The organism is Pelotalea chapellei (assembly GCF_018531195.1).
Lineage (GTDB): Bacteria > Desulfobacterota > Desulfuromonadia > Geobacterales > Pseudopelobacteraceae > Pelotalea > Pelotalea chapellei.
This window is the reverse complement of the sequence record NZ_JAHDYS010000001.1, coordinates 1-115,343: the sequence shown is the minus strand read 5'-3', so window position 1 is coordinate 115,343 and position 115,343 is coordinate 1. Positions and strand designations below refer to the sequence as shown.

104 protein-coding genes and 4 riboswitches (1 of these 108 running past the window's edge) are annotated in these 115,343 nt (G+C 54.1%); of the genes, 48 read left to right on the top strand and 56 right to left on the bottom strand.

Features of this window, described 5'->3' with window-relative positions:
• The 12 genes from hypD to KJB30_RS00470 all read right to left on the bottom strand — a co-directional run.
• Positions 1–1,075, bottom strand: the 5' portion of a protein-coding gene (hypD, locus tag KJB30_RS00525; RefSeq protein WP_214295973.1) for a hydrogenase formation protein HypD. 17 nt of this gene lie to the left of the window's left edge; the window shows 1,075 of its 1,092 coding nt (coding positions 1–1,075); the start codon lies at positions 1,073–1,075; its stop codon lies beyond the left edge, outside the window.
• Positions 1,072–1,302 carry a HypC/HybG/HupF family hydrogenase formation chaperone gene (locus KJB30_RS00520; protein WP_214295972.1) on the bottom strand — a complete coding sequence of 77 codons (231 nt, stop codon included), beginning with the start codon at positions 1,300–1,302 and terminating at the stop codon, positions 1,072–1,074. Before KJB30_RS00520 ends, hypD begins: the two co-directional genes overlap by 4 nt.
• A 16-nt stretch (positions 1,303–1,318) precedes the next feature.
• Complete coding sequence (gene hypB, locus KJB30_RS00515; protein WP_214295971.1) at positions 1,319–2,077, bottom strand: hydrogenase nickel incorporation protein HypB; 759 nt, start codon at positions 2,075–2,077, stop codon at positions 1,319–1,321.
• Between the two features lie 252 nt (positions 2,078–2,329).
• Positions 2,330–2,497, bottom strand: coding sequence for a twin-arginine translocase TatA/TatE family subunit (locus KJB30_RS00510; protein ID WP_214295970.1), 168 nt, complete (start codon positions 2,495–2,497; stop codon positions 2,330–2,332).
• Positions 2,498–2,523: 26 nt separating this feature from the next.
• Positions 2,524–3,003 carry a HyaD/HybD family hydrogenase maturation endopeptidase gene (locus KJB30_RS00505; protein ID WP_214295969.1) on the bottom strand — a complete coding sequence of 160 codons (480 nt, stop codon included), beginning with the start codon at positions 3,001–3,003 and terminating at the stop codon, positions 2,524–2,526.
• A gap of 217 nt (positions 3,004–3,220) precedes the next feature.
• Complete coding sequence (locus KJB30_RS00500; RefSeq protein ID WP_214295968.1) at positions 3,221–4,903, bottom strand: nickel-dependent hydrogenase large subunit; 1,683 nt, start codon at positions 4,901–4,903, stop codon at positions 3,221–3,223.
• Positions 4,904–4,923: 20 nt separating this feature from the next.
• The gene (hybB, locus tag KJB30_RS00495; RefSeq protein WP_246545401.1) at positions 4,924–6,234 is read right to left on the bottom strand and encodes a Ni/Fe-hydrogenase cytochrome b subunit; all 1,311 of its coding nucleotides are present in this window, start codon (positions 6,232–6,234) and stop codon (positions 4,924–4,926) included.
• Positions 6,234–7,169 (bottom strand): hydrogenase 2 operon protein HybA, encoded by a 936-nt coding sequence (gene hybA / locus KJB30_RS00490; protein WP_214295967.1) that lies wholly within the window; start codon positions 7,167–7,169, stop codon positions 6,234–6,236. Before hybA ends, hybB begins: the two co-directional genes overlap by 1 nt.
• Positions 7,153–8,274: a hydrogenase small subunit gene (locus tag KJB30_RS00485; RefSeq protein ID WP_246545400.1), complete on the bottom strand. Its 1,122-nt coding sequence runs from the start codon at positions 8,272–8,274 to the stop codon at positions 7,153–7,155. Before KJB30_RS00485 ends, hybA begins: the two co-directional genes overlap by 17 nt.
• Positions 8,275–8,743: 469 nt before the next feature.
• Positions 8,744–9,076, bottom strand: coding sequence for a hydrogenase maturation nickel metallochaperone HypA (gene hypA, locus KJB30_RS00480; RefSeq protein ID WP_214295966.1), 333 nt, complete (start codon positions 9,074–9,076; stop codon positions 8,744–8,746).
• 95 nt (positions 9,077–9,171) lie between these two features.
• Entirely contained in the window at positions 9,172–9,594 is a 423-nt protein-coding gene (locus KJB30_RS00475; RefSeq protein ID WP_214295965.1) for a hypothetical protein, read from the bottom strand.
• 833 nt (positions 9,595–10,427) lie between these two features.
• Entirely contained in the window at positions 10,428–11,021 is a 594-nt protein-coding gene (locus KJB30_RS00470; protein WP_214295964.1) for a class I SAM-dependent methyltransferase, read from the bottom strand.
• A gap of 585 nt (positions 11,022–11,606) precedes the next feature.
• Here KJB30_RS00470 and KJB30_RS00465 point away from each other — a divergent pair.
• A complete protein-coding gene (locus tag KJB30_RS00465) occupies positions 11,607–11,984 on the top strand; it encodes a response regulator (protein ID WP_214295963.1) in 378 nt (125 codons plus the stop codon).
• A gap of 12 nt (positions 11,985–11,996) precedes the next feature.
• On the opposite strand, the gene KJB30_RS00460 is transcribed toward KJB30_RS00465, so the two are convergent.
• Complete coding sequence (locus KJB30_RS00460) at positions 11,997–13,541, bottom strand: sensor histidine kinase (RefSeq protein WP_214295962.1); 1,545 nt, start codon at positions 13,539–13,541, stop codon at positions 11,997–11,999.
• Between the two features lie 330 nt (positions 13,542–13,871).
• Between KJB30_RS00460 and KJB30_RS00455 the strand changes: the two genes are divergently transcribed.
• A complete protein-coding gene (locus KJB30_RS00455; protein ID WP_214295961.1) occupies positions 13,872–15,155 on the top strand; it encodes a putative Ig domain-containing protein in 1,284 nt (427 codons plus the stop codon).
• A gap of 417 nt (positions 15,156–15,572) precedes the next feature.
• Here the strand turns inward: KJB30_RS00455 and KJB30_RS00450 are convergent, their stop codons facing one another.
• The 8 genes from KJB30_RS00450 to KJB30_RS00415 form a co-directional block, all read right to left on the bottom strand.
• Complete coding sequence (locus KJB30_RS00450) at positions 15,573–16,304, bottom strand: hypothetical protein (RefSeq protein WP_214295960.1); 732 nt, start codon at positions 16,302–16,304, stop codon at positions 15,573–15,575.
• A complete protein-coding gene (locus tag KJB30_RS00445; RefSeq protein WP_281415385.1) occupies positions 16,301–16,744 on the bottom strand; it encodes a 1-acyl-sn-glycerol-3-phosphate acyltransferase in 444 nt (147 codons plus the stop codon). Before KJB30_RS00445 ends, KJB30_RS00450 begins: the two co-directional genes overlap by 4 nt.
• A 357-nt stretch (positions 16,745–17,101) precedes the next feature.
• Positions 17,102–18,628, bottom strand: a complete 1,527-nt coding sequence (locus KJB30_RS00440; protein WP_214295959.1) for a sigma-54-dependent transcriptional regulator — start codon at positions 18,626–18,628, stop codon at positions 17,102–17,104.
• A 23-nt stretch (positions 18,629–18,651) separates the two neighbouring features.
• The gene (locus KJB30_RS00435) at positions 18,652–20,310 is read right to left on the bottom strand and encodes a GAF domain-containing sensor histidine kinase (protein WP_214295958.1); all 1,659 of its coding nucleotides are present in this window, start codon (positions 20,308–20,310) and stop codon (positions 18,652–18,654) included.
• Between the two features lie 209 nt (positions 20,311–20,519).
• A complete protein-coding gene (locus KJB30_RS00430; RefSeq protein ID WP_214295957.1) occupies positions 20,520–21,668 on the bottom strand; it encodes an iron-containing alcohol dehydrogenase in 1,149 nt (382 codons plus the stop codon).
• A 190-nt stretch (positions 21,669–21,858) separates the two neighbouring features.
• The gene (locus tag KJB30_RS00425) at positions 21,859–22,953 is read right to left on the bottom strand and encodes an AAA family ATPase (protein ID WP_214295956.1); all 1,095 of its coding nucleotides are present in this window, start codon (positions 22,951–22,953) and stop codon (positions 21,859–21,861) included.
• A gap of 233 nt (positions 22,954–23,186) precedes the next feature.
• Positions 23,187–23,582: an SPASM domain-containing protein gene (locus KJB30_RS00420; protein WP_246545399.1), complete on the bottom strand. Its 396-nt coding sequence runs from the start codon at positions 23,580–23,582 to the stop codon at positions 23,187–23,189.
• Positions 23,583–23,648: 66 nt separating this feature from the next.
• The gene (locus KJB30_RS00415) at positions 23,649–23,837 is read right to left on the bottom strand and encodes a ribbon-helix-helix domain-containing protein (RefSeq protein ID WP_214295955.1); all 189 of its coding nucleotides are present in this window, start codon (positions 23,835–23,837) and stop codon (positions 23,649–23,651) included.
• Between the two features lie 521 nt (positions 23,838–24,358).
• On the opposite strand from KJB30_RS00415, the gene KJB30_RS00410 reads away from it, so the two are divergent.
• The 4 genes from KJB30_RS00410 (at position 24,359) to KJB30_RS00395 (ending at position 28,895) form a co-directional block, all read left to right on the top strand.
• Complete coding sequence (locus KJB30_RS00410) at positions 24,359–25,522, top strand: iron-containing alcohol dehydrogenase (protein WP_214295954.1); 1,164 nt, start codon at positions 24,359–24,361, stop codon at positions 25,520–25,522.
• 153 nt (positions 25,523–25,675) lie between these two features.
• A riboswitch (molybdenum cofactor riboswitch) is annotated at positions 25,676–25,787 on the top strand.
• 37 nt (positions 25,788–25,824) lie between these two features.
• A complete protein-coding gene (locus KJB30_RS00405; RefSeq protein WP_214295953.1) occupies positions 25,825–27,555 on the top strand; it encodes an aldehyde ferredoxin oxidoreductase family protein in 1,731 nt (576 codons plus the stop codon).
• Positions 27,556–27,808: 253 nt separating this feature from the next.
• Positions 27,809–28,033 carry a MoaD/ThiS family protein gene (locus KJB30_RS00400; protein WP_214295952.1) on the top strand — a complete coding sequence of 75 codons (225 nt, stop codon included), beginning with the start codon at positions 27,809–27,811 and terminating at the stop codon, positions 28,031–28,033.
• Between the two features lies 1 nt (position 28,034).
• Positions 28,035–28,895 carry a HesA/MoeB/ThiF family protein gene (locus KJB30_RS00395; RefSeq protein ID WP_214295951.1) on the top strand — a complete coding sequence of 287 codons (861 nt, stop codon included), beginning with the start codon at positions 28,035–28,037 and terminating at the stop codon, positions 28,893–28,895.
• Positions 28,896–29,032: 137 nt separating this feature from the next.
• Here KJB30_RS00395 and KJB30_RS00390 read toward each other — a convergent pair whose 3' ends face one another.
• The 7 genes from KJB30_RS00390 to KJB30_RS00360 form a co-directional block, all read right to left on the bottom strand.
• Positions 29,033–29,809, bottom strand: coding sequence for an alpha/beta fold hydrolase (locus KJB30_RS00390; RefSeq protein ID WP_214295950.1), 777 nt, complete (start codon positions 29,807–29,809; stop codon positions 29,033–29,035).
• 13 nt (positions 29,810–29,822) lie between these two features.
• The gene (locus KJB30_RS00385; protein WP_214295949.1) at positions 29,823–30,335 is read right to left on the bottom strand and encodes a glutaredoxin domain-containing protein; all 513 of its coding nucleotides are present in this window, start codon (positions 30,333–30,335) and stop codon (positions 29,823–29,825) included.
• Positions 30,336–30,459: 124 nt separating this feature from the next.
• Positions 30,460–31,149 carry an aspartate/glutamate racemase family protein gene (locus KJB30_RS00380; RefSeq protein ID WP_214295948.1) on the bottom strand — a complete coding sequence of 230 codons (690 nt, stop codon included), beginning with the start codon at positions 31,147–31,149 and terminating at the stop codon, positions 30,460–30,462.
• Positions 31,150–31,165: 16 nt separating this feature from the next.
• Positions 31,166–31,501: a zinc ribbon domain-containing protein YjdM gene (locus tag KJB30_RS00375; protein WP_214295947.1), complete on the bottom strand. Its 336-nt coding sequence runs from the start codon at positions 31,499–31,501 to the stop codon at positions 31,166–31,168.
• A gap of 153 nt (positions 31,502–31,654) precedes the next feature.
• Positions 31,655–32,032 (bottom strand): type II toxin-antitoxin system VapC family toxin, encoded by a 378-nt coding sequence (locus KJB30_RS00370; RefSeq protein ID WP_214295946.1) that lies wholly within the window; start codon positions 32,030–32,032, stop codon positions 31,655–31,657.
• Positions 32,013–32,252, bottom strand: coding sequence for a type II toxin-antitoxin system CcdA family antitoxin (locus tag KJB30_RS00365; protein WP_214295945.1), 240 nt, complete (start codon positions 32,250–32,252; stop codon positions 32,013–32,015). The genes KJB30_RS00370 and KJB30_RS00365 overlap by 20 nt, the downstream gene beginning before the upstream one ends.
• Positions 32,253–32,422: 170 nt before the next feature.
• Complete coding sequence (locus tag KJB30_RS00360; protein WP_214295944.1) at positions 32,423–32,869, bottom strand: helix-turn-helix domain-containing protein; 447 nt, start codon at positions 32,867–32,869, stop codon at positions 32,423–32,425.
• Between the two features lie 222 nt (positions 32,870–33,091).
• On the opposite strand from KJB30_RS00360, the gene KJB30_RS00355 reads away from it, so the two are divergent.
• The 7 genes from KJB30_RS00355 (at position 33,092) to KJB30_RS00325 (ending at position 40,525) form a co-directional block, all read left to right on the top strand.
• Complete coding sequence (locus tag KJB30_RS00355; RefSeq protein ID WP_214295943.1) at positions 33,092–33,541, top strand: response regulator; 450 nt, start codon at positions 33,092–33,094, stop codon at positions 33,539–33,541.
• A gap of 213 nt (positions 33,542–33,754) precedes the next feature.
• Positions 33,755–34,237, top strand: a complete 483-nt coding sequence (locus KJB30_RS00350; protein ID WP_214295942.1) for a hypothetical protein — start codon at positions 33,755–33,757, stop codon at positions 34,235–34,237.
• A gap of 245 nt (positions 34,238–34,482) precedes the next feature.
• On the top strand, positions 34,483–35,301 hold the full coding sequence (locus KJB30_RS00345; RefSeq protein ID WP_214296232.1) for an AAA family ATPase: 819 nt from the start codon (positions 34,483–34,485) through the stop codon (positions 35,299–35,301).
• A gap of 2 nt (positions 35,302–35,303) precedes the next feature.
• Complete coding sequence (locus tag KJB30_RS00340; RefSeq protein WP_214295941.1) at positions 35,304–37,277, top strand: hypothetical protein; 1,974 nt, start codon at positions 35,304–35,306, stop codon at positions 37,275–37,277.
• A 40-nt stretch (positions 37,278–37,317) separates the two neighbouring features.
• Positions 37,318–38,076: an NRDE family protein gene (locus KJB30_RS00335; RefSeq protein WP_214295940.1), complete on the top strand. Its 759-nt coding sequence runs from the start codon at positions 37,318–37,320 to the stop codon at positions 38,074–38,076.
• Between the two features lie 58 nt (positions 38,077–38,134).
• Complete coding sequence (locus KJB30_RS00330; RefSeq protein ID WP_214295939.1) at positions 38,135–39,421, top strand: putative DNA modification/repair radical SAM protein; 1,287 nt, start codon at positions 38,135–38,137, stop codon at positions 39,419–39,421.
• Between the two features lie 81 nt (positions 39,422–39,502).
• Positions 39,503–40,525, top strand: coding sequence for a hypothetical protein (locus KJB30_RS00325; protein ID WP_214295938.1), 1,023 nt, complete (start codon positions 39,503–39,505; stop codon positions 40,523–40,525).
• A 42-nt stretch (positions 40,526–40,567) separates the two neighbouring features.
• On the opposite strand, the gene KJB30_RS00320 is transcribed toward KJB30_RS00325, so the two are convergent.
• The 3 genes from KJB30_RS00320 to KJB30_RS00310 all read right to left on the bottom strand — a co-directional run bounded on the left by KJB30_RS00320 (position 40,568) and on the right by KJB30_RS00310 (position 42,325).
• A complete protein-coding gene (locus KJB30_RS00320; protein WP_214295937.1) occupies positions 40,568–40,837 on the bottom strand; it encodes a Txe/YoeB family addiction module toxin in 270 nt (89 codons plus the stop codon).
• Positions 40,827–41,105: a type II toxin-antitoxin system Phd/YefM family antitoxin gene (locus KJB30_RS00315; protein WP_246545398.1), complete on the bottom strand. Its 279-nt coding sequence runs from the start codon at positions 41,103–41,105 to the stop codon at positions 40,827–40,829. Before KJB30_RS00315 ends, KJB30_RS00320 begins: the two co-directional genes overlap by 11 nt.
• 275 nt (positions 41,106–41,380) lie before the next feature.
• A complete protein-coding gene (locus tag KJB30_RS00310; protein WP_214295936.1) occupies positions 41,381–42,325 on the bottom strand; it encodes a class I SAM-dependent methyltransferase in 945 nt (314 codons plus the stop codon).
• Between the two features lie 335 nt (positions 42,326–42,660).
• Here KJB30_RS00310 and KJB30_RS00305 point away from each other — a divergent pair, with 335 nt between their 5' ends.
• Positions 42,661–43,416, top strand: coding sequence for a TIGR03915 family putative DNA repair protein (locus KJB30_RS00305; RefSeq protein WP_214295935.1), 756 nt, complete (start codon positions 42,661–42,663; stop codon positions 43,414–43,416).
• Positions 43,417–43,568: 152 nt separating this feature from the next.
• Here the strand turns inward: KJB30_RS00305 and KJB30_RS00300 are convergent, their stop codons facing one another.
• Positions 43,569–43,940 carry a pyridoxamine 5'-phosphate oxidase family protein gene (locus KJB30_RS00300; protein WP_214295934.1) on the bottom strand — a complete coding sequence of 124 codons (372 nt, stop codon included), beginning with the start codon at positions 43,938–43,940 and terminating at the stop codon, positions 43,569–43,571.
• A gap of 56 nt (positions 43,941–43,996) precedes the next feature.
• Between KJB30_RS00300 and pdxR the strand changes: the two genes are divergently transcribed.
• From pdxR to KJB30_RS00270, 6 genes are all read left to right on the top strand, one after another.
• A complete protein-coding gene (pdxR, locus tag KJB30_RS00295; RefSeq protein WP_214295933.1) occupies positions 43,997–45,391 on the top strand; it encodes a MocR-like pyridoxine biosynthesis transcription factor PdxR in 1,395 nt (464 codons plus the stop codon).
• Between the two features lie 216 nt (positions 45,392–45,607).
• The gene (locus KJB30_RS00290; protein ID WP_214295932.1) at positions 45,608–46,174 is read left to right on the top strand and encodes a hypothetical protein; all 567 of its coding nucleotides are present in this window, start codon (positions 45,608–45,610) and stop codon (positions 46,172–46,174) included.
• On the top strand, positions 46,171–46,800 hold the full coding sequence (locus tag KJB30_RS00285) for an HD domain-containing protein (protein WP_246545397.1): 630 nt from the start codon (positions 46,171–46,173) through the stop codon (positions 46,798–46,800). Before KJB30_RS00290 ends, KJB30_RS00285 begins: the two co-directional genes overlap by 4 nt.
• Entirely contained in the window at positions 46,797–47,129 is a 333-nt protein-coding gene (locus tag KJB30_RS00280; RefSeq protein ID WP_214295931.1) for a DUF2845 domain-containing protein, read from the top strand. The genes KJB30_RS00285 and KJB30_RS00280 overlap by 4 nt, the downstream gene beginning before the upstream one ends.
• Positions 47,130–47,151: 22 nt before the next feature.
• Positions 47,152–47,853 carry a M48 family metallopeptidase gene (locus KJB30_RS00275; protein WP_214295930.1) on the top strand — a complete coding sequence of 234 codons (702 nt, stop codon included), beginning with the start codon at positions 47,152–47,154 and terminating at the stop codon, positions 47,851–47,853.
• 101 nt (positions 47,854–47,954) lie between these two features.
• On the top strand, positions 47,955–48,467 hold the full coding sequence (locus KJB30_RS00270) for a hypothetical protein (protein ID WP_214295929.1): 513 nt from the start codon (positions 47,955–47,957) through the stop codon (positions 48,465–48,467).
• A gap of 53 nt (positions 48,468–48,520) precedes the next feature.
• Here KJB30_RS00270 and KJB30_RS00265 read toward each other — a convergent pair whose 3' ends face one another.
• Positions 48,521–49,777, bottom strand: a complete 1,257-nt coding sequence (locus tag KJB30_RS00265; protein WP_214295928.1) for an MBL fold metallo-hydrolase — start codon at positions 49,775–49,777, stop codon at positions 48,521–48,523.
• Between the two features lie 163 nt (positions 49,778–49,940).
• Between KJB30_RS00265 and KJB30_RS00260 the strand changes: the two genes are divergently transcribed.
• The 5 genes from KJB30_RS00260 to KJB30_RS00240 all read left to right on the top strand — a co-directional run bounded on the left by KJB30_RS00260 (position 49,941) and on the right by KJB30_RS00240 (position 54,312).
• Positions 49,941–50,417, top strand: a complete 477-nt coding sequence (locus tag KJB30_RS00260; protein ID WP_214295927.1) for an adenosine-specific kinase — start codon at positions 49,941–49,943, stop codon at positions 50,415–50,417.
• A 7-nt stretch (positions 50,418–50,424) separates the two neighbouring features.
• Positions 50,425–51,849 (top strand): nicotinate phosphoribosyltransferase, encoded by a 1,425-nt coding sequence (locus KJB30_RS00255; protein ID WP_214296229.1) that lies wholly within the window; start codon positions 50,425–50,427, stop codon positions 51,847–51,849.
• A 183-nt stretch (positions 51,850–52,032) separates the two neighbouring features.
• Positions 52,033–52,641, top strand: a complete 609-nt coding sequence (locus tag KJB30_RS00250) for an isochorismatase family protein (RefSeq protein WP_214295926.1) — start codon at positions 52,033–52,035, stop codon at positions 52,639–52,641.
• 218 nt (positions 52,642–52,859) lie between these two features.
• Complete coding sequence (locus KJB30_RS00245) at positions 52,860–53,579, top strand: cytochrome c biogenesis protein (protein ID WP_214295925.1); 720 nt, start codon at positions 52,860–52,862, stop codon at positions 53,577–53,579.
• Between the two features lies 1 nt (position 53,580).
• Positions 53,581–54,312: a cytochrome c biogenesis ResB family protein gene (locus KJB30_RS00240; RefSeq protein WP_214295924.1), complete on the top strand. Its 732-nt coding sequence runs from the start codon at positions 53,581–53,583 to the stop codon at positions 54,310–54,312.
• 24 nt (positions 54,313–54,336) lie between these two features.
• On the opposite strand, the gene KJB30_RS00235 is transcribed toward KJB30_RS00240, so the two are convergent.
• From KJB30_RS00235 to KJB30_RS00185, 11 genes are all read right to left on the bottom strand, one after another.
• On the bottom strand, positions 54,337–56,082 hold the full coding sequence (locus tag KJB30_RS00235; RefSeq protein ID WP_214295923.1) for a PAS domain S-box protein: 1,746 nt from the start codon (positions 56,080–56,082) through the stop codon (positions 54,337–54,339).
• Positions 56,079–57,413 (bottom strand): hybrid sensor histidine kinase/response regulator, encoded by a 1,335-nt coding sequence (locus tag KJB30_RS00230; protein WP_246545396.1) that lies wholly within the window; start codon positions 57,411–57,413, stop codon positions 56,079–56,081. Before KJB30_RS00230 ends, KJB30_RS00235 begins: the two co-directional genes overlap by 4 nt.
• 434 nt (positions 57,414–57,847) lie before the next feature.
• Positions 57,848–58,852 (bottom strand): NAD-dependent epimerase/dehydratase family protein, encoded by a 1,005-nt coding sequence (locus KJB30_RS00225; RefSeq protein WP_214295922.1) that lies wholly within the window; start codon positions 58,850–58,852, stop codon positions 57,848–57,850.
• Positions 58,849–60,486, bottom strand: coding sequence for a fatty acid CoA ligase family protein (locus tag KJB30_RS00220; protein ID WP_214295921.1), 1,638 nt, complete (start codon positions 60,484–60,486; stop codon positions 58,849–58,851). The genes KJB30_RS00225 and KJB30_RS00220 overlap by 4 nt, the downstream gene beginning before the upstream one ends.
• Before the next feature lie 145 nt (positions 60,487–60,631).
• On the bottom strand, positions 60,632–61,603 hold the full coding sequence (gene cmoB / locus KJB30_RS00215) for a tRNA 5-methoxyuridine(34)/uridine 5-oxyacetic acid(34) synthase CmoB (RefSeq protein ID WP_214295920.1): 972 nt from the start codon (positions 61,601–61,603) through the stop codon (positions 60,632–60,634).
• Positions 61,600–62,334: a carboxy-S-adenosyl-L-methionine synthase CmoA gene (gene cmoA / locus KJB30_RS00210; protein WP_214295919.1), complete on the bottom strand. Its 735-nt coding sequence runs from the start codon at positions 62,332–62,334 to the stop codon at positions 61,600–61,602. Before cmoA ends, cmoB begins: the two co-directional genes overlap by 4 nt.
• Before the next feature lie 218 nt (positions 62,335–62,552).
• Complete coding sequence (locus KJB30_RS00205; RefSeq protein WP_214295918.1) at positions 62,553–63,230, bottom strand: transposase; 678 nt, start codon at positions 63,228–63,230, stop codon at positions 62,553–62,555.
• 152 nt (positions 63,231–63,382) lie between these two features.
• Complete coding sequence (locus KJB30_RS00200) at positions 63,383–65,431, bottom strand: bacteriohemerythrin (protein ID WP_214295917.1); 2,049 nt, start codon at positions 65,429–65,431, stop codon at positions 63,383–63,385.
• Between the two features lie 297 nt (positions 65,432–65,728).
• Positions 65,729–65,977: a GSU3529 family protein gene (locus KJB30_RS00195; RefSeq protein WP_214295916.1), complete on the bottom strand. Its 249-nt coding sequence runs from the start codon at positions 65,975–65,977 to the stop codon at positions 65,729–65,731.
• Positions 65,974–66,231, bottom strand: coding sequence for a GSU3529 family protein (locus KJB30_RS00190; protein WP_214295915.1), 258 nt, complete (start codon positions 66,229–66,231; stop codon positions 65,974–65,976). The genes KJB30_RS00195 and KJB30_RS00190 overlap by 4 nt, the downstream gene beginning before the upstream one ends.
• 15 nt (positions 66,232–66,246) lie before the next feature.
• Positions 66,247–67,380 (bottom strand): aminotransferase class V-fold PLP-dependent enzyme, encoded by a 1,134-nt coding sequence (locus KJB30_RS00185; RefSeq protein WP_214295914.1) that lies wholly within the window; start codon positions 67,378–67,380, stop codon positions 66,247–66,249.
• Positions 67,381–67,495: 115 nt separating this feature from the next.
• Between KJB30_RS00185 and KJB30_RS00180 the strand changes: the two genes are divergently transcribed.
• Complete coding sequence (locus KJB30_RS00180) at positions 67,496–68,410, top strand: LysR family transcriptional regulator (protein WP_214295913.1); 915 nt, start codon at positions 67,496–67,498, stop codon at positions 68,408–68,410.
• Positions 68,411–68,578: 168 nt separating this feature from the next.
• Here the strand turns inward: KJB30_RS00180 and KJB30_RS00175 are convergent, their stop codons facing one another.
• From KJB30_RS00175 to KJB30_RS00140, 7 genes are all read right to left on the bottom strand, one after another.
• The gene (locus tag KJB30_RS00175) at positions 68,579–70,696 is read right to left on the bottom strand and encodes a hypothetical protein (protein WP_214295912.1); all 2,118 of its coding nucleotides are present in this window, start codon (positions 70,694–70,696) and stop codon (positions 68,579–68,581) included.
• A 111-nt stretch (positions 70,697–70,807) separates the two neighbouring features.
• A riboswitch (cyclic di-GMP riboswitch) is annotated at positions 70,808–70,883 on the bottom strand.
• A 209-nt stretch (positions 70,884–71,092) separates the two neighbouring features.
• Positions 71,093–71,989: an alpha/beta fold hydrolase gene (locus KJB30_RS00170; RefSeq protein ID WP_214295911.1), complete on the bottom strand. Its 897-nt coding sequence runs from the start codon at positions 71,987–71,989 to the stop codon at positions 71,093–71,095.
• A 76-nt stretch (positions 71,990–72,065) separates the two neighbouring features.
• Positions 72,066–73,109 carry a 3-oxoacyl-ACP synthase III gene (locus tag KJB30_RS00165; protein ID WP_214295910.1) on the bottom strand — a complete coding sequence of 348 codons (1,044 nt, stop codon included), beginning with the start codon at positions 73,107–73,109 and terminating at the stop codon, positions 72,066–72,068.
• Positions 73,110–73,235: 126 nt separating this feature from the next.
• A complete protein-coding gene (locus tag KJB30_RS17910) occupies positions 73,236–80,420 on the bottom strand; it encodes a type I polyketide synthase (RefSeq protein WP_246545395.1) in 7,185 nt (2,394 codons plus the stop codon).
• Positions 80,420–87,004, bottom strand: coding sequence for a type I polyketide synthase (locus tag KJB30_RS00150; protein ID WP_214295909.1), 6,585 nt, complete (start codon positions 87,002–87,004; stop codon positions 80,420–80,422). Before KJB30_RS00150 ends, KJB30_RS17910 begins: the two co-directional genes overlap by 1 nt.
• Positions 87,001–88,560 carry a PfaD family polyunsaturated fatty acid/polyketide biosynthesis protein gene (locus KJB30_RS00145; protein WP_214295908.1) on the bottom strand — a complete coding sequence of 520 codons (1,560 nt, stop codon included), beginning with the start codon at positions 88,558–88,560 and terminating at the stop codon, positions 87,001–87,003. The genes KJB30_RS00150 and KJB30_RS00145 overlap by 4 nt, the downstream gene beginning before the upstream one ends.
• A gap of 239 nt (positions 88,561–88,799) precedes the next feature.
• Positions 88,800–89,015 carry a hypothetical protein gene (locus KJB30_RS00140; RefSeq protein WP_214295907.1) on the bottom strand — a complete coding sequence of 72 codons (216 nt, stop codon included), beginning with the start codon at positions 89,013–89,015 and terminating at the stop codon, positions 88,800–88,802.
• A gap of 48 nt (positions 89,016–89,063) precedes the next feature.
• Here KJB30_RS00140 and KJB30_RS00135 point away from each other — a divergent pair, with 48 nt between their 5' ends.
• Genes KJB30_RS00135 through KJB30_RS00120 form a run of 4 tightly spaced genes read left to right on the top strand, consistent with a single transcriptional unit; the run spans position 89,064 to position 91,669 of the window.
• Positions 89,064–89,444, top strand: coding sequence for a cupin domain-containing protein (locus tag KJB30_RS00135; RefSeq protein WP_214295906.1), 381 nt, complete (start codon positions 89,064–89,066; stop codon positions 89,442–89,444).
• The gene (locus KJB30_RS00130; protein ID WP_214295905.1) at positions 89,441–90,382 is read left to right on the top strand and encodes a DMT family transporter; all 942 of its coding nucleotides are present in this window, start codon (positions 89,441–89,443) and stop codon (positions 90,380–90,382) included. The genes KJB30_RS00135 and KJB30_RS00130 overlap by 4 nt, the downstream gene beginning before the upstream one ends.
• A gap of 40 nt (positions 90,383–90,422) precedes the next feature.
• A complete protein-coding gene (locus KJB30_RS00125) occupies positions 90,423–91,370 on the top strand; it encodes a DUF2860 family protein (RefSeq protein ID WP_214295904.1) in 948 nt (315 codons plus the stop codon).
• Positions 91,371–91,417: 47 nt separating this feature from the next.
• The gene (locus KJB30_RS00120; protein ID WP_214295903.1) at positions 91,418–91,669 is read left to right on the top strand and encodes a GIY-YIG nuclease family protein; all 252 of its coding nucleotides are present in this window, start codon (positions 91,418–91,420) and stop codon (positions 91,667–91,669) included.
• A 166-nt stretch (positions 91,670–91,835) separates the two neighbouring features.
• On the opposite strand, the gene fusA is transcribed toward KJB30_RS00120, so the two are convergent.
• Both fusA and KJB30_RS00110 read right to left on the bottom strand, forming a co-directional pair.
• Complete coding sequence (gene fusA / locus KJB30_RS00115; protein WP_246545394.1) at positions 91,836–93,923, bottom strand: elongation factor G; 2,088 nt, start codon at positions 93,921–93,923, stop codon at positions 91,836–91,838.
• Positions 93,913–95,208 carry an MFS transporter gene (locus KJB30_RS00110; protein ID WP_214295902.1) on the bottom strand — a complete coding sequence of 432 codons (1,296 nt, stop codon included), beginning with the start codon at positions 95,206–95,208 and terminating at the stop codon, positions 93,913–93,915. The genes fusA and KJB30_RS00110 overlap by 11 nt, the downstream gene beginning before the upstream one ends.
• 69 nt (positions 95,209–95,277) lie before the next feature.
• On the opposite strand from KJB30_RS00110, the gene KJB30_RS00105 reads away from it, so the two are divergent.
• From KJB30_RS00105 to KJB30_RS00070, 8 genes are all read left to right on the top strand, one after another.
• Positions 95,278–95,565, top strand: coding sequence for a YheU family protein (locus KJB30_RS00105; RefSeq protein WP_246545393.1), 288 nt, complete (start codon positions 95,278–95,280; stop codon positions 95,563–95,565).
• 177 nt (positions 95,566–95,742) lie between these two features.
• Positions 95,743–96,213: an endonuclease domain-containing protein gene (locus KJB30_RS00100; protein WP_367618899.1), complete on the top strand. Its 471-nt coding sequence runs from the start codon at positions 95,743–95,745 to the stop codon at positions 96,211–96,213.
• A 64-nt stretch (positions 96,214–96,277) separates the two neighbouring features.
• On the top strand, positions 96,278–96,511 hold the full coding sequence (locus tag KJB30_RS00095; protein WP_437179709.1) for a hypothetical protein: 234 nt from the start codon (positions 96,278–96,280) through the stop codon (positions 96,509–96,511).
• Positions 96,512–96,715: 204 nt separating this feature from the next.
• Positions 96,716–96,802, top strand: a riboswitch (cyclic di-GMP riboswitch).
• Positions 96,773–98,293, top strand: a complete 1,521-nt coding sequence (locus KJB30_RS00090; protein WP_214295901.1) for an FAD-binding oxidoreductase — start codon at positions 96,773–96,775, stop codon at positions 98,291–98,293. It overlaps the preceding riboswitch by 30 nt.
• Before the next feature lie 471 nt (positions 98,294–98,764).
• Positions 98,765–100,021 carry a hypothetical protein gene (locus KJB30_RS00085; protein WP_214295900.1) on the top strand — a complete coding sequence of 419 codons (1,257 nt, stop codon included), beginning with the start codon at positions 98,765–98,767 and terminating at the stop codon, positions 100,019–100,021.
• Positions 100,014–100,643, top strand: coding sequence for a 3'-5' exonuclease (locus tag KJB30_RS00080; RefSeq protein ID WP_214295899.1), 630 nt, complete (start codon positions 100,014–100,016; stop codon positions 100,641–100,643). Before KJB30_RS00085 ends, KJB30_RS00080 begins: the two co-directional genes overlap by 8 nt.
• A 211-nt stretch (positions 100,644–100,854) precedes the next feature.
• Positions 100,855–101,094, top strand: a complete 240-nt coding sequence (locus KJB30_RS00075) for a helix-turn-helix domain-containing protein (RefSeq protein WP_214295898.1) — start codon at positions 100,855–100,857, stop codon at positions 101,092–101,094.
• Positions 101,091–102,296, top strand: coding sequence for a type II toxin-antitoxin system HipA family toxin (locus KJB30_RS00070; RefSeq protein WP_214295897.1), 1,206 nt, complete (start codon positions 101,091–101,093; stop codon positions 102,294–102,296). Before KJB30_RS00075 ends, KJB30_RS00070 begins: the two co-directional genes overlap by 4 nt.
• Positions 102,297–102,416: 120 nt before the next feature.
• Here the strand turns inward: KJB30_RS00070 and KJB30_RS00065 are convergent, their stop codons facing one another.
• Positions 102,417–103,718, bottom strand: a complete 1,302-nt coding sequence (locus tag KJB30_RS00065) for an NAD(P)/FAD-dependent oxidoreductase (RefSeq protein WP_214295896.1) — start codon at positions 103,716–103,718, stop codon at positions 102,417–102,419.
• A gap of 185 nt (positions 103,719–103,903) precedes the next feature.
• On the opposite strand from KJB30_RS00065, the gene KJB30_RS00060 reads away from it, so the two are divergent.
• From KJB30_RS00060 to KJB30_RS00025, 8 genes are all read left to right on the top strand, one after another.
• Positions 103,904–104,761 (top strand): nitroreductase family protein, encoded by an 858-nt coding sequence (locus KJB30_RS00060; RefSeq protein WP_367618898.1) that lies wholly within the window; start codon positions 103,904–103,906, stop codon positions 104,759–104,761.
• A 286-nt stretch (positions 104,762–105,047) separates the two neighbouring features.
• Positions 105,048–105,123: riboswitch (cyclic di-GMP riboswitch) on the top strand.
• A gap of 75 nt (positions 105,124–105,198) precedes the next feature.
• Positions 105,199–106,827, top strand: a complete 1,629-nt coding sequence (locus tag KJB30_RS00055) for a methyl-accepting chemotaxis protein (protein WP_214295895.1) — start codon at positions 105,199–105,201, stop codon at positions 106,825–106,827.
• Positions 106,828–106,900: 73 nt separating this feature from the next.
• Positions 106,901–107,737 (top strand): hypothetical protein, encoded by an 837-nt coding sequence (locus KJB30_RS00050; RefSeq protein WP_214295894.1) that lies wholly within the window; start codon positions 106,901–106,903, stop codon positions 107,735–107,737.
• A complete protein-coding gene (locus tag KJB30_RS00045; protein ID WP_214295893.1) occupies positions 107,734–108,465 on the top strand; it encodes a DUF2726 domain-containing protein in 732 nt (243 codons plus the stop codon). Before KJB30_RS00050 ends, KJB30_RS00045 begins: the two co-directional genes overlap by 4 nt.
• A gap of 361 nt (positions 108,466–108,826) precedes the next feature.
• A complete protein-coding gene (locus KJB30_RS00040; RefSeq protein ID WP_214295892.1) occupies positions 108,827–109,831 on the top strand; it encodes an Lcl C-terminal domain-containing protein in 1,005 nt (334 codons plus the stop codon).
• A gap of 178 nt (positions 109,832–110,009) precedes the next feature.
• Positions 110,010–110,252, top strand: a complete 243-nt coding sequence (locus KJB30_RS00035) for a TIGR03905 family TSCPD domain-containing protein (protein ID WP_214295891.1) — start codon at positions 110,010–110,012, stop codon at positions 110,250–110,252.
• A gap of 386 nt (positions 110,253–110,638) precedes the next feature.
• Complete coding sequence (locus KJB30_RS00030; RefSeq protein ID WP_246545392.1) at positions 110,639–111,649, top strand: NAD-dependent epimerase/dehydratase family protein; 1,011 nt, start codon at positions 110,639–110,641, stop codon at positions 111,647–111,649.
• A complete protein-coding gene (locus tag KJB30_RS00025; RefSeq protein WP_367618897.1) occupies positions 111,646–112,917 on the top strand; it encodes a hypothetical protein in 1,272 nt (423 codons plus the stop codon). Before KJB30_RS00030 ends, KJB30_RS00025 begins: the two co-directional genes overlap by 4 nt.
• 193 nt (positions 112,918–113,110) lie before the next feature.
• Here the strand turns inward: KJB30_RS00025 and KJB30_RS00020 are convergent, their stop codons facing one another.
• Positions 113,111–113,488 (bottom strand): PH domain-containing protein, encoded by a 378-nt coding sequence (locus KJB30_RS00020; RefSeq protein ID WP_214295889.1) that lies wholly within the window; start codon positions 113,486–113,488, stop codon positions 113,111–113,113.
• A gap of 204 nt (positions 113,489–113,692) precedes the next feature.
• On the opposite strand from KJB30_RS00020, the gene KJB30_RS00015 reads away from it, so the two are divergent.
• On the top strand, positions 113,693–114,079 hold the full coding sequence (locus KJB30_RS00015; RefSeq protein ID WP_214295888.1) for a hypothetical protein: 387 nt from the start codon (positions 113,693–113,695) through the stop codon (positions 114,077–114,079).
• A gap of 114 nt (positions 114,080–114,193) precedes the next feature.
• Positions 114,194–114,820, top strand: a complete 627-nt coding sequence (locus KJB30_RS00010; protein ID WP_214295887.1) for a uracil-DNA glycosylase — start codon at positions 114,194–114,196, stop codon at positions 114,818–114,820.
• Here the strand turns inward: KJB30_RS00010 and KJB30_RS00005 are convergent.
• On the bottom strand, positions 114,817–115,218 hold the full coding sequence (locus tag KJB30_RS00005; RefSeq protein WP_214295886.1) for a hypothetical protein: 402 nt from the start codon (positions 115,216–115,218) through the stop codon (positions 114,817–114,819). The genes KJB30_RS00010 and KJB30_RS00005 overlap by 4 nt on opposite strands.
• Between the last annotated feature and the right edge of the window lie 125 nt (positions 115,219–115,343).

Below are 115,343 nucleotides of genomic sequence, written 5' to 3'. Positions count from 1 at the left end.
AAGCTGCGGCGCAGCTCCCTTCCGATGACACCATACAGGCCCCCACCGGTGCCTCGGGGGTACAGGTGGTGCCGAACAAGGGACAATCACTGGGCGCTATTTTTCCCTTCAGTATCTCACCGCAGAGACATCCCGCGTGTTCCTGCAGCTCTTCCACCTCGACCGGAATCGCCTTTTGTGCGTCAAAGGCCGCGTAGGCGTCATTTATCTCCAGCCCTGTCCCCGGAATAGTCCCCATGCCTCGCCACTGGGCGTCGCAGGGGGTAAACACCTGGGCGATGATCTCCTGGGCTTTTTTGTTTCCATCCCAGCTGACAACGCGGCTGTACTGGATTTCCACCCTGCTGACCCCTTCCAGCACCTGCCGGACGAGCATCTCCACCCCCTGCATGATGTCCGTGGGCTCAAACCCTGTTACCACACATGGCACGTGCTGATTTTCCACCAGGGGACGGTAGGCATTACCGCCGATAATGGCGCTCACATGGGCGGGACAAATATAACCGTCAATTTTCAGTTCCGGGTCAGCGGCAAGGATTTCCATCGGTTTCGGCATGACCTTGTGGGAAGCCAGGACGAAATAGTTGTCAAGTCCCTGTCGAGCGGCCGTCAGGATGCTGCCGGCAATGGCGGGCGCAGTAGTTTCAAATCCCACCCCGAGAAATACTACCTGTCTGTCACGGTTCTTGGCAGCCAGGGCCATAGCATCCAGGGGGGAGTAGACGGTTCTGATGTCAGCCCCCTTGGCTCGCTGCTCCATGAGTGAGGAGGATGAGCCGGGAACCCTCATCATGTCGCCGAAGGTGGTGATGATGATGCCGGGAATTCTGCACATGGCGACTGCCCGGTCTATATAACTATTGGGAGTTACGCAGACGGGACAACCTGGCCCGGAGATGAGCCGCACCTGGGACGGAAGAATGCTTCTGATCCCATACCGGGAGATGGCCATGGTGTGGGTGCCACATACTTCCATGAAGGTCATCGGCGCGGCTCTTCCTGCCGTCAGCTGTGCAATACGATCGGCAAGACCTCTCACCACGTTGCGATCCTGAAACTGGTCCAGATAGTTCACGCCATATCCTCCGGTGCAAAGGCTTCGCGCATCATGGCGATGGTCTCGCGGGCATCTTCCTCGTCCAGTCTGGAAATGGCAAACCCTGCGTGTACAATGATGAAGTCGCCGACCTGTACTTCGTCAGCCAAGAGCATGAGGCTTGCCTCGCGCTTGACCCCATCGATCTCCGCAACCGCATTCCCGTCCTCAATGCTCACCACACGCATGGGGACACCTACACACATACAATACTCCTTCCGGTCATGATCGCCTGCCCGGGGCTGCTTTTACCTGATCTGCCAGCCAGCCGTACCACGCATCCATGCCTGCACCGGTCTTGCTGGATACTTCGAAAATAATAATGCCCGGGCTGACACGGCGTGCCATTTCCTTGCACTTCTCCATGTCGAAATCCAGGTGTGGAAGAATATCAATCTTGTTGAGCAGCATCACATCCGCAGCGTGGAACATCTGTGGGTATTTGAGCGGTTTATCCTCACCTTCCGTGACACTCAGCACCACCACCTTGTGGTTTTCTCCGAGATCAAAAGATGCAGGACAGACCAGGTTGCCCACGTTCTCGATGAAAAGCAGGTCCAGATGGTCCAGGTTAAACTCTTCCATGGCATGACCTACCATGTGAGCATCCAGGTGACACCCGGCACCGGTGTTGATCTGCTTGACCGGAACGCCTGTGGCCGCAATACGCACAGCGTCGTTGTCGGTTTGCTGGTCCCCTTCTATGACGGCGCACCTCAGAGCATCCCGCAGGTCCTTCAGGGTACGCTCCAGAATGGTCGTCTTACCTGAACCAGGTGAGCTGACCAGATTGAGAGCAAAGATTCCTTTGGTCGTAAAAAGTGCCCGATTTTTCTCGGCGAGGCGATTGTTCTTCGACAGGATATCGGTTTGGATGGCTATTTTACTTCCGGGAGAGGGGGGCTGCGGCTCGGTTTCATGATGGTGATGGTGGTGGCCATGGTGCTGTTGTTCCGGCTCGCAGCCACACGTGATGCACATAATTTCAACCTCCTGGGTACATAGGCTCCGCAAGCTGTCTGCATGTTTGTGGAGAAGATTCGGTTTTGGCTGTCTCAGTCATTTCTTGTACCTGAATCCGTGACACCTTCACGCTTACACTTGCCTGGAATGCCTATGTATGGGGCATAGCGGCATAATTGGCATATTGCGGGGCAGTAGACGATCAACTCCAGCATTCCCAGTGATTCAGAGTTCCGGTGTCACGGATTCAGGTTGTACTCAATAGGTAGACTACTTCACTTCATTTATCTTTACAACATCCTCGCCGTCGATCGCCTTTTTGAATCCCCTGATGCTGCTACCAAGTGCCTGACCTATCTGCGGTAGTTTGGCTGGACCTGCGATAACCAGTACAATGGCAAGGATGATGAAAAGTTCCGGCATTCCGATTCCAAACATGGAGTGTCTCCCCTGGCTTCTGTGGTTTATTTTAGCGCTATTCTAACGTCGGTAGTTTCAAGCTCATTCACTAGGAGTCTGGCTATGTCGCCCAGTCCTCTTTGAAGTGGTGGCGAAAGCTTGTTTCCTGCATCAAGAGACGCCGGAACAATGCCGTAAAAAGTTATGTCGGCGGGACATGCGCCGCGTAATTCACTTATGAAAAGCATTTCCTGGATGCCGATCTGGTGCGGAGACATCTTGATCGGAATCCGGTTCAGCATGATCTCCTCTTTGGTGTAGCGGTGTATGTCACCCGGGTTCCCGGGTGCATCCACAATATCAACGAGGAAAACCTTGTCAGCCTCCTCAAACTTATGAGTCACCATGATCCCCAGCGTGCCGCCGTCGTACAGCTCGACATTCTCCGGCACCTGGTAATGCTCTTCCATGTATTTCACAAAATGGACGCCGAAACCTTCATCGGAAAGGATCAGGTTGCCTGCGCCGAAAATAAGTACTTTCATAGTTTTCTCCACTGCCTTTAATAAACGTTCAATTTTTCGGTAAGATCAAGGCTGTCGAAGGATTGCGCGGAGGCCCTCACCCGGCCTTTGGCCACCCTCTCCCAGAGGGAGAGGGTGAACTGTATCCCTTCTCCCTTTGGGAGAAGGATAGGATGAGGGGGCTACGCCGCACAAGTGATCCTGAAGACTTACGCAGATATTGCCAAAAAGTGGACGTTTACAACACTTTCACCTTGGTGATTTCTTTTCCTTCCGGGTCAATTGCATGCACGGCGCAGGCAATACATGGGTCGAAGGAATGAATGGTCCGCAGCACTTCCAGCGGCTTGTCTTCCTGGGCGACCGGATTTCCCACGAGGGAAGCCTCGTAAGGTCCCAAAACGCCCTTCTCGTCACGGGGAGAGGCATTCCAGGTGGATGGCACGACCGCCTGATAGTTTTTGATTTTCTGATCCTTTATAACGATCCAATGTGACAGGGTGCCGCGCGGTGCTTCATGGAATCCGACGCCGCGGTACTCCCCCTTGGGAATGGCAGTGTGGTTGGCATAAACCTTGTCGCCGGAAGCGATGTTGGCAATCAGTTTGTCCAGATTGTCAATGGAGATGTCCGCCATGAGGTGCGCACGCTGGGCGCGAGCCAGGAGCCTGCCCATGGTGGAGTGGTAGTCTTTCATGCCGATGCCGATAGTCGCGTTTGCGCCGTCAACAAGTTTCCTTACCTTGGGGTTGCCGGCGGCATAGGCGGCAAAGATCTGTGCCGGGGGACCGACCTGAATCGCTTTGCCGTCAAGTCGGGGAGCCTTGCACCAGGAGTATTTTCCATTTTCCTTGAAATCGGTGTATTCGGGCTTGGTTTCGCCTTCCCACGGGTGCAGGTTGGATGAGCCTTCGTACCACGCATGGGCGACGGATTCTTTGATGTTGTTGATCAGGTATTCATCGTGATGATCCTTGATCGGCTTCATGGTAGCCAGATTACCGGCTGTGATAATGCCGCCGTTGAGGGCAAATTTGGTGTTTTTGGTGTCCTCGGGGAATTCCGGCACAGCCAGGTAATTGGTGACCCCCGCTCCATAGCCGAACCATTCCTTGTAGGCCGAGGCGATAGCCAGCATGTCGGGATAATAGACCTTCTGCACAAAGTCCCTGGTTTCTTCCATCAAGGTCTTGAGAAAGGCCAGCCGCTCCATGTTGAGCGTAGCGATATTTTCCATGTTGATTGCGGTAGCGACGCCGCCGACCACCAGGTTCTGGATATGAGGGTTCTTACCACCCAGGATTGCTACCGCCTGGGCCGCTTTGCGCTGGTAATCGAGCGCTTTCAGGTAATGGGCCACAGCCAGCAGATTAATCTCGGGGGGAAGCTTCATGGCTGGATGCCCCCAGTAACCGGAGGCGAAGATGCCGAGCCGTCCTCCGGCAACGAAACCTTTCAACTTGTCCTGAACCGCTTTGAATTCCTTCTCACTGTTGCCGGGCCAGTCGGAGATGCTCTGGGCGATCTGGGCGGTCTTCTTCGGGTCGGCCTTCAGAGCCGAAACGATGTCAACCCAGTCCAGCGCCGACAGGTGGTAGAAATGCACGATGTGGTCCTGCACCGAGTGCTGGGCGATCATGATGTTGCGGATGTACTGGGCATTAAGCGGTACTTCCACTTTGAGGGCGTGCTCTACTGAACGAATGGAAGAGATGGCATGAACAGTGGTACAGACACCGCAGAAGCGTTGGGCGAAAGACCAGGCATCTTCAGGTGGCCGTCCTTTCAGTATCACTTCAATTCCGCGCCACATCTGGGCAGAGGACCAGGCATTGGAAACCTTGCCGCCATTAACTTCAACATCGATCCGCAAATGTCCCTCAATTCGGGTGATGGGATCCAGGGTTATTCTTTTAGACATTTATTCCTCCAAAGATTGAATTATTTTTCCAATTGCAGTTGTGCCAGCGGTTCGATTCCGCCGGTTTGAGGTTTACTACCATTATGTTTGCCGGCATTGGGAAGCACCGGGAACAGTTTGACAAATACCTTGTAGCCCAGGATTTCCAACGCCACGATACCGACTGTGATCATTACCTCGGCGAAAGAGGGGAAGTATCTCCAGCCCTTGCCAGGATTGAACCCGATCAGATAGACATTGAAACGGTACAGTGCGCCGCCTAAGACGATCATTGCGGCACTGACGAAAAGCCAGCGGGCCGAGCGGCGATTTTTCCTGCTGAAGAGGATGGCGGAACCGATGCCCACCAGAAAAAACTCGGTCAGGAAAAAACCGGAGTAAAAATCCAGCTTGAGGGCCGCACCTATTTGTCCACGGTTGGCCAGGTCGCCGACCACGACCGACAGCCAGATCACTGTCACCCAGGGGATCAGAGCAGCGAGGCCGGAGAGTTCCTCCACCTCGTAGGGCCGCTTGAAAGAGTAGCAGGAGATGATCGATTCCAGGATGGCAATGGCATAGCCGATAAAGACGCAGTTGATCAGGAACAGCAGCGGCAGGAATCCGGTGTGCCACAAGGGGTGGAGCTTGGTGGAAGCGATCAGCAACAGCGAGCCCAGCGACGATTGGTGCATGGTCGGCAGGGTGATTCCCAGCACGATAAAAAATATCAGCACCTTGTTCAGCCGCGGTTTGAGCCAGGAAGCCCCCAGCTTGACCCATTCCAGACCGGTCGCAAGATTTTGCGCATTAGGTGCGATGCGCGGGTGGAGCCAGTCGCGCACCTTGTGCATCCCTTCCCATTTAGTGGTTTCGATGGTTGTCAGAATGGCGGGAAGGAACTCGATGATCAACACCGTCGAATATGCCATGACACACAAGGCTACCTCGAACATGGCCGAGTTGGCCTGCCACTTCGAAGGTATGAAAAAGTTGTAGGAGTTCCAGGGTCGGCCAAGGTCGACCATGACCGAGAATCCGGCCAGGCCATATCCGAACATGCTGGTGAGGATGGCGGAGCGGATCAGGGGATGGTACTGCATCCGATTGCGGATGTAGACCAGAATTGCAACGGCATAGCCACCGCAGGCAATGGCAGTGCCGGTGGCAACGTCGTAGGTGATCCAGATTCCCCAGGGGTAACCGTCACTCATGTTTGAAACTGCACCGATGCCTTTTACGAAACGTACGCCGACAAAGAAGAAACCGACGGCAACAACGAAGAGAAGAATAAAGAAAGATTTGGTGAAAATCTTTCCTTCCAGTTTCTGGTATTCATCATTATGCCCCATTATCGCTTCTCCTCTTCCTGCTTCTGTTTTTCATGGTCGGCAGATTTGTCGTGATTTTTCATGTTTTTGACGGCAATGAAGCAGAGGGTGCTGTACAGGGCAACCGGGGCGATGAACCCTTTGTAAATGGTGTGCTGGATTTTCTCTGAAAACTCTGCGGGCGCCTCGGGTTTGATTTCGGGCAGCCCGAGTTTCTTGAACGGCATTGAGGCCAGGTAGAGGTGGTTGATCCCCCCCGCCTCATGTTCGCCATAGATGTGGGGGACATATTTGACCGGGCTTTCCTTGATTCTTTCCTTAGCTTCCTGCAGCAGGTCCTTGCGTTTTCCGAACTTGATCGCTCCCACGGGACAGACCTCGGCGCAGGCGGAGATCCCTTTTTCGCGCAGGTTGGTATTCTTGCAGAGGTCGCACTTGACGATCTGCGGGATTGACTTGTCCCACTGGAATTTGGGGATATTGAAGGCACAGGCCACCTGGCAGTAACGGCAGCCGATACAGGTATCCTTGTTGTAGTCCACGATGCCGGTGACCTTATCCTTGGTCATGGCGCTGACCGGGCAGACCGAGACGCAGGAAGGTTTCTGGCAATGCATGCAGGAATACTTCACGTATGACCAGCGATCTTCAGACTCCTTGAACAACTTGATTAAGGTTCGGGTGCTGCCGGAAAGATCCTCCGGCGCGTCCCACAGACCATCGGGATCGAATTTGGCCCTTTCGTAAGCGAGGCTGCCGAAATCACCATTGACGCGCTTGCAGGCCGACATGCACGCCTTGCAACCGACGCACTTGGTGGCGTCGTACAGCATGCCGAGCTCCTCGTTGTTGATCCGCAACCCCTCGTTGGCGCCAGCATGTCCCGCTCCAGTGAGGAGGCCTGCCCCCGTGAGACCGAATAGTTTGAGGAAATCCCTCCTACTCTTGTTCTTCATGGTGATCGTCCCCCTTGTGGCCATCATCCTTCGGCAGCTTTTTGGCAAGCATTGCCCCGGCGCCAAGAGCGGCCCCCCCGGCAAGTCCGACCAAACCGGTGGTCAATGGATCAGGGCCTTTCCCCTTTTCCTTCAGGTCAACCGGTGCATAGCTGTCGAACGGTGTCGGTTCGTGAATCTGGACCTTTTCGGCAATTGCCATTTTGAAAAGCACATCCGGTTCGGTGCAGCCGATGCAGGGATGTCCAATGGATACAGGCCAGGCACCGACTTCGTTGAAGCGCTGCACCGAGCAGTTGGCATAGGTTGCCGGTCCCTTGCAGCCGAGTTTGAACAGGCAGTAACCTTGGGCGTGGGTATCATCGCCATAGGCCTTGGCAAAGCGGCCTGCATCAAAATGGGGGCGACGCTCGCAATGTTCGTGAATTTTTCTGCCATAGGCAAATTTAGGCCGACCAAGGGCATCCAGTTCCGGCAGCTTTTTAAAGGTGAGATAGTACATGACCGTGGAAAGCAGGTTGTACGGACTAGGTGGGCAGCCGGGAATGTTGATCACCGGCTTGTCTTTGATAATGTCGCGCACCCCGACGGCTCCGGTGGGGTTGGGGCCTACGGACTGGATTCCGCCGAATGATGCGCAGGTGCCGATGGAAATGATGGCTGCCGCTCCTTCAGCGGCATGCAGCAAGGATTCCTGGGCGGTCTTACCGCCGACCTTGCAGTAGATGCCATTATCCTTGGTTGGAATCGCACCTTCAACAACCAGCAGGTACTTGCCCTTGTTGGCAAGCATGGAGTCGTGCAGCGATTTTTCAGCCTGGGCGCCGGAACCGGCCATCAAGGTCTCGTGATAATCGAGAGAGATCATGTCCAGGATCAGGGTCGAAATAGTAGGATGGGTGGATCTTAGAAGGGACTCGGAACACCCGGTACACTCCTGGAAATGCAGCCAGATGACCGTTGGATTGCCATTCTTCTCAAACGCCTCGGCAACTTTGGTGTGCATGCCGAACGGCAGACCCATCATGGCCGTAGCGGTAATGCACGTTTTTATGAAACTCCTCCGGGACACTCCTGCACACAAGAAATCGTCTTCTTTCCTCATAACACCCCCTGTCATAATCATAAACGGGGCGTATACAGCAAAGGGTATGCCATGGGGCTATAAAATATATAATTAAAATAAATTAGATACTTAAAATCTAATTAATTACGGGGGATGTACATTTCTGGTGGCGGATGGTGTATATTTTTGTCCATGGCTGTATCGTTTTGTCTTATTTGCGTATCTTACTGTCTTAAGATGAGGTGTAGTCGTGCGGTTGAAAAAAACGGTGGATCAGGGGAACTGCTGATGGTTTGAAGGGTTGTGGATATTAAACATGATGGGCACTGCCAATTTGATAACATGCCAGGAGTCTGTCGGACTTAGGAAGTCGTAGCGAAAATTCGGCTGGGCGAGACAGATTTAGACGATTTTGAAGGTCAATAGTTGTTCTATTGACCAAGAAAGCGGATGAATATGGTCCGTCAGGACGGATTTGAAGTAGATTTCTCCTAAGTCCGACAGGTTCCTAATCCACCACGAGATCTCGTACCCGGAGTTCTTCGCCGAAAAGAATCTCTACGCCGAATCCGCTGCAGGCAGGGCAGGGCTCATGGTAGGAGTCAAGGTTGAATTCTGCTGCACAGGCACGACAGCGCCCCCTGCCTGGTATCTTCTCAATGAGCAACCGGGCACCCTCCAGAGAGGTTCCTTTTGTACACGCCTCGAAACAAAATTCTATGGCATCTGGCACAACACCAGAAAGAGCGCCAATCTCCAGAGTTACTTCTGTGACCCTTTTGTTGCCGGCATTTTGCGAACATATATCCACTACGCTTTGGGTTATGGACATTTCGTGCATTTTCGTCCCTCCCTTTATTGAAAAAATAATAGCCAAGACGTCAAAAGGACCCAAAGGGCCTAAAGTGGGATTTGCCGTTGATCTGCAACAACCGCTTATTTACAGAAACCGTAGGCCTGGGAAGGGAGCGGATCACCAATCTTTACATGCCTGGAATGGACTGCTTTAAATCTTCCGTCCTTGGTTGGTGCGTTAAAGACAGTGGTAAGGTTCAGGATCCCTGAGGGCATCTCTTCCAGGAAATGAAGCGATTCAGGCGTGGTGATGACTTTTATATCTTGAGCTTTGCCTTTACCAACAATTTTAGCCGTGCTTTTTGCGACATCGATACTGTCCAGTTGAAAAACCAATTTCTGGTCCTTTTTGATTACCGGTGCAGGAGTTTCTTCCTTCCAATCGTTCACGGAAGTGATGGGAAACTCGCATGTGAGGCTGGTGATTTTGTCCAAAGGGTTTTCCTCAGCAAAGGCGCTGATACTGCAAAGCATAACCAGGATGAGAACGAATAATTGCATCATGAGCCTCCTTTTTAATAACTTTAATGGCTGAATGAAATTATGTCGTGTCTCGACGCTTCGTCAAGGGTCGATAGCCGCTGAAAGCTTGCAGGTTGTCGGTGGAGGCCATGGAGTTTTTGACGATGCGGGAGAGAACGAAATTAAAAAACTTGTGCATGTGGGGAGATTCCAGTCGCGTTATTTGTCTCGGCTGTGCTTCTACGGTTACCCAAAACGGTCTGTGGGGATTGGTACAATGTAATACGAAAAAATGCAAATCTACTTTATTTGCAACGCATGGATCCCAGCTTTATCCTCTACGCCTCAATTAATAAAAAAAGAGGGGTTACAAATTACGTAACCCCTCATTTTTGTTTAACTGCAAAAGCTGAATCAAGGCAATCAGATCAAGAAAAAGACTCAAAACCTGAATGTTTTTATCATGCATCCCAATTACCTGCTTCTACCTGATTTGTGCATGTAGTGAACCGCGGCGGTAACGGTAATGGCTCCTGCGACTATTGTAAAAATGACGAATTCAAGCATCATGCTCACCTCCATCTTTTAACTTTCGGCTTCTTCTCTATCCTTAAAATTATAAACCTGTAGATGAAATTTTAAAGGTAAAAAAGTTGAATTAATTCTGCTATTTTGTGGTATTTATTGATGTATTACATTAATTTTTGGGGACACAATACGGATTACGCACCTTGGGAGGGAAGACGCTCCTTCAGTTTAGATAATTCTGCGATGTATCGTGGGACATAGTATCCTCCTTGTTGTCATACCCTATGGGGTGAGTAGCCAAAATCTCCATCCTTGTTGAACAGGCGTGCCTGTTTCAGCAAACCTGGCTATGCCTTTTGCGCAACAACATAAACGTGTTTTTCCGGAAACTGGTCTAACTCCAGGTGCACAATGGTCAGGCCGTTGTTTATCATCGCCATCAGATTGCCATTTATACCTATCGAACTGTAGTAGAAATCATCCTCATGCCATCTGTCGGTATGCTCACCGGTCGCATTGCCAAATGTGTATATCAGGACACCGTTCTTCTCCAATAAATTACACAGTTTATTTACGACTGGCCGGTGCATCTGCAAAGGCAGGTGAAAGATGCTGTCCCAGGCAATGATAAAGTCAAATTTTCTGTCAGTTTTCCAGGTACAAATATCCTGCTCAAGAAAAGAAGCGTGTGGATGATTTTGAATCGCCAGATGTATCATCTCTTCAGAAACATCTATTCCTGTTACTGCAAACCCCTGATCTTCCAATTGACGAATGATTCTCCCACCTGTGCCGCAGCCGACATCAAGTGCCGACCCACCGTCGGATGCAAACTTGAGAGCCATATCAAGCTGTTTCATTCCATATTTAGAATCATGATGTCTTTCGTGCCACCACTGGGCAATCATGTCATATTTTTTGCCAAGCTCTTTTGGTTCCATGTTAGTTGCCTTTACGTCGCGAAAGTACAGTGGCCAGGGCCGCTGTTACGCGTGGTTGCAGGAAATTGTGGGACAAGGAAATTATGTGACACGGAATTATGGACACAACGGATTACCGCACCTTTGGCCTTCCTGGCGGCTTCGGTCGTGGGTTTCGGCCTGTAGCCTGTTCAATCTCTTCAATAAAGTCATCACTTCCGACAGGTCTTCCGGTTCTCAAGGTAAACCTGCACTCCCACCCGCCGTGTCTCTTCGGCAATCAGGCGGAGATATGACCATCGCTGGTTGTCGTTGGCAAAAATATCCATAGACCTACCGCCTCTCTGCGTTACGTGATGGGATATCCTGGGACGACAAGTCGGGATAAGCGTGGCATGCGTGGAGGGTATTAGGACTTCTTTAATAAGTCAACAATAAGGGGGTTCCGACAATGGATGGTGGTGGGCAATTGCGACTACTGCAGAAATTCGTATTGTTTCCCCTGATTCCCCCGAGGGAACACAGGACAGTGCCTGGAGCGCTGCTTGAACTTAGCCGGTTTTGTGCAACTATAAAGAAGGTCCATCACGCCGTGAAGGAATGCAAATGACCACAAGAAGAGTGTTATTGGCAGAAGATGATGAAACTATCGCCTTCATGATGGGGCAGTTGCTGAAGAGGAAGGATTATCAGGTCACCATTGTTTCCGATGGCCTGGCTGCTTTGGAGGCCTGGAATACAACCGAATTCGGAATCATCCTGATGGATTTGCAGATGCCTAGAAAAGACGGGTTGGAAACCACCAGGGCCATCCGGGAAAAGGAATCCATGGAAGGGAAACACATACCCATTGTCGGGTTGACCGCCCATGCCTTTCCCGAAGACCACAAGAAATGTTTTGCGGCAGGCATGGACGATGTCATAACCAAGCCTGTGGATTTCAAAATTCTTTTGTCGGTGCTGGAAAAACATCTGGGAGAATAGTCTTTCTCACCATCAATCCTCGTGATACATCGGAAGAGTGAAATAAAAGGTACTACCCGCTCCGACCGTGCTCTCAGCCCAGACTTTACCCCCCCAATTTTCCACAATCTGCCGTGTGAGAGCCAGTCCCAGCCCTGTGCCCCCATGACGCCTGGTAAGGGTTGAGTCAACCTGGGTGAATTTGCCGAAGATCCTTTCCATCTGGTCGACCGCTATGCCCACACCGGTGTCGCGGACTGAAAAAAGAATGAGCCGACGCCCGATTTCCTCGTCACCGGTGTCCCGGACCATAACCTCGATGCGGCCTGCTTCGGTGAATTTCAGCGCGTTTCCTAGAAGATTAACCAGGACCTGGCGCAACCGCCCTTCATCTCCGATCATGTGCTCCGGCACCGACTCGTCGACCTTCCATGCAAGTGCGATATTTTTTTCTGCTGCGGTGAGTGAAACAACTTCGACAGCTGTTCTCACGACTTTGGAGAGGTCGAAATCTTCCTCTTTGAATCTCATGACGCCCGCTTCAAGCCTGGAAAAATCCAGCACATCCGAGATGATGGGCAGCAGGGAGTCTGCTGAGCGCCTGGCCATCTCCAGCAATTGCCGCTCCTCGGCAGCGATGTCCATCTCAAGCACCAGATTTATCATCCCCAGGGTTCCGGCAAGCGGGGTCCTCATTTCATGACTCATATTCGCAAGGAACTCACTCTTGGCTATATTGGCGGATTCGGCGGCCTCCTTTGCAGTAGATAACTGCTCATTTGCCTGTACCAGATCGCGTGTCCGTTCCTCCACGGTGCGTTCAAGAAGGTCGTGCTGCGCCCTGAGTTCGGCTTCCGCCTGCAGCTTGGCATCTATTTGTTCCGTAAGCTGCGAGTTCAGTCCTTCAACCCGTTCCTTAGCTTGATTCAGACTCTCTATCATGGAAAGATTTTCGAACCTGAGCAGCAGGGATTTCCAGTTTATCGAGTAGTTGTGGAGGGATATTCTCCAGAGCAAGACCCCGAACAGAGAGAGCATTGCACCCATGGCGTAATGAAACGGGTCGTTCAGCAGGAAGAAATGCAGGGTGAGCGGCGCCAGGGAGGGAACGCTGTACGCTATGTAGCCAGCCTTGAGCATGGAGAAAGTTGAAGAAGCTCCTGCGGCCATGCCACCCAAGACAAATGCAATAAAAACCTGATGTGCGAGACTGATATTTGAAAAGGGGAGGAAACCGATACTGCCCCAGGCAAGGCCGACACATACCAGGCTGATAAGAAACCGTTCCTGCCATGTTTTGACCGTGGCCGGTTCCAGTTTGGAGGACCGGAACCAGAGTACAAGCGCTACCCTGATAGAAGTGATGGTCAAGACCGCTGCCAGCCAGGGTACAAGCAGGCTGTAGGGCGTGACATCTTTCATGATGAAGAATACGATCAGCGAGTTGATGAACGTGGCCAAAAAACCGAATGGTGCAAGGTTATAGAGTTGCCTTACCTGCTCAGCGAGAATCTTTTCTCTATAGAGGCTGTGGTTACTTACAAGTTTGCCTGCGTTATGATCATCGCCGTAAGTCATGGCTTACCTACACACATTCAGCCTGTAACGCCTGTAATCTGCAGTCTTATATACCCAAAATTCTAGCATTCTTAAATGAAGTGTCACCTTTCAGTCCCAGAAGGAAGTGTAGGTTCTCTGGCATAATTTCTCGAAGGAATGGGCGGCAATGGCCGATATTACCTGGACCCACTGGAGTACAATCGATGAACTGCGCAGAATTTTGAAAGGATCCGGCGTGACAATTCTTATGCTTCTCGAAGTTGAAAGGCCCTTTCTTGAAAAAAAGATATTCAGGCCTACAATTAATGCAGGTTTATTAAATTAATCCCGCATTAAAAAGGGGCGACTATGAAAAAAACAACGAGAATGTTTCTGTATCTTCTAACTCTTCTAACTGTAATTTGTGCGGGTTGCAGCAGTGACCATAACAATAGTCCGACAGCTACCACAGGTTCGGTAACCGCAGACGCTACTACAGGAACCGTAGCGGCCGGAACAATGGTTTCGTCGCCAGCCGGCGTCACCAGCATGACATTTAGCTCCCCTTCCGTCCTGACCGACTCGACAGGAGCCCCTGTAACCGGGGCCATAACGACAACGACATCAAAATCCACCAGCGCCAGCAGTCTTCCCGCCGCGCCTCCAAGTGGATCTTCACTCGCCCTCCTCCTCGACATAACTATGAGTAAAGGTTCTACCCAGGTAAAAAATTTCAGTACTCCGCTTACAGTAGTGGTGGCTGTCCCGTCTGGAATAACCAGTGTCGATGTTTACAGTTACAATGGCACAAACTGGGTGCTTGAACAGGCCGGCGTGGCTGTCACCGGAGGAAATGCAACATTCAACATCACTCACCTTTCCATGTGGGGATGCTTTTCTGTAGCCCCCTTAGCCGTCACCACAACTTCTCCGCTTCCTGCGGGTACGGTTGGAACAGCCTATAGCCAGACCCTCGCCGCGACCGGCGGCACAGGTGCTTACACATGGACATGGGCAGCGGCAACCGGGAGTGCTCTTCCCCCAGGCCTGAGCCTGGCTGAAACGACTGGCGCCATTTCAGGGACGCCGACCACGGCAGGGACCTACAATTTCAGTGCAACGGTTACCGATTCCGCCTCTCCGGCCAAAACCGCGACTCAGGCGTTCTCCATAATTGTGAACCCGGTCGGTGCTTCATTAACAATCACCTCGGCCTCGCCGCTAACCGCCGGCACCGTCGGCACGGCATACAGTCAGACTCTTGCAGCCAGCGGCGGCACGACCCCGTATAACTGGACCCTTGCTCCCGGCAGCAGCCTTCCCGCAGGCCTGACCCTGAATGCGGCCGGTGTCATTTCAGGGACACCTACCACGGCAGGCACGACAACTACCTCTTTCACGGTAACGGATGCGGCTGCCGCAACCGCTTCCAAATCACTTTCGATAACCATAAACGCTGCCAGTCTCAATGGGGCGGCCCTCTATGCTACAAACTGCGCCGGTTGCCATGGCCCCTTGGCCACATCCAGCAAAAGGGGGAGCACTGCAGCTCAAATTCAGGCAGCAATTAACGGCAATGTGGGGGGAATGGGGTTCCTCAGCGTCCTTACATCAGCAGAAGTTCAGGCAATTGCCACTGCTTTGTCTCCTTAAAATCCAATAAAACAGGAGAGATTGGACGTTAAATAAGAAGTACAAAATAAAAAGGCCACTTCCGAGAGAAGAAGTGGCCTTTTTGTATTTGGCGTCCCCGAGAGAGCGGAAGTGAGTACTGGGAAATAGCGTAAAACATAAGCAATATATAACTAGTTATTGAACGGTTCACGCGCACGCGCGCGTGAACAGCTGATCCGCCCGAATGGAACATTTATCCTGCATGTACTGGAACAAAGACCTGACCAGACGAGAGGGAAAATCTTATACGACCGTTCGGTTAAATCAAACACATTTACCGACGACTATAGTTCACAGGATAAGGGGACACACTGCACAGGATAAGGTGACCGGCACCAATTATGTGCCATATCAATTAGATGCCTGTCCCCTTAGTGCTCCAGTGCTGAAAAGCTGCTACGATGAATGCCTGTGATTCTGCCGGTAAAGCACATAGCCGCCCCACAGGAGTGCAGCAAGCATCAGCACTATTCCAAAGCCGAACGATATCCGGGCGATGAGGTGGTCGTGCTGCAGCCATCCCAGGCGGGTCAGGATGATCTCCCAGTCGTGGTAATCCTCGACCTCGCTTCCCGTAACCCCGCCCAGCAGCATCAACTGTCCGGCTCGGGCATCATCCATGTAGGGTGCAATGTCCATGAAGCTTTGGCCGAGCCACCAGAGACCCACCGAGGCGGCAAAGCGGTCGCTCCTGAGCAGAAAGCTCCCCGACACCACCAGCGGAATGATCCACTGCCCCAGGGTCCCGCCCAGAACCTGCAAGAATCTGCCGAAGGGAGAAAAGAAAAGGTGCCCTGCTTCGTGGAAGGGGAGGTTGATCAGGTGCATGAAGGACTGGTTGAAGAACTCTCCACTGATCGGGGCGGTCATGAATCTGAAGCCCCACGCGGCAAGCGCCAGCCACAGGCAGAAACGTCCCGCCAGCAGCAGCCGGTTTTCCTCAACTGAAACAGCAAACAGGCGATCCTTAAGCAGTGCCGCACGGCCCGGTGCGATAACCACAGGAGTCACAGCAGATTCAGCGGGTGTCATTCGCGGCACATGCCGTATTTTGGCAAAAATCACTCCGCAGTGCAGGCATTCCTCAAGGCCCTCAGGCTGATCACGTTCGCATTTGGGGCAGATCATGGTTTTGGAGCCTCAGCCAAAGCAATCTCCCTGATTTCCTTCAGATCCATCTTGCCTGTCCCCAGGACCGGCAGGCCGATGGTGGGCTCCAGCGGCCTGCGGCTCTTTTTGCTTGAATCGAAGTAGTCGCAGGAGAGTTCCGCAACCTTCTGGCGTACTTCTGTGGCTGCACTGGTCGAAGCCATTGGTGTGCCGAAGAGGATGCTCACCCGATAGGGGGAGAGCGTCGGCAGGCGCGACAGCAGTTTGCCATGGGCATAGGAGAGGGTGCTGCCCCAGGCGCCGCCGATATAGACCGGAATGATGGGATACGTTGTCCCTTTGACAATGCGCTCGAACCCGCCGCGAAATTCACGCAGCATGCCGTTGCGGGTCAATTGCCCCTCGGCAAAGATGCAGACAAGGTAGCCTTCATCCAGGGCAGCCCGGGCCTGTTTCATGAATTCGAGCAGCCAATCTTATTAAGAATCAAGCCGCAGAGTCAAAATCTTCGAGTCTGTTTTAATTTTATAGATTTTAATCCGGCTTTTTCGGGGATTTTTCGTGAGGCTGACATAGTCGTTGTTTTTGCCCTTCTTTGCGTCTTCGCGGCTTTGCGAGACCAGCTTTTTCGCTTCACGATTTAAAGATCAAAACCTTAGGCTGAAAACTATCTCGCGCAAAGACGCAAAGGACGCGGAGAGAACCTCAAATCTTTTAAAAACAATGCCCTTAAGTCTCGATCTTCAAGACTAACATAGCCTTTGTTATGCCCTTCTTTGCGTCTTTGCGCCTTTGCGAGACAAGCTTTTTTGGGCTTAACGGCTCAACCCGAGCTGCCGGATTTTACGATACAGCGTATTCCTGCCGATCCCCAGAGTCCTGGCCGCTTCGGTGATATTCCACCGGCACAGGTTCAAGGCGTTTCTGATCGCTTCGGTCTCTGTTTCTTTCAGCCCCTGGCGGGGCGATGCCGTTGCCCCATGCAACCCCATGGCTGAAAGTACAGTGGTTTCTATGCCCCGCAGCGCGGAGAGCAGACGTTCGAGTTCCGGTGCCGTAAGCTTCTCAAAGGGGTTGGCACCGGACGACTGTTCCTGCAGCTGTTCGCTTGCCTGCAGGAACTCTGCGGCTCCTGGAATCCCTGTACCTGGTGTCAAAGCGGACGCTGCCTGCCCGACGGCGGTCTGAAGCCGGCTGCTGAGGTGGTCGGGGAGGATGGTGTCATCGGGGCACATCACTACCGCCCGCCGCATGACATTGGCAAGTTCGCGGATATTGCCGGGCCAGCTGTAATTCTGCAGCATGCGCACCGCTTCAGGGGCAAGGTGCGCAGCGGGATTGAATTGGCGCACAAAGTGAGCTGCCAGGTCGGGGATGTCCTCCTGGCGTTGCTGCAGGGAGGGAATCTCCAGTCGAACGACATTGAGGCGATAGTACAGATCTTCGCGGAAAGTCTTTTCGCGGATCGCCTCTTCAAGATCCACATTGGTGGCTGCAATCACCCGCACATCAGTCCTGATTGGCCGTTCGCCTCCGACCCGCATGAATTCTCCGGTCTCAAGCACCCGCAACAGCTTCACCTGGATCATAGGGCTGGCGTCGCCAATCTCGTCCAGCAGCAGGGTGCCCTGGTTGGCCAGTTCGAAGATGCCCCGGCGGGTCTGGCTCGCTCCGGTAAAGGCGCCCCGCTCGTGCCCGAATAGTTCGCTTTCCAGCAGGTTTTCCGGCAGTGCCCCGCAATTTACCGGGATGAAGGTCTTGTCGGCCCTGTTGGAGGCGGCGTGGATAAAGCGCGCAAGCACCTCTTTGCCGGTACCGGTTTTCCCCTGGATCAGCACGTTGATGTTCTTGCCGGCCACCTTGTGAGCCAGGGAAACAAGACGCCGCATGGGTAGTGCCGTCCCGACCCGGAACCCGACCGCAGCGGCAACTTCCGCCCATTCGTCCCTGACCTGCTCACCCTGTGGCCGGTTTTCATGGGCCACGGCACGGGCGATCAGCTCCTCGATTTGGCCGATGTCTTCGAAAGGCTTCTCCAGATATTCGTAGGCCCCCAGCTGCATGGCGGTCACCGCGGTTTTCACGGTGCTGTAGCCGGTCATGATGATGACCTCGCAGGCGGGTTGGCGGGCCTTGACCGCCTGCAACAGAGTCAGGCCGTCGGTATCCGGCAGCTTCAAGTCAACCAGGGCGGCGCTGAAACGGGTCGCTGCCAGAGCGCTCAGCGCATCCGGCTCATTGGTCGCCGTGGTTACTTCATATCCCTTTTTTGTGAGGAGTCGCCGAAAAAAGCTGCAGACATCCGCTTCATCATCGATGATCAATATCTGGATAGGCAACATGGCTCCTCTCGTTTCCGCAGGCATCATGGCTGGTCAATCGGCAGCAGCAGAGAGAAGGTGCTTCCCTCACCCGGCGTGCTGGCTACTTCGATGGTGCCGTTGTGAGACTCGGCGATCCCCAGACTGACCGAGAGGCCGAGGCCGGTGCCTTTGGTGGCTTCCTTGCTGGTGTAGAACGGCGTAAAAATCTTGGCCAGATTTTCCGGCGGAATGCCGGTGCCGTTGTCATTGACGCTCAATACCGCCCATTTTTGTCCATTTTTTCGAAGCAGCGCTGTTGCAACGGTGATGACCTTCTCCTGGCGTTCCACCTCTGAAAGGGCATCCCGGGCATTGATCAGAAAGTTGGTCAGCACCTGCTGGATCTGGGGGCCATTGGCAGTGAGGCAGGGGAGGTCGGCCGCCAATTTTTCCACAATGTTGATCTGGCTGCGGTTGATCTGGTACTTGATCATGCCCAGCACCCGCAGCGCCTCGTTATTCAGGTCTATTTCCGTTGCCGGCTGCTGGTCCTGCCGGGAAAAAGTCAGCAGGTTCTGGATGATCCTCTTGCAGCGCAAGCCGGAATTGACGATATCTTCCAACTCACCGGCACGCTCCGTCTGGTTGTCTTCCAGCAGTTCCCTGGCCGCCAGCTGGGCAGTGCCGATGATCACGGTCATAGGGCTGTTCAGTTCATGGGCCACCCCGGCGGCCATCTCTCCCAGCGCCGCCAGCTTGGCCGACTGCACCAGGCGCCCCTCCATTTTGATTTTTTCAGTGACATCCTTGAGGATGATCGTTACCGCAGCCAGTTCCCTGCTCTCGTTCAGCACCGGATAGTAGGAAAGATCCAGCACCAGTCCCGAGTCGGTCTGCCAGCGCTGATAAACCGGCTGGCGTGTGCGCTGGACCTCCTGGATCGGGCACTCCTGGCATGGCTCCGTACGGCCGTGCAGCTTGGCAAAACACTTCCTGCTGATGGCCTGGTTCCAGAAACCCTGCATCTCTGCAGGGAGGCGGCCGTTATGGAGCAGCACATTATAGTCGGTATCGATCAGCAGGATCGGGTCGGTTACTGCCATGAAGGTTGCTTCCCACTCCTCCTTGGCCCGTGATACCTGTTTGTACAGGCGGGCATTCTGGATGCTGATGGACAGCTGGTCTGCCAGGTGCTGCACAAAACTGAGATCAGTATCGTCATAGGAATTATTGCCGACACTGCCGACGATAAGGGCACCGATCGCTTCATCCCTTTTGAACATGGGGGCTATCGCCAGCGTCCGAAGGGGCCCAGGGTAGGCGGGGTTGATCCGAATATGGTCCAGTTCTTCAGGCGGCAGATTAAAGATGCCGGCTGTTTTCTGCTGTATGACTTTGAGGGAAGGGGAGTGGGCCGGGAAGTTGTCAATGCGGCAGAAATCATGGGGCATCAGCGCCTTGAGAATAAGGCCGCTGTTCTTCACCGCCACCAGGCCGAGAAAATCGCAGGGGAGGGTCTGGGGTAATTTGGCAAAGGCCCTCTCGATGATGTCGGAGATCGACATGTCGATATTGATGTCGCGAGCCAGCTGATGCAGGATTTCAAGACGCTTGTTCTGCTTCAGTACTTCCTGGTTGCGTTTTTTAAGCTCCACATAATAGTTCAGTTTTGAAGAATCGACGCCGGTCAGCTGTTCCAGCAGTTTTTCTCGATCATCCACGGTTGTTTCCTCGTTAGTCTCTTATCTTGAGTCTTTACACCACCCCTCTCCCTAACCCTCTCCTTTAGGCCCTATGGGTCCACTGAGTGGAGAGGGGATTTGAAAGCTCCCCTCCCTTTATGGGAGGGGCTGGGGGAGGGTAAACCGCTTTGACTTTCTCCGCGATCTCCGCGTCTCCGCGTGAAACTTTTTTTGTTCCTGCCTGCCCTTCACAAACACTTCCTGAAAATATCCGCAATATCTTCCCTGCTGGCAGGGCGTGGGTTGGTCACCAGGCAGGCATCTTTCAGTGCATTCTCGCTGAGCAGCGGGATGAATTCCTCGGTCAGGCCGATATCCCTTAACCCTTTTGCCAGGCCGATGTCTGATATCAGCCGGCGCACCGCCATTACTGCACGTTCCGCTGCAGCCATCGCTGTCAGGCCGGATACATCTTCACCCATGGCCTCGGCTATGTCCCGGAACCGTTCGGGGCAGGTGCTCAGGTTGAACTCCATTACGTGGGGGAGAATCGAGGCATTGGTTTCACCGTGATGCTGGTCGATCAGGCTGTCTACCTGGTGGGTCATGGCGTGGGTAGCACCGAGGATGGCATTGGAAAAGGCAAGCCCGGCGGTCAGGCTGGCCATGGACATGTTCATGTTCGCCTCCATGTCGTGCCGGTTGGTGACCGCCCGCCGCAGGTAGCGGGAGACCAGCTTGATCGCCTTCAGGGCGTGGATGTCGGTCAGCGGAGTAGCCGCCAGCGAAACGTAGGATTCGATGCCGTGGGTAAAGGCGTCCAGGCCGGTTGCGGCGGCCAGTTTGACATCCATGGTCTGCACCAGTTCCGGGTCAACGATTGCAATGTCCGGCACCAGCGACCTGGAAATGATCGACATCTTCAGCTTGCGGGCCGTGTCGACGATAATGGTGAATTGGCTCACCTCCGACCCGGCTCCGGCGGTGCTGGGTGCGATCACCATGGGGGGCAGGGGGTGGCTGATCTTGTTGATTCCCTCGTAATCCTGCAGGTTGCCGCCGTTGGTAGCCAGGATGGCAATGGCCTTGGCAACGTCGGTGGGACTTCCGCCACCGACCGCCACAATCCCATCGCAGCCCGAAGCCCGGTAGCGCATGGTTCCTTCCGTTACCTCGTCATCCTTGGGATTGGTGGTCAGGGAGGAGAATATCTCCGATTCAAGGCCGGCGGCATTCAGGTAGTGCACGGCACGATCGACCCAGCCGGCATTGATCACCCCTTCATCGCTGACCAGAAATACTTTTGACGCACCAATGCGGATGACACTCTCGCCGAGCTGACTCAGGGATCCCAGTCCAAAAATGATCTCCGGGGCGACGAATTTGCTGATGTTCATAATGGCTCCTCGTACCAATACCATGCCGGACCGTTGGCTGGGCGGTACGCCGTATATGTTTAATCTTAGGATAATATGCGCCAGAATGGAACAGTTTCATGGCAGGCGTATGCGGAGACCGTTGTTTCAAAATTTTCCGGTGCCTATATGGCGGGTTGCCCATCGGCGTCGGTCTGGGCGGGAGCTGCCTTTACAACAGCCGTTCGATCGCCTCGAAATCCATAACCTTCTCAGCCAACGAACAGATCAGGTCGATTTTTTCGTCATCTTCGGAGCTGATCTTGGAAATGTGTCCGGTGACGGCAGAATAAGTCTCGGCGGTTGTTGACTCTTTGAGTCGGATATAGGGGATGCCGCTGTCGTCCAGGATCTTCTGGGTAATGTTTGATACCGGGGAGTGCCCCGGAATCACGAGCCCTACGATTTTCCTTTGATAGGCGGGGATATGATAGAGCGACGAGAGGGTGACGATAAGTTCGTCACGGCAACTGGTGGAGATCAGCAGGGTAGAGTCGTCCAGGCGATCAATCACCTTCTGGGATGACGCGGCACCGAGCTGGATGTGGTGAACGATCCGGTTGTGCGAGGCCGGGTCGCCATTGAGAGGATGTCCGAGTAGCCGGGCGATGTGGGTCAGGGTCGGGTCGGCGAGGATCGGCGAGTAGTCGAAAGCCGCTGCAACGGGAAGTTCCAGGGGGGTGAAGGCCTTGGTCAGATACCTGAGCGACTCGTCCCGCTTTTCCGTCAGTAACCGGTTGACCAGCAGCAGTTTAACGTCACATCCCTCCGCCCGGTAGAGGTGGAGATTCAGCAGGGCCGAATCGATCACGTTGCCGATGCCTCCTCCGCTTACCATAGCGACCGGTGCTTCGCAGAGATTCGCCACCCTGCCGTTGCTGAGTCCCACCACCGAGCCGACCCCGCCGTGTCCGGATCCCTCGATCACCAGGAAGTCATACTTGCGCTCCATCTCGCGGCAGGCTTTGACCAGCCGTTCTTCCAACTCGGCGGTCGTTAGTTGGCCGTCCAGAAAGCGTTTTGTCGAACCCCGGCCCAACACCACCGGTGACATCAGATGGATGTCCTCCTCCAGTCCGAAGACTCGTGCCATCAGGGCGGCGTCCTTGTCCACCACACAGCCGTTGAACTCCTGGCACTTGGGGCCGACCGCCTTGATGAAGCCGACCCGCCGGTATTTCTGCCGCGCCAAATGGATAAGGGAAAGGCTGATGGTGGTTTTCCCGGTATTCTGTCCGGTAGCAGCAATGAATATCTTTTTACACATGAGTTGAGGCCCACTGTCTTGAAATATTAAATGGCGTCCTTAAGGTGCTTGGCACTCTTGTCATCCACCGTAATCTAACGCCTCTTATCAGGGGGAAGCTTTTAAGCCTCTCTTGCGGGGGAGGTTTGGATGGGGTGAAGCTAAAGCTAAGCAAATGGATTACATGGTACTAGTTTCCCCCTCTATTCTGCAAATGCGTATACCGTTACGGCAGGTAGAAACACGTTCGGGTGTTAATAAAAGATCATGACAGACACTGAAACAGGCCTTTGCTCCAGAGACAGGCGCCGCATGGTTCGCTGTTGAGATAGCAGTCCTGGATGAAGGGCTCGGCCTTGCAGCACATGCTCACGATAGCTGCGGAATTCAGCACTGTTCCAGATCTCCAGCAGCCCCTGTTCGGCCAGATTGCCGAAGACTTTCGGCTGTACCGGGTGCAGCCACCCGCCTGCATAGGAGCGGCACAGAGAGGGATGGCCCGCGGGGCGTTCTCCGGGGGCGACGATCTGCTGAGTAACTTCAACATAACCTACTGAAATCACATAAGCGGCACTACTGAAGTTACTCTGCGAAAAAACGGCCCCGAAGGGGGCGTAGGTCGCTGTTTTTGAACAACCTGAGTATTTCAACAGACGCTACTGGCTACGAAATTAAGAAAGTCATGACTAGGTTTTGGTTTCGGCACTTGGTTGCTGTTACGGTGTGCTGTGCAGCTGGCCGGTCTCTTTGAACCGCTCAATCATCAGGCGGAAAGCCTTTCTCATGAGCTGGGAGGCGGTCATGTCGGTCTCTTCCATGAGTTTTGCCACGCTTTCCATTTCATCGTCACTGATCCTTGCTGAAATAATGGTGGACTTGGTCATTGTGTAGAGTTTCTCTCTCATCTTCTTGCTCCTGCTTATGTAGAACCTGGTTCTCGCCAGAAGATAAAATCTTCGGAAGCCTCTTAAACAACTCCCCCCAGCGGAAATCTAATTAAGGCAATTTCGATACCAACGATTGCGGAGGTGCCTTAAGGCAGCCCAGGATACTGGGCGTAGCCTGTGCAATGCTTTGATTACAAAGGAATGAGACAGGTGTTGGGAAGAGGTTTGAAGATCGGGTGATGTACCCCGACTGGGCTGCTGCGGCAGTTCCAAAACGTTACAACTGTTCCCGATTGGAACACCAGCATAGTTCAGCTCTGGAACAAGGGTCCTGCCTCGGGTTGCCGGGGTGTTTACTAGTCCATATTTGTATGTAACTGAATTTAATGGTGTTTAAAGCTCTTTGCTGCTGAATTATCCGCTAATGAAGGATTTGGTACACGCCTTGCGATTGTGTGACGCAGGTTTAGAAAATTGTTTTGCAGAACCGTATGCAAACCAAACACATGGGGGTCCCCCAAAAAAAGGAGGCAGTACAAATGGCATTAGCAGATCAGACGTATGGTTTTTTCATTCCAACGGTTTCACTGATGGGTGTGGGTTGTTCGAAGGAAGCAGGCGAGCAGGCCAAGGCACTGGGCGCCTCCAATTTGTTGATCGTCACCGACGCCGGGCTCGCCAAGATGGGTGTGGCCGACACGATCAAAGGCTATATCGAAGCAGCCGGCCTCAAGGCGGTTATCTTCGACGGCGCAGAACCGAACCCCACCGACACCAATGTTCACGACGGCGTGAAGGTTTATCAGGACAACAAGTGCGACGGTATCGTCTCCCTGGGTGGCGGTAGCTCCCATGACTGCGGCAAGGGTGTTGGCATGGTGATCGGCAACGGCGGCAGCATCCGTGACTTCGAAGGTGTCAACAAGTCCACCAAGCCCATGCCTCCCTTCCTGGCAATCAACACCACCGCCGGTACCGCATCTGAAATGACCCGCTTCTGCATCATCACCAACACCGATACCCACGTGAAGATGGCCATTGTCGACTGGCGCTGCACCCCCAATATCGCTATCAACGACCCGGTCCTGATGGTTGGCAAGCCGCCGGCATTGACCGCAGCCACCGGCATGGACGCCCTGACCCATGCGGTCGAGGCCTATGTTTCCACCATCGCCACCCCCATCACCGACGCCTGCGCCATCAAAGCAATCGAGCTGATTGCCCAGTATCTGAGCCCGGCCGTAGCCAACGGCGCCAATCTGGAAGCCCGTGACAAAATGGCATATGCCGAGTACCTGGCCGGAATGGCCTTCAACAACGCCAGCCTTGGTTACGTTCACTCCATGGCTCACCAGTTGGGTGGCTTCTACAATCTGCCCCACGGCGTCTGTAACGCCATCTTGCTGCCGGCTGTCAGCGAGTACAACCTGATTGCCTGCCCCCAGCGTTTTGCCGACATCGCCGTTGCCATGGGCGAGAACATCACCGGACTGTCGGTGTTCGAGGCTGCCCAAAAGGCGATCACTGCAATCCGCAGACTTTCTGCTTCCATCGGCATCCCCAGCGGCCTCAAGGAGTTGCATGTCAAGGAAGCGGACCTGCTGATCATGTCCGAAAATGCCAAGAAAGACGCTTGCCAGTTCACCAATCCGCGCACTGCGACGTTGGAGCAGGTGAACGAAATATTTAAGGCAGCAATGTAGCATGACGGCTGCCGCTTTCGCGCAATCCCGGCGTTGCCCTTCGCGATGCTCTTGTGCGACGTAGCGCTGTTTATGCCCAATGGGTACTACGTCTCCGCGGCATCACTCGGGCGCCTTGGCCTTGCACGAAATCGGCAGCCGTAAGTAGTCAAGCATAACCATAATCTCCGAGCCATGCTGCCTAACGGGTCATCCTACGGCGCCTGGCCTACGGGTTTCGCTGGAAACGGCGGAGCCTCCCTTTCGGGAAGGAGTGCTACCCGCGTTGCGGTAGATAAAAAATATGATTGGGAGAAGATAAAATGGACAAAATTTTACGCGTGAACATGAGCGACCAGACCACCAGGCTTGAAGCAGTACCGGCAGAGTGGGCCGGTCTGGGTGGTCGCGGACTCACCTCCACCATCGTGGCTGCCGAAGTGCCTGCCAGCTGCCATGCCCTTGGAGCTCATAACAAACTGGTATTTGCACCTGGCCTCCTCACCGGAACCGCAGCAGCCAACTCCGGCCGTCTCTCTGCCGGTGCCAAGAGCCCTCTGACCGGCACCATCAAGGAAAGTAACGCAGGCGGGACCGCTGCACAGATGCTGGCCCGTCTCGGCATCAAGGCGTTGATCATCGAAGGGATGCCTGCCAAAGACGCCTGGTACAGCCTGCATGTCAACAAGGATGGGGTCACTATCCAGGAAGAGACCGAGCTGATCGGGAAGGGGAACTTCGCAGTCATCGAGGCTCTGGAAGCGCGCCTTGGCAAGAAAACCGGTGTTCTGACCATCGGACCGGTGGGTGAGCTGAAGATGACCGCCGCCAACATCTCCGTCAAGGACCCGGACAGCAAGATTCGCAGCCACGGCCGCGGCGGTCTCGGCGCCGTGATGGGCTCCAAAAAAATCAAGTTCATCAGCATCGACGATGCAGGTGGCCCCGGCATCAAGATTGCCGATCCGGAAAAATTCAAGCTCGCTGCCCGCACTTTTGCCAAAGCATTGCTTGCTCACCCGGTCAGCGGCGAAGGTCTGCCGACCTATGGAACCAACGTACTGGTCAACGTCCTCAATGAGGCGGGCGGCTTGCCGACCCGCAACTTCACCTACGGCAGCTTCGAAGGTGCCGACAAGATCTCGGGCGAGACCATGCACGACGTTATCAGCGCCCGTGGCGGCAAGACCAGGCATGGCTGCCACGCCGGCTGCATCATTCAGTGTTCCCAGGTCTACAACGACAAGGATGGCAAGTACCTTACCTCCGGCTTCGAATATGAGACCATCTGGGGATTGGGCGCCGACTGCTGCATCGACAACCTGGACGATATCGCCCGGGCCGACAGCATCATGGACGACATCGGCATCGACTCCATCGAAACCGCAGTCATGTTCGGCGTGGCCATGGAAGCGGGCATCCTTTCTTTCGGCGACAGCAAGGAGATGCTCCGTCTGCTTGGTGAAGAGATCGGCAAGGGCACACCCCTGGGACGCATCCTGGGCGGCGGCGCCGGTTCCGTGGGCAAGGCCTACGGTGTTACCCGCGTTCCCGTTGTGAAAAACCAGGGCATTCCTGCCTACGATCCCCGCTCGGTCAAAGGAATCGGCATCACCTACGCCACCAGCACCATGGGAGCCGACCACACCGCCGGCTATACCATTGCAACCAACATCCTCAATGTTGGCGGCTATGTCGATCCGCTCAAGAAAGAAGGGCAGGTGGAGCTGTCACGCAATCTGCAGATCGCCACCGCTGCCGTCGACTCCACCGGCATGTGCATCTTTGTCGCCTTCCCGGCTCTGGATATCCCCGAATGTCTGCCTGCGCTGATCGACATGATCAATGCCCGCTTCGGCATAAACCTGACCGGCGACGATGTCACCAATCTCGGCAAGCATATTCTGAAGGTTGAGCACCAGTTCAACATTGAGGCCGGTTTCACCAAGGAACACGACCGTCTGCCCGAATTCTTCAATACCGAAAAAGTGGCACCCCACAATGCGGTGTGGGATTTTAGCGGTGAAGAGATCGACGAATTTTGGAATTTCTAAAAGGTCGCTGAAAAACAGCCATCTCGCCGCACTGCGGCCCCCTCCCAAACCCTCCCCCGCTGGGGGAGGGCATTCAGTTCCCTCTCCCTTTATGGACCCACAGGGCCTAAAGGAGAGGGTGGCCAAAGGCCGGGTGAGGGCTTCCGCGGGACTTCCTGCGGGTGCGACGATCTGACCATTTTTGAGCAACCTGATGCCTTGTATCCCTCTCGTCTGAAGTCGAGGAGGGGGATGCAGTGCTTTTGGAGCACTTATGCAGATCACCCTCAAGCTCTTTGCCACATTCAGAACAGCCCGGTTCAAAATCGCTCCCCAGGAAGTTCCTGCCGGCACGAAGTGCCTTGCCATTGTAATCAACCTGGGGCTGACTGAAGATGAAGTGGGAGTTGTGCTGGTCAACGGCCGCCACGCAACACTCGATCATATTCTGCATGACAATGACACCCTGTCACTCTTTCCGCTGGTTGGTGGGGGGTGACATGAACGCTCTGCTGCGTTTTCTTCAGAAACAGCTTGTCGAGGGAATGCTCCCCTGGTCTGCCCAGGTGGCGGCAGCCCAGCGGTTCGGCTGCACCCTTGCGGCAGTAGAAGAACTGGCCCTTGAACACGGAATATTTCCTGCGCGCTATCAGCGCAACTGCACCACCATCACCATTGCAGATCAACTGCTGCTGTTCCAAAGTCGAATCATCGTGATCGGCTGCGGCGGACTTGGCGGTTACATCATGGAAGGACTTGCCCGACTTGGGGTGGGGAACATAGTCGCCGTTGATCCGGATATTTTTGAAGAGCATAACCTGAACCGCCAGTTGCTGGCCACTCCCGCCACTCTGGGTAAACCGAAGGTACTTGCTGCGTTGGCGCGGGTGAATGAGATCAATCCAGCTGTGACTGTCACTCCGGTCATGGATGCGTTCTGCACTGCCAATGGCCGCGAATTGCTCACAGGGGTAACAGTGGCAGTCGATGCGCTTGACAGCATTTCATACCGCCTGGAGCTTGCGGACTCCTGTGCCGGGATGGGAATTCCGATGATACATGGGGCAATCGGTGGCTGGTACGGTCACGTTGTCACCCAATTACCCGGCGAGACCACGGTACAGGATATCTACCGCAACTGGAAAAACGGAAAAGGCATTGAAAAGGAGCTGGGAAACCCAGCCTTTACCCCGGCAGTGGTTGCAAGTCTGCAAGTAGCGGAGGCCTGCAAGGTTGTACTTGGCAAGGGAGAATTACTTCGGCGACGCAAGCTGAATATCGATCTGCTGGATATGGAGTTCGACGAGGTGAATTTTGGTCCGGTGGAAGATATGGATGAGGGCCTACATCTGGCGGCATGAGGAAAGGCTTGTAGTTTGCAGTTTATTTAATCGAGCCCGCTAATCCCAGTTAGCGGGCTTTTATTATTTCCAACATCGGTCATGGTTTTTACCTGTTTTTTTTCTGCAGGTCGTGAGCCTTGTTGAACATTTTCAAATTACTGTACTAGCCGAATAAACCTGCAGATATGCTTGACCGCTTCGCAGGTGGAAGTCTGAAGGATGAGATGAGGGGAGCTGAAATGGACTACCTCGGCGTCCGGTCGGATGTGGTTAAAAACTTCCCGGCATCGTCGGGCCACAATCCGGTCACTGTCGGCAATCATGACGAGGAGCGGCACGTGGCATTCGGCAAGTGCCGCGGTGCAATCCTCGTCCATCACTGCCCTGGCACGAGCCGCCAGAACATCGGGTTTCAGGCGGTCCAGTGCCCCGGAAAACAATGACCTGAGTTCTTGTGTCGCATTCCTGCCGAGCAATACTTGTAGGAAGAGGGGATGGGACTTTAAGCGGAACAATCCAAGAGAAACTGCTGCTCTTGCTATACAGGCGGGGATGGAAAGAGGCCAGGTGACAAAAGTGGCACAGAGAATAACGCCACGCAGGCCGTTGGGATGTCGTGCCGCTGCCATGAGCGCCAATGGGCCGGAAAAAGATTCACCCAATACTACGAAGGGCTGATCAACTGGCAGCGCTGCCATGACGAGTTCCAGATGTCCCTTGTAATCAAGCGGTTTGTCCGTTGGATAGGAAACGACAATGGGTTTCACCCAATCCGGCAGTGCCTTCAGTAAAGGAACAAACAGGCTGCCGGTTCCATCCATGCCGGGTAAAAGCACCAGTGTCATCTGCCCTGGTCCACTCAAGTAATCCTCTTCAAGGCGAGCCCGAGTGTCATAACGAGCATGATCAGAGAAGTTGTTAAAATTGCTCATCCCTTTCTTGTGCTTACCTGGTGTTGTTCAGGTAATACTCGAGGGTTTCCGATGAGAAGCCAGACATCTTGTTTGGGCCGATGATGATCAACGGTACACCGCGGCCACCGAGCTCTTTGTGCCTTTTATTTGCGGCACTGTCCTTCTCGATATCATAGGCCACATAAGAAATGCCGTTGTTTTTCATGTATCTCTGGGCCTGTTTGCAGTAGCCGCACCATTCCGTGACATATATTTCAACAGTACCGCTGAAGCGCTCTTTTTTTGCAGTCGTGGGTGGTTGTGCCGGCGCGTCCGCCATCTTAACGGTACGTGCTGCGGGCTCGGTTTGACGGGCAGGCGTCGGAGTGGAGTCGCTGTCATTGTAAATTTTGACTTTTGCGGCTTTCCGGGATTTTTTGGAGACTGGCGGGGGGGTGTCGGAGAAGGTTACCACGCCTTTCTCATCCACCCATTGGTACATTTCGGCAATGGCGGTTGAAAAAGTTAACAGCAAAATAGTGATGGTACATAGTGATCGAACCATTTTTCCTCCTTTAAAAGATCGAATTATTTTCCTTCTTCTTTAGAATACCGCGAATTCGTTACCCGGTATGCGGCTGAAAAATGACTCGTAATTGCCGTTTTGTAAATTAACCAGTTGTACTGTATCAATTTTTTATGTAGCTGACGATGCTATCGACATGGATAGCTGTTGTATTCAAAAAGGGGATATCAAAAGCGTTTTTGTTCAGAATTAACGGTAATTCGGTGCAGCCGAGGATCACGCCGTCGATGTTTTCCGACTGAATCATGCGCTCGATGATCATCATCAGCTCCTTTCTGGTCTCTTCGGTAAATATCCCCAGTTCTATTTCCGTCATCAGCTTTTCATGGATATAGTCCTGGTCTTCTGTGGGGGGGACGACAACTGTAATACCCTGATCGGAAAACTGGGGAGAGAAGAAATTGAATTGCATGGTGAATTTGGTGCCCAGCAGACCAAGCTTTCGAAGGCCCAGCTGCTGTGCTTTATCACGTGTCGCAGTGACAATGCTCAACAGGGGTATTGGCGATTTTGCCTGCACTTCCTCAAAAACAATATGAGGGGTATTGGCTGAAATGACGGCAAAATCGGCGCCGGCACGATGCAGTGCCTTGATCTTGGCTGACAGCAGATATACCAGGCGGCTCCATTCCTGTCTGGCGACCAGTTCCAGCACTTCTTCAAGACTGACACTATAGATGAAGATTTCCGGGGTAGCCAGACTCCCTTCTATCCGCATAGCAGCGATTATGCTCTTGTAGTAATCGACCGTTGATTCCGGACCAAGGCCGCCGATGATGCCGAGTTGTTTCATGGGGATTTCCTCTTCATTACGCCTTCTTGACGAACTCCGATTTCAACTGCATTGCGCCGATACCATCTATCTTGCAGTCGATGTCGTGGTCGCCCGATACGAGACGGATGTTTTTTACCTTGGTCCCGACTTTGACGGAAGTTGATGAGCCTTTGATCTTTAAATCTTTGATCACAGTAACGGAGTCGCCGTCATTGAGGACATTTCCAAAGGCGTCCCGCACGACAGTAGCGGTTTCGGTGTTGTCCGTTGCAGCGATAGGCCATTCGTTGGCGCATTCCGGGCAGACGTACATCTCTCCGTCTTCGTAGGTGTATGGCGAACTGCATTTGGGACACTTGGGTAAGTTCATGGTTAGCCTTTCTTTTTGACAGAGAATGAGGTGGGCCAAATTCCTTACGATATCAGTAAGAAGTTTGATGTGGTTGGGTTACTGGTTTCTATGATTTGTGTTTTTAATTAGGCTTCCGTCTCCCTCGGGTCACGGTGGAGGGTCAGGTCTAGGTTAGATAGAAAATAATAATCCCTTTTCCGGATAATGTTTCACGTTTCTGGTAGCTACCTTATACCCTTTAATAAGTGCTGTTGCTGCGATCAGGCAGTCAAGGGAAGTAAGCGTAATTCCTTTAGCGCGATACTTTCGATATAATTCTCCACCCTTAAATGCAATTTCTGGAGTGATTGGTTCAACACCGCAGGCTTCTATAAAATTATGTGTCACAACCTTCTCCGCATCACGCATACCAGCTGTTAACTCATACATAGTCAACACACTTATCATCGCCTGGCCATCGTTCCACAAACCACCCATCAGAGGTTGTGTGTAGGCAGCTCCCCGCAGAAAGTCAATGACTATATCAGTATCAATGAGAACGCCCGGCATAGTCGCGATCCCCCTCTTTTCTCAGGTCGTTCACAATGTCTACGCTTGTGTCTTCTCTACCTTTCCAGCTGCCAAAGGATTCCATCGCCTTCTGCACTTTTCGCTGGCGGATGTACTCCCGCAGAGCCTCAGTGATGAAGCTGCTTACGTTTTTAGACATTGTTTTCGCTTCTTGAAGGAGATCGTCGGGTAGGGTAATTGAAGTTTTTACGAGGTGCATATATCCTCCTTTGGTAGTACATAAATATACTACCAATCAGTATGTGTAATGTAAAGGAGAGTTTGTTTAATTATGGGAAGGGTAAGTTCTGGGTGTTCTAAGGACTGACGCTTCACAGCGATTCTCAGCTGCATTGTCGCTGATATATTCGTGTTTTCAGTCTAATTTACTTATTCGTCTCCCTCATATGGAGAGTCTTTCTCAGCAACCAGAGCGTGATCGTTTTCCTGGAAACGGTATGTGTCTTTCTTCCGGTTTTTTCTGTTCCTGTTGATCGCCTGGATGATTTCGGTCAAAAGCGGGATGTCATCCCGGTGAAGCTGATTCAATTCCTTGTTGAGCTGTGACATTTCCCGTACAGCAGCGAGATCGACAACCTTTTGAAATCTTGAATTAGTGGGATTTTCATTTTCGGCTGTAAAAAATGAGCTTAATGGCGCCGCAAGAGCTTCGGAAATCTTGATCAGGATCTTTAAAGAGGGGAGCTGCTCCTCCCGCTCGATCTTTCCGATATAGGTGTAGTCCAAGCCTCCGCTGACCATTGCGGCCAATTCCTTCTGGGTAAGCTTCTTCTCCATTCTCAGACGTTTCAGCGCCTTCCCAATTCCCAGCGTCACGATAAAGCCTCCAGATGTCGCATGTGTTCGACATGTGGGCGTTGGTATACCTTTAATTGAACTTCCTGTCAAATGTCATAAAATATGACTGACAGTCATTTATTGTTTGCAATTAATGTATATTTATCCTATTAAATATAAGAGTCAAGATTAAGTTAATGTTAAGCGGGTTTCCAGTTAACGTTTTTATTCCAATCTCGCGGAAGCCTCTGGAGATAACAAATGAAGCAATCTCAAGCTGAAGGAAATTCTGTTGGAACCATGGGCATCACTGAAGTTCTTATAGTCGATGATGACAGCGATTGCCTGCAGATTCTCAAGGCCTACCTGGCAGTGGAAGGTTACAGGGTCACCTGCGCTTCAGACGGTTTTGAAGCACTCACTGTCTTGAAAACGGGCTTCTTCAGTTTGATGTTGACCGATTACAACATGCCTGGCCTGAATGGTCTGGAACTTTGCGAAGAGGCAAGAAAGATTAAACCAGGATTAATTATGATCATGATGACTGGAGCTACATTGAATAGACTTCAGGCTGATGCTTTCAGGTTAGGAATCTCTTCACTCTTAGCCAAGCCGTTGGATTTCTCCGAACTATTGGGAGTCGTCCGAAAACTATCACCTATCACACCTGTTGATTCAACCTTGCCAATTGGGGCCACTCTTATTCGGTAGGCTGATCACAGAAGCTATCGGAAAACTGATTGTGAATCTCCATTTAATGGATCCTGTTGAAGTAATTTTAATTTATGGTAGTATTCCCAGGTTGAAATTTTGAGATGATTCTTCAGCAGATATTCAGTTCATTCCAGAAAAACAGCTTTAGCAGGTTGGTTGAAAAACTTCATGAAGATCCAGGGGCAAAAACCACATAAAAAGGAGTCAGTTATGAAAAAAATGCTTGCGGTACTGCTGGTAACAGTAATGTCCTTAGGGATTGCCTCGATGGTTTTTGCACAGACAGACGAACAAGCTGAAAAAGCGAACAAGGTAAGAAAAACGGTTAAATCAAAGGTCGGTGACGCAACCATGATGCCTGCTCCTGAGGTTCAGTTAAAGCGGCTAACCGAAGGACTCGAACTGACCGCCGAGCAGCAGAAGCAGATCCGGCCTCTGCTTGATGACGAATATGCAAAGCTGAAGGCGCTCCAGAGAAATGAAAACCTCACCCCCAAGCAGATCCAGAAAATCGTTGAGGAGCACAGAGCCGAAACAATTGCCAAAATGCAGGCTTTTATGAATCCGGAACAAAAAGAGAAGCTTGAAATTATCAGTAATGAGATCAAGGCCAATAAGCAGCAGCGGATGAGGGCAAACCGGAAAGCGCGTATTGGCACCAACGCTGAACCACCACCGCCGGTTTCAAAATAGGGCCTACCTACTGCATAAAACTCCCTCCCTTTCGGGGGAGGGAATATCTTCAATCAGATAAACTCCCGCCCCGACCATCCCTCCTCCTTTTTCGATCTAACCTTGTCTTGTTTCTGTCACGAACAATGTTCCTGATAAAAAAGTCGGCATTCCTCCACGATTCTCGGGGATTTTCTTTGGCGTTCTGTCTCCCATTATAATAATCTCTCAAGTATGGATGGAAGATTATGAATAGAGGTATACGCATGAATACGGTAACACTTGACGGCATCTCACTTTCCCTGGCCGGACCTGTTGAGCTTAACCTGAACTGGGTAGGTCAGGAGGAGCTGCTGCTGCAGCTACTAGCCGCCTGGATGGTCATAGACGAGCGGGACCTTCCCTTTAATCCCCGCTTGATCGGCAAGCCGGGGGTGGGAAAAACCACTCTGGCCTACGCTGCCGCCAAACGACTTGACCGGCCGGTGTATCTGTTCCAGGCCACCATGGACACCCGCCCCGAGGATCTGATCGTGACGCCGGTGATCGGCCCGGACGCAAAGATCCAGTACGCTGCTTCCTCGCTGGTGTCGGCCATGCTCACCGGCGGTGTGCTCATCCTTGACGAGGGTAATCGCATGAGCGAGAAGGCCTGGGCTTCCCTGGCTCCGCTCCTGGATGACCGCCGTTATGTTGAGTCAATCGTCACCGGCCTGCGCATCCCGGCCCACCGGGATTTCCGGATCGTGGTCACCATGAACGAAGATTCCTCGACCTTCGACATTCCTGAATACATCCATTCACGGCTGCAGCCCCAGATCTACATCGATTTCCCTGAAGCCGACGAGGAGCTGATCATCCTCAAGGAAAATCTGCCGTTTGCCGACAGTGCCATCCTCAAGTATGTGGTGGAGTTCCTGCAGCGCTCACATGCTGCAGATGAGCTTTATTCGGTGAGGGACGGCATCAATATTGCTCGCTATGCCCTCAAGATGTCGGCCGCAGGCGGTGTGCCCCCCAGGGAGCTGCTGAGGCTTTCGGTGCAGCGCATTCTGGGTAACGAAGCCTTGTCCTACCTGGTCTGATCATGACTCAGCATCTGTATCTTGAGCAATTCGGGCCGGTTCACGCCCTGCCGGTGCTGCATTACCGGATGGAGTTTGCCCAACTGGTGCGCATGGCCTTCCATCAGGTCAAGCCTGATGTCGTTGCCATCGAGCTGCCGGCGACCCTTGAAGCTCCCTTTCTGCGCGCGGTGCGCCGGCTGCCCCAGATTTCGGTAATCAGCTATCAGGCCGCAGAGAAGGGGGGCGGACAGAAACCGGCTGAAACAGTCTATCTGATTGTAGAGCCTGCCGATCCCCTGGCAGAGGCTGCTCGGCAGACGCTTGAGCATGAGATACCCCTGCATTTCATTGATGTGGACACGGATCATTATCCCCGCCATCAGGAACGGTTCCCCGACTCCTACAGCATCAGCCGTATCGGACTGAAAAATTATTACGAAGAATACCGCAGGAGCGCCGCTAGCGAGCTTCCCTGCCGGGAGGACCAGCGCCGGGAGCAGGGCATGGCCTACCGGCTGCAGCAACTGGCGGCTACCCGCAGGCGCATCCTGTTTGTCTGTGGCATGGCCCACCTGGAGCGGGTCAAGTCTGACTTTGACCGACAGTTGGCAGCTCCGCTGGAACGGATTCGGCGTGAGGGGGTCAATCTCTGGAACCTCCATCCCGATTCCTGCCGCGAGATTCTGGGGGAATTTCTTTTCCTCTCTGCAGTCTACGAGCAGCGCCGCGGTCCGCTGCCGGAGGAACCTGAAGAACACGGCGGCGGATTGCGCAAACGCTTTCATGTCCTTGAGCTGATCCAAGGGGGCAAGCAGGAGGGTACCGAGGAAACGCTGCTTGAAAATGCCATCCGCAGGAGTGCCCGGCATCTGGGGCGGGAAGGAACCTTTCCCGACCGCCAGCGCATCATCTACCAGTTGTTCAACGAGGCGTCCAGGCACTACCGACAGGAGACGGGCGAGCCGGTGCACATCTGGCAGAAACGAGCCTTCTTCCGGTTCTCCCGCAACTACGCATTTCAGGAAGGCATGTTGCTTCCGGACCTCTTTCAGCTTCTGGCTGCTGCACGCGGCTGCATTGATGACAATTTTGCCTATGCCTTCTGCCGGCTGGCCACCTGCTATCCCTGGCAGTCGGAAAGCAGCGATCTGGCCACCATCCGTATTTCTCCGGAGGAACTCTGGGGAGACAGCCGCCGCATACGTTTTCGTCCGCGCACCAAACGCAGCAAAGGGCTTTCCCGCATGGACATGCTCAAACGCAAGCGTGAGCAGCGTCCCGGCGAATGGCTGGAAGGTTTCGACGATCCCTCCATCTGCTCCTATCCTCCTGAAGACATCGCCATTGAAGATTACGGCCGCTTCCTCAAACGCAAGGGGAGCATGCAGCTCTCGGAGGAGCTGAGCCGCAGCGAGAAATTCAGCACGTCGCTGCTTGACGGGATCGACATGCGCGAAACCATGCGCAACCTTCATGAAGGTGCGATTTATGTCAGGGAGCAGCAGCGGGCCAAGGGGGGCGTGGGCTCGCTGGTGGTGGTCTTTGACGAGGACCGGCGCAAGGATCGTTTTCCCTATCGCATGACCTGGCTGGGGGAGCACGATCAGGAATCGGACATGGCCTTTTATGCCACCGATCCGGCGGAGAACATCGTCGGTCCCGGCATCTGCCGCTGCGAATATGGCGGTTTCCTGCTTTCCTATCCCCCCCGGCGCATGATGGATGTCTGGCAGGACCCGGATTACCGCATGGCAACAAGCGGGGCAGAAGTGCTGCTGATGGCCGCGCTGGATTATTCCATCGAGAAGTATGTGGTCTACGTGGCGGCGCGGCCCCCCCGCAGCATCTTCAAGCAGATGGCTTCCCGCTTGGATCGAAAAATCATCTACATTCCCCTCGGCTCGCTCTCCCCCCAAAAGCTCAAGCAGCTGCGGATCCTGCATATCCTCTCGGGCAAGGACAAGCGGGAGATCGCCAGGGATTATATCTGGTAGGGGCGACTGCCGGTCGTCCCTACATTTTCACGGGAGCCTTATGTGCCTGATAGCCTTTGCCATTGACAGCCATCCCCGCTATCCCCTGGTGCTGGTTGCCAACCGGGACGAGTTCCGCGACCGTCCCACGGAACCGGCCCACTTCTGGCCCGATGCCCCCCACGTGCTGGGCGGACGTGATGGTCGCGCGGGCGGCACCTGGTTGGGGGTGACGACTGGCGGTAAGCTGGCGGCGATCACCAATTACCGCGATGCCCGCTATCAGGTAGTCCATCCTCCTTCCCGTGGTCTGCTGGTGGCCGATTATCTGCGTGACGAGGCCATGACCCCTGCCGACCTCCAGGCCCACCTGATCAGGCATGGCGAGGAGTACGACGGGTTCAATCTCATCTACGGTACCTGCCGTGAACTGCATTATTTCACCAACCGGGGCGGTTCTTCAGGCCCGGTTTCACCGGGAGTGCATGCCCTTTCCAATCACCTGCTGGATACCAGCTGGCCAAAGGTTATTGCGGCACGAGCCCGCCTATCCAAGGTTGTGCGGCAGGCAGGGTTGGGCAGCGATGAGTTGTTAGGGCTCTTGGCCGATCCGGCTCCGTTCAACAGCCGCCTGCTCCCTGACACCGGCCTCGGGCCCGAACGTGAGCGGCTTCTCTCGCCGCTGTTCATTGAAGGAGAGCAGTACGGCACCCGCTCGACTACCGTAATCACTGTCGATTCTGATGGTAAGCTGACCTTTGTCGAACAGGGGCATGACGTGAATGATGCGCCTCGGCGAGATTTTAGCATTCAGGTTTGAGACCGGGACCTGACCCTGCAAGGTGTATTCTGTCGCACCACTATGGTATTTTATCCCCATGTTTTCACTCCCCCTTGAACAGCGCCTGGAAATCCTGGCCGACAGCGCCAAATACGATGTTTCCTGCTCATCCAGCGGCAGCAACCGTGCCGGGAAAGCCGGAATGCTCGGCAGCACTGCTGCCAGCGGCATCTGCCATACCTGGACTGCCGATGGCCGCTGCATTTCGTTGCTGAAGATCCTCCTCACTAATGCCTGTATTTACGATTGTGCCTACTGCCTTAATCGCCGCAGTAACGACATACCCAGGGCAGCTTTTACGCCGGATGAGGTTGTGGAGCTGACGGTGAACTTTTATCGCCGCAATTACATTGAGGGGCTGTTCCTCAGCACCGGTGTACTCCGTTCGGCCGACTACACCATGGAACAGGTGATCGCCGTGGTCCGCCGACTGCGAGAAGTGGAAGGTTTCAACGGTTACATACACCTCAAACTGGTGCCGGGCGCCGACCCGCTGCTGATCGCCCAGGCGGGACGCTACGCAGACCGGGTCAGCATCAATATCGAACTTCCCAGCCGCCAGAGTCTGGCACTGTTAGCGCCGGACAAGCCGCGGGAAGCGGTGATACGCCCCATGCAGCAGGTGAGCGGGCTGATCGTCGAATCAAAAGAAAACCGTAAAACTTCCCGGAAAGCACCCCGCTTTGCCCCAGCCGGCCAGAGTACCCAGTTGATCGTAGGGGCCACTCCGGAGAGCGACCGGGAGATTATCACGCTGACGGAAGGCCTTTATCAACGTCTGGAGTTGAAGCGTGTTTATTATTCAGCCTTTGTACCGGTATCCAGCGACAACCGCCTGCCGATGCTTCCCACACCGCCCCTACTGCGCGAACACCGCCTCTATCAGGCGGACTGGCTGCTGCGTTTCTACGGTTTTTCCGCACACGAGCTGCTGGACGAACATCGCCCCAACCTGGACATGCGCTTTGATCCCAAGAGCGACTGGGCCCTGCGGCATCTGGAACTGTTTCCGGTGGAGGTCAACCGGGCCGAGTATGAAGTTTTGCTGCGGGTGCCGGGAATCGGCATGCGTTCTGCCCAGCGCATTGTGCAGGCTCGGCGCGGCACCCGCCTTGGTGAGGTCGAGCTGAAAAAACTGGGAGTTGTACTGAAACGGGCCAGATATTTTCTGACAGTAGGCGGACGATATCTGGGGGGCATCAAACTGGACGGGCCGCGTCTGGTGGAGCGGCTGCTGGCACCGACCAGAAGGCCGGCACGACTGGATCAGTTGGAGCTGTTTGAATCGGTACCGGATGTGTCGTCGCTGACGGGGGAGTTGTGAAGATTTACTGCTAGGACGGAAGCAAGCGTGATAAAATGCAGGCATGCGTTCTTGCACGTCAATTGCGAATGGAGGACAAAAATGAAAAAAATACGTTATGTACTGATCGCATTGTCCCTGTTGCTGTGTTCAACGACTTCCGTATCAGCACAGGTAAGCATCGGAATCGGCCTACCCAACGTAAGTATTGGCATAAATCTGCCGTTATTCCCGGAACTCGTGCCTGTGCCTGGATACCCCGTTTATTATGCTCCCCGTATTGAGGCCAACTACTTCTTTTACGATGGCATGTACTGGATCTACCAGGACGATAACTGGTACGCAAGCTCCTGGTACAATGGTCCGTGGTGGATCGTGCAGCCCGAAGTCGTTCCGCTGTTCATCCTCCGCGTGCCGGTGCGTTATTATCGGCAGCCGCCCGTCTATTTCCGGGGATGGTACTCTGATGCGCCGCCTCGTTGGGGTAATCACTGGGGCCATGCATGGGAGCAGCGTCGAAGAGGATGGGATCAGTGGAAACGGAGCTCTGTTCCGGCGCGCGCTCCGCTGCCTGTCTACCAGAGGAAATATTCCGGAGACAGATACCCCCGATTGGAACAGCAGGATGCACTGCGCAGCCAGAGTTATCGTTACCAGCCGCGTGACAAGGTGGTCCGTCAACACTTCCGGCAGCAGGCAGAGCAGAGAAAGTCCGCCCCTTCTCGGATACGGGAGGAAACTCCTGCAAGCTCGTCCAGGAGGGATGTCCAGCAGTCCCCGGGAACATTCCAGCGGAAAGCACCGGAACCAGCCGTTCAACCAGCGCATCGGAGCGGAGAGGATGCCCGGAGGGCTCAACCGGCTCGACCCATACCCCGGCAGCGTGATCCGGAAGACCAGGGTCAGAGGCAGCGTCCTGAAGCTGTGCAGCGTGAGCAGCAGGGTCAGAGACAACGTCCGGAAGCTGTGCAGCGGGAGCAGAGAGTACCCAGAACTTACGACAGGAGTGAACAAAGGGAACCCGGAGCACATGACAGAGGAGAACAGCAGGATAGGAGGGAGTCCCAGGAGCGTGGTCACGGCCAGCGGGGTGGGCAGAGGAATGATGGAGAGCGTGGCCGCTGATTTAGCCGGTATTCTAAGCCTGAATATGAAGCTTGAGGCTGTTCAGTAATGGTATCGGGCCTGGAGAAAATCAATTCGATCGTCACGGACAAGATAGACGAGGCGGTGCTCCTGAGTTAGACGCCTGGACCATGCACCAGTTGATAGATATTTCAGTGGTTCAGGCTTGCCGATGCCGCTGAAAGGATCACTCATGATCGCTTCAACCAGGTCTAAGGCGCGTAATGCAATTTTTCGATCAGTCTGTACCCAAAACCGCAGGTCTTCGCGGAACTCAGGCTGAAAAACCGATTCCCGCTGTTTAGTCTTCAAGACCAGCCTCGGAACGAAGCGACTTCAGTGCTGATGCCTTCTCGCTCCCCTTTAATGCACGCTCCAATGCAGAAAGAAGCCTTTCGGCATTTTTAGGAGAACGCATAAGATGCACACTTTCTACCAGGCTCTGAAGTTCATCGGCGGCAATCATGGCTACATTGCTTCCATTGCGGCGGCGAATGACTACGATTTCACGGTTTTCAGTGACTTCGTCACAGAGTCCGGCAAAATTGGCTCTGGCGTTGGTATAGGTAGTTTGCAACATAATTGTGTACCTCCTTGACATGTACAGGATAACCGTACAATAGAAATATTGTCAGGTCAATTTATTTGATATTGGATGTCGAACTAGTGCCAAACTTCGGCGATGACCGGGGAGTTATGAGAATCTACCGCTACGATGGCAGCTTTGAAGGTTTCATCTGCGCAGTGGCTGCCTGCCGTGAAGAGAGGGGAGGTGGAGCCTGAATTTGTGGGGAAAAACAGTGTCAGGCTTCTAAGCTGACAGAATTGTGCAACCAACGCACACCCCGTTTTCCTCTATGTCCTCATGTGAGAACCCTGGCTCTTGGTTGCCGCGAACATCAACTGTTCTTGCCCCAAATAGCCTAACTCCGGGGACCAGTAGAATAGGGCTTTAGCATCATCGAACCCTGTTGCATTGAGATCATCTATAAGTTCCCAACCAAAGTGATAAAAGCTCAGGCATCCATCAGAAGATAGCGGGTTGCCGTGGTATTCGGGAGGTAGTAAATGGATGAATTCTCCAGTGTCTGTTATCTGCGCTCGGATGATGTTTTTTTCCTCTGTCGAAATAAAAGGCACGCTGAAATAAAGCGTGCCACCCGGTTTCAAGCAGCGGCAACACTCAACTAAAGCTTTTTTATAATTTGGAATGTGCTCGAACACATCAAATGACAGTATGTAATCAAACCGGTTATTGCAAAATGACAGTTGTGTCAGGTCTTCATTTCTCATCCCTTTGTCGTTGATGCTTCCGTAGTCTGTCGAGGTACCCAGATATTCGCTGCCACATACATTGTCATATTTTTTTTCGAACCATTTGTACAAAAGGGTCGTCTGCTCGGTAAGGTAGATATTTGACCATCGGTCGGGCTGGTATCTCTGATTGAAGATTTGGATTGTCGCTCGCATCCTATTGTTCAGATGGCATTTGGGGCACACCAAACGTTCCCGCCAATTCGGCATCGAAATACCATTTACTTTATAGTGATTCTGGAAATCTACTTTGAAATCAACCGTAATTCCGCATACATAACAAAATCCTCTAAATGAAAATTCGGTGAGGTTGTCTGAAACGAGGCTTTTTTCAAATTGCCAGTTTGCTAAGGTGTTCTCTTGATTTTGTGCTGTATGATATCGATAAAATTCGTACGAATGTACTTCTGCAATGGGCAAATGCGGAGCGCTGCAGGATCTCGGCTTTAATTCTGTAAAAAAGTTGGAAAGCCTGCGGAACATCATGGTCCCCCTTCGTCCTAAACTTCGGATAAGCGCTCGTTCATTATAGAGCGAACGAGAACCTGTGTTTGTCTTTGTTTTGTCACCGATGATTTATTTAACACTGATTAACTGTACTTCTATTTAATTAAATAGCAACAGTTCCAGGATTGAAGTTTAGTTGTGAGGAACCGGAAAGCTTGAGCAACCATATGCTGGGTTGTGCTTCCGTAGATGGAACTCAAAGGGGCATTAAAACTGAAGGGACCGCTTGGTTGAGAAACTGCGGTTGCGGCCAGAAGGCCGGCACGGGCTCAGTTGGAACTGGTACCAAATTTTTCGGCTGTGACAGGAGAGTTATGAAAATCTACCGCTACGATGGCAGCTTTGAAGGTTTCATCTGCGCAGTGGCTGCCTGTCGTGAAGAGGGGGATAATCAGCCTGAATTTGTGCGGGATCGGGATGATCATGCCGTGGGGCTTTTTGCCGCTGACGTTCGTGAGGTGTTGTCCGTGCGGGAGACGGCGCTGGCGTTTCGGAAATTGTTTATCGCCGTCGCATCCCGGGACGCTTTTGCTGTGGCGCGCTATGCCTTTCACAGCCAGAAGTCCGGCATCGAAGAGCTGCTGTGGAGATATCTGAAGCTGGGGCTGGAGGTGGGACCGAAGCTGGCCAGGATGCTGGCGCAGGAGCCGGTGCACGCGGTCAACCGTATTGCCCGCCAGGTTTCCCATGAAGCGCATAAATTCAAGGGCTTTGTCCGTTTCAGCGAGGTAGCGGAAGGCTTTCTGTATGCCAGGATCGAGCCGCAAGCCGATATTCTGCCGCTGATTGCTCACCATTTTACCGAGCGGGTCGGCGACCGTCCCTGGATGATTCATGATATCGGGCGTAGTCAGGCAGCAGTCTTTGACCTGAAGTCATGGTGGCTGGTCAGGGATATCGAGTTAGTCGCGGAGCCGGACATCAGCACCGCCGAACAGCAGTTTGCAGACCTGTGGCAGCGTTACTTTCAGCGTCTCGCCATAACCGAGCGGCATAACCCCAAACTGCAGCAGAAACATGTCCCGTTGCGCTACCGTAAGCACCTGACGGAGTTTAATTGGGTTCGATAAATGCGAGGGGCAGGTAACGAAACAGGCCAGCAGGGGGGCATTCCCTGCTAAACCGCAGGGCACCCACCGATAATTGGTTTTTTGAGTGATATTTCAACCGGTATATCGGTGAATCAAGGGCGACCGGCCGGCCGCCCTTACACACATTTAAACTACCACGTCTGGGTAACAGATTCGGGAGTTACCGCCAGGGTGGCGCGCAGCCAGCTGAAGGTTGCTTTGAGCTGCTCGAAGTCCGGCCCGGAGGTTATGAACGCTGCCGATCCCTTGATGAGGAAACCGGCGCCCGGTCCATGCAGGCCTTGCACTTTGCTGCTCCCTACGGTAATCAGGACTTCAGGATTGAAAGCGACATTGGCTTCCGTGTGATTCATGTATCCGGCAGGGATCAGCAGGCGGCCTTCGGGGGAGATCCGGATGTAACTGTTCCAGGTGTTGACCATGTGCGGGCCGTCCTGGCCTAAAGTTGCGATGGCAACTACGCCATCCTGTTTCAGTATTTCCTGCAGTTTTTCGGGTATCATCTGTACAACCTCCTGTTGTTTTAAATGGATATTACTTGGGGCGCTGCGGAGTTTCCATGTTCATTCTAAATAGTAGTGATACTGTCCCGTTATACAAGCAGCTTTATAACCAGCTGCGGGAATCCATACTCTCGGGCACGCTGGCTGCACATGCCAGGCTCCCGTCGGTCAGGGATCTGGCGGTAGAGCTGTCCACCAGCCGCAATACTGTTGAAGGTGCCTACCAGGAGCTGTATGCGGAAGGATATATCTACAGCAGGCAGCGCAGCGGCTATTTCGTGTCGGTGCTCGACCAGGAGCTGGCCCCTTTATCGCTTGCCCGGGAACCTCGCCAGACCGGTCCTTCTCCCTTGCCCGAATCACGTTACGACTACGACTTTCATCCCGCTCGACTCGATCCTAAAAGTTTTCCGCTGGCACTGTGGCGCACATGCTATCTGGACTGTCTGCGCGAGAGTTCCCGTGAGCTGCCGCTGTACAGTGATCCACAGGGAGAATGGGGGCTGCGCTGCAATATCCGGCGCTATCTGGAACGTTCGCGGGGCGTGATCTGTGAGCAGAACCAGATTGTGATCTGCAACGGCCTGCAGCATAGTCTGGACATCGTCGCCCACCTGCTGAAAGGAAGCCATGACACAATAGCTGTGGAGAATCCAGGCTATTTTGTGCCGGGGCGGGTTTTCCGCAACAATGACTATTCAGTCGTTCCTGTTGCCGTCGGTCCCGGAGGAATCGACCTGGAAATCCTCAAGGCAAGCGGCAGTACCATCGCGTACGTTACTCCTTCCCATCAACTGCCCATGGGATATGTGATGCCGATAGCCAATCGCCTGAAGCTGATCGAGTGGGCCGAGTCGGGGGGCAATATGATCATCGAAGATGATTACGACAGCGAGCTCCGCTATCATGGCAAGCCGATCCCGTCATTGCAGGGTTTGCGACCCCATGGTCGGATCATCTACCTGGGCACCTTTTCCAAACTGCTCTCCCCCGCGCTGCGCATGAGCTATCTGGTGCTGCCCCGCTCACTGCTTGCCCCGTACCGCGCGGTTTTCGGAGATTATTTTTCCACCGTATCGCTTTTGGAGCAGCGAACCCTGGCAAAGTTCATGGAGTTGGGACATTGGGAGCGGCACGTCCGGCGCATGCGCATAATCTACAAACAGAAACATGATGCGTTGCTGCGCTCCATTGAACGGCATTTCGGAAGCACGGCTACGGTTGTCGGGCAGGGGGCCGGGCTTCATGTTGTGCTGCAGCTGCCCGACAGCAACCCCGGTGAAGCTGAGATCATCCGCCGTGCCGAAGCACAGGGAATTCACCTGTTGCCGTTTAGCGCAACCTGTGCCACTGATGAACCGGTGACGACCAAACTCTTGCTCGGGTTCGGCGGGATGAGCGCCAGTGAGCTGGAAGAAGGAATTGCTCTGCTCTCCCGGCTCTGCCTGTGAATCGATGTCTCAGCGGCATAATCAGCAGAATAGGAAATTATTGCCCCTAAAAGAAGGTGCAGATTTAAATATGTTTGCAGGGGCAGATGGCTGGTTTATGTAATCGAAAGCCCTTGCCTCGTTATCGCTCTCATATCCCTGTCCCAGCTGCAGGAGACTTTTTACAAGGATCTGGACTATTTTGAAGAATTCCTCTGAGACCGCACCAGGATCACCATGCCCTACAGTTTAACCCAGTCAGCATCCCCCATGCTTTCCGTGCTAAAGCTCTTCCTTATTCCGGTAGGAGGTGGAATTCCAGCAGGTGTCATGCTCGCCAGTTCCAAAGGCTTGGCCTGGCCCATCGTCGCGGGGCTCTACCTTGTTTCGGATATGATCCTGGCCCTTGTTTTGGAACCAATCCTTCGGCTGCTTACATTGCTGGGAGGGAAAGTCCCGTTTTTGGTTCGTCTTAATGTCCTTTTAAGGAGTACAACGGCTCGCAGTGTGGCACATTTCAGCGGCACCGGCGCAGGTCCCCTCATGCTGGTGATGATTGCCTTCGGCGTGGATCCAATGACAGGACGGGCCACAGCGCTGGCAGCGGGCCATGGATTCATTGCAGGTTGGGCATTTGCCATTGCCGGAGACATGCTGTATTTTGCCCTTATCGCGCTGACTACCTTACGCCTGAACTCATACTTTAAAGATCCAAACACCACGATGCTGATTGTGCTTGGCGCGATGTTCGTCCTGCCCATACTGATCCGTTATATTCGATCCACTAGAAACGAGCCAACATGACTGGAAACGCTGAAATTCAACAAATAGTAGATTTCATCCTGGAGCTGGACAAGCTTAAGGGGGTCACCCGCAAGAATAAGCCCCCGGGGCTGGATCGCTATGAAAATTCTGCCGAACACAGCTGGCAGATAGCGATGCTGGCGTTCTCACTGGAGCAGTATGCGGAGACGCCGGTCAATATAAATCGGGTGGTGGCGATGCTGCTGGTTCATGATATCGGCGAGATCGATACGGGTGACACCATCGTCTTTGCGGTAGACGGCTGGGAAGAGCGAAAGGCGGCCGAACTGGCGGCAGTGAAAAGGATTTTTGGCCTGTTGCCTGAACCTCAGCGTACTAATTTCATGGAGTTGTGGCTGGAATTCGAGAAGGCCGAAACCCCGGAAGCCCGCTTTGCCAACGCTGCGGACCGGGCCATACCGTCACTGCTCAATCTTGCCAATAACGGGCAAAGCTGGGTGGAGAACGGCATCAGCCATGAACGTGTCGTCCAGCGCATCGGGCCGCCGATAAAGGCGGGCTGCCCGGCGCTGTGGGATTATCTTGAAGTTCGTCTTGAAGAAGAGCATCGAAAAGGCTGGTTTGGTACGGAAATATGCATTTCATCACACGGAGGAAAGTCATGAAATCGTTTCTAGCAGTCTGTGTTGCCGTCATCACTTTATATGCATCGCAATCATGGGCAGACAACTTCCGCTGTCCCAACGGCAATATCGTCTCTACCGGAGACAGTATCTCCACAGTGGCCGCCAAATGTGACCCTCCTGCAAGTTCCTTCAGGCGTGAGGAGCCTGTGGAGGCTGAATTCACAAGGGTAGACGGCAGAACAGGGACGAGGACTGTCTATGTGGAAGTGCAAGAATGGGTTTACAACCAGGGGTCAACGCTCCTGCATACATTGATTTTTCGAAACGGTATCCTTTCAGAGGTTCGTACAGGCGGCTTTGTACAATGATCCGCGTTGGTGAGAAACAAGAATGGCTGTAAGCAATTCACGATACATCGAAATTGACGGCATCACCATCGAGCTGGTCCGCAAACGGATCAAGAACCTGCATATCCGTGTGTCTCCTCCCTCCGGCCACGTGCGGGTTGCCGCTCCAACCAGAATGAGCAGTGAAACCATCCGGCAGGCGGTGGTGGAGAGGCTGGAGTGGATCAGGAAACATCAGACGCGATTCGCCAATCTGGAGCCGCAAACACCTCTGGAGTTCATGACCGGCGAGATCCATCATTTCATGGGAAAGCCGTACCGGTTGAATGTCCTGCATAAGGCCGGCTCTGGTGCGGCTGGCATCTTGAAGCATGATACCATCGACCTGCATGTGCAGGAGGGAAGCGATGCTGCCTGGCGTGAGCGTGTTCTGTACGAGTGGTATCGCTGCCGGCTGAAGGAGCAGATTCCGGAACTGTTGTCAAAGTGGGAGCAGATTATCGGAGTCAAGGTGGCCACTTGGGGGGTGAAGCGGATGAAAACCCGCTGGGGCACCTGCAACATCAAGCATCGCCGCATTTGGCTGAATCTGGAATTGGCCAGGAAACCGGTCCATTGCCTGGAATACATCATTGCCCATGAATTGACCCATCTGCATGAACGGCTGCACAATAATCGCTTTCACGGCCTGATGGACCGGTATGTTCCCTTGTGGCGGCAGTATAAGGAGGAGCTGAAAAGGTGATTTTGATCTTTGATTCTTAAAAACCTGTCGCGTCGGTGTATTTTTCAAGTCTTTGTGGTAAGCTGTTTCATTAAAAATTAAAAGCCAGGAGCACATGGAGCATGGAAGAAGCAAAAACAAGTAATCCGCTGAGAAGACTGGCAGCAGATTCGGGCATCGGCAGAAATCTCCCTCGCAGGGTGAACAACGATTCGATAATGAAAGAGGATGCTTCGCCCGAGGTTGCACGGGAATACATCGTCAAGGATATGATGCGGATATTCGATGGTCTGATTGGCTGTACGACGAAACGTGGCGGGATGAGTCATGCTTATTTGGACAGAAAAAAACCTGCATTTGTACCGCAACCCAAATCGGTTAACGGGCTCCAGCGCAAACTGGAACAGCAGATTTACGTGCGGATCAAGGGGCTTGTCGAACAGGACTCTCCCAACATCGGTTTTGCCCTCAATGTTCTCTATAACAACGCCACGTACTATTATGACAAATCCAACGTGCCGCTCTCATTCGGAACATTTCTCACCTCTATGGTTGCTTTCATGGAAGGGCATGATTGCCTGAACATCTGTCCTGATGAGATGCTTAAAATGAAAGCGTTGCTTGCCCGGGGATAAGGGGAGGATTTTCATTTTTTTGAATCCGTGTAGGGGCGACGCATGCGTCGCCCCTACGTTTTCATCCATTCATCCACGTCGCTGACCGTCAGCGGCGCCGGCACGAGATGTTTCGGCAGTCGCAGGATCTTTGTTCCCTCTGGCGGCCTGAGCTCGTTATAGATGTCGAAGCTCTTTTTCAGATAACTCTTGGACATGTGCATCGGCAGCAGATAACCCGGTGCCAACAGTTCCGCCAGTTCATTCAGATCCCGCGTGCAGAGGTGATATGATGCGCGGGCCTTGTCCCTGTCTTCTGCCAGGAATGTGCAGTCCGAACACAATAACGTAACCCCCTTCAGTAGTGACTCCATTGCCGCGACATTATCCGCGGTCCATCCCACATCACACACATAACCAATCGAAACGCAAGGACGATTATCGTGGATGATTCCGTACAGCGCATGGGGATCTTTAACAGGTTGTTGAAAAACAGCCATCTCGCCGCCGTCCTCGAAATCCGCCTTGTGCGCCGTAGCGCTGCTACGGCTCCGCGGGGCTTTCTCCGGGAGCGACGATCTGACTATTTTTGAACAACCTGAGTTTATCAATAAGCTGTCAGGGCACGGCTTTTCCTGCGAATTCTCTGTTTCCCGCTGTTCAACCTCAACCTCAATCTCAACCTGAACGTTTGATCTCCCTTTCCACACCCTGTTTTTCAGGTCGCGTATCCACTCTCCCGGCATGATCCCCAGGCGGTCCAGCTTTTCATAATCAATGGCAAAATGCGGCTGCTCCTGGATTCTGAAGCCGAGCACCGGCAGTTTATGGTCGAGCAGTTCCGCTTCTACGGTCGCATAGGGGCATGACCAGATCTGCCGACCTGTGCGTTGCTCTTCAGTTACCCTACTGCGTCGAAAACTCTTGGGGCCAGGGAAGCTGCAGTGGAGAAGACGATCAGCCCTGATCTCATGAACCCGCAGGGTGAACCAGTTCGACTCGCTCAGGTTCCATTCGAACCCCAGCAGGAGATGTTCAACCCGCTCGATTATCCCGGGAGGTCCGAAAACATCCATAGGCCGGGGAGAGGCGTGGTGGTGACGGACCAGGGTGGGGATGCCCATGATGTGGTCCATGTGGGCGTGGGTGATAAATACCGCATCGATGGGTTTTACGACTCGTTTAGCCAGATGGGCGATCTGGCCACAGTCGAAGAGCAGCGCTCGTTTGAGCGGTCGTATGCGCAGGAACAGGAGCGGATCATCCAGTAAACCGCCAAAAAAGACCGGCTCAATATAACGAAAAGGGAGGCGCCGTTTTACGGGTGGCATGGGAATACCTTGGTCAAATGTAGTGACTCTCAGAAGTGATGTTACTAAAGAACCATCAGGATTCAATCGTCAGGGGGGGTAGCCGGGAGTTGATTGAATTGAACATCCCTTGCGATACACTTTCAGAGTAATGACAGCCGCTGGTGCATAAACAGGAGGGTCTATGAATCTCGAAATACATGGCGTCAAGATCGATTACCCTGAAAATTGCGGCATTATCATCGGCCAAGGCACTTCCATCAAGACGGTTGACTATCTCAAACAGATTATTGCGGACACCGCTCCCCAGGCTCATTTTGGAGTTGCCTTCAGCGAGGCAGCGGGGGAATGCCTGATTCGTACTGAAGGCAGCGACGACGAGATGATCAAGAGGTGTACGACCGCTCTGAAAGGGATCGGCGCAGGGCACGTTTTCTGTATCCTGCTCTGCGATGCCCACCCTCTGGATATCCTTAATCAGGTGAAAAACTGTCCTGGAGTATGTACCGTATATTGCGCCACCATGAATCCGCTGCAGGTCATCATAGCTACGACTCTTCAGGGGTGGGGCGTTGTAGGCGTAATTGACGGTCTTCCTCCTCAGGGAATTGAGGGTGAAGAGGAGCGACAGGAACGGCACAATCTTCTGCGTGAGCGTTAAAATCCATATGACCATTTCGCCGCTTTTGACAGATCTCTACGAACTGACCATGCTGGCAGGCTATCTGGAACAGGGGATGGAGGAAAAGCACGCTGTCTTCGACCTTTTCTTTCGCACCAACCCGTTTGAGGGTGGCTATGCTGTTTTTGCCGGTCTTGAGCCGGCGCTGCAGTATCTGGAAAACCTGAAGTTTTCTTCGGAAGAGCTGGAATACTTGCGTGGACTCAAGTTGTTTCCTCCACGCTTCATCGAGTTTTTGGCCGATTTTCGCTTCAACTGCAGGGTAAGCGCACCTCCCGAGGGAACAGTGGTCTTCGCAAATGAACCTTTGCTGACGGTTGAGGGACCACTGGCCGTAGCCCAGTTCGTGGAAACTGCCCTCCTCAATATCATCAACTTCCAGACCCTGGCCGCCACCAAAGCGGCCCGTATAAATTATGCCGCTGGCGGTGCACGGGTGATCGAATTCGGCCTGCGCAGGGCCCAGGGGCCGGACGGCGGCCTCTCCAGTGCCAGGGGTGCCTATGTCGGGGGTGTACGCTGCACGAGCAACGTCCAGGCCGGGATGCTGTATGGTCTGGCTGTGCAGGGCACCCACGCCCACAGCTGGGTGTTGGCCTTCCAGGATGAGTTGACCGCCTTCCGCGCCTATGCCGCAAGTTTTCCTGACAGCTCGGTTCTGCTGGTTGATACCTATGACACCCTCACAAGCGGCATACCCAACGCTATTATCGTAGCCAGGGAGTTACGCCGGAAAGGGCACGAACTGCGCGGCATCCGCCTTGATTCCGGCGACCTGGCCTATCTCTCCCGCGAGGCGCGCAGAATGCTCGATGATGCCGGTTTCCCGGAGGTATGCATCGTGGCGTCCAACGAGCTGGATGAATACGTAATTACCTCCATCAGGGAAGAAGGGGGGAGGGTGGACATCTACGGCGTCGGCACCAGGCTGGCCACCTGTGCCGGACCCGGGGGAGGTGCTCTGGGCGGAGTGTACAAACTGGTCGAGATGGATGGACGGCCGAAGATGAAAACCACCAGCGATATTGCCAAGGCAACCCTTCCCGGCATTAAACGGGTCCTTCGGGTTTCGTCAAAAGAGAGCGGCTATGTACAGGATGTGGTGTGCCTGGAAGATGACCGGCCAAAGCCGGGAGAGCGGGTTTTTCATCCCCTTAACCCGTTGCAGAACACGCTGATCCCCAAGGATGTGGAGTTTCAGGAAGTGCGGCAGGTTGTTATGGAGCAGGGGAAAAGAACAGGTGCCGGCGCACCTGAATCGCTGGAGGACATGGCAGAGCGGAGTGCCCTGCAGCTCTCCCTCTTGCCCAAGGGATGCCTGCGATTTGTCAATCCGCATCTCTACAAGGTTTCCATATCCGGCAAGCTGAATGATCTGAGGAACCGGCTGATGTCAGAGTTGCAGAGTTAAATGCGGGAAGAAAGCGCTATATCCACACGAAGGCACAAAGGCACGAAGGAAAGACAGGAGTGACCCACCAGTAATGCAAGGGTAAGCACTATTTTTTAGAAATCATGGATCTTACTTTTGCTTTTGCCTTACTTCGTGCCCTTGTGCCTTCGTGTGATAGTTTAAGGTTTCAGGGAGTTTCCTATGAGAGAGAAATCGGCATTACTGATTATTGACGTTCAAAATGATTTCTGTCCCGGTGGCGCCCTGGCGGTGCCCCTAGGGGACCTGGTGATAGAACCCCTTAATCGCGTGGCGCAACAGTTTGCCGATGCCGGATTGCCGGTGCTGGCCAGTCGTGACTGGCACCCGCCCACTACCAGGCATTTCCGTGAATTTGGCGGTTCCTGGCCGGCCCACTGTGTACAGGGGAGCAAGGGAGCGGATTTTCCTTCAGCCTTGCTTCTGCCCGAGGGGACGATGATACTCTCCAAAGGCACTACTCCCGAGCTCGATGGCTACTCGGCTTTTGAAGGTGTAACCGATGACGGCATGACACTGGCGCAGATAGTGAAGGAGCTGAGGGTGCAGCGAATTTATCTGGGGGGGCTGGCAACGGACTATTGTGTGCTCTCCACTGCCCGAGACGCCCTGCGTCATGGACTGGAGGTAGCGGTGCTTTTTGACGCCGTGGCAGGGGTTGATGTGCAGGCAGGAGATAGTGCCCGGGCGATTGAAAAGATGGAGGCTGAAGGTGTGGGATTGATTACGGTGGAGGAGTTGTTGGAAAAACTGAACGGTAAAGTTGATTAAGCAGCAACTCCTGACCGTCAGAATCTGATGCGAAACGATAAGCCCCGACTTTTTCAGTAACCGGGGCTTTAATTTTGCCGGCAGCAGTTCCCCCCTTTAGGCCCTTTGGGTCCTTTTTCTAAGGGGGAATAAAGCCCTTATCAGGAAAAACATTGACTCTTCTGCAATAAATATCGGATAAGACACCACCAAATTTCAAAACAGCAGCATGGGTAATCATGAAATCTCTTCTTCTCATATTCACTGCCCTTAGCTTCTTCGGAGCCTTCAACCGCGGGGTGCTGGCTGTGGGAACGGCCGTCGGTGTCGTTTACCTGGGGTTGCGCGGCTGGTCAATGGGGCGCCTGCCGCTGATTGGGCCCCATGACACCGTGGCATTCTTTGCCGTATCGCTCGGTGTGATGGGGCTGGCAATCAGCCTGTCGCCGTCACTGCGCCGGGCCGGGTGGTTCAATGCCGGGGCCGGCATCATGGCTGGTCTCTTCGGCGGACTGGCATTGATCTTTCCGGCCCGTGACATGCCCATGCCGGCGATCCTGGATACGCTCTGGTTCGAGTTGCATGTGGTGCTGGCTTTTTTTGCCTATGCTCTTTTCGGTATCGGTGCCCTTGTGTCCGGTGGCTGGTTGGCGACCAGGGACCGCAGCCTGATGGATATTCAGTTCAAGGCCGCGCTGGCTGGCTGGTCCTTTTTCTCTGCATCGATGATTTCCGGCGGGATCTGGGGATATTACGCCTGGGGCACCTATTGGCTTTGGACTCCTAAGGAACTGTGGACCTCGATCCTGTGGCTCTTCTATGCCCTGCTGCTGCATCTGCGCCTGAAAGGGGCCAAGTGGGAAGTCGCCTCGGCCTGGTCAGCCATTTTTGGTTTTGCGGTAACGCTATTTACCTACCTGGGGGTGAGCCTGCTGATGAAAAGCTCACACAGTTTTTAACATGAGAAAACTCTGGAATCTGCTCATATCCCTTGAAATAGGGCTGGTCCTGCTGGCGCTGGTTTGTTGTGCCATGGCGGCCGGTTCCTTCACTCTGTCGGGCGAAATCGCTGCAGCGCTGAATGGCATGCCGCTCTTTGCATGGCTGCGTGAATTCCCCTTCCTGCAAACCTGGTGGCTATGGCTGACCATCATCGTCCTGGCGCTATTGGTACTGAACACACTTTGCTGCAGCACCGACAGCATTTTTCAGCGCTTCCGTCGCAACGCCATTCGGGCCTGGCTGCCTCCTCAGCTGATTCATGCCGGTTTTTTGCTGATAGTAGCGGCCCATCTGCAAAGCTCGGTTATGGGAATGAAGGGATCGATTGAAATCAGGGAAGGGGACCGGTTTCAGATGCCGGATGGAACAGCGGTCCATGTGGCGCGGATTGGAGCACTTTTTTCGCCCGGTGGGGGGCAGATGCCCCTGGGCTACAAAGCCCTGCTTGTTTCACAGCAGACCGGGCCGGATGGGGTAACGATCACTCCCAACCATCCCTTGTTCATTAACGGTTACGGTGTCTATATCAAACACGCTGAGCCGGGCGAACCGCCGGTGGCATTTCTGGAGGTTCATCGCGAGCCGGGCGCCGGCCTTGCTCTGGCTGGTGCGTTGTTGTTTACCATCGGGAATGTGGTGCTGCTCTACACCCGCTCCAAATCGCGGGAACTGTCAGGGCTCGATAGTTGATGGTCCTCAGTTTCTTTCAGTTATTCACTCATTTTCCTCTCCTCCTGTCTGATCAGAAGGTCTCAACTTAATCCTGATGGTGAAGGTACTCCCTTGTCCATGGCTGCTGGTACAGAGCAGATCTCCCTTCAAAACTCCTGTTACAAGCCGCTTTGTCAGGTAGAGGCCGAGCCCGGTGCCTGGAATGACTGTCGTATGCGAAGAAACAATTCGCGAAAATGGTTGAAAAAGTTTCGGCATATCTTCCTTGCGAATACCAATCCCGGTATCTTCCACCGAAATATCCATAAGACCGGTTTTTTCAGACTCACTTCCTTGCAAGTCTCCATCAATGATCTTTGCAGCAAGGCGTATGCTTCCTTTATTGGTGAACTTAACTGCATTGGTCAGCAGATTCACTACGCACTGCAGCAGCCTCCGTCTGTCTGAGTGTAGCATCACATTGGCTGCATCAAGGGTCAGCTCAAGATTTTTTCGTTCCGCCTCAATTGAAATGTGATCCATCGCTTCCACAAGCAGGTCGTGCACATCGAAATCATTCAATCGTGCTTCAATTTGTCCCGCCTCTATTTTGGAAACATCAATTACATCATTAAGTAATGAAAGCAGATGTTTACCTGACTTCTGAATGGATTCCACGTTTTCTTTCTGTTCTTCATTAAGTGGGCCCGCCCAGCCGTTAAGCAACACGCCGGAAAAACCGATCACTGAATTCAGAGGTGTTCCAAGTTCATGGCTTATTGAGGCAATGAACATGGACTTCAATTGATCAAGTTCCTTCAGCTTTACATTGGCCTCAGACAACTCTTTCGTCCGTTCTGCGACCTTATGTTCCAACTCGTCGTGTGCCTTTCGCAGCATTTCTTCCGTCTGGATGCGCTCTGAGATGTCACGGCACACTACCAGAACATTAGTGACTCCATTCAGGTCGTTCACCGCTTGCGCCAATTCTTCAACCCACATAGTTTTTCCATCTTTGCGGATTTTTCGAAATTGCCAGCGATAGACCTGGTCAGGGTTCTGCAGGCATCTTTGTAGCTGATCAGTCACAGCAGGCCGATCGTCCAGATGGAAAACACTCAGGACCGGTTTCCCTTCCAGCTCTTCAATGCTGTATCCCAGTTGCTTCGCCCCATAAGGATTCACGGAGAGTACTTTGCCCTGGGTGTCGAGGGTAAAAATCATTGTCGGAATATCACGGTGCAAGGTTCGGTAGCGTGCTTCGCTGAAACGTAATGCTTCTTCCGCTCGCTTCCGTTCCGTTATGTCCGTGGCCATGCCTTCATAGTAGATCACCGTGCCTGTATCGTCACATATGGCGGATTCATTCAGAGATACCCAGATGATGCTCTTGTCCTTTCGATAGAACTGGACTTCGAAACCTTCCACGATGTTGTCATTAAACAACATGGTTAAATTGTTACGGAGATCCGGATTAACATAGAGTTGTTGCAGGAGGTTGGTCACGTTAGAAAGCAGGTCTTGGGGGGAATTATATCCGAGCATGTGGGCCATGGCAGAATTTGCTTCTAAAAATCGACCGGTAAGTGTCATGCGGTACATGCCTACGGCACTATTTTCAAACAAGCTGCGGCAGGTGGACTCGGTGCGCCGCAGCTCGATAATTTCTGCTGTGAGGGTGGTGTTTGCCTCTATTAATTGACGAATCCGTTTCTCGGCACATTTCAGATCCCTGCGTGACCTCTGAAGTGCCTTCTGATCAAGTTTGTGCCGGCTGAGCAATGGTGTCGGGCGACGTATTCTTTTCATACCTCTATCCGGAACTGTGCCCCATCTTTGACATTACGCACACTCAGCATTCCATTCATATTCTTTTCTATGATGGTTTTGCACATAAACAGGCCGATTCCAGTCCCCTGTTCAGGCCCTTTGGTTGTAAAGTATGGGTCAAAGATTCTGTTTATAATCTCCTTCGGAATACCCCCCGCGTTATCGGTTATGCTCACCACTGTCCGGTTGCTTTCCGTGAATAAACTGATGCTTATTACGGGATTGTCTGTTTTGCGGTTTATCAATGCATCCTTCGCATTGTTCAGGATAATCAAAAGGGCCTGTATCAAATCGCCAGGGTAACCGGAAATGACACGGTCACCCGTTTGCTGTATTTCGGTCCTGATTTGAGCCGCCTTGAAACTCCCTTCCAGCATGGATACAGCCTTATTGATTGCGTCAAAAACTTTGAAATCGGTTTTCTCTTTATCGGGCTTGAAAAAGTTCCTGAAGTCATCAATGGTTTTGGACATCTGATGAATGATTTCAAGGGTTTTTTTTACATTGGCATCCACAAAATCCTTGTTCAGGTCTCCCATCTGCCGCGTCATATTCAATTCCTGGGCAAGCAGTCCCAGTGTATTGAGCGGCTGTCGCCATTGATGGGCGATATTGTTAATCATTTCTCCCATGGCAGCCTGCCGGCCCTGATATATCAGGATTTCATCCTTCTGCCGCATTTCCTTTACTGAATCCTCGACCCGCTGCTCCAGTTCTTCGTTTAGTTGTCGATACTTTCGCTCGCTCTCCTGGAGTGCTTCCTTGGCAAGCTTCTCTTTCTCCAGGGTTTTCTCCAGCACACTGTAGGCTTCTTCACGTTCTTTTTGACTATCTTCCAGTTCTTTTACCTTTTCCTCCAATTTGAGAGCTATCACCTCGTTGTATTGTTCAAGAAGTATTCTTTCCTTGTTATTAATATGGATCGGGACAGCATGCTTTGCCTGGAAATTGCCAAGGATGGACTCTACTTCATCCCAGATTTCGCTCGGGTCTTTTGGTTTGACGATATAGCCTTCTGCTCCAAGGTAAGTGCCGAGTTGTACGTCCTTCTCCTCCCCATAGGTGGCGGAGTAAAATATGAATGGTATCGAGTAAAGTGCGCTATCTTTCTTCAAATTAAGCAGGAATTGAAAACCATCCATTATCGGCATTAATACGTCGGAGATAATCAGTTCCGGAAGATCGGATGCCGCCTTATCCAGTCCTTCTCTGCCGTTAGCCGCTTCTATCACAGTGTGGCCATGCCTTTCTGCGATGTAGCGAAGAATTCTTCTGCCATCAGTGTTGTCGTCGACAATCAGAACTTTCATCTCCTGGCTCCTGATTACAGAGGTGAGCAGCAGGTGTTGCGTGTATCTAGGAGGTTGTTGAAAAACAGCCATCTCGCCGCCATCCTCGAAAGCCAGCTTGTGACTTCGGCCTGCGGCCTCACCCTTCGGGCGCCTTCGCGGTCCACTTTCACAACCGAAAGTGTGCGGCGAATAGGTTCATGCCTCCGCGGGGCGTTCTCCGGTTGCGACGATCTAACTATTTTTGACCAACCTGAGATTTCAACAGATTCCTAGACCCTGAGTGTAATTTGCTGTTTTTTAATTTTACTGCATTTGGGTGAGGAAGCAAAAACAGGGATGGGAATGCGGTATGAAGGGGGGACGATTTGAATTACTTCGAAACAAATTGAAACAAAATAAGACAACATGAAAAATTGTGAGCTAAATAAATATGGGGGGTCTGTCTGGTATGCTCAGCAGGGAAAACGATTACCATTTTGCAACCACTGTTCCAAGCGAACGAGACCTTCGCTTATGGAAACTTCCGGTTGATATCCCAGATCCTTGCGGGCCGCGTCCATTTTAAACCAGTGGGCTGTGGCCAGTTCATGGGCCACGAAGCGGGTCATGGGGGGCTCTCCCCTCAGGTGCAGCAGGCCCCAGATCTTTTCGCAGAGGACTCCGGCAGCGTAGGCCACTCCGGGAGAAACGGTGCGGGTAACGGGCGGAAGCTGGGCGGCAGCCAGAATGCGGTTGACCATATCCCACAGGGGCAGCGGCTCGTCGTTGCTGATGAAATAGGCTTTGCCGGCCAGAGGGGCGCCAGGAACGAGACGGTCGGCCGCCTGCAGATGGGCGAGGGCGGCATTGTCCACATAGACCGTGTCCACCAGGCAGTCACGCTTACCGATGCGCCTTAACCTGCCCGCCCGGGCTTTGGCAATGATGCGTGGCACCAGGTGATTGTCTCCCGGCCCCCAGATCAGGTGAGGGCGCAGTGCCACGGTGGCCAGTTCGGGTGAATTTGCTGCCAGAACCATCTGTTCGGCGAGAGCCTTGGTGGCCGGATAATGTGCTTCATAGCGGCTGGGGTAGGGAAGTGATTCGTCGCCCCCTTCCACGTCCGTTCCGTCAAAGACCACGCTGGGTGAGCTGGTGTGCACCAGGCGGGGAATGTTGTGCGCCCGGCATGCTTCCAGAACGTTGGCGGTGCCGGTCACGTTGGCCCTGTAGAATTCGTCCAAGGCTCCCCAGATCCCGGCCTTGGCCGCCACATGGAAAATGACGTCGCAACCCGCGGCAGCCTTAATTACCGCTTCCCTGTCTCCCAGATCGCCCTTAACCTGCTTCACGCCCAATTTTTGCAGCTCCGGATATTCGCTACGGGAAAAGCTGACGACCTCGTCGCCTCGCTCCACCAGCATGCGCACAATCACGCCTCCCAGAAAACCGCCCCCGCCGGTGACCAATGCCTTCATGAAAGTTTCCCCTCGGCCCAGAGAGCCAATTTTTCCCGAAATATTTTGGCATTGTGGCGGATATCGACCGGAAAGGCGGGGTGAAAGAGGATTTTGTCGATATCTCTGGTGTGGGGATAGCGGCTGCCGATCTCCATCAGTTCACGCCTGATCTGCTCCTGAGCCGCTTTATCCACCTTGGATTCCAGCTCCACACACAGTATCGGCTGCTGGCTGCCCTGTTTGCCGACTCCAACAAGGGCGGTGCGGAAAACCTTCGGGTGAGTGTTAAAGACACCTTCCACCGGGATGGTAAAGAGCGTTTCCGTGGCGGTCACAATTCGGTGGGCCTTGCGTCCGCAGAACCAGATCCTTCCCGTATTGTCGACATAACCCAGGTCTCCCATGCGATGCCAGAAACCTCTCGCCGGGTCCGGAATTTTGGCCAGCCGTGTAGCCTCAAGCCGATTGAGGTAGGCCCGGCTAACCTGCGGGCCGGATACCGTAATCTCTCCCACTTGCCAGACAGGCAGGGGCAGATCAGCATTCCACGAGACGATCGGGTCATCACTGATCGGTATGATTGCCAGGGAAACTCCCTTCACCGGTCGTCCGACGCAGATGCCACGCCCTTCACCGGTCAGGCGCCCGGTTTCTCCCAGTATCTCGCGACTGCCGATGGAACTTACCGGCAGCGCCTCGGTTGCGCCGTAGGGAGTGAATATCTCGGCATTATCAGAAAGCATCTGTGTGCAGCGTTCCAGAACGGCTGCCGGAACCGGCGCGCCAGCTGAAATGATGCGTTTGAGGCCAGGAAGCTTGATTCCCCGGGTGACTGCGTAGCGGCTGACCCGGTTGAGCAGCGCAGGGGAACCGAACATGGTGGTGGCGCGGTATTTGGTGGCGATATCAAGGATCCGCTGCGGATTAACGTGGCCGGGACGTGTAAAATCCATCTGGGGAATTACGGCGGTCATACCCAGGGCAGGGGCGAACAGGGCAAACAGGGGGAAGGTGGGCAGGTCGATCTCCCCCGGGCGGATGCCGTAAAGATTACGGAGCATCTCAACTTGCGCGCTGAAGGTGCCATGGGTGTAAATGGCCCCTTTGGGTGCTCCGGTGCTGCCGCTGGTGAAGAGAATGGCAGCAATTTCGTTGCGTCCTGTTGCAGCAGGGGTGAAGTCTGCTCCACGCCCGGATTTGGCGATTTCAGCAAGAGGAATGCCGCCCCAGATACGCCCCCCACCGACGGTCACCAGTGTGGTAAGGCTCTTCTTGCCCCAGCCGAACAGCCGTCGCGCCACATGCGCCTTGGGAATACCGATGAAGGCAGTTGGTTCCGCATCTGCCAGGCATCCCTTCATGTTGCGGGCGCCGATGCCCGGATCGATGAAGACCGGCACGGCTCCTGCCTTGAAAAGGGCAAAGGTCAGAGCAAACAGTTCCGGTCCAGGCGGAACCAGCAGGGCAGTTTTGGTACCCCGGGTGATGCCGATGTGTTCAAGTCCGGCGGCCAGGCAGTCGCTCTCCGCATCCAGTTCCCGAAACGTGAGGGTGCGGTTGTCCTGGGGAAAAATTATGGCCGGGGTGTCTGGCTGCAGGCGCGCCATTTCAGTAAGAGGGCGGGATATGTTGACGATTTCGGTGTGGGGCATTGTGTGTCCAAGATTAAAGTTGTTCATGGTTGTAGACGCTGTGCAAGGGCGCTGTCAAGACTGTTGCCCCTCATTTCACTATCCACTGGTGAAATTGGATAAATCCTGTCTTAGCGTCTGGCGGGGGATGCGTAAACTCACAGCCTTACGGCCTGGTCGCGGTAAAGATCGCCCGTAGCGGTGCCGGGTGCCCTTCAATCGTCTTCGACTCGTCATCCGGATCAAGAAAATCCGCCAGCGACTCAAAACGCATCCACTCCGTCGAGCGTTGTTCCTCGCGGCTGGTGCGGACGGCATTGACGCAGGCAATCTCCGTGAATCCGCAGCGCTGCAGCCACAAGGTCATGGCCGCAATTGATGGCAGGAACCAGACATTTCTCATTTTAGCGTAACGTCCTGGCGGCATGAAGATCGTCTCCTGATCTCCTTCGACAATCAGCGTCTCCAGAATCAACTCCCCTCCCGGGCGCAGGCAGCCCTTCAACTCGAAAAGATGGTCGAGGGGTGAGCGGCGATGGTAGAGGACTCCCATGGAAAATACGCTGTCGAAGCAGGCAAGATTGGCAGGTACATCTTCGATGCCGATTGGAATGACATGGTGCTGTGGATCGCAATGGTAGCGTTGCATTACCTGGAACTGCATCACCGAAAGCAGAAAAGGCTCGATGCCGAGGACGAAGTCGGCGCCGGCGCCGCGCATGCGCCAGCCGTGATAACCGTTGCCGCAGCCGACATCGAGGACTCTCCGCCCGGCCAGCGGCTGGATGTGCGGCAGGAGGCGCTCCCACTTCCAGTCGGATCGCCACTCTGTGTCAATCTCAATACCGAAAAAATTGTAGGGGCCTTTACGCCAGGGGTGAAAAGCATAGAGCTTGGTGATCAACTCTTCGCGGTCGATGTGGCCAAGATCGCTGCTATCGCCGATGGTGACATTGTCCTGCAGCGCAATTCGGGATGGCTGTATCGCCGGCAGCGCCTGCAGAGCGCTCATCAAGCCTGCCATATCGCCGAAACGTTCGAGGAGCAGTCCCTCGGACAGGGCGGTCTGCAGTTGCTCAGACCAGCGCTCCTGACCCATGGCGGCAAGTTGCGGATAGAGTGATTCGTAGAATTTCATTTAATTGCGACCAGAGAGACAAAATTGAAGCACTGGAACCAAAGTTCAGAGGAAGAGAAGCCAGCCCACCGTAACCGCTCCTGATGGCAAGCGAGGGTCTCGGGGATCATTACCTTTTCAAGGGCTGACCGCTTCTGGCTGATCTCGAGGTCGCTGTAGCCGTTGGCCCGTTTGAAATCATGATGCAGTTCTTCATGAAAGTGTTGCCGCCCCGGCTCGCTAAAAGCGATCTTCTCCGAGAGGATAAGAACGCCGTTCGGCTTGAGCCCCGCATGGATTCGCTGAATCAGCGCCAGTCGCTCTGCCGGGGGGATGAACTGCAGGGTGAAGTTGAGGACGACGACCGAGGCGTTCTCAATCGTAACATCCTGAAGGTCGGTACAGAGCATCGTCACCGGAATGGTCGGCACACTGTCAAGAGCCAAGAGTTCACGGGCGCGCTCAATCATCACCGGGGAGTTATCCACAGAAATAATGTCGCAGTCTGGCGCATTGATCCGCTGGCGCATAGATAAGGTCACTGCCCCGAGGGAACAGCCGAGATCATAACAGTGACTCCCGGCTTGGGCGTATTTCGCGGCGAGGATGCCGATATTGGATACAATCATTCCGTAGCCGGGGACCGAGCGTTGAATCATGTCGGGAAAGACTGCGACAACCCGTTCATCGAATTGAAAATCAACTATATCCTGCAGGGGTGTAGCATAGATGGCATCGGTTTTTTGGGTCACAGGTTTCTGGTCCTATTTGTGGTAAAAAATAGTTGAAAAAATCTATTCTGCTGAGAGCATCATGAACTAAAAGAACTACAACGCCTGAAGGGTGACCGGCGCAGCGCTCGACTTTCAAGGCTTCCTTCCACACTTATCCACCAAGCGGTTACCGTGTCTACCCGGTTGGTTGGAATTCCTTCTTCCAATGTTTTTAATTTTTCAGCTATGGCAAAAAACTAGGGACACTTCCCTGTTTTCCGGGGGCGGCCGGGTGCTCCCGGACGTAATTTATGACTCAGGCTAAATTCCATCTGATCAACAAACTGTTCCGAACCAAAGGGGCGACCGGTTCGTGTCGCCCGACGGATGCCGGCGTCCGCTTCTTCATCCTCATCCCCGACAAATTTTGCATACTCGCTCTGCTCTTCAAGCGCAAGCCATGAATCCTTCGCCAACAATGGATCATTACTTCCCGTTATATGCGCGTTGGCGCTGGACCAGTGATATTCCTGCGCGCTTGCCGCCAGCCCCGCCTTCAACGGATTGCGTTCGATATAACGTGCAACCGCCCATAGGTACTGATTGCTTTCAACAATGCACGAAAAGAAACGATTTTGCCAGATACGGCCTGATTGACTCAGCTTTCGGTTCAGGTACTGGGTATATAGCATGTTGGTCAGGCCGATCCCACGTGCCAGACCGCTCTCGGTTTTGGGTACGGCAAGCAGGTGAACATGGTTGCTCATCAGGCAGTACGCCCATATTGCGACGTCATATTTGCGGGTGTATTTCAGGAGTAACTTCAAATAGGTCTGATTGTCTTCTTCGTCAAAGAAAACTGTCGCGCGATTGTTGCCGCGCTGGGTAATGTGATGTGGGGATCCTGCTGCTATTATGCGAGCAATTCGAGGCATGAAGGGATGTTAATGTAAACATGGAGGGGGATCAACAGAAATATGGGAAGTGTCCCTAATTTGTTACTAATTTATTCTGCACAATGAAGGGCTGATCAACGGGCGGCGCTGCCATGACGTAGCCATTCAGGTTGACTTGAAAAACATCTTCGCTACTTACGTAGGTGTGAGCCAAAGCGCTTGTCAGATCCTTGGATGTGATTTACCAGCCATTCTTTCAAAAAGCTCATTACTTCCAGACTCAATACAGTACCTGTACCGTATTTGTTCTGAATCTCCAGTACCTGCCTGCTCAAGGCATCGTGTTCCCGCTTATGCTCTTCATAAGATTTATACCCCGCATCTTTCATAAGTTTTTCTTCGTGAGCAAAGTGTGTTCGGGTATAACTGACAAGCCCGTCCAGAATAGAGCCTATGGCCTGGTTGCCCTTGCCCTGCCGCATGGCACCGTAGAGATTATTGATAATTTCCACCAAACGCTTGTGCTCCTGGTCCATAGCTTCGTAACCTACGCTGTAGCTGCTATTCCAGAGGAAAAAAGTCTGGGATTCGGAAAAGGAAAACTTTCCGACTACATTTTTAATTACCACTGAAAGATTGGAGAGCTGCTGCGAGATTGAAGCGCATTGTCTGGCATTTTCCGATGTATCTTTCACGACAATGGTTATCTGATGAATATTGCAACTGATTTCACTTGTGGTGGCAGTTTGCTCTTCAGCAGCGGTGGCAATCTGCTGAACCTGCATGTTGACGCTGTCGATCTCTTCCTGGATATTCCGCAAGGCCTCTCCGGAACGCGCTGCCTCGTGAGTCCCTTGCTCAACCTCGGCAACACCTTCTTCCATGGCAACAACAGCGGATCTGGTGTCGTTCTGTATTGATTTTATCATTCCGCTGATCTCGCGTGTGGCCCTGGTGGTCCGCTCGGCAAGCGCCCTTACCTCATCGGCCACTACCGCGAATCCGCGCCCCTGCTCACCTGCCCGGGCTGCCTCGATAGCAGCATTAAGCGCAAGCAGATTTGTCTGATCCGCAATATCTTCGATAGTCCCTATTATGGATCCTATCTCATCGCTCTGCTTGCCAAGCTCCTCCACTGTTTTCGCGGATACCTGGACACGCTCGGCTATCCTCTGCATAACAGCAATAGTGCTTTCTACGACCATGGCACCGTGATGTGCGGCCTCATTGGCCCGCTGAGCGCCCTCCGCAGCCATCTGGCAGTTCTGGGCAATATCGCCGGAAGTTGCCGACATCTCTTCAGTAGCAACAGCCACGGTAGTGGCCTGGACAACCGCATTTTCCGCAACGTTCGCCATACTATCGGCGCTTGACATCATGACGCCAGATGATTCGGAAACTTGGGAAGATGAATCTGCAAGCGTGCTGATCAATTCTTTCAGACTGTTCACCATCAGTTTGAATGATTCGGCGAGCTGCCCAATTTCATCCCGTGAGTCAGATGCAATTTCTATTCTGAGGTCGCCTTCTGCAATCAATCGCGCGTTATGGGAAAGCGATGTGATTGGCCTTGTAATACAGCTGGTAAGCAGCCAAGTGAACAGAGCTGCCAGGCCAATTGAAAAAACAGCCAGCATCCCGCCCAGCCATTCAAATCGTTTGGCCAATGAAAGTTCCTTATTAAATGTCTTGCTTTTCATGTCCTGGTGGTACTGGATGTAACCGGCAATTGCTGAGCCTAGTTCTTTGTACACTGGAGCGACATGTTCTACAGCAAAGGCAGAAGCCGCCGAACGATCAGCGGGAAACAAGGCTTTTTCCAAATCGATTAGCTTTAACGCCTGGTCGCGATATTTTGACCAGGCAGTTTCAAGTGCGGAAGCAAATTTGTTTGTATCATTGCCGGTTATCTTTTTTTGCAGAGAAGTTTCAAATGTTTTGTCTATGAGTTTGATTCTATTTTCCACATCAAGCATCGTTGCATCAAAATCGTTTTTTGACGTATGTACTAAACCGTAAAGCAGACCCACCCGTAAAGAGACACACTTGCTGTTAAGCTCTTCCAGTTGAATGATTTCATCAATTGCTTCATTGGCCACAACAGTACCGGCAGCTACCTGATGAGTACTATAGATGCCTAATATGGCAATCATGAGTAGCCAGATAGAAAAGCTGCCCGTGAATATGAACATTTTCGTCTTTACAGAAAGGTTCATGTAAAAATTTATAAATTTTTTCATTTAATTACTCCAATGTTATGCCAATAATACTACTATAAAATATGTAAATACCACATTTGACCATATCTTACAGCCATTTTTGTACTATATATGCTGGTAAAGTAGTAGCTGCAAAGTTTTTGAATATTATTTATTGTAGAAAAAACCAATTTTGCAAAATCTAACCCTTTGCTTCATATGAAACGATTTCTGGCAGCTCCTGCATAGAAGAAATACTCGTTTCTCCTGTGTTACTCAAAAGGCCGCATTTGTGCAATGCGGCCTTTTTTATTAAGTTTTTCCTTATTAAACAGCTTATTACATCACCAGACGATTCAAGGTCTTTTCCAGGATGACATTGTTGACCCCCATTCCCAGATAACCTGTCTGGCCGTAGGTGTCGTAGTTCGATACTTTTTCCGCCAGTTCGTCTATCTCGGCCTCCCTTGCATGGAACCGCTCCTTGTTTTCAATAATCCCATAGATGCGCTCCGCCAGAAAATCCGGTAGATCCTGTTCCTTTTGGGCCTTTTCTGTAACTGATCGCAGCTTTTCGAATGCCGTCATCTCTCTTCCTCCAGCCAGCCCAGTGTCCGTTTGATGTCTTCATGGTCATAGGCCCATTTACAGCAACCGGCTTCCGCGTAGACATCATACTCTCTGACCTGGGCCAGGAGAATTTCGATCAGATACTCTTTCCCCTGATAGGCCAAAGGATTTCTTGCCACCACAAGCACCGGATCGGCCAGCCATTTCGGCAGATCGTAGTTGTCATACTGGTCAAGCGTCGCTTCTTCCAGCTCTCTGAATATATCGTTCATTTCGTACCACCTTTCTTATCCGCGCAGCGCACGAAGAATATGTTCCACTTCAGACCAGTCCACTTCAGGGGTCATGTGGCACCACGACAAGCGAATAGACTGTTCCACCTTCTCGGACGACAGCCCCATTGCTCCTAGGACATGGCTTGGCGTACGAGTATGTGATGTGCATGCCGAGGTGCTGGATACGGCGATAACCCTTTTTAGCGCTTTGATTGCCTGCTCGGAGTTGATCCCTGGCAGCGAAACATTGAGTACATGGGGCAGCGTGTATTCTTCAGTGCCATTCTGTGCCGCGCCCAGCGCCAAGAATGGTGGCAGAATTTTGTGGCGGAACATTCGACATTTCTCGATACGCTCAGCGTTGTTTCGCACCGCAAGCTTTGCCGCTTCCCCAAGACCGGCTATCAATGGTACCGGCAGGGTGCCGGGACGCAACCCCTGCTCCTGGCCACCGCCGAACATGAGCGGACGCAGCGGGGGAAACTGACGGTCATGCTTGCGGGCGATCAGGGCTCCAACACCTTTGGGGCCGTATATCTTGTGGCCGCTGATCGAGATGAGATCGATACGCGGATTGCGGAGCTGTTCCAGTTCCTTGCCAAATCCCTGGGCCGCATCAACATGCCACCAGGTCTCCCGGTTCGACAAAATATCCGCAACCTCTGTTAGTGGTTGGAACACTCCGGTTTCATTGTTCACATGCATGGTCGAGACCAGAAGAGTGTCGGGACGAAGCGCATCCGACAATCGCTGCGGATCTATACGTCCGTCCGCCTGAACCGGCAGGATTTGCACCTCGAAGCCGAGCCGTGCCATCTCTTCAAGCGGCTCGAGCACAGCCTTGTGTTCGATGGCGGTAGCAATCAGATGGCGGCGTCCACTTTTTGTTCCCGCCTCGGCAAGCCCGAGTAGTGCCAGGTTGTTGCTCTCCGTGGCGCCGCTGGTAAAAATCACCTCGTCGCGGCGTGCCTTGACTACCTCGGCTATCTGGCCCCGTGCATGTTCCACGGCTGCAAGGGCAAATACACCATGGTCATGGATGGGGCTTGCCGCATTGCCGAAATCCTTTTCCAGAAATCGCATCACCACCGATGCTACCGACGGTTCCACCGGCGTTGTTGCATTGCAATCCAGATAAATAGCCATTTATTTCCCCCTCTCACCGGAACCTGTTGCCAAATATAGGGCTGTGCAGGTATATAATAAAAATATATTGTTTTTATGTGATCTATATATAAAACGAATAATAAGGCGTGAACTTATGGATTTGCGACAGTTGAAATTCTTTTTAGGTGTGGCGGCGTGCGAAGGTTTTACCAAGGCTGCAGAAAAATTGAACATAGCCCAACCTGCTCTCAGCATAGCCATCAAAAAACTGGAGGAAGAGCTGGACGTGCTTCTGTTTAACCGGAGGGATAGGAAGATTTCTTTAACAGCAGAAGGTGAAGCGCTATTGCTTCATGCGCAAAGCATTTTGCAAGGGGTCAGCAACGCGAAACAGGAGATTGCCGATCTACGGGGCCTGCTCAAGGGAGAGGTGCGTGTCGGCCTCACCCCGATGTTAAGTAGTTTTTTCTTCCCCAGGATAATTTCTTCATTCAAACAGGGCCATCCGGGCCTCAAAATTTCCATCTCCGGAGACAGCGCCTGGAGCATTCAGCGCAAAATCATATCCGGCGAGCTTGATATCGGGGTAATCGCCGGAGAAGTACCGGAAGGCCTGGACTCCCATCACCTGTTACGGGAAGAGATCGTTGCCTGCGTGCATCCCGGACACCGCTTCGCCGGACACAGAAAGGTTGCGCTGCTTGAGTTACTGGGAGAGCCGCTGATTCATTACAAGGAGGGATATCACCTGCGGGAGCTGATTGATGAGCTGTGTGCCAGTGAAAAGATCGTTCCGACGGTGGTGGCGGAATCAAATCTATTCTCTCTGATCCGGAGTCTGGTCAAGGAGAAGTTGGGCTTGGCGTTTTTCCTCAAGATGGTGGTTGCCCGTGATGCCGAAGTAGCCGCCATATCATGTGATCCACACCTTTTTATGGACCTCCACATAGCATGGAAGAAAAATTCGTATCTCTCCCGGGCGAACCGAGCCTTTGTTGATTTCCTCATCCAGGAGCTGGACGAATACTACATGCTCACACAGGTAGCAGGAACTTTTCCGTTGCCGTGAATATAGATGGCATCGCATATTCGGAGGAACGCACCTCCCTTCCGAGATGCACGCTTCGAAGATTACAGTTTTAACCTCGGCGAGTGATTCAATCCCCCTGTATCTTCATTGAAAGCTGTTGGCAATCTGTGCTGTTTTAAAGGAAGTGAACACCTTTCCCAGCTATCACTAATCAAACTCGAAGCAACCATAGTGGCTTCTATCGGAAATATCCTGCCATCCGGTAATAGTCACATCGAGCATCTGGGCAGCGGCATCCGTCACTCTGTCCACAAAAAAACCCTTCACCCCCTGCTTTAGTTCCAATAGCAACCAATAGTCTAAGGATGGATTGCCGAAAGTATCATCAGATCCTGCTCCGCTTGGAAAAAACTTACTCGAACCACCTAAAAAATCACCCACGACAGGTGGAAGCGATAGTTTATATCCAGCAATTTTGGTTCCGTTTATTTTTAACACCACATCCTTGATCAAAGGTAGAAGGCTCTTCAGATATTTTATTTTCTTTTTCTGGTCGATCTTGTCCTTATCTTTGCCTTCAATTTTTATAGCGCCAATCTGGATTTTGAGATACGTAGCGAGCAGGTACTTAGCCCCTTTCACTGCGACCTGTACTCCACTCTTCCAGGTACTCTGATACCAATGAATATTTTTGTAGTCCCCCACTTGGTTGTGCAAAAGCCACTCGGTAAAAATCCATTGGATCCCTCTGCCGAAGCGTTTGGTACGTAGTCTTGATGCGTCATAAGCCCAGTTTCCACGATCGTCCTTACAGGCTCCGCTTTTGGTCATCAGCACGGTTTTGGCCAGGGCCTTCTGGTTATATTTTTCACAGGCTGGAATGATTGCTCCGCTTACCGGATCGACTATGGCCACTTTGAGTCCGTCACCGTTTACCATGCAATAATCGCGTATGGGCTGAAAGTTATCTGAGAGCGTTGCGTCTTGTCCGGTTAGAGCAGATGCGATCTTCGCTGTCAGTTGCCGGCTGAAGGCAGCCGGAACCTGGTAAAATACTGTCAGGGAACCGGCGGTCTTCTGCGGGCTGTTCCCTGTCGCCGATACACCACTTATAATGGCTGTACGGGGATTGATATGCTGCTCAACCACGTCCTGGCATGCGGTATCGCCTTCAACCGCTATTTTTTCAAGCAGATTTTTGTACTCTCCACTAATCTGATCAGGATCTATCTGGAACATGAACGTGTATTCGGTTGACGATCCGGGCAATATGGCAGTTGAATCGTAGATTGATTTGATGATATTGGCGTCAAGCGCATGATTTGTGGTCATGGCATCATGGATGGGCTGGTAAAAGTCGACACCGGAATCTGTGGTAAATACTGGAACAGATTGCCGCTGTGCTTTCAGTGAGTCAAGGTGAACAAGGGTGGTAACTTTGACAACATAGCGATCCGCAATGTTGTCTCCGTATTTACTTAGGCAGGTATCTAAAGCGACCGAAGGACTTCTCCGGTAGCCGACCGGCTTCAATATCTCTGTAGTCATAGTGGAATGCGGTTCCAGAACGCCGTCGCCATTTGTATCTGACATGCTGCTGTCTGAGATGATTACCGAGGCGAGAGAGTAACCAGTTGGATTAAATGGATCGAAAGCGGCCAAATTTATACTTGCATGGGTTGGATCATCGTTTGTGAAATCGGTAAGTTTAGCCACGATGGCATCCCGATCTGCCTTGGAGACGTTAGATGTCAATGTCTGTATTGTTTTTCCCGGAATCGAATCGGTGATGGTTTGCCCCGCCTCGATAGCCAGTGATTGCGGATCGTGCATTGAAACATGGTCGCTTTGAGGCACTGCGCTGCCCCCCAGATTCTCCAGGCAGTCGCGGAAAGCGGTACCGGTGAGACCCAAGCAGGAATCCGGAATAACATCCTGTCTTTTCAGGGATGGAATAGCACTTGAAGGAGATGGGGCTGGCGCCGGCAGATCACTGACGGTCGATGCAACGCGTTTAGGTGCTGAGGCAGGAGAAAAATACAGGGCGAAATCTGAAAGCATGGCATCCGGCAGCTTTTTAGAAAGGGAATTTGCGTTGGCCGGTTCCAGTTTGAAAATGCTTGTGTTTTCGGAGAAAAGTTCACCACTGGCGGGAAATTGCGGGTGAGCTCTCAGGAGGTTGGTATAGTTCCCCTCCTTAAGCGAATTATAATAAACCGTGTTGACATGGTTCGTTGTCTCATCTCTCTGCGTGCCGGAGCATCCTGGTATTATCAAAACCAACGCCACCAGACAGATCACAAGAAATATGGTTCGTTTGTGCATAGTCCACCTCCCGCATGGAGTACCATCATTGATTAATTTGATTTACATCCATCTCCAATAGAAAAGCCTACCCAAAGATTGTCAGGGTAGGCTCAAAGTCTATGCAGCCACTTCGACAGCCCCTCTATCCATTGCTGGACAGGTAGCTTTGCGCCACCAGGTTTCCCTGGCTTTACCCCTTCGGTGACAAATCTTCATTTTTTCATAACTCTGCCAATAATTTTAAAATGTCAATAATATTTTAATTAATAATTTGTCTCACAAATAGCGGATGGCATTGAAAGGAACAGGAATTCTGAAGGGTGGGAGCAGAAGGGGCCCTCCTGCTGGCACGATCATGTCAGCAGGAGGCATTGAGGTTTAATGGCATTGCCAGCGGAGGGGTATAGTAATTTTTCACAAACTAACCTTCGTCTGCTCCAGGAATTCCCTGATCAGCGGCACAACCTCTTCCCTGGCGTCCTCCAGGATGTAATGTCCGCAGTCCGGGTAGCTGTGAACCTCTGCGTCGGGGAAGCGTCGCTGCCATTCGGCCAGGAAGTGACCGTCAAAGACAAAGTCCAGCTCGCCCCAACATATCAGCATGGGCAGGTTTTTGAATTGGTCGATGCCATCCGACACGGCGGAGACCAGGTCATAGCCGCGGTCGCCTGGCCGGAGGGGGATGTCCTGCACGAAGCGCAGGGTGGCGATGCGGTTCTGCCATGAATCGTAGGGGAGCTGGTAGAGGCTGCGCAGCTCGGCGTTCATCGGGTTGCGTTTGCACCCTACATAGGAGGCGCCCACGCTGAAGGCGTTCAGGCCGCGTACCAGCAGGGTGCCGAAGGCGGTGTTGCGGCAGATGTCCAGGGCGGGCGGAAAGACCTTGGTTTTGGGGAGGTGGAAGGCGCCGGTGTTGAGGATCACCAGGCGGCTGATGCGCTCGGGATGGCGCACAGCGTAGGCCATGCCGATCATCCCGCCCCAGTCGTGCACAACAAGGGTAATGTTATCGACCAGCCCTAGCTGATCGAGCAGTCGTTCCAGATCATCAACCCGTTGGGCAAGGGTATAGTCGTAGCGGTCATCGCCCGGCTTGTCGGAAAAACCGCAGCCGATGTGGTCGGGCACGATGCAGCGGTAGCGATCACGCAGGGCCAGAACCAGGTTGCGATAGTAAAACGACCAGGAAGGGTTGCCATGCACCATGACAACAGTCGATCCGCTGCCTTCATCCAGGTAATGGTAGTTGAGGCCGTTAAGCTCGAGCTTCTTCCCTGTGAAGGGGTATTCTTGTGAAAAATATGAATTCATAGAGTGGAAATGCGCCTTTTTATCTGCTGATCCTGATCTTAATCCTCAACCTCAACCTCAACCTCAATCTGCTCCACTACCAATCCATCCCCAGCATCAGACAGTTCAACCCGCTGCCAATCCCCAGGAAGGCTACCTTGTCACCCTCTTCAAGAATGTCGCGTTCATCGGCAATGGCTGCGGTCAGCGGCAGGGAAACGGTACCCATGTTGCCCAGATATTCGTAGGAGGTGAAATCCTTGTCGCTTGGAATATCGAGGGATTTGAGGATGGCGCTCTGGTGGGCCGAACCGACCTGATGGCAGATAACCTTGTCTATTTCCGCGGCACGCCAGCCAACCTGCGGCAGAAAAGCCTCCCAGGTCTGGCGGCCCAGTTCGACGCCGTAGTTCATCACATTGACCCCGTCAGTTGACATTGATTGGGTGTAGCCCCCCTTGCCGTCGGGTGCCACGCCCCACAGGCAGAGACGATGGTGCTCCGGTGCTGTCTGGGTAATGCCCCCCAGCAGCTGCCGACGCGAGACTCCGGTAAAAGAGCCGTCGGTCAGAAGGACCGCAACTGCACCGGAACCGCCAGTCAGAGTTGCCAGCGAAGCGGCGAAGTGCTGCATGGTCCGCTCTTCCAGCATGCGGGCGATCATGATGTCGTTGATCTCCCGGGCGCTTTCGCAGGAGACTACCAGGCCGGCCTTGATCTGCCCCAGCTCGATGCGGTTGGCAACGTCAAGAATACCGTTCAATACCCCCAGGCAGGCATTGGAGAGGTCGAACACTGCCGCTTTGCCGCCGATGCCAAGGCCGGCGGCAACGCGGCAGGCGGTGGCGGGCTCGAACTGCTCGCGGCAGACGCCCGCGTAGATCAGCGCGCCGATGTCATCGGGGGAGATACCTGTGGAGAGCAGCACTTTCCTGGCTGCGGCGATTGCACCGTGGGAGAGGGGATAGCCCGGTTCCCACCAGCGTCGTTCACGGATGCCGGTCAGGGCCTGCAGCTGCCCGGGCGCAATGCGCAGGTAGCGATACAGCGGCTCCAGGCGGGCTTCCAGTTCGGTGGAGGTAACGACCACCGGTGCAAGTTCATAACCAAGCGCCTCAATGGTAACTTTGCGATACTTCATGTGGACCTCATGGGTGCTTTATATGCAAATCAGCTGCTTGCTCCCTCCCCCGGCCCCTCCCATAAAGGGAGGGGAGGAAGTTCCCTCTCCCCGTGTGGGAGAGGGCTAGGGAGAGGGGTAGGTCTCTCAGCCTTTACAAATACTTACCGTAAAATCATTCATCTGATAGATCATCTTGCCATCAACCGAAAGAAAGCCTGCTGCCGTCATGATCCGCTGCTGTTCATCCACGGCGGTGATCCAGGCTTGCACTGTCACTTGCTTGTTGGTCGGCACGATCTGACCACGGTACAGCCAATTGTGTTTCTTCTCCAGGGCCACGCATTCCAGCACATCCCCCTGCTGCCATCCCCAGCGCTCGACTGCGGCGAACTTGACCAGCTGCAGGAAAGATTCCAGCCCCAGGGAGCCTGGGGTGACTGGATCCTCGAAGAAGTGTGCTTTGAAGAACCATTCGTCAGGATCCACATCTTTTGTGCCGCGGATATAGCCGAGCCCCTGGGGGCCTCCATCAGCCACGAACATCTCGATCCTGTCGATCATACGCAGTTGCTTGTCCGGGAAAGGTGCCTGGTCGGGGTAGGGCAGGCTGCGACCGCGCTCGACCTCTGCCGGTGTCGGCTGATACGGTTTGGCGTCACGGATGCCGACCTGATTGGCCAGGGCCTCTTTGGAGAAGAAGCCGAACATGGTGTCGCCCTCGTAGAGGATACCCTGTTGATCGGCTACGCTGAAATCGAACTCCTGAATGATCATGCCGCCGCTGGTGGCCGCTTTTTTCAGGGTAGCCACGGCGGTCAGGGTGCCGCTTTCGGGTGTTATCGGCCGATACTGAACCGCGCTGCCCCCCAGGTTACGGAAGGAGATGTCACTGGGGCTGGTCAGGGCCGAGCCGACATAGGCGGCCAGCCAGCCGCACGGCTGCAGTGCCGCTTCCAGCAGAACGGAAAACGGCATGCGCCCCTGCCGTTCGACACCAAAAAACCAGGCGTCGGAAGGGGTGTCGTACTGCGCTTCGGCCATGGCGCCGGCAGTCATCTGCCAGGGCGCGCCCTTGACCGCTGTGACCCGATCCATGAATTGGAACGGGGGACCGGGGAGGCGGGCAATCTTGCGGCCGCTGTCGAAGATGCGGTAGGGCTCGCCGAATCCTTCCGAAGGCTTGCCGTTGCTGTAGGCCAGGATCTGCTCTTTGGTGTAGATGGCTGGTTTCTTCAGTGGCGTATCATTGTAGGGGCGTGGTATGCCACGCCCTTGTTCATGTCCGGATGCGGTATTGGGCGAGGCATGCCTCGCCCCTACATTCCACATCGCTTCCAGCTTTTCCCGCGTAGTCCCACTCAACCGAGCAGACATGCTGCTGATCTCCACGATCGGCTTGCCGTCGGCGTACATCAGGGCATCCACTATTACATAGGGCTCGGGACAATATCCGATTTCACGGATGGTGACTTCATAGGTGACTACTTTGGTTGTTTCCAGTACCTGTCCGCGGCAGCAGAGCTTGCTGGCAACGCCCGGAACCGGCTCCCAGACTGCCTCGTTTCCTTCGGCTACCCAACCCATGCGCAGCAGGTAGATACGCAGGGTGTGCATGCAGCATTCGTACATCAGCGTGCCGGGCATGACCCGGTCATCCACGAAATGACAGGTCAAAAACCAGTCGTCAGGGCGGATGTCCGCTTCGGCGCGGATGATGCCGAGGCTGCAGCGTCCCCCTTGCGGGTCGAGCTTGATGACCCGGTGAACCATGCGCATGGTGCCGCCAGGAATTGTCAGCGGGCGGGAAAGGGGCAGGCCGCTGAACAATGTACCGAAGCAGCCGGCCAGATCACCTTGCCGCAGCAGATCCAGTTGGGCTGCATCGTAGCTTTCCCGATACATGGGGACCAGTTCCTGCCAGTCAGCTGGGCGGATGCCCTTGGTCGGCCGCAGGTCCAGGGCCGGCCGCACGATGCCTTTGCCCGCGTCAAGCTCTTCTGCAGAGAAGAAGCCTGCACAGCCGTCACGCATGGAGAGCAGCGGCTGTCCATCCACCGTGGCTTCAAAGAAGAAGCGGAAGAGGTAGGTATCACCCTGGCGGAAGAAACGCTCGATATGGATGTCGTAGTGGATTGTTTCGCCAGGCTGGGGCAGCCCGCGATGAAAGGTGACTACCGCATCCAGCAGGCGGTAGACCGCCAGGCCGCGGGTGATGAAATCTATACCCAGGTAACCGGAGAGGAACAAGTCGGCCTGGCCTGCTTCCACGGCGATGCAGGTAGGGATGCGGCCGCCGTCCAGATACCAGGCGCCGGGCAGAACATCATGCTCAGTGACCACCCGCCCGCTGGTCATGGAGCGTGCTTCACCCTCAACCGTCATGATGCGGTCCACCAGCATCAGCGGCTCATCCGGCAGGCGTACCCGGGTGGGAAAGGAGTCCACTTCGGCGAACTGTGGACCGAGCATGCGGGCAACGGAGCCGCGGGCGAATTCGAGACAGAGGTTTCGATCGAAGGTGCAGGGTTTTACAGGTCGCTGAAAAACAGCCATCTCGCCGCCGTCCTCGTCGGCCCTCTTGTGCGGCGTAGCGCTGTCCCCCCTCCCTATCCCTCCCCCACAATGGGGGGAGGGCATTCTGTTCCCTCTCCCTTTATGGGAGAGGGTGGCCAAAGGCCGGGAGAGGGGACTTTGCGGGTCCTCCTGCGGGTGCGACGATCTGACTATTTTTGAGCAACCTGAGTTGTACGGTACACCGTCAACAGGTTTAGCGGCTATGTGTTCATCGGCTGCAATGGCCAGGGCATCGTCACCCAGAGCCTGGCGCAGGGACATCTCCAAAGCCAGAGCCTGGGCCATGGATTGAGTCAGGCTGTCGCTGAAGCTGAGGAATGCCTCGTGGGCTTTTATCTGTTCCTGCTGGGCACGGGAAAACTCCTGCAGAAGAGTGTCTGAGCAGCTGAGCGCCCCCTCTCCCTCAGGGAGAAGGTTGGGGTGAGGGTGGGTTTCGGTGGTAGCGCTGATATTTACCCCATCCCCACCCCGACCCTCCCCTTGAAGGGGAGGGGGTAGAGTTTGGTGAACGGGAGCGGGCAGAATCGGCATCATTGGTTGAAATGCCGCACCACCGATCTTCACACGCACCATGGCTGTCGATGTAACGGGGAGACTCTCTGATCGCGGCTTGTCGAACAGCGGGGAAAGATCGACCTCCACCCCTTCGCTGATCAGGTGGGCCAGCATGCGCAGCACTGTGGAGACCGGTTCCTGCCCCTGGTAACAGGCAGAACGGGCCAGGTGGGGGCGGCCGTCAAGGATGCGGGAGATCATGCGGCTGCATGAGGCGCCGGGACCCATTTCCAGGAACAGGCGTACCCCGGCCTGATAGGCGGACTCGATGGTCGCCGGATAGTTAATCCCTTCCAGAGCCTGGGCAAGGATAGCATCGGCGGCACTTTCGCGGGTTACCCGGTACGAGCCCCCTTTTGCGCCGCTGTAGAAGGTGACATCAGCCGGCGGATTGGTCGGGAAAAGGTGCAGATCATGGTAGGCGTCTGCCACCGGTCGGGCAACTTCGCAGTGAACCGTGGTCACACCGGAGAGCGGGAAAAAACGGCAGTCAAGCCGTGACACGAGCTGTTCAACGGCAGCGGAATCACCACCGATCACGCATTCATGGGGGGTATTGATGATCAGCAGGTAGGCTCGCGGTATATCGGCCAGAGCGCGACGTACTTCCGCCTCGGGTGCGTCGGCAACTCCAATGCTCCAACGGACTGTTTCGTTGTCGGCCATTCCCCAGGCAGTTCTGGCGGCACGGCACTCACCGGCCAGATCATGGGTAAAGAGGGTGGAATCCTGCATGCGGCTGTACATGCCGTCCCGGTCGGTCCAGGCTCGCTGGCTGAAAAGTGCGGCAGATTCGCCCAGGCTGTAGCCGATAACATGAGCCGGATGCACGCCGAAGCTGCGGACAGCGTCGCTGACAATGCAGCCGGTGGCGACTTGTCCGAAGATCACCGCCCTGTGGTTATCGTCGATCAGGGAGGAAGGGGCGTTGTTCCAGAACAGTTCCGGCTGGAACTGGCTGCGAAGCAGAAGGTTCTCAGCGTGCTGACGGCGGAACAGCTGCGGCCAGCGGCTGGAAAGCTCCATGGACATACCGGGGTAGTGGTTGCCGGAGCCGGGGAACACGAAGGCGATTGTGCCCTGCAGCGCCAGCGGGTCCGCTGAATAGAAAAGGCGGTCACGCAGGGCGGGAATCGTGTCCGCGACAGCTCCCTGCTCCAAGGCGATGCGCCCCTGTCGAATCAGGGCATCAAGCTCCTCAATGCTGCGGGCAACCATGGCCATGGCCAGCGGCTTGTGGGGGAGCGGGTTTCGGGAGTCAAACCAGGAAAAGGCGAGACTGCCCAGGCTGTCGCCACTGTTTTTGCTGATGAGTTGCTGCAGACGGTCCAGTTCAGCGGATACTTCCGCCGGGGTCGCACCGCTCAGGGCAAAGAGGAATTCTTCGCCGTAGCCGAGCGGAGCAGTGCGTTCTGATTCAACGCGAGGCGGATTCTTTTCCCACCCCTCCATAACAACATGACTGCAGGAACCATCGACGCCGCATACGCTGACTCCTGCGCGGCGAGGACCATCTGCGCGATTGAGCAGCCAGTAGCGTGAAGCGGAGGGAACGAACAGGGGACCGGAGAGCTCCCGCAGCGGTTCCTCGATACCCCGGCAGCCGGGGATGATTTCCTGGTGCAGCGCAAGGCAGGTGCGTGCCAGAGAGGCCAGGCCGGAGACCGCGCCGGTGTGACCGATATCTCCTTTGACACTGCCCACTGCGCAGGAACGTTCACCCCTGTTGGCTGCTCCGAAGAACTGGCTCAAAATAACGGCTTCCTGCCGGTCAGCTTCCGGATTTCCGCATGCGCCTGTTTCCAGGTAATCGATCTGGGCCGGGTCGATGCCGGCTTCCGCATAGGCGCGTTCCAGGGCATGCAGGTAGGGGGCACTGCCGCGGGTTTCACCATTGCTGGAACCGATGCCGCGGATAACGGCATAGATTCTGTCGTTGTCACGCTCGGCATCTTCAAGCCGCTTGAGCACAAACGCCGTGGCACCTTCGCCTGCGATGGTGCCGTCCGCCCGCTGATCAAAGGGGAGGCAGCGACCGGTGGCTGAAAAGGGGAGCAGGGCATGTTGCCCCAGCATGGCGCGCAGGTCGCCGGCCAGGTCAACGGCGCCGACCAGAGCCTTGTCCAGTTCACGGTTCCTGAGCAGGTGCACGGCTGTTTCCAGGGCGCGGACGCCGGAGCTCTCCTCGCTGGAGAGGGTGAAACTGGGGCCGCCAATCTGATATTCCCGGGCAATCCTGCTGGCCACGACGCTGCCCAGTGCGCCCATGGTGCGGTTCGCTGTCAGGGCTGGGCCGCTGGCATCCCGCAGGCTGTTAGTCCAGGCGGCCAGCTGTTCTTCGGAAAGATCGAGGCCCAGCTCATGTGCGTACACAGCGGCCTGTTCCGCCAGGGACCAGCGCAGGCTGAAATTGGTGCTGTTCAGGTCAAGTGCAATGCCGATGAAAACACCGGTCCTGGAGTTGCCTTCCCGTCCGGCTCCGGCATCCTCCATCGCTCCTGCGGCGGTCTGCAGCATGAGCAGCTGCTGGGGAAGCATCTCTTCCATCTCTTTGGGGGGAATGCGGAACTGGTTCGCAGCCACAGCGACCTGATCCACATAGAATCCATTGAAGGGAAAACTGTCGAGCCCTTTCTGCCTGAACCAGTCGCTTGCCTGGGCTCCCCACCACGAACCGGGCGGTTCGGGGGTGGCAGTGTTGTCGCCACCGAGCACACGTTCCTGGAAAGCGCGCAGGTCCTGCCAGGGGCCGAAACGTGCATCAAGTCCGACAACGGCAATGGGCTCCGCCTTGTGTGCTCCCGGTGAACAGGGGACTTCAATACGTTCAGCACTTTTTGCCGGTGGAGCGGAAATCCACTCCTCGACCAGCAGGTGCGCATTAATCCCGCCGAAGCCAAAAGCGCTGACAGCAGCGCGTCGGGGAGTTTCCGCACTGCGGCGCTGCCATGGCTGGGGAGCGTCAAGCACGCGGAACGGGCTCTTTTCAAGCTGCATGCCGGGCTGGGGGGTTGCGAAGTTGGCGGTGGGAGGGAGGGTTTCTGCGCGCATGGCCAGCAGCACCTTGGTCAGGGCCGCGGCTCCGGCAGCGGTAAGCAGGTGTCCGATGTTTGATTTGACCGACCCGATGACGCACGGTTGACGGTCTGTTTCCAGGCCGTTCCACAGCTCGCGCAGGCTGGCAACTTCGGTGGCATCACCAACCGGGGTTCCGGTGGCATGGCATTCGATCAGGTCGACATCGCCGGGATTCCACCCAGCCCGTGCGTAAGCTGAACGCATGGCACGCAGCTGCCCTTCGGACATGGGCGCCAGCAGGCTGCCCCCCACGTCGTTGGACAAGCCGATACCCTTGATAATGCCGTAGATCCGGTCACCATGGGCAATGGCATCATCAAGACGCTTGAGCAGGAAAATACCGCACCCTTCGCCGACCACCAGACCGTCTCCAGCAGCGTCAAAGGGGGAGCAGATTCCCCGTTTTGACAGTGCCCGCAATTGGGAAAAGCCCATCTGGGTGAAGAGCGGATCAGGGCGGGAGAGGCCGCCGGTGAGCATGGCGTCTGCCCTGTGGGAGAGCAGTTCGTCGATGGCCAGTTTGATTGCATACAGCGAAGAGGCGCAGGCAGCGTCCAGAGTGAATCCGCCGCCATTGATGCCGAGTGCCTGGGCCAGAATACCTGCCGGAAGTCCGGCAACATAGCGATTAAAAGGTGAAGTTGCGGTTGAAGAATGTGAGTGTCCGAGAAGCTTGTCCTGGAAGGTTCTGCCGAGCCAGTTGGCGGTCAGCAGTGAGGAGGTTTCGCTCGGTAATGCAAGGTTGCCGATGATCACGCCGATGCGGGAACGGTCCAGCGGTGCGGTTACACCGTCGTCAAAGGCACGCTTGCCTGCATGGATCAGCAGGTGGAAGAGCGGGTCAAGTCCTTCCAGCAGACGGGGATCCACAGCCAGGCCGGGGAGGCTGGCGGCAGAGGGAAGTTCTCCCAGAAAGCAGCCCCGCCTGGAATAAACCTTATCCGCAGCACCAATTGCGGGGTCAAAGGCGGCATCCGCAGCAATACGCCAGCGGCCTTCCGGCACCTCCCGGCTGGCGCTGACCTTGTCCCTGATGTTGGCCCAGTATTGATCGAGATCAGGCGCATCGGGATAGATGCCGCCGATGCCGACAATGGCAACCGAGGAGCTGCATGATTTCATCAGGCCGCTACCTGCTCGACATGACCCGGCTGGGAAAGCTGATTGCGACGGAAAGCCCGCTGCAGGGAAGCGTCGATCACGCATTCGTACCCTTCCAGACGAGCGATCAGTTTGCCGCTTTTACGATCAAGAAATTCAATGTCCGCAGAGGCGCTATGGGAATGTTCTCCAGTCACGCGGATCACGACCTGGGCGCCTTCGCGGGGGAAATTCTCCTGGAACTGGCGGTAACGCCCTGCAAATGAGGGGAGCGATCCGGCGCCGAAGCGTTCGAAACTCCAGAGAATCATCAGCTGAAATGCGCTGTCAATCACGAGAGGGTCGGTCAGCCATGCGCTCCTCAGGGGCTTTTTCACCCATGTGGCCGGTTGGGGAGCAGCCTTGACTACGGCGTTGATCCCTTTCGGTGAACACCCGGCCACCTGTTCGATGCCCTGCAGGTCGGGACCGTGAAAAAGGCGCTCGCCGTCGTAAATGGTGCTGTTGTCGTGGGCATAGGGAGTCGTGGGAAGATCGACAATCGAGCGGATCCCTTCCGGCAACCTGGTGGTGAGGATGATCCCGGCGCTGGCGTGCAGAACCGGCTGGCCGTTGCTGTTGGTGCCGACCAGCTCTACCGGAACAGTGTAGAGCGAATCATGTTTTTCCGCTTTGCCGGCCAGAACCTGCAGCGGGCAGGTCATGTTCCGGTCAAAAATGACACCCTTGCAGATGCGGAGGTCGTTGAAACCATGGAAACGGAAGCCGGGATTGCCGTGCAGGGCTCCATGGGCCAGAGACTCAACGATCATGGCCATGGGAAGAACAGCTTTGCCGTCCATGACATGGGAGCGGATAAAGGGAAAATCATCAATGGTCAGTTCCAGAGAGAAAGCTTCGGTAAGGTTCCTCGATCTGGATTTTTTGACTGTCGCTGCTGTTGCGGGGGGCTCGGCCAATACCACTACTTCCACCGGGGCGCCGGAGGCTGCGATCTCACGGGCCAGCAGTTTTCCTCCCGCTTCCAGACCGATCAGGCCGATGCCTTCACCGCTGAAAACCTTCTTGAGGGCAGGGGTAACCATGCCGCCATCCCAGGGGCCCCAGTTGATGCAGACCGTGCGGCATGCGGGCCTGCGGCGAGATTCAGCCTGGGCCAGCTTGTTGAGCACTTCATTGGCAACTGCGTAATCCACCTGGCCGCTGCGGCCGAACCTGCCGGTGGTGGAACCGAAGAGGGCGATACACGCCAGATCATCTTTGGCGGTAGCATCGAGCAGTGAACGCAGACCCTCTACCTTGGTGGCGTAGACCTGTCGGAACTGCTCTGCGGTCTTGTCGCTGATCAGACGGTCAGCCAGCACACCGGCGCCATGCACGATCCCCCGGATCGGGCCGCAGGTTTCGCGGATGGAACTCAGCAGGGAATCAACGGCCTTGCCGTCACGAATATCCACGGAATGATAAACTGCTTTGCCGCCGACAGATTCTATCTTGGCGAAGGTTTCCGTCAGTTCTCTGGCTGCTGCAATGGCACGGTAGCGCTCCTCGATTTCCCGGGGATGCAGCTTTTCAGTAGCCTGTTCCAAAATGGCTTTCTTGATGCTGCTTTCTCCGGTCAGGGGTGCAAGCCAGGCCGGTTCCGCTTGCGGTTGTGCGCTGCGTCCCAGCAGGACGAGCTGCGCCCCATAGGCGCCTGCCAGGGCAATTGCTGCCGAGGCGGTGACGCCGCGGCCGCCACCGGTGATTACCACCACATCCCCTGGCTGCAGTGCAGCAGATGTCTCAGGCAGTGCAGGAAGCTGGGTGAGGGCGAGAGCTGTGCGACCGGAAGGGGTCAGGCCGACTTCCAGCGGACCCTGCATGAAAAGTTCGCCAGCCACGGCCAGGGCTGCTGTTTCACCCTCCGGAAACCCTCCAATGTCCATGGCTTTGCAGAACAGCTCCGGCCACTCGTGGGAGGCAGTCTTGGCAAGTCCCGCCAGACCTCCTGAGAGCGGATCGGCAATCGTCGTTCCGGTTCCGCAGGCAAACGAGCCGTCGAGACGTGAAACTGTAGCAAAGATGGCGCCGCCATTTCCGGTACGTCGGGTCAGGGCTGGAGCGGCATGCTTGAGCAGCAGGAACGCGTTTTCCAGGAACAGAGCATCGGTTCCCGCAGCAGGTGCGGTAATCACCAGGCCGCAGAGATCATCAGCAGGCAGGGACTCCGGTGTTCCCTGCACCTGCACCAGGCGCACGTTGTGTCCTGAAGAACTCAGGGAGGCGCATAGCCCGGCAGAAAACGAGGAGCCGTCGTCGCTGACCCAGATGACGCCCTCTTTGGCAACGTCCAGAGTTTTCGCTGCGGCATCAAGAGGCACAGGCACAATGGTGCTGCGCTGAAGAGGGGCAGCAGCTGCAGAGGGCGCGCTTTCAATCGTTGATTCAACGGACTCGGGTTTATTGTCCTTTGTTCCCTGTCCCTGGTCACTGGTCCCCGATTTACCTGCTCCCAGATAAGCGGCAATTTCTCCCAGGGTATTCAGGGAGCCAAGCTGTTCCGGACCTATCACCGGCGCGTCGGGCAGGCGTTCCTGCAGAGCTGAAAGGATCTCCACCCGCTTGATGGAGTCAATGCCCAGGTCGGAATCCATACCCATCTCCAACTCGAGCATCTCCACCGGATAGCCGGTCTTCTCGCTGACAACTGTCAGCAAGGTTTCGGTCACCTCATTGGCTGAAGTGGCGAGAGCGGTGGCCGGGGACTGGGGAGCGGAACCTGCTCCCAAAAAGGCAGCAATCTCGCCCAGGGTATTTAGGGAGCCAAGCTGTTCGGGACCAATCACCGGTGCGTCGGGCAGTCGTTCCTGCAGTGCCGAAAGGATTTCGACCCGTTTGATGGAGTCAATGCCCAGATCAGAGTCGAGTCCCATTTCCAGTTCAAGCATCTCCACCGGATAGCCGGTCTTCTCGCTGACTACGGCCAAAAGAGTTTCGGTAACAGCAGCAGAATTCTGAATGGTTTTCCCGGTCCCTGGTCCCTGGTCCCCGGTCACAGATTGTTCTGCTCCGAGAAAAGAGGCAATTTCGCCCAGGGTATTCAAGGAGCCGAGCTGTTCCGGACCGATCACCGGTGCGTCGGGCAGGCGCTCCTGAAGGGCGGAAAGGATCTCTACCCGTTTGATGGAATCGATTCCCAGATCAGAGTCGAGCCCCATTTCCAGTTCAAGCATCTCTTCCGGGTAACCTGTTTTTTCGCTTACCACGGCAAGCAGCGTTTCTGTTACACAGTCAGTAGCCGGGGCCTGTGCTGGTGCAGGAGCAGGTGCGACGACTGCAGCAGCGGGCGCAACCGAAGCGTGGTGCACAGGCGGCGTGCTGCAGGCGGCAGGTGCCGGCTGTATGTTGGTCGGCGCGGTGAAGAAAGGCATCGGCGCAGCGCCACCCTGAAGCAGCTGCTGCTGGTGCTGCAGCAGGGTCTGGATGGTCCTGCCGGCAGCCTCCTGACCTTCCAGAAAACGACGATGAAGCTGTGCTGTTTCTTCCTGCATCCGTTGCAGCACGGCCATGCCTTCCCGCGTAACTCGCAGGGACTCCACCAGCGCGTCCTGGGAAACCGGTGAAGCAGCGACCGGGGACTGGGGACCTGGGACCTGGGACCCAAAAGCGGGAGAGGCAGGGACCTGGGACGTGGGACTGGTGAAGGCGGAAGAAGCTGGGATCTGGGGCTGGGGATTGGTGCCGTTTTGAATAGATTTTACCGGTCCCCGGTCCCCGGTCCCTGCTTTTGGTTTTTTGGGGGCAACGTAATTGGCGCCGGAAATCTGGATGGTCATGGCCGGCTTTTTACCGTTTGCGGCAGGCACGGGCTTATAGGTGTCATCCCAGCGTGCCAGGCGGACACCATATCCTAGGGCTGCCAGCTGGGCCAGACAGCGGGCCAGGTCAACGATGCCGGAGCGCTTGCCGTTGGAGGCATCCAGGGCAACAACGGTATGTTCACGCTGATCAAGGATGGCTTTGACCAGTCCGCTCAGGCGGGCGCCGGGGCCGACTTCGACAAAGGTACGCACTCCGGCGGCATACATCGCTTCGATCTCGGCCACGAATTCCACCGGACGGGCCAGCTGGTTTGCCAGAAGCTCGCGGGCTTCGGCGGAATCTGCGGGATAGAGGCTTGCACTGCTGTTGGAATAGACCGGCAGGCGTCCCGGGGGCAGAGCCAGATCGTTCAGGGCTGCCAGAAGCGGTGCAGCTGCATCGGCAACCAGCTCACTGTGAAAGGCGGCTGCCACTGGCAGCTGTTTGCAGGATAGCTTGCGGGCTGCGCAGGCTGCAGCAGCACGGGCTATTTCGGAAGTGCTTCCCGAAAGAACGGCCTGGGTCGGAGCGTTGCGGTTTGCAATCACCAGCTCAAGTTTTTCCTCGCTGATCAGCTGTTCGACTACCTCCAGAGGAGCTGATACGGCAAGCATACTTCCCTTGTCGCCGCTGCCTGCAGCCATCAGACGACCGCGCAATCGGGAGAGGGAATGGAAAGCTGATTCATCCAGACGTCCGGCGGCACACAGTGCGGTAAGCTCTCCGTAGCTGTGGCCCGCTGCGGCCTGGGGAACCACGCCGAATGATTCCAGCAGCTGAAGTGCGCCGAGGCTGACTGCGCCAATAGCGGGCTGGGCGACGTCTGTCGCACGCAGGGCGGCCTCCTGGTTCTCACGGGTGGCATCATCAAAGGCGGCAGGAGGGTAGATCAGGTCCGAGAGATGTGTTCCACTGGTTGATGAAAAGTCTTTGTCTGCAGCAGTAATGGCATCAAGCACCTGGGGGAAACAGCAGGCCAGGTCCCGCAGCATGCCGGTGTACTGGGCTCCCTGGCCGGGGAAGAGCATGGCCATATCGCCGGACACAGCACCACCGGAGTAGAAGGCTCCGTCGGGAGTGCTCCAGCTGCCGGCCGGGTTTTTGCGCAGCATGGCCAGGGCATTGGCACAAGCTGATTTCAGGTTGGTCCGTTCACGTTCGGCTACCAAAACCAGCCGGCAAGGGGCCGCGGCATCAAAGTCATTGCGCAAATCCGCAGCGAGTGCTCTCACCTGATCCCAGGTCAGTTCGCTGTTCACCGCTGCAAGAGTTGTTTCCACTGCCGATGCATCCGTTCCGCAGAAGGGGAGAATCTGTACTGTGCCGTCCCAGTCAGCCTTGAGCTTACTCGGCTGGTATTCTTCGATGATCGTGTGGAAGTTGGAGCCGCCGAAGCCGAAGGCACTGACCGCGGCACGGCGCGGGGTTCCATTGTGGGCGATCCAGGGGCGTTTCCGGTCGGCAATATAAAACGGGGAATTTCCGTCGGATACCTCTTTGAGAGGCTGCGTAATCTTGATGGTGGGGGGAATTACCTTGTGATGCAGCGCCAGAGCCGCCTTGATCAGGCCTGCTGCACCGGCCGCTGCCTTGGTGTGACCAATCTGGGATTTAACCGAGCCCAGGGCACACCAGGGTTGATCTGCCTCACCGTAAATGTCGCGCAGGGCAGATACCTCCACAGCATCACCGACCTTGGTGCCGGTGCCGTGGGCCTCAACCAGCCCGATGCTCTCGGGAGTGACACCGGCCTGTTGGCAGGCGTTGCGAATGGCGTTTTTCTGGCCGCTGGCGCTTGGGGTATAAATTGCTTCGCCTTTGCCATCACTGGAGGAACCGACTCCGCGGATCACCGCATAGATCCGGTCACCGTCACGCTCTGCATCCGCCAGGCGTTTGATGACAACGATGCCGAGCCCTTCGCCGAGAATGGTGCCGTCACCGGCTGCGTCGAACGGTTTTGCATTGCCGGAAGGGGAGAGCGCGGGAGTCTTGCTGAAACACATGTACATGAAGATGTCGTTGAAGGTGTCGATTCCGCCGGTAACGACCATGTCGGATTTGCCAGTAGCCAGTTCCATCCCGGCCAGGTGCAATGCACTGAAGGAGCTGGCGCAGGCAGCGTCCACGACGCAGTTTGTGCCACCCAGGTCGAACTGCTTGCTGATCCTGCCGGCAACGACATTGCCCAGAAGACCGGGGAATGAATTTTCCTGCCAGGGAACGTAGGAATCGGAAATGCGCTGAACCACATCTTCGGCAACTGCCGGGTCAACCCCTGCATCTTTCAGCGCCGCGCGCCAGTGGGGATGGCCGAGCCGGGCACCAAGAGGGATGACCAGTTCCATGGCGCCGGTGACCCCGAGGATCACACTGACCCGGTTGCGGTCATACTCACGCTCAGGGCCGTAACCGGCATCCTTGAGCGCCTGATCGGCGGCCACCAGGCCGAGCAGCTGGGAAGTGTCGATGGCCTCCATGGTGGAGGGGGGGATGTTATATTCCATCGGGTTGAAGGAAACCGGTGAGAGAAAGCCGCCCCGTCGTCCGTAGGTCATGTCCGGGGATTTGGGGTCCTGATCGTGGTAGTCTTCAACGTTCCAGTGGGTTGCGGGAATCTCGGTAATGGCGTCGATCCCTTCGCGGATGTTGGCCCAATAAGCGGTGCTGTCTCCGGCTTGGGGAAAGAGACAGCCAATGCCGATGATTGCCAGCGGATCCACGTTGGCGGCGTTGTTACGATCCAGTTCTTCCTTTTTCACGCGAGGCACTCCTTCATCTGGTGATCTTCGAGCGGTTCTGCAGCCAGCGCTTCGGCGGGAAGTTCCAGTCCCTGAAAACGCAGAATTGAGGCGCGGGAAAGAATTGCCGCGCCGAAAAGGATGTTCATCGCCACAGTGGCGATTTTGCGTTGCTCAGGGGATTCGAGGAAGCTCCCTGAAGCCCATTCGTTAAATGCTCCCATGGCCGGTCCGCACCAGACCTGATAATCCATTTTGCGTGCAGTATTTCCGTCCTTGGCCCAATGGGCTCCCTGTCCGAGATACCAGCGGAATACAAGGGCCATGAGGTGTTTCTGGTCCCGCTCGGCTCTTTCCACCTGGCGTGGGTCGCGCTTGAGGAAATAGGTGCGGGTCTGGTTCCAGATATCTTCCATGGAGGTCAGGAAAAAGGTCTTTTCCAGTTTTTCCTTGTCTGCGGCCGGGATTGCGTCGATACCGGGGCAGGCGCGATAGATTTCGTAGAGTTTTGCGGCGCGCATGGCAAACATGGTTCCCCGCTTCAATACCTGTACGGTCACACCCATTTCAAACATGTCGGCAGCCGGGGCCATCATGACATCAGCCTGGCGTGTTGCAGCCAGAAGCTGGCGCACATCGTCCGACGTTCCGGATTCGAGGCAGGCCTGGTTGACCGAGCCGGTCATGATGTAGGCGGCACCCATGGCAAAGGCTGCAGCGGCCGAAGCAGGAGTTGAAATACCTCCCCCCAGGCCGACCCTCAATTTAAAATTATAACCAAATTTGTTTCGCATGCGTTCCGCCAGAGAGAGAATGGTCGGAAACAGGGCGATGGCCGGACGGTTATCGGTATGTCCGCCGGAATCCGCTTCAGCGGTGATATCCTGAGCCATGGGAATGTTGGCGGCGAGCCCGGCCTGCTCCTCGGTAATCGCGCCCTCTGCAACAAGCTGACGCAGAAATTTTTCAGGCGGGGGAGAGAAGAATCTTTCGGCCAGTTCTTCACGGGAAACTTTGGCGATGATGCGGTTGGGGGTATTGATGGTGCCGTCGGGCAGCCGGTGGATGCCGTGGACGCGATAGCGGACCAGCGGCAGGGTGAGGGCCAGGAAAGCTGATGCTTCCACCAGGCGCACTCCCTTGTTGATGTACATTTCTGCAAGGACCTTTTCCAGATCCGGTTCGTGTGGTGAATGAATCAGGTTGAAGCCAAAGGGAAGTCCGGTGGCCAGCAGTTTTTCGATTGCGTCTTCAACCACAGGAACCGGCAGACCGGCTGCTCCGAAAAAGCCGAGCATTCCGGCTCGCCCCAGCTCTTCAGCCATTGCGACGGAGCTGATCCCCTTGGCCATGGAGCCGCCAAGGTAGGGGTAACGTATGCCGAGATCTGCGCAGAAGCCTGGATCTCCAAGATTTTCGGGCAGCACCGCTGGAGCGAAGCCCTGCACTTCACCATTATCGCTCAAAATTCGGACCGGACAGCGCACCATGCGGAGGGCTTCCTTGATTTCAGCAGCCGGTGCCGACAGAGAAAGTGGTCGGACTTCGACTGTAGTGGGTTGATCGTTTTTTTTCATGCGAACTCCATCTGCTGGTTCATTTACGACAGGAAGCGGGTGCGGCAAGTTTCAAGGTTAAGAAACGTCACAAATTATATGAAAATGAACAATAATACAAGCAAATGACTATGTGTGCTGGCGAAAAATTAATGAGTGCAGGTGGGAAAATAAAAACGGCCGCTCCTTTCGGAACGGCCGCTGTCGATCTGTTTTTTATTGCGTACCGGGTGCAGCGGTTGTACAACAACCATTACCCTTCAGCGATGTACATGCTTCCTGCTGAAATCCTTGAAGGATCCCTTCGGCACCTGCGGTGTCGTCGCCGCAGAGGTGTTCATATTCCAGATCATTCTGGATAGGGAACGCTCAATTGGCGAGAGAAAAAGCGCTAGCAGGTACATGAATACAAACACCAGAAAAAAAGCTCCCAGCATCGTAAAGATGATTAACAGTACCTCGATTAGTGGTGGCATATCAAACCTCCTTTAACAGCTAGGCTTTCCTCTGTGCGGTTATTATACATGATAGAAAAAAAATTTACATCCAGAGAATATGTATGCTCCATCGCCGGTATCACTAACATTTTTGCAAACCTGCCCTGCCTTGTTGCAGAAGAGCGTTTCGACACTCTGCTTGATGCGGGTTCTGTGCGTATCGAACGGATTGTCTCAACTGGCCAAGTCACTCCGGCGGACACCTGGTACGATCAGAACTGGGATGAATGGATACTTGTTCTGTCCGGTAGCGCAGTGCTGATGCTGGAAGGAAACCCCGAACCGCATCGGTTGACGGCCGGAGATTGTCTGTTATTACCTGCCCATCAACGGCATCGCGTGGAATGGACCGCTCCGGATGAAAGGACGGTCTGGCTCGCAGTACATATTGGAGAACAGCAGCAATGAAAGAAAGCACCACATCCCCCAGCCAGGGGCGCATTTATTTTGTCCTCATTCTGACCACTCTCTTCTGGGGAGGAAGTTTCCTTTTCACCAAGATCGGTCTGCGTGAAATTCCTCCTCCGATGTTCGTGTTTTTGCGGTTCTCCCTGGCTACTTTGCTTATGCTGGTAGTCTGTTTCAGGCGTTTGTCCCGGCTTGACAGGGGCACTCTCCTGCGGGGCGCCACGGTGGGTTTTGCCCTCGGACTGACCAACCTCAGCTTTGTCTTCGGCGTCAACGGCACCAGCATTTCACGTGCCGGCGTGCTGAACAATCTGTTCGTGCTGTTCATACCGCTGATCACCAGGCTGGTCTGGAAAGACCGCATCGGCCGGGTCAACCTGGCCGGCATCACCCTTGCCGTCGGCGGAATCTGGCTACTGGCCACGGGAGGCGGCGTCGGTTTCAACCGGGGCGACCTGATCTCCACGGTCTGCGCGTTTTTCATCGCCTGCCACATCATCACGGTATCCAAGGTGTTAAAGGATGATGATGTCTATCTGGTTTCCATGGTGCAGTTTGCGACGGTGGCCTTTATGGCCGGAATGGCGTCCCTGACCCTGCCCATGCCCAACGCTCTCCCTTCTGGCGAGGCCCTGTTGACCATACTCTATTGCGCCGTCTTTCCGACAGTTTTCTGTTTCACCCTGCAGAATGCCTTCCAGCGTTATGTGACTCCCACCCGTGCCGGGCTGGTTTACACACTCGACCCGGTCTGGAGTCTGGTGGCTGGTTTCTTCGTCCTCGGGGAACGCCTGGCTCCCTTGGAATGGCTTGGCTGCGGGCTGATCTTCATGGCCGCCCTGTTTCCTCTGACCATACGCTTTTTCTGGGAACGCCGCCTGGTCAGTCGCTACGTTGAAGAAAAGCCGGTTGTGCAGGCCTTGGAGTGTGAACAGTAACCAAAGGCACGGTTGTTTCATCTGCTATGAGGAGATCGTGATGCTGGCTGAACCGAAAAAGAGATCAATGCTGCGAAGAGCCATGCCAGGAATGGCGTTGCTGTCGGCCCTGCTGTTGAATGGCACTTCATGGGCCGGGGAATTCAACAGTCGGGCAGGACTGGGGCTGCTGGTCATGGAGCAGGCCGATAACATGTCCGGGCGAGGGTACCGCGTGATTGCCGGTAACGAGCGACCACGCGCCTTTTCCCGGCTGATCCCGATCGGACTGCTGGACACGCGTTACACATGGGATAACAGCGCAATATCATTCGGCACGGCGGTGGACGATCCGGCGGGGCTCACACTTAGCTATCGCCGGAAGCTCGAGAGTGGCGCTATCAGTGCCGGTCTCTTTTACTCGATTTTCGGCAGCGAGTGGAGGAATCCCTATTTATTCGGGACGCCGCGGGTTGACACAACCGTGCACACTTACGGCGCGCGGGCAGCCTGGGAGGAAATTGGCGGTCAGCCGTTCACCGTGGCAATAAAGGGAACTGCAAAGCGGGTAGCCAATGAGGATCTTACTGGCGTGCTGCGCCGCGACGGGGTCCTGCTTGATACAGATATCAGCTATCGCCGGCGGCTGAACGAAGAGTGGTCGTTGGTCCCGTCAGTAAGCTACCTGCGCGGCCAATACGACGGCAGCGCCAACAATTTCCATGGCGGCACCTTCGGGATAGGCGCCATCTGGAGCAAAGACAACCTGGTCATAACGACCCGGCTTGCCGGCACATTGGCTGAATATGATCGGGAGCATCCGGTCTTTGACCAGCGTCGCCAGGATCTCGGTTACCGTTTCAGTACCCTGGTCAACTGGGGCAGTCCCTTTGGTTGGAAGCAATGGTTCACCTCCGCCGGCATCATTCATAGCCGGGTAGATTCAAATATTGATTTTTTCGCCAGCAGAGCCACCTACGGATATGCTCTCATGGGATACCAGTTCTGATAACGAACCTGCGGACAAGAGATGCTGCCGATTTGGAACGCGGAACAATGACCTGGCATGTTTATATCATTCACTGCTCAGACAACTCGCTCTACACCGGAATAACCACAGATCCCGAGCGCCGCTTCCGGCAGCATGCCGACGGGAGCGGGGCCAAATACTTCAGGGGACGTCGCCCGTTGAGGATTGTCTACCTGGAAACCGGCCATACCCGCAGTTCCGCCAGCAGCAGAGAGCTGCAGATCAAGGCAATGACACATGCAGACAAGTCTGCTCTTGCTAAAACTTTCGCTGTTTGACGTTTACTTCTGAAATTAAACAAAGCTTTAATCCGGCCTTTTCGAGGAAGTTTCGTGAGGCAAAACTGCTTTTGCTTCTGGGATTTTCTCTGCGTAACTCTGCGGCTCTGCGTGAGATAGCCTTTTTGAGCTGGATTTTCGATGGGCCATTTCCTTGTCCCAGTGATCAAATCAGTCCGAAACGTTGCTGGACCTCAGCCGGCGCCGCCTCGAAATGTGAAAACTCCATCGTATAGCTTCCCCTTCCTTTGGTGATACTGCGCAATTCTGTCATGTAGCCAAACATGGCACTTAGGGGTACAGTCGCTTTCACCACCTGGCTCTCCCCCTGATTGACCACCCCTTCAACCTGACCGTTCTTCTGCTGCAAGCTGCCAAGTACCCGGCCCAGGTATTCGGCTGGCACAGTCAGTTCCAGAGCCATCAGCGGCTCCAGCAGATAGGGACCGGCCTCCCGGGCAGCCAATGTTATTCCGCGTTGGGCAGCAGCCTTTAGCCCTGTCTCGGTGGTCAGGCCTGGTTCAAAAGGTATTTCCAACAGCTCAACCGTCAGGTTGGTCAGGGGGTAACCGGTGCGGCAGCCGGCCAGGCAGGCCTGGCCCAGGCTGTGCTCAACCGCCGCCAACAGCCCCGCCGGGCCGGCAGCACCGGGAGGGGGCAGGATGAAGCGCACTCCGCTGCCCGGCGGCATGGGAGTCAATCGCAGCAACACTTCTCCCACCTCGACATGCCCTTCTACATCCCTGCGAAATTTCTCCCTGTGCGTCACTTCCCGCCGCAGCGCCTCTTTATACACCACCCGCGGCCGTCCGGTTGATACATGCAGCCCGTACTCGCGGTTAAGCCGGTCCACTACGATCTCCAGATGGAGTTCACCCATGCCGGTCAGAAGCGTCTGGCCAGTCTCTTCGTCTTCATGCACCCGAAAAGTCGGGTCTTCCCACTGCAGCTTTTCCAGGGCATCCGGCAAACGCTCACGATCTTCGACTCCCTTTGGTTCCACCGCAATAGAAACCACCGGCTCCGGCAGAGTCAGTCCTTCCAGCAGCAGGGGATGGTCGCGATCACAAATGGTATCCCCGGTCAAGGTTGTCCGGAAACCGAGCAGCGCCACCACATCGCCGGCGCTCGCTTCACTGATCTCCTCGCGTCGGTGGGCGTGCATGCGGAACAAGCGGTCGATCCGCTCGAATGTACGTCGATTAGCATTGTAAATCGCTTTGCCGGGGTGGACTGTCCCGGCATACAGGCGCAGGTAGGTCAGCATCCGTCCTCCGTCCGACATTACCTTGAAGGCCAGGGCCCGCAGCGGCGCAGCAGGATTGCAGGCGACAAGTTCCCGCTCACCGCTGGTGGGATTGCGACCTGCCAGGGGCCGGGTGTCAAGCGGGGAGGGCAGGTACCGGCAGACCGCGTCCAGTAACGGCTGAATGCCCTTATTGCGCAGGGCAGAGCCGAGCAGTACCGGAAAAAGCCGACAGCCAAGAGTGCCGCAGCGCAGCGCTTTCTGCAGCCGGGCATCATCCACTGTTCTGCCGTCAAGATAATCGGACAGGATCGTATCATCGAAATCAGCCACCGCTTCGGTCAGTGCCAGTCGCGCCTGGGTCACTGCTTCTGTCAGCTCTGTCGGCACTTCCCCGCGCCGCACGGTGCGGCCCAGGTCGTGCTCATCAAATCGCAAGGTCTCGCCGCTGATCACGTCGATCACGCCGACAAGCGTCCCTTCATGTCCGAGTGGAAGTTGCAGCAATACCGGGCGCGCCTTGAGTCGCTGCTCCATCTGACGCAGAGTGGCCAGATAGTCAGCGCCGACCCGGTCCAGTTTGTTGATGAAACAGACCCGTGGCACCTCGTAGCGATCAGCCTGACGCCAGACCGATTCACTCTGGGGTTGAACCCCCTCAACGGCGCTGAAAATTACAACTGCACCGTCCAGTACCCGCAGGGTCCGCTCCACCTCTACGGTAAAGTCGATGTGGCCGGGAGTATCAATCAGGTTAAGCGTAAAATCCCGCCAGTGGCAGGTGGTGGCCGTGGCGGTAATGGTGATGCCGCGTTCCTGTTCCTGGGGCATCCAGTCCATAACCGCGAGTCCGTCATGAACCTCACCCATCTTGTGAGTTTCTCCGCTGTAGAACAGAACCCGTTCGGTCACGGTGGTTTTGCCGGCGTCAATGTGGGAAATGATGCCGATGTTGCGGATGGTGTCGAGAGGTTGAATGGCCTTCTCCTTCATGATTTCACTGCTCATGGTTCGGTACTTCCCTCACCCGCGACAGCACCATGCTGCCGATCACGAACAGCACAAGCACGCTAAGCACTCCATAGCGGGACTGACCGGTCAGCTGACCGGTAATGCCGAACAGAAACGGGCCAACAATGGTTGCAAACTTGCCGGAGATGGCATAGAAGCCGAAAAACTCCGCTGAACGGTGCGCAGGAATCAGTTTGCCGAAGAAGCTGCGGCACAGGGCCTGGATGCCCCCCATGGAGGTGGCAACCAGAATTGAGAGCAGCCAGAACATGGCTGTCCGGTCCTGTAGCGATCTCAGAGACGGCAGATAAAAGCCGAGCAGAGAGATGATGCAGTAAATGCCGATGCCGGTCTGCAGGAGCGGTTTCAGCGAAAAGCGGTCGGACAGTCGCCCCCAGATCAGGGAACAGGGGAAGGCAACAATCTGGATGGTCAGGATCGCCAGGATCATGGTCGTAGCGCCGAGGCCAATATCGATTCCGTACGCCACTGACATGGTTATGACCGTATTGACCCCGTCAATGATCATGAAATAGGCCAGCAGGAATAGAAAAGCGTCGCGATACTCCCGCAGATGCCGCAGGGTGGTCATAATCCGCCGGAACCCTTCCCGCACAGGCCTGGAGGAGGGGGGACAGAAATGTATTTGATCAACATTTCGCAACAAGGGAACGGAGAACAGCAGCCACCAGAGCACGACAATCAGAAATCCGATACGTGCAGCCATGGGTGGCAGGGAGAAGCTGCTGTCAGGTGTCTTCATTGCGAAGATCAGGGCAATGATTACCAGAAAAGGGATCACGCTGCCAATGTATCCCCAGGCAAAGCCGGACGAGGAGATCCTGCTCATGCGGGCCGGTTCGGTGACATCGGTGATGAAAGCGTCGTATAACCCGTTGGACCCGGCCCAGCCGGTTTTTGCAATCACGAACAGGGCCAGGCAGTACGGCCACTCCCCCTGTCCGGTGAAAAAGAGCATTGCAGTGGTCAGTACACCGATTATCAGGGACAGTGTGAAGAGCCGTTTTTTCCAACCCGGATAATCGGCCAGGGCGCCCATGGTTGGGGCAAGGCATAGCAGGAAAAAAGAAGATATGGAATTGGCGTAACCCCACCAGGCGGTGGAAAGCTCCGGCGCCAGGCCGCGTGCGGCATATTCCTTGAAAAAGATCGGCATGATCACCGTCACTACAATCAGGCCGAATGCGGAATTGGCCACATCGTAGAGAATCCAGCTTTTTTCGGGTTTTGTCAGGGAATAACCTGTGGTTTGTAAATTCATGGTTCAAGCATACCATCATTAGGAATGTGTGCTAAAGTGCCGAGCAAGGTTGAGACAGGCGGAAAACAAATGACAGAAAACAGTGGCAGAAACATGAAGGAGCATCACAGCATGACGCAACAACGCCAGACCGATTATCAGGAAGAAGGGGTAGAAATACCGCTTGAGAGGATCAATCCGGACACGCTCCGCAATCTTATCAGTGAGTTTGTAACCAGAGAGTGGGAGGAATTAGGAGCTGTGAGTTACACCCTTGACCAAAAGATCGAGCAGGTGCTGCGGCAGTTGCGGGAAAAGCGGGCCAGGGTGGTGTTTGACGCTACGTCAGGTACTTGCAATATTGTGGAGTGTCGTTGAACTGAATCTTCCTTGGGGGCTCACGACACGCGGCGCACTGCCCCCCAACCTCCTCCCAGCTTGGTGAGGAGCTTGCTTCTCGTCCCCTCCTCCAGCGGGGGAGGGTTAGGGAGGGGGCGCAGGTAAGAGGTGGTGAGGGGTAGTTAGGACAGGTTCAGAAGCAGCCAGGAGGAAGATGTGAAGACCAGAGAAGAGGAGATAACAGTCTCTGTTACAAATCATTTCATTCCCGTACCGGTCCCCTTGCCGTTACTCAAATCCGCCCGTGCCCTGCGTAGCACAATGACCGACGCCGAGCAACTGCTATGGTATTGCCTGCGCCGCAAGCAACTAAGTGGCTTCCGCTTTCGCAGGCAGCATCCTGTCGAACGGTTTGTTCTCGATTTCTACTGTTATGAAACCAGATTGGCGATAGAAATTGATGGCGGGCAGCACAATGAACCGAACGCAAAGTACAGAGACATGGCACGCACTGAATTTCTGTCGTGCCGTGGTATTCAGGTGTTGAGATTCTGGAACAATGATGTTTTTAACAATCTGGAAGCGGTGTTGCAGAGGATCTATGAGGTGCTGATGGAGCGGGCAGGGGAACAGGCACCCGCAGAACCGCCCCCCTCCCAACCTCCCCCCGCTGGGGGGAGGAGCTAGTGTTACCTCTTTTAGTGGGAGGGGGTAAGGGAAGATTCAAAACCTCGAAATAATGGGAGCAGACATGGCAAAAGGATATCTGGCACACAAGGAACGCTTGGAAGAGATCAGCGGCTTTGGCAAAGGGATCGGCAAGCGGGCAGGGTTCGCGTGTGAGTGGTGCGGCAGCAAGGAAGATCTGCGGGTATGGGATCAGCAGCCTGACCTGGCTCCCGGGATGGAAACTCTGGCCTTGTTATGTCAGCGCTGCCCGGGTGCTGGCTCGCTGCAAGGAGTCATGGGTTCGGGAGGCGATTGAAGAAAGTTTTATAGATGAAGCGGTCAAGACTGAGCTGTTAACATAGGCTGGCGAAGGCGCCATGAGTCCAGGCAAGCCGGGCGCTGAACGATATCGATTACGGTAACGGAATCACACATAATGCAGGTGCTTTACAGGGTGACGCTAAAAATTGCGGAGGGGCCTTTACAACTCCTGATGTTGGGTTACACTTAAATCAGCCTGTTTCCGAAAAGGTAAAACTGGAAGAAATTCCAGAGGCACAAAGCTCATGGACCGGTTATGAAAATAACAGGTAGCCGAGCTACCGAAGAAACAGGTGAAAATCTGAAAGCCGTCCATCACTGGGCGGCTTTTCTTGTATCAGCAGCAGACAGGCGGAGAGCTGTCCATTATCGAGAAAAGGGGGTTCGTATGGTGAGCCTGCAGAGCGAAGTGGTTTCAGAACTGAGGTCGAAGGTAAAGGGCGAAGTGCTGCTGCCGGGCGAGTCGGGCTATGACGCTGCGCGCACCATCTGGAACGCCATGATTGATCGCAAACCCGCTATCATTGTGCGTTGTGCTGCTGTGGAGGACATCGTGCATTCCCTGGCCCTTGGGCGCGACCATGGTTTGCTGGTCTCGGTGAAAGGTGCCGGCCACAATATTGCCGGCAACGCGGTCTGCGATGGCGGCTTGATGATAGATCTTTCTGCCATGAATTCAGTGCAGGTTGATCCTGAGACGCGCAGAGCCAATGTGGCACCGGGCGCCACACTGGCGAACTTTGACCACGAAGCCCAGAGATACGGTTTAGCTACTCCCTTGGGAATCAACTCGACTACCGGTGTGGCCGGGCTGACCCTTGGGGGCGGTTTCGGCTGGCTTACCCGCAAGTATGGTATGACAGTGGATAATCTGATCTCAGCAGATGTGATCACCGCTGACGGCATATTGCTGCGGGCCAGTGATCAGGAAAATCAGGAGCTCTTCTGGGCCATTCGTGGGGGAGGCGGAAACTTCGGCGTGGTAACTAATTTCGAGTTCAAACTGCATTCGGTTGGACCGGAGGTATTGAGTGGTTTGATCGTCTTCCCCTTTGATCAGGCTCAGGACCTGCTTAAAAAGTATCAGGAGTATGTGGACCAGATCCCGGAGGAGTTGAGCGTGTGGGCAGTCATGCGCCACGCACCGCCGCTTCCCTTCCTGCCCCCGGAGGTTCACGGTAAGATGGTTGTTGTCTTTCCCTTCATTCATTTGGGTGACATTGAGGAGGGACGGCGCGCCATTGAGCCGTTGCGTAATTTTGCTCAGCCTTACGGTGAGCACATCGGGTTGCAGCCTTTCACAGCATGGCAGAAAACCTTTGATCCACTGCTTGCACCCGGGGCGCGTAATTATTGGAAATCACATAATTTTGTCACGCTGAGTGACGGTGCTATTGAGGCGCTGGTTGCCTACGCTGGCAGACTACCCGGACCCCAGTGCGAGATCTTTATCGGGCTGATCAGCGGTCAGGCAAATCGGGTGGCACCGGAAGCTACCGCCTATGCCCACCGGAATATCAAATACGTACTCAATGTCCATTGCCGATGGGAGCAGCCACAAGATGACACGCGTTTCATTTCCTGGGCGCGTGAGTTCTTCAATGCCACTGCTTCCTTTGCCACCGGCGGCGTGTATGTCAATTTTCTTACCCAGGACGAAACCGACCGTACCCAGGCGGCCTATGGAGCTAATTACAAACGCTTGGTTCAGCTGAAGCAGACTTATGACCCGAACAACCTATTCCGCATGAACCAGAACATCAAACCAAGCCTTTAAAAGGTTGTTGAAAAACAGCCATCTCGCCGCTGTCCTCGAAAGCCACCTTGTGACTTCGGCCTGTGGCCTCACCCTTCGGGCGCCTTCGCGGTCCACTTTCACACGTGAAAGTGTGCGGCGGATTAAGTTCATGCCTCCGCGGGGCTTCCTGCGGGTGCGACGATCTGACTATTTTTGAACAATCTTGAGTATTTCAACAGCATCTTAAAGATTGGTTTTCTTCGCGTCTTAGCGTCTTAAGCGAAGCGAGCGAGAGAGCAGTTGAAAGACTTCTCACGCGGAGCCGAAAAGCCGCTAAGAGAAGCAAGACGCTAGACTGTCTCTTTAATCAAAGAATTGCCTTTATTAACCTCCCATGGTAGAAGCAACATCTTCATGATGGATGCAGGGGCGGGTTCCACACCTGCTCGGTTTATGACTCCCCAGTCCGCTTTCCGTCCTTTCATATTTTAATTATCCCGGAATTTTTCCATGAGATCTTTTGCCAACCTGTTTTTAATCCTGTTTATTGCCGACGGCGGCTTTTCCCTGGTGGATGAGCTTGTAATCCTGCTTACCAGGCTGATGCCCTTTACCGCCCTGAGAGAACTGCTGGCCAGTTCGGTCATCCTTCTTGCCATTCCGCTCTACGTTATTCTCGGCATCGATCGGCGGCTGCCCAAGCGTGTTTTCCTCCCCCTGATCCTGTTTGCACTGCTCTGCCCTTTCTCTACATGGCTTTTCCCAGCTCTGGCCGACTTAAAGACCTACGGTTTGATCGTTTCCATCATGCAGGTCCTGCTTGGCATGCTTCCCCTCCGCTATTTCCGGCAGGGGGAGGAACGCTGTGTCACCATGCCGCCGGAACTATTTGCCGGCCCGTTTTTCAGCTTGAGAAATACCCTGCTTTACAGCGCTGCCAGTCTCGTTGTGGTTCCCATGATGCTGATACTGGTTGTACTTACCACTGTCGATGCCTACATGGCCGAAGGTACCTCCGGTTTCATGCGCCTTGGTCCCGACGGATTGCACATGTCCGAGAGGGTCTACCGGCGCAATAACCAGACGGTGCGGCTGTCAGGCATGATTCATGTGGGTGACAGAGACTATTATAACCAATTGGCAAATTCGATTGCGCCAGGTCGCATGCTTATACTGGCCGAAGGAGTCAGCGACACCGGACAGAAGCTGACCAACAAAATCGATTACGGCAAAGTAGCCGGTATTCTGGGGCTGACATCCCAGCAGGAGATGCGGTTTCGGGGCAGGCTGATCGACGCAAAAGACCTTGATAAGCCGCTTTCCAAAAGTACGGGAGATGTTCGACAGGCGGTTCCCGACATATTGAGGGCTGATGTGGATCTTAAAGATTTCAGATCGCCGACCCTCCTGTTTCTGGATGCTTTCGGAAAGCACCTGCAGGAGAGCCGCTCGTTCATACAAGGAATTCTGGCGCTCAACGCCTGGGGAGAGAAGAACATCACCCCGGCAATGTACGAGATTATCATGGACGACATTCTGCACCGCAGGAACATGACGGTGGTGCGTCATCTTGACAAGGCCCTGGTACGTTACGATACCCTGCTTGTTCCCTGGGGAGCCTTGCATATGAAAGAGATCGAGGCGGAGGTTCTCAAGCGGGGATTCATCCTGCAGGAAAAGCGGGAACGCACCAGCATCGATTTCTTGAAAATGCTCCAGGGAAAGAAGGTAGGCGGCAATGCTGTAACGAGTAAGCGGAATGGGTAATTACAGCGTTGTGGTACTCGATTTCGAGACCACCGGTCTTTCACCCAATAATGGCGATCGGGCCATAGAGATCGGGGCTGTTCTGATCGAGAATAATCGGATCGTGGACCGTTTCCAGAGCCTGATGAATCCGGGGATGAAAATCAGCCGCTTCATCGAGGAGTATACCGGCATCACCAATCAAATGCTGCAAGCCGCCCCCTCCATAATCCAAGTGATGCATAAATTCGCCGCTTTCATGGCCAGGCATCATCTGGTTGCCCACAATGCCTCCTTTGACAGCCGTTTTCTCGATGCCGAACTGCAGCGCATCAATCACACACGCTGCCAGGAATTTGCCTGTTCACTGCTGCTTTCCCGCCGCCTGTATCCCGAATCCCCCGGTCACAGCCTGGAAACCCTGGTTCGCCACAAGAGCCTCACCACGGATGGAGTACACCACCGGGCCCTTGCCGATGCCGAAATGACCGGTCACCTCTGGATGGGTATGATTGATGACCTCAAAGCAGACTACAACCTGAAGCAGGTACCTTTCCAACTGTTGCAGCAGCTCTCAAAAGTATCCAAGTCCGCTGCGCCTGTCTTTCTGCAGCGTGCAGCCGAGAAGCAGCGGCAGGGGTAGGGCATACTCGATTTTTCTCGAGCACATTGAACCAATATCTTCCTGACTACACAATGCCATAACTCTCCTCTCACTCGGCCAGCCGCTTCGTCGGCCATGCTCACCTCTCTGTGACCAGTTCCTGTCGTTACCGATAATTGAAGGCACAATAGTTTCGTATGTAAAACAATTAGTGGTTGAATGGGTATAATGTTTCATATAGAATACATTCATGCTATTCGAAATCGGAGAAGAAATACGCAAAGAGCGCAAGCGTCTGAAGATATCCCAGGAAAAGATGGCAAAGGACCTGGGAATGAGCCGTGCTACGATCAGCCAGATCGAATCGGGAACCGTCCAGGAGGTTGGCGTCCGCAAATTGATCAGGATACTGGAGTATCTCAGCCTGGAATTTCGAGTCCGACCGGCAGGGGCTCCGCCGACACTGGACGAGCTTAGGGGCGGGAAATGAGTGCTAATACTTTGGCCGTATGGGCCGCTCATCGTCGGGCGGGTCTTCTGGATCAGACTTTGGACCAGCGCCAGTATGTCTTTGCCTATGATCAGGCCGCAGAGTCTTCAGTTGCCCAGGTGTCGCTTACCATGCCGGTGCGGTTGGAGAGCTGGCTGAGCAGAGATCTTCACCCGATTTTTCAGATGAATCTCCCGGAAGGGGCGCTGCTTGAGGCTATCCGACGCGCAATCGCCAAGCTTACCGGAGAAGATGACCTGAATATTCTTCGCGTTACCGGTGGCAACCAGATCGGTCGGAACCGCTTTTCCCTGCCGGAGGATGCGGCTCCCGGCATTGTGGAAACAGCCGAATCGCTGGAGGAGTTGCTATCCTACCCGGACACTGAAGAACTGTTTCACGACCTGGTAGGGAAGTATGCCCTCAGGTCCGGGGTTTCCGGCGTGCAGCCAAAGGTTATGCTGGATGCGACGGAGCGAGGGACAGCTGCCGTTGGTGGTTACATTGTGAAATCGTGGGGAGCCGACTTTCCACAGTTGGCGGCAAACGAATTTTTTTGCATGACAGCGGCCAAGCGGTCAGGTTTGCCGGTGCCGGAATTTCATCTATCGGAAAACGGCGGGCTGTTCGTGATGAAGCGGTTCGATCTGACTGATTCTGACGGCTCCTCCCTTGGCTTCGAGGACATGTGTGCCCTGCAGGCTTTGGGCACCGACCAGAAATACGGTAGTACCTATGAACGGGTTGCGCGGTCCATCAAAGACTTCGTATCAGGAGAGTTCCTGCGGACAGCCCGTGAGCAATTCTTTTCCTCACTTGTGCTCTCTTGCATGATACGAAATGGCGATGCCCACCTGAAAAATTTCGGTGTGCTGTATGAGCGCCCCGGGCAACCGGTCCGATTGGCGCCCGTGTACGATATGGTGACGACCGTTGCCTATATCCCCCGAGATGTTCCTGCTCTCTCCCTGGCAGGCACCAAGAAGTGGTGGCCACGGAAGAACCTGGAGAAATTTGCGGTAACACACCTGGCATTGTCGGTGGGTAAGGTCGGGCAAATTTTCGAACAGGTGGCGGAGGGGGTGAACGATACCCGTGGCATGCTGACTGAGTACCTGGAGGAGCACCCGGAGTTCCGGGAAGTGGGCAGCCGAATGCTGGCTGTTTGGAACGAGGGAGTGGCGGAAACTTTTTCTGGATGAGTTCAGCAGATTTCATTCCAAAGATTGGTTAAAAAAAGCTTGTTTCACGCAACGAAGTACCAGAATTAAGCGCTTTAAGCGACGAAATATTTTTTCTGAAAAAACAATCTTGCCTGTCTCTTAAGGTTCTCGTTGCGTCGTCTGCCGTAATCCCACAATTCCCTCTGCTGCCCTGATTCCGCTGGCCCAGGCGCCGGTTATGCCGCGTGAAGTTCCCGCTCCGTCCCCAACCATGAAGATGTGCTCGCACACCCGGAAATGCTCGTCGTTGAAGGCCGGCTTGTTGGCGTACATCTTGATCTCCGGGTAATACATGATCGTGCTCGGGTGGAGGATTCCGGGGATGATCGTGTCGAGTTTTTTCATCGCTCCCCAGATGTGGCGCATGATCTTGGCCGGTACCGCCAGTCCCAGATCGCCGGCAGTCACCGGGCAGGTGGGGCGGAACGCTGAGTAGAGGTCATCGTTGAATGTTTCCGCGTTGGATCTTTTCCCCATTCTGAAGTCGCCCACTCGCTGCATGAGCGGCTTGCCGCCGCCGATCTCGTAGGCTAATCGTCCCAGGTAGACCGCCATCTGTTGTCCGCTGCGCACCGGATCTTTCAGCCCGATGGTCTTGAGCAACGCGAAATTCACCAGGTTGTTTGCCGTCTGCTCCTCGGAGAGGGCGTGGCCGTTGACCAGGCTGAAATCCTGGTATTTCTCGATTATCACCCGTGCATGGCCCGAGTTGGTACAGAAGGTCCTGACTCCATCGGGAAAGAAGAATTTCGGGTCGTAGTAATCCCGGACAATGGGGTAATTTTCCAGGGTGGTCTCGATGCGGACACCAATGTCCACGTGATTATCAACGTAGGCAATCTTCAGGCGCTCCATGATCTGTTGCAGAAAGCTGAAGCCCTTACGACCCGGCGCAACGATCACGTTATTCCCGTAGACCCGCTCGGCCTCCCCAATGGTGATCCCTGCGCCACTCTCATGCTCAAAGACATCTGTCACCTCCTTGCCTAACACGATGGTGACACCGCGCGCCGTAAGCTCGGACATCATCCGATCGATCAGGAGCCTGCTCCTGTCCGTGCCCACATGGGCCTGCCGAATATCCAGCAAAGTCACGCCGATCCGCTGTGCGCGCTTGCGGTAGATCTCCAGATTCTGCTTTTCCTTGATCGTCGGCTGCAGCTTCTCCTCCACCAGCGGCAATAGCCGCTCGGCCTCCGCTCTGGTCCAGTTCTCCTCCGCGAACCCGGTCGGGTAGGTGTAGTTCTGCTTGCAGTCGTTCAACAGCCCGCCGGAACAGATCTTCTCCCGGTCGATCATCAGGATTGAAAGGGAGGGGTTGAGGTCGCTGAGATGAAATGCAGCCCCAAGCCCGGCCGGGCCGGTCCCGATGATGATTACGTCGTAGCGTGCGGAAGTCATGTGTGACTCTCCTTGGTTAAGGCAGGTTGTCAGATGTGATCGGTAGCAGGCTCAGGCTGCCGGGGGGAGTATACCATATTGGACGGGACCTGAGGGTTCTGTGAGAGGTTGGCAGATGATGCGCATTCCGTCCGCTGTGTGTAGTATTAAACTGTGGCATACCAATTGCCATGAAAGAGACAGCTGTGATAACCATACTGAATTTATGGTCTAAAAGGAGTAATCGAATGCTTGATTTCAACATAGACACACAGAAATGCACCAGCTGCGGCCACTGCGCGGCAGACTGTCCGGCACGCATCATCTCCATGACAGACGGCCTGCCTGCTATCGCTCCGGAGAAAGAGGCCAGCTGCTACCGCTGTCAGCACTGTCTGGCGATCTGCCCCACGGCTGCCCTCTCGATACTCGGGCTCAAACCGGAGGCGAGTCTGCCAGTAGCCGGTGTCGATCCCGATCAATTGGAGCTATTGATCAAGGAACGCCGTTCGGTGCGCCATTACCGGGACGAGAACCTGGAACCGGCCCTGCTGCAGCATCTGCTGGAGGTGGCCTGGTATGCCCCCACCGGTGTCAACTCGCGACAGGTCCGCTTCACAGTGGTGGATGATCGTGTCAAGCTCGCCGCCCTGCGGAGTCAGATCATGGAGGGCCTCGGCCGACTGGTGCGGGAGGAGGCGCTGCCCGAGGGGCTCGGCTTTTTTGCGGATTTTGTCCGGCTATGGGAAGAAAAGGGGGTAGATACACTCTTTCGAGGTGCACCGCACTTCCTGGTGGCCTCGGCCCCACAAGACACGCCGTGCCCGCTGCCCGACTGCCTGATTGCCCTCTCGTACTTCGAGCTGTTCGCCCAGGCTAATGGGGTGGGCACCGTCTGGGACGGTCTGGCCAAAATCGCCATTGAGACCCTGGTGCCTGAAGCTCGCCACGCACTCGGCATTCCAGACGATCATCTGTTCGGCTATGCCATGGCCTTTGGCCGGCCCGCGATCAGTTATGCCCGCACCGTGCAGCACGGACCGGCACTGATTCATCGTATCTGAGGGATTATGATTAACTTTTAGCCTCACGAAACTTCCTCGAAAAAGCCGGATTTTGAAAGAATCAGAGTCAACAGCAGTGAAAGACTTGTATGGTTTTAGTCTTTAAATCGTGAGGTAATCGTGAGGCTGAAAGGATTTAATTTTAAGGTTTTGTAGTCCTTTTGGCGTCTCTGCGGCTCCGCGTGAGGTGGTTTTAAGCCCCAGCTTTTAGTCTTACGAAACAATTGTTAGAACCCTTGATTTTGATAATTAAAAGCGTATGGTAAGAAAAAATTTAATTAGTTTGTCACCGAAAGGGTAAAGCCAGGGAAACCTGGTGGCGCAAAGCTACCTGTCCTGTAAAGGATAGAGGGGCTGTCGAAGTGGCGGTAAAACTTTGAGCCTACCCATGTGATCATGAGTAGGCTTTTTTTATTTCAAGGCAAGGAGGAATTCAGATGAAGAGTTCAAACGTTAAGGTCGGAATCAGGCTTGGTGTTGGATTTGGAATTGTCCTCGTATTACTGGTGATCTTAGGCGTCTTTTCCATTGCCCGTTTATCATCAGTTAACAGTGAAGTTCAACAAGTAACCGATGATCACTGGCCCAAAGTTAAGGCACTCGCAGAGGTGAAAGACAATGTGAATGTCATTGCCCGATCCATGCGAAACATGATCCTTACCAGTGACCCCGCCGAAGTTCAAAAAGAGGAGAAAAGAATCCAGGATGCACGTGAAGTTATTGGAAAGAGGCTTGAAGAAGTAGGTAAAACCATCACATCGAATGAAGAAAAAGCCTTGATGACAAAGGTTCTCGATAGGCGACCGGCTTATATAACCTCTCAAAAACTGGTTATTGAATTGATTGAAAGCAATAAGCGGGATGAAGCCGTAAAAGAACTTTTCGGCAGTGTTCGCAAATCACAGGGTGAGTATTTTGCCGCACTGGATGAGCTTATAGCATTGCAGGGCAAAGCGATGGACCAAGAGGGCGATACTGTTGAGGCATCAGTTAAATCAACACGCACTTTAACAATCGCTCTCCTTGTATTCGCCAGCATACTTTCCGCCATCGTGGCAATAGCCATTACAAGAAGTATTACGCGTCCAGTGGCAGAGCTTGTGGCCGCAAACGAAAAACTGGCCGATGGTGACCTAACCGTTGCCATCACGGTCACAGGGGCTGATGAGATAGGTCAGCTGGCGGATTCCTCACGCCGGGTTATTGACAATTTGAAGGACATTCTTAACCAGGTGGCCAGCACTTCCAGCCAGGTCGCCTCCGCATCAAACCAGCTTCAGACTACAGCTGAACAGATTGCTACCGGTGCCGAAGAAGTTGCATCCCAAACCAGCACAGTTGCTACTGCAAGTGAAGAAATGGCTGCCACAAGTTCCGACATCGCCCGTAACTGCAGTATGGCTGCGGATAGCTCACGACAGACCAGTGCATCTGCCACTCATGGCGGTGCTGTCGTCCAGGAGACGATAGCTGGTATGGGCAGAATTGCAGAACGAGTCAGGCTATCCGCGACAACAGTGGAAAATCTGGGAGCACGCTCCGAACAGATCGGCGCAATCGTCGGTACTATCGAAGATATTGCCGACCAGACAAACCTGCTGGCACTGAATGCAGCCATAGAGGCCGCCCGGGCTGGCGAACAGGGCAGGGGATTTGCGGTTGTGGCAGATGAAGTGCGGGCACTGGCAGAACGAACAACCAGGGCAACACGGGAAATATCCGAGATGATAACCGCCATTCAAAAAGAGACGCAATCTGCCGTGCGGGCGATGGAAGAGGGAGTCGCAGAGGTTGAGAAAGGTGCGGCAAGTTCCCAAAAATCAGGCCATGCGCTGGATGAGATTCTTGCCCAGATCAATGAAGTAACTATGCAGATAAATCAGATCGCCACAGCAGCAGAAGAACAGACTGCAACAACTAGTGAGATAACGACCAACATTCAGCAGGTAACGGATGTGGTGCATGACACGTCCAGAGGGGCAAGTGAAACAGCCGCAGCAGCATCACAGTTGTCTTCGAATGCGCTTATTCTTCAGGATTTGGTTCGGCGGTTTAAGTTGGTGTAAGTAGGGCGCATGTTGGAGCGGGTATCGTAGGAGTTAGTGAGGGGGATGGTCGAATTACAATCCATTAGGTTGGATGATCAGTTCACGCGCGCGTGAAGTGCTCAAATACGAATTAGATCAAATTGAAAAAAGGCCATATAGACCAATGAAAAATCAATACGTCGCGGACATTAATGATTATCGGAAGTACGGACTTCTTCGCATCCTCTCTGGCAGCGGTAAGATCCGAACTGGTGTGTGTTGGATGCTCACCCCGAACGACGACCGCACTGATGGGCAATTCACTCGCTATTTGGATTCGCCGTGGAAGTGGAAGCAATACGATTCACTATTATTTGAGCACTTGGCTGACTGCATCCGGGACAATGAAAGGCATGTCAACCGCCTCGAGTCAATAGGCGTTCTCCAGAATGCAATCTATCACTGCGACTTACTCTCTGACATTCCGAAGGAGCGAGGTCGGTACTTTGAGGAAATGCTCGAGCGATTACAGGGAGTAGATTTGATATTCTTCGACCCAGATAATGGGCTCGAAATCAAATCGCGCCCTTACGGGCGAAAGCAATCATCGAAGTTCCTATATTGGCACGAATTGACCAATGCATTTAGTTCAGGCAAATCAATTCTTGTATATCAACATTTCATACGTGAGAACCGGGAGCAATTCATAACGCGCCTATCATTGGAGCTTTGCAGGCAACTCAACGCACCGGAAGTGCTCTCATTCCGGACTCCGCATGTTGTCTTCTTTCTTGTCTCACAACCACACCACGCACAACATTTTGAGGAGAGAGCTGCCGTGGTAGCAGAGCAGTGGCGCAAACAGATTCATGTTTCAACGCACAGAGTTCGCCCAGCAAAGGGCTTAGACCATGACCGCCAAAACTGGTCTGAAATGGATCAGGAATGAACCTTCTAATTATCATTGTATTGATTCTTGTGATTGCCGTTGTTCTTGCTGGCTTAAAGGCAAAGCAGCCGTCGAAGGCCGAAGGGCTTTCTTTTGAAAGCAGGGATATCCTCTTCACCCCGGCAGAACGCTCGTTTCTTGGCGTGCTGGAGCAGGCGCTGGACAGTCGTTACCGGGTGTTCGGCAAAGTCCGTCTCGGTGACCTTGTCAAGCCGGCCAAAGGGCTCTCGAAAAGCAAGCGCACTACAGCCCTGAACAGAATTAACCAGAAGCATCTGGATTTCGTAATCTGTTCGGTTGCTGATCTGTCTGTGATTGGAGTTGTTGAGCTTGATGATCAGTCCCATGCTCGGGAAGATCGTGCCGGGAGAGATGAATTTGTCGATCAGGCCTTGGCGAGTGCGAAGATTCTGGTTGCTCGATTCTCTGCCAAGAAGGGGTATGCGATTCAGGAGGTTCGGGCGAGGTTGGTCGAAGTATTCAAGCTTGCAGCTGAATCGCCTGTGCCGACTGCGGCAAAGACAGAGCCTTCTCCGGTACAGTCAGAAACCAAAGCAGTGGCTGCCCCGATATCTGCCAAGCCTGAAGAAGCAGTGCCAGTTTGTCCAAAATGTGCAGCGGCTATGGTGAAGCGGCAGGCAAAAACCGGTCCCCATGCTGGTAAATTGTTCTGGGCGTGTTCATCGTATCCTAAATGTCGGCAGGTGGTGGCGATAGAGGGGAATTAAGTATGATGCTCCCGGAACGGTCAGCCCGGAAGTGGTTTAAATTTGGGCGAAAGTCAAGTTAATCAACAAATAAACAACGTCCCCGGTTTTTGCCAAATGTTGGGTAAATGTCAAATTAATCAACAAATAAACAACGTCCCCGGTTTTTGCCGGTTTTTGCGTAAACAACGTCCCCGGTTTTTGCGGTTTTTGCATGCTCAGGAGTATCTGGCTGAACATCGTAGGGAATGGCGATTGTAGGCTTGCGAGCAGTTCTCTATTAAAAGGAGTAGGACTGTGGTGGGTGCTCATTAGGTCTTCGCGGGATATTTGTTATGTATGTTACTAGAATCATGATCTTCAGCATATGGAGAAAACGTAAATGAGATTAATGACCTTATGTATTGGTGTGTTTCTTCTTTTGACTTGTTCATGTTTTGCCATTGAAATAAAAAATGCTAAAGCTACCGTAATTGGCAGCAAAATCCACCTTTCATATGATTTATTTGGGAAACCAGGCGAGCGCCAGGCTAATGTTAAAGTAGCAGTAGTTTTTGATGAAGAGCGCTATTTGCCAGGTGTAATTCATCTATCCGGTGATTACGGTTCAAAAGTACCTGTTGGAAAAGGAAAAAACATCTACTGGGATTTATTAAAAGATATGCCGGCTGGATTTACTGGGCGCATAAAATGGGAACTTGATGCAGATCCTGAAATAAGCAATGATCCATTTAATATGCATGGACTAAGAGACAAAATTAAGAAGCCGATTGTTTCTGAGAGCACAGTCGCAGACCCAAAAACCAACCTCATGTGGTTAAGATCGCCGCTTACAGTAAAAAATGTAAAAAGTGCTGAAGGGGCTGCTGCCGTAGTAAGAAAGTTAAATCAGTCAACCTATTTAGGGTTCAGTGATTGGAGACTTCCCAAGAAAGATGAATTTGAGTCTCTGTTTAAGATGATTGAATTATATGGATATACATCTGGGCAGTCAGCTTTGACATACCTAACAAAAATTGGTTTTAATATTCCTGCTGAGTCAAAATTTTGGTCGGTTGATAAAAGCAGCGGAGAATTTAGTGGCAGAGAATTTTTTGTTTCTGGGACAGGTCAATATGCCGGCAGTAATTCTTCAAGTCGTAGTAATAGCCGGAGTATGAGAACAACAACTAACAACAATTATGGCGCTGGAGTTGCTTCAGGAAGTTTATCTATAAAACAAAGATCTGAAGATTACGGACTTTATGACTTAATAGTAGACACTAAAAATGGTTATTTTTATAAGTATAATGGTTCTGACACAGCAAAAATTTTAACAGTACGCGGAAATATTTCCACAGACATTTATTCGGTAAACACACAGGTAGATGTATCAATATCACCGTGATGTATCAGAACGAGCTTTCTTCTAAACTGAAGCCCAATCACAATTCGCTCGGTCGGACGGATTAAACGGATGGGTTCGGACCAAGCCAACTCACTAACATCATGAATCAAACAGGTCTTTTTACCTCCCCTTTTCATCCTTAAAAGGCATCTTTCCACTAGCAAAAAGGACTTTTAAAATGCAAATCAGTTACGAAACATCCGGCACCTGTGCCACGCAAATCAATATTGAGATAGAGGCCGGTATAATTGTCGACGTCGAGTTCATCAGAGGCTGTGCCGGTAACACCCAGGCAGTGGCTGCATTGGTCAAGGGGATGCCGGTAGCGGAGGCGGTGCGGCGACTGAAAGGCATCGCCTGCCAGGGTGATACCTCCTGTCCGGATCAACTGGCGCGTGCCCTGGAAACCGCTGCACCATAACTTTAGATACAGGCTTGTTAACGCAGAGTCGCAGAGGGCGCTGAGAGAACCACAAAAACTAGGGTAAGGCTTTAGTTTCAGGGTTTACTTCCCAATTAATAGAATAAGTCCCATCTCGTCAAAATCTCCCACAAACTAAACTACCCACCACAGCGCTTTCGGAGGTACTTCACATGCCCGACATCTGGTCCTCTCCAGCAGCCGTAGCCCGCCCAGCAAACTGCCTGACCGGGCTGACGCATTGACAGCATAGCGTGACATGGCGTATAAAAAGGGCCCCAAAATTGAGGCTCTGGAAGAGGGAGCAGAATCCCTTAAATCCGGAGCCTTTGTTTGTTTTCAATACATGACAGGATCGGTCATATAAAATCCGGCACGGAGTGCAATTGAGCGGAAAACGAATTTTCATTACGGGTATCGCAGGTTTTTTAGGGAGTCATATTGCGGAGAGGTGCCTGGCTGAAGGGTACCTGGTTGCGGGATGTGACAACCTGATGGGGGGCTATCTGGACAATGTTCCGGATCGCGCTCTGTTTCATCACATCGATTGCAATGATTTTGCGCCACTGGCCCCTTTGCTGAAAGACGTCGATATTGTCTACCATTGCGCGGCCACAGCCTATGAAGGCTTCTCCGTATTCAGCCCGCATCTGGTCACCCGCAACGTGGTCACGGCGACCAGTGGCGTTGTCTCCGCGGCAGCGGCCGGAGGTGTCAAACGCTTCGTGCTCTGTTCGTCCATGGCCAGGTACGGCACGAACAAAATTCCGTTTACCGAGGATATGGTGCCGGCTCCTCAGGATCCCTACGGCATCGCCAAATGGTGTGCGGAGAGGCTGCTGGCCAATATTGCCGAAACCCACGGTATGGAGTGGGTGGTGGCGGTTCCTCACAATATCATCGGGCCACGGCAGCGCTACGACGATCCTTATCGCAACGTGGCCGCTATATTCATCAACCTGATGTTGCAGGGACGCCAACCCTATATCTACGGGGACGGCAATCAGAGACGCTGCTTCAGTTTTGTCTCCGATGTGGTGGATCCGCTTTTGCGGATGGCCACAGACAACCGCTGTGTCCATGAGGTCATCAATATCGGCCCCGACGATGAGTTTGTCACCATCAACGTACTTGCCGCCACCATCGCCCGGCTCCTCGATTTCGATCTGCAGCCGAACCGGATCGAGGGACGCCCCCAGGAGGTTTTCTTTGCCAACTGCTGCGCCGACAAGGCCCGGCGACTGCTGGATTACCAGCCGAAGGTGAAACTCGAAGAGGGCTTGGCCGTGATGATCGACTGGATAAAATCTCGCGGACCCCGCCCATTTTTACACAATCTGGCGTTGGAAATAGACGGCCCCCTCGCGCCGAAAACCTGGTCGAAGAAGATCCTGTGACCAGGCTGCTTACTAACGAAACGGATGGCGGGGAGCTCACACGAAAGGCCGTCACTCTTTTGGCCGAGGCCACTGCATTGCAGGGAACGCTGCATCTGCCAGGAGTGCGCGATGATTATCGCTCTCGGCTGGAGCAGGTTGTTCTGTTGGCCACACAGGCGCTGGACAACGCGGGGGAGAGCCGAGAGGTTGCGTTGCTCCAATGGGTGCTGATTCAGGCTTTCGCGGCTCGGGCAGAGGATGCGCGCTATGGTGCCGGGCAGCTCTCTCGCGGTTCTCAGCGGGCGCCCACTCTGGAAGACTGCGAAGACGGCTGGCAGCGAGTAGAGCAGATCGCTGGCACTGCCGAAGAGGCGGCATTGGGGGCCGCAGGTTTTACCCGGCTACTTGATACGGCCAAAGCGAGAGCGATGGCCCGCAGAGCTGAGGTTGCTGCAAAAGCAGCCAGGAACATCGTCCTGGAGCGCAACCGTGCCTATACGTTCCATGCCGATCCCGGCTTTTCGTTTGGCGAAGGCTGGTACCTGGCAGCTGCGGCACTGTTTGCCGGCCTATCCATCCAGATCAGACCCGGCGCTGCCCAGGAAGTGCAGGCCAGACGATTCCTTTTCGATGCCGGGTTGGACGGAGCCCTTCGCCCCTATCGGTCTCGACCGGCAAGTCCCAAGCATCTGACGCATATCATTGCCGAGGCTTTTCGCGCTGACGCGCAAAAAGCACAGTGCACCCTGCGCGCAGCCTTTCTGGGTGACGAGTCGCCGTCGGCTGCCTTACTATCATGGATCGATGGCAAGGTGGGGGGGAAGCCGGAACAGAAGGTGCTGCTCTGGGTACGAACGGGTGACCACCATGTCCAGCGCAATACCTGTTTCGATGAGTTGCGTCAGCTTTCTGAACTGGTAGTGAATGCCGGGCTCACCCCCATCTTTTTCGGCGATAAAGTTCCTCTGGAGCTAGTTCCGCCAAGCGCAGTCAACCTGGCCCTGTGCTGGAAAGAAACGCTCTTCCAGGGGCCGGAGATGCGCCGGGCTCAACTGCAACTCTTTGAAGAGTTGCGATGCCGCCACGGCCTGGTGGGCCAGATTGGCGTGACCACTGCCGGCATGGACGGGCCGGCCCTTATGGGATTGCCCACCCTTTATCTCACACAGGAACGCAACGTCCGGTTGGGCAGGTGGGTGGGAGCCGTTCCGGGATATCAAGAGGTCGTGCGGGAGCCAGGCTATTTAGAAATCATTCGCACCACCCTGCATCAGTGGCAGCAGTAACCGCAAGTTCTTTTGGGGTTGCGCCGGTTATCCGAAGTGTAACGGAATTATAAAGATAGTGGATTAATTGCTTGGAATTCTAGGGACAGCAGAAACCATAAATACCCACCTCTCCGTCAATAAAAATAAAGGGTTACAGCGCTGATAACTGTAACCCTTTTGCTTTGGCGGTTCCTATGGTGTGATTCTGGTGCTACTTCAGCACATGGCCTGCAAGAACCTTCTGCACATCATAAATATTCACGTCTTTGTTGAACTTCTTCTCCAGTGGAATCGTGTCATTGCCAATCCAGAGCTTTAATTCCGCGTTGAGATCGAATTTCTCTCCTGTCTGAACGCTGAACTTTCGGATGCTGCCGTATGGGATTGACAAGTACTCTATCTGTCTGCCCGAAACTCCCTGTATGTCGATGAGAATCAATCTCTTGTTGGTGAACAGGAATGTATCCCTGAAGACCACAAAACCGGCATCAATGATTTCGCCGTCAGCAAGCAGTTGACCATACTCCGCATGGAACTTCCTGGTTTCAGCCGAACCTGCACTCTTCGTCTCTCCTGAAAAAAGGCCCATAAATCTTCTCCCTATTGCATGATCATTTCAAACTGTTCCGATGCGCTCGTGATTTCAGCCTCAATATATATCTTTCGACTTCATTTTCCAAATGATTGTCAAAACTTGGAGCAGGGGCTGCGGTTTAATGAGTTGTAAATTAGTTTGCTATCATGCTATAAATCCGAACCCTTTTTGTAAACACGCGAAAGATGGGGATTCTTGATGCCATTCGAGACAGAATATGATGAGTCATTGAAGCAACTGACCCGTGTCTGGTCCGGCGTCGTTACAGGCAAGGAGATTCTGGAATCTCATGACCTGGCGACGCATTATCTTTTAAACGGAGAGGGTGTCAGATACATAATTGCAGATTATTCAGCTGTGGAGCGGATTGAAACTTCCGCCGAGATGGTTAGGACTATAGCACTTAAGGATAAGGAAATCTCAGCTCAGGTGCCATATATCTATGCCGCAGTAATTGCATCAAACGATGCTGTTTTCGGTTTGATACGCATGTGGCAGACATACGTCGAGCAGGCAGGATTGGTCGTTGCCATATTCCGTACCAGGGCAGAAGGTGAAATTTGGTTGAATCAACATCGTAAATGATGTTCAGGGGTATCGGCAGAATGCGCCGCTATAGAGTGTTAAACAAAGGCTTGCAGTGATTACTGCAAGCCTTTAAATTTGAGCCATATTATTGCAGGGAAAAAAGAGGTAACCATGTCGTTAGCAGAACGTCTCATATCCACACTGCCGGTCGGGCTGCCGGATCTTTTCAATCCATGGCATGAACACTGTCCCCACGAGATCGCCGACGATGGTCCTGCTGCCCGATTGGAACGGCTGGCCCTGCATCTTGACTGTAATCCCGCCTTCATTCTGGTTGGCGAGGCTGTCGGTTACCAGGGCTGCCGCTACAGCGGCATCGCCTTTACCAGTGAACGCCTGCTCGGCGAAGGTTCCATCCCCCGCATACCGGCTCCGGCAGGGCGCCTGTCCATGCGTCGCCTGCCGTTCTCCGAGCCATCTGCAACCATTGTCTGGAAGACGCTCCAGAATCTCGGCATCGCCGAACGTACCATCCTCTGGAATGCCTTGCAGCTTCATCCCCACAAGCCAGGCAACCCCTGGTCCAACCGGACCCCCACACCACAGGAAATGGAATATGGAGCACCGGCTTTAAAACTGCTGATCAATTCCTTTCCGACAGCCAGAATCGTCGCTGTGGGCAAGAAGTCGGAAGGGCTGATGGTGAATATGGGAATAATTCCTGCGGCCACGGTCAGACACCCGGCCAACGGTGGGGCGACGCTATTTGCAGCCGGTATTGCTGAATTGATGCGTTAGCCTCCCGTCAATTCCTGCAGCAGGTAGATCTTCGGATTCAGATTTCGTACTGCGTCGATGATCTCCTTCAGGCGCTCTTCATCGACTCCTTCTTCCGTATCCGTCTCCTGAAAAAAAGGGTAGCCCTTTGGCAAGGGCAGATAAGAACCGTTTCGCAACAGAGAAACATCCACCATGTCGTTGACGCGCCCGGTGGCCTCCCACGCTTCTCGGTAGTTGAACTGGCGGGCTACCACCTGCAGTTCCATGCCGTTGGTGAAGACCGCTTTTACCTCAAAAGAGAAGTCCCGGGGAGCGCTATAGCTCTCAGTACGCCCCTGGCGCGCCATCGTCTCTGCCCCGGCCTTATTCAGCAGCTCCTGTACCGATTCAGCAGTCATTGGTTTGTATTCTTCCATTGTTTGTCCTTTGTTCTTCTGTACATTCTGTGATTTATCAGAACCTTTTGACCTTACCCCTACATTAAAACCAGGTTTAACTTAGGTTTTTCGGTCTTTTGTTCTTTTTCAATTATTTTTACAAA

What these genes read in the sequence shown, in the direction of transcription:
- KJB30_RS00520 (WP_214295972.1), bottom strand. Translation starts at nt 1,302, where the DNA reads ATGTGTGTAGGTGTCCCCATGCGTGTGGTGAGCATTGAGGACGGGAAT.
- hypB (WP_214295971.1), bottom strand. Translation starts at nt 2,077, where the DNA reads ATGTGCATCACGTGTGGCTGCGAGCCGGAACAACAGCACCATGGCCAC.
- KJB30_RS00510 (WP_214295970.1), bottom strand. Translation starts at nt 2,497, where the DNA reads ATGTTTGGAATCGGAATGCCGGAACTTTTCATCATCCTTGCCATTGTA.
- KJB30_RS00505 (WP_214295969.1), bottom strand. Translation starts at nt 3,003, where the DNA reads ATGAAAGTACTTATTTTCGGCGCAGGCAACCTGATCCTTTCCGATGAA.
- KJB30_RS00500 (WP_214295968.1), bottom strand. Translation starts at nt 4,903, where the DNA reads ATGTCTAAAAGAATAACCCTGGATCCCATCACCCGAATTGAGGGACAT.
- hybB (WP_246545401.1), bottom strand. Translation starts at nt 6,234, where the DNA reads ATGGGGCATAATGATGAATACCAGAAACTGGAAGGAAAGATTTTCACC.
- hybA (WP_214295967.1), bottom strand. Translation starts at nt 7,169, where the DNA reads ATGAAGAACAAGAGTAGGAGGGATTTCCTCAAACTATTCGGTCTCACG.
- KJB30_RS00485 (WP_246545400.1), bottom strand. Translation starts at nt 8,274, where the DNA reads ATGAGGAAAGAAGACGATTTCTTGTGTGCAGGAGTGTCCCGGAGGAGT.
- hypA (WP_214295966.1), bottom strand. Translation starts at nt 9,076, where the DNA reads ATGCACGAAATGTCCATAACCCAAAGCGTAGTGGATATATGTTCGCAA.
- KJB30_RS00475 (WP_214295965.1), bottom strand. Translation starts at nt 9,594, where the DNA reads ATGATGCAATTATTCGTTCTCATCCTGGTTATGCTTTGCAGTATCAGC.
- KJB30_RS00470 (WP_214295964.1), bottom strand. Translation starts at nt 11,021, where the DNA reads ATGGAACCAAAAGAGCTTGGCAAAAAATATGACATGATTGCCCAGTGG.
- KJB30_RS00465 (WP_214295963.1), top strand. Translation starts at nt 11,607, where the DNA reads ATGACCACAAGAAGAGTGTTATTGGCAGAAGATGATGAAACTATCGCC.
- KJB30_RS00460 (WP_214295962.1), bottom strand. Translation starts at nt 13,541, where the DNA reads ATGACTTACGGCGATGATCATAACGCAGGCAAACTTGTAAGTAACCAC.
- KJB30_RS00455 (WP_214295961.1), top strand. Translation starts at nt 13,872, where the DNA reads ATGAAAAAAACAACGAGAATGTTTCTGTATCTTCTAACTCTTCTAACT.
- KJB30_RS00450 (WP_214295960.1), bottom strand. Translation starts at nt 16,304, where the DNA reads ATGATCTGCCCCAAATGCGAACGTGATCAGCCTGAGGGCCTTGAGGAA.
- KJB30_RS00445 (WP_281415385.1), bottom strand. Translation starts at nt 16,744, where the DNA reads ATGAAACAGGCCCGGGCTGCCCTGGATGAAGGCTACCTTGTCTGCATC.
- KJB30_RS00440 (WP_214295959.1), bottom strand. Translation starts at nt 18,628, where the DNA reads ATGTTGCCTATCCAGATATTGATCATCGATGATGAAGCGGATGTCTGC.
- KJB30_RS00430 (WP_214295957.1), bottom strand. Translation starts at nt 21,668, where the DNA reads ATGAACATCAGCAAATTCGTCGCCCCGGAGATCATTTTTGGACTGGGA.
- KJB30_RS00425 (WP_214295956.1), bottom strand. Translation starts at nt 22,953, where the DNA reads ATGTGTAAAAAGATATTCATTGCTGCTACCGGACAGAATACCGGGAAA.
- KJB30_RS00415 (WP_214295955.1), bottom strand. Translation starts at nt 23,837, where the DNA reads ATGAGAGAGAAACTCTACACAATGACCAAGTCCACCATTATTTCAGCA.
- KJB30_RS00410 (WP_214295954.1), top strand. Translation starts at nt 24,359, where the DNA reads ATGGCATTAGCAGATCAGACGTATGGTTTTTTCATTCCAACGGTTTCA.
- KJB30_RS00405 (WP_214295953.1), top strand. Translation starts at nt 25,825, where the DNA reads ATGGACAAAATTTTACGCGTGAACATGAGCGACCAGACCACCAGGCTT.
- KJB30_RS00400 (WP_214295952.1), top strand. Translation starts at nt 27,809, where the DNA reads ATGCAGATCACCCTCAAGCTCTTTGCCACATTCAGAACAGCCCGGTTC.
- KJB30_RS00395 (WP_214295951.1), top strand. Translation starts at nt 28,035, where the DNA reads ATGAACGCTCTGCTGCGTTTTCTTCAGAAACAGCTTGTCGAGGGAATG.
- KJB30_RS00390 (WP_214295950.1), bottom strand. Translation starts at nt 29,809, where the DNA reads ATGAGCAATTTTAACAACTTCTCTGATCATGCTCGTTATGACACTCGG.
- KJB30_RS00385 (WP_214295949.1), bottom strand. Translation starts at nt 30,335, where the DNA reads ATGGTTCGATCACTATGTACCATCACTATTTTGCTGTTAACTTTTTCA.
- KJB30_RS00380 (WP_214295948.1), bottom strand. Translation starts at nt 31,149, where the DNA reads ATGAAACAACTCGGCATCATCGGCGGCCTTGGTCCGGAATCAACGGTC.
- KJB30_RS00375 (WP_214295947.1), bottom strand. Translation starts at nt 31,501, where the DNA reads ATGAACTTACCCAAGTGTCCCAAATGCAGTTCGCCATACACCTACGAA.
- KJB30_RS00370 (WP_214295946.1), bottom strand. Translation starts at nt 32,032, where the DNA reads ATGCCGGGCGTTCTCATTGATACTGATATAGTCATTGACTTTCTGCGG.
- KJB30_RS00365 (WP_214295945.1), bottom strand. Translation starts at nt 32,252, where the DNA reads ATGCACCTCGTAAAAACTTCAATTACCCTACCCGACGATCTCCTTCAA.
- KJB30_RS00355 (WP_214295943.1), top strand. Translation starts at nt 33,092, where the DNA reads ATGAAGCAATCTCAAGCTGAAGGAAATTCTGTTGGAACCATGGGCATC.
- KJB30_RS00350 (WP_214295942.1), top strand. Translation starts at nt 33,755, where the DNA reads ATGAAAAAAATGCTTGCGGTACTGCTGGTAACAGTAATGTCCTTAGGG.
- KJB30_RS00345 (WP_214296232.1), top strand. Translation starts at nt 34,483, where the DNA reads ATGAATACGGTAACACTTGACGGCATCTCACTTTCCCTGGCCGGACCT.
- KJB30_RS00340 (WP_214295941.1), top strand. Translation starts at nt 35,304, where the DNA reads ATGACTCAGCATCTGTATCTTGAGCAATTCGGGCCGGTTCACGCCCTG.
- KJB30_RS00335 (WP_214295940.1), top strand. Translation starts at nt 37,318, where the DNA reads ATGTGCCTGATAGCCTTTGCCATTGACAGCCATCCCCGCTATCCCCTG.
- KJB30_RS00330 (WP_214295939.1), top strand. Translation starts at nt 38,135, where the DNA reads ATGTTTTCACTCCCCCTTGAACAGCGCCTGGAAATCCTGGCCGACAGC.
- KJB30_RS00325 (WP_214295938.1), top strand. Translation starts at nt 39,503, where the DNA reads ATGAAAAAAATACGTTATGTACTGATCGCATTGTCCCTGTTGCTGTGT.
- KJB30_RS00315 (WP_246545398.1), bottom strand. Translation starts at nt 41,105, where the DNA reads ATGTTGCAAACTACCTATACCAACGCCAGAGCCAATTTTGCCGGACTC.
- KJB30_RS00310 (WP_214295936.1), bottom strand. Translation starts at nt 42,325, where the DNA reads ATGATGTTCCGCAGGCTTTCCAACTTTTTTACAGAATTAAAGCCGAGA.
- KJB30_RS00305 (WP_214295935.1), top strand. Translation starts at nt 42,661, where the DNA reads ATGAAAATCTACCGCTACGATGGCAGCTTTGAAGGTTTCATCTGCGCA.
- KJB30_RS00300 (WP_214295934.1), bottom strand. Translation starts at nt 43,940, where the DNA reads ATGATACCCGAAAAACTGCAGGAAATACTGAAACAGGATGGCGTAGTT.
- pdxR (WP_214295933.1), top strand. Translation starts at nt 43,997, where the DNA reads ATGTTCATTCTAAATAGTAGTGATACTGTCCCGTTATACAAGCAGCTT.
- KJB30_RS00290 (WP_214295932.1), top strand. Translation starts at nt 45,608, where the DNA reads ATGCCCTACAGTTTAACCCAGTCAGCATCCCCCATGCTTTCCGTGCTA.
- KJB30_RS00285 (WP_246545397.1), top strand. Translation starts at nt 46,171, where the DNA reads ATGACTGGAAACGCTGAAATTCAACAAATAGTAGATTTCATCCTGGAG.
- KJB30_RS00280 (WP_214295931.1), top strand. Translation starts at nt 46,797, where the DNA reads ATGAAATCGTTTCTAGCAGTCTGTGTTGCCGTCATCACTTTATATGCA.
- KJB30_RS00275 (WP_214295930.1), top strand. Translation starts at nt 47,152, where the DNA reads ATGGCTGTAAGCAATTCACGATACATCGAAATTGACGGCATCACCATC.
- KJB30_RS00270 (WP_214295929.1), top strand. Translation starts at nt 47,955, where the DNA reads ATGGAAGAAGCAAAAACAAGTAATCCGCTGAGAAGACTGGCAGCAGAT.
- KJB30_RS00265 (WP_214295928.1), bottom strand. Translation starts at nt 49,777, where the DNA reads ATGCCACCCGTAAAACGGCGCCTCCCTTTTCGTTATATTGAGCCGGTC.
- KJB30_RS00260 (WP_214295927.1), top strand. Translation starts at nt 49,941, where the DNA reads ATGAATCTCGAAATACATGGCGTCAAGATCGATTACCCTGAAAATTGC.
- KJB30_RS00255 (WP_214296229.1), top strand. Translation starts at nt 50,425, where the DNA reads ATGACCATTTCGCCGCTTTTGACAGATCTCTACGAACTGACCATGCTG.
- KJB30_RS00250 (WP_214295926.1), top strand. Translation starts at nt 52,033, where the DNA reads ATGAGAGAGAAATCGGCATTACTGATTATTGACGTTCAAAATGATTTC.
- KJB30_RS00245 (WP_214295925.1), top strand. Translation starts at nt 52,860, where the DNA reads ATGAAATCTCTTCTTCTCATATTCACTGCCCTTAGCTTCTTCGGAGCC.
- KJB30_RS00240 (WP_214295924.1), top strand. Translation starts at nt 53,581, where the DNA reads ATGAGAAAACTCTGGAATCTGCTCATATCCCTTGAAATAGGGCTGGTC.
- KJB30_RS00235 (WP_214295923.1), bottom strand. Translation starts at nt 56,082, where the DNA reads ATGAAAAGAATACGTCGCCCGACACCATTGCTCAGCCGGCACAAACTT.
- KJB30_RS00230 (WP_246545396.1), bottom strand. Translation starts at nt 57,413, where the DNA reads ATGAAAGTTCTGATTGTCGACGACAACACTGATGGCAGAAGAATTCTT.
- KJB30_RS00225 (WP_214295922.1), bottom strand. Translation starts at nt 58,852, where the DNA reads ATGAAGGCATTGGTCACCGGCGGGGGCGGTTTTCTGGGAGGCGTGATT.
- KJB30_RS00220 (WP_214295921.1), bottom strand. Translation starts at nt 60,486, where the DNA reads ATGCCCCACACCGAAATCGTCAACATATCCCGCCCTCTTACTGAAATG.
- cmoB (WP_214295920.1), bottom strand. Translation starts at nt 61,603, where the DNA reads ATGAAATTCTACGAATCACTCTATCCGCAACTTGCCGCCATGGGTCAG.
- KJB30_RS00205 (WP_214295918.1), bottom strand. Translation starts at nt 63,230, where the DNA reads ATGCCTCGAATTGCTCGCATAATAGCAGCAGGATCCCCACATCACATT.
- KJB30_RS00200 (WP_214295917.1), bottom strand. Translation starts at nt 65,431, where the DNA reads ATGAAAAAATTTATAAATTTTTACATGAACCTTTCTGTAAAGACGAAA.
- KJB30_RS00195 (WP_214295916.1), bottom strand. Translation starts at nt 65,977, where the DNA reads ATGACGGCATTCGAAAAGCTGCGATCAGTTACAGAAAAGGCCCAAAAG.
- KJB30_RS00190 (WP_214295915.1), bottom strand. Translation starts at nt 66,231, where the DNA reads ATGAACGATATATTCAGAGAGCTGGAAGAAGCGACGCTTGACCAGTAT.
- KJB30_RS00185 (WP_214295914.1), bottom strand. Translation starts at nt 67,380, where the DNA reads ATGGCTATTTATCTGGATTGCAATGCAACAACGCCGGTGGAACCGTCG.
- KJB30_RS00180 (WP_214295913.1), top strand. Translation starts at nt 67,496, where the DNA reads ATGGATTTGCGACAGTTGAAATTCTTTTTAGGTGTGGCGGCGTGCGAA.
- KJB30_RS00175 (WP_214295912.1), bottom strand. Translation starts at nt 70,696, where the DNA reads ATGCACAAACGAACCATATTTCTTGTGATCTGTCTGGTGGCGTTGGTT.
- KJB30_RS00170 (WP_214295911.1), bottom strand. Translation starts at nt 71,989, where the DNA reads ATGAATTCATATTTTTCACAAGAATACCCCTTCACAGGGAAGAAGCTC.
- KJB30_RS00165 (WP_214295910.1), bottom strand. Translation starts at nt 73,109, where the DNA reads ATGAAGTATCGCAAAGTTACCATTGAGGCGCTTGGTTATGAACTTGCA.
- KJB30_RS17910 (WP_246545395.1), bottom strand. Translation starts at nt 80,420, where the DNA reads ATGAAATCATGCAGCTCCTCGGTTGCCATTGTCGGCATCGGCGGCATC.
- KJB30_RS00145 (WP_214295908.1), bottom strand. Translation starts at nt 88,560, where the DNA reads ATGAAAAAAAACGATCAACCCACTACAGTCGAAGTCCGACCACTTTCT.
- KJB30_RS00140 (WP_214295907.1), bottom strand. Translation starts at nt 89,015, where the DNA reads ATGCCACCACTAATCGAGGTACTGTTAATCATCTTTACGATGCTGGGA.
- KJB30_RS00135 (WP_214295906.1), top strand. Translation starts at nt 89,064, where the DNA reads ATGATAGAAAAAAAATTTACATCCAGAGAATATGTATGCTCCATCGCC.
- KJB30_RS00130 (WP_214295905.1), top strand. Translation starts at nt 89,441, where the DNA reads ATGAAAGAAAGCACCACATCCCCCAGCCAGGGGCGCATTTATTTTGTC.
- KJB30_RS00125 (WP_214295904.1), top strand. Translation starts at nt 90,423, where the DNA reads ATGCTGGCTGAACCGAAAAAGAGATCAATGCTGCGAAGAGCCATGCCA.
- KJB30_RS00120 (WP_214295903.1), top strand. Translation starts at nt 91,418, where the DNA reads ATGACCTGGCATGTTTATATCATTCACTGCTCAGACAACTCGCTCTAC.
- fusA (WP_246545394.1), bottom strand. Translation starts at nt 93,923, where the DNA reads ATGAGCAGTGAAATCATGAAGGAGAAGGCCATTCAACCTCTCGACACC.
- KJB30_RS00110 (WP_214295902.1), bottom strand. Translation starts at nt 95,208, where the DNA reads ATGAATTTACAAACCACAGGTTATTCCCTGACAAAACCCGAAAAAAGC.
- KJB30_RS00105 (WP_246545393.1), top strand. Translation starts at nt 95,278, where the DNA reads ATGACAGAAAACAGTGGCAGAAACATGAAGGAGCATCACAGCATGACG.
- KJB30_RS00095 (WP_437179709.1), top strand. Translation starts at nt 96,278, where the DNA reads ATGGCAAAAGGATATCTGGCACACAAGGAACGCTTGGAAGAGATCAGC.
- KJB30_RS00090 (WP_214295901.1), top strand. Translation starts at nt 96,773, where the DNA reads ATGAAAATAACAGGTAGCCGAGCTACCGAAGAAACAGGTGAAAATCTG.
- KJB30_RS00085 (WP_214295900.1), top strand. Translation starts at nt 98,765, where the DNA reads ATGAGATCTTTTGCCAACCTGTTTTTAATCCTGTTTATTGCCGACGGC.
- KJB30_RS00080 (WP_214295899.1), top strand. Translation starts at nt 100,014, where the DNA reads ATGGGTAATTACAGCGTTGTGGTACTCGATTTCGAGACCACCGGTCTT.
- KJB30_RS00075 (WP_214295898.1), top strand. Translation starts at nt 100,855, where the DNA reads ATGCTATTCGAAATCGGAGAAGAAATACGCAAAGAGCGCAAGCGTCTG.
- KJB30_RS00070 (WP_214295897.1), top strand. Translation starts at nt 101,091, where the DNA reads ATGAGTGCTAATACTTTGGCCGTATGGGCCGCTCATCGTCGGGCGGGT.
- KJB30_RS00065 (WP_214295896.1), bottom strand. Translation starts at nt 103,718, where the DNA reads ATGACTTCCGCACGCTACGACGTAATCATCATCGGGACCGGCCCGGCC.
- KJB30_RS00055 (WP_214295895.1), top strand. Translation starts at nt 105,199, where the DNA reads ATGAAGAGTTCAAACGTTAAGGTCGGAATCAGGCTTGGTGTTGGATTT.
- KJB30_RS00050 (WP_214295894.1), top strand. Translation starts at nt 106,901, where the DNA reads ATGATCAGTTCACGCGCGCGTGAAGTGCTCAAATACGAATTAGATCAA.
- KJB30_RS00045 (WP_214295893.1), top strand. Translation starts at nt 107,734, where the DNA reads ATGAACCTTCTAATTATCATTGTATTGATTCTTGTGATTGCCGTTGTT.
- KJB30_RS00040 (WP_214295892.1), top strand. Translation starts at nt 108,827, where the DNA reads ATGAGATTAATGACCTTATGTATTGGTGTGTTTCTTCTTTTGACTTGT.
- KJB30_RS00035 (WP_214295891.1), top strand. Translation starts at nt 110,010, where the DNA reads ATGCAAATCAGTTACGAAACATCCGGCACCTGTGCCACGCAAATCAAT.
- KJB30_RS00020 (WP_214295889.1), bottom strand. Translation starts at nt 113,488, where the DNA reads ATGGGCCTTTTTTCAGGAGAGACGAAGAGTGCAGGTTCGGCTGAAACC.
- KJB30_RS00015 (WP_214295888.1), top strand. Translation starts at nt 113,693, where the DNA reads ATGCCATTCGAGACAGAATATGATGAGTCATTGAAGCAACTGACCCGT.
- KJB30_RS00010 (WP_214295887.1), top strand. Translation starts at nt 114,194, where the DNA reads ATGTCGTTAGCAGAACGTCTCATATCCACACTGCCGGTCGGGCTGCCG.
- KJB30_RS00005 (WP_214295886.1), bottom strand. Translation starts at nt 115,218, where the DNA reads ATGGAAGAATACAAACCAATGACTGCTGAATCGGTACAGGAGCTGCTG.